This is a genomic window from Diaphorobacter sp. JS3050 (assembly GCF_013154915.1).
GTDB classification, from domain to species: Bacteria; Pseudomonadota; Gammaproteobacteria; order Burkholderiales; family Burkholderiaceae_C; genus Diaphorobacter; species Diaphorobacter nitroreducens.
This window is the reverse complement of record NZ_CP053553.1, coordinates 1-113,095: the sequence shown is the minus strand read 5'-3', so window position 1 is coordinate 113,095 and position 113,095 is coordinate 1. Positions and strand designations below refer to the sequence as shown.

Sequence of the window (113,095 nt, the reverse complement as noted above, 5' to 3'; positions counted from 1 at the left end):
GCGTGATGCGCGCGGACCACCCGCTGGCCGCCGTGCCGATGACGCTGGACCTGTACTGCGCCGCGCGCCACCTGCTGGTGAGCTTCTCGGGCAAGCCCTTCGGCTTCATCGACGGGGCATTGGCCGCGTTGGGACGTGAACGCCGCATCGTGCTTACCGTGAACCAGTTCTTCACCGCGGGACGGGTGGTGGCCACCACGGACCTGCTCACCGTGCTGCCGCGCCACTTCGTCGGCGTGGCCAGCGTGCGCGACGAACTGGTGTGGCGCCCGCTGCCCATGACGCTGCCGCCCGTGCACGTGGACGCACTGTGGCACCGCCGGCGCAACCACGACCCCGCCCACCGCTGGCTGCGCGAGGCGATTGCGCGCGCCGCGCGCAACACGCCCGCCCCCATCCACCGCCAGGATTGACCCCACCCACTCACCCATGAAGCTGCAACTGCTGTCCGACCTGCACCTGGAAGCCCACCCGCATTTCACCCCCAGCCCCGCCGTTGGCGCCGATGTCCTGGTGTTGGCCGGCGACATCGGCTCTTACCAGGCCGGCTCGCTGCTGTCGGACGACGACTTCGGCCTGGCGCGCTTCTCCCCTCTGCCGCAGTACGCCGGATGGCCCACGCCAGTGGTCTTCGTCCCTGGCAACCATGAATACGACACGCAGGACTTCGACGCCGCGCATGCGCGCCTGCGCCGCATCTGCGACCGGCTGGGGCTGATCTGGCTGGAGCGTGAGAGCATGGTGCTGCAGGGGGTCCGCTTCGTTGGAACGACGCTGTGGAGCGACTTCGACGCGCTGGCCGATCACGCGGCGATCACCGACCCGGGCCAGCGACTGCAGCGGCGCGAGAAGGCGTTCCGCGCGGCCAATTTCTATCTCTCCAAGACTGGCAGCACCCGCCAGGGTGTGCCCTTCCTTGCAGCCGAGGTGCGCGAACAGGCCCTGGTTTGCCAGGCCTGGCTACGCAACGCGCTCGCACAGCCCTTTGCGGGCACGACGGTGGCCGTCACGCACTTCGCGCCCAGTCTGCTCAGCGCCGATCCGCGCTACGGCCTGGTGCCGGGCACAGCGGGGTTTTGCAATGCGCTGGACGACTGCCTGCCCCACGCCCAGCTGTGGCTGCACGGCCATCTGCATGCCCCCAGCGACTACCTGGTGCGCGGGGCCCGCGTGGACGGCACGCCCTGGAGCTGCCGCATAGTGGCCAACCCGCTGGGCTATGCCCGCAAGGGGGAGCAGGCAACCTTTCAGCCGCACTGCGTGCTCACCGTATGATGCGTGCGGGCCCTGCGCCCGCCACCGCGCACCGCATCAAAAATATGACTGAAGTCAAGACAACAGGCGCCAGCGCGGATTAGTCTGATTTCTCGTTTCCGGAGCACTTCGAATGAACATCCTGCTTGCTGTCGACGGCAGCATCTACACCAAGAAAATGCTGGCCTACCTGGCCGCTCACGACGAGATGCTGGGCAGCTCACACACCTACACGGCCATCACCGTGCAGCCCCAGTTGCCTCCCCGCGCGCGCGCCGCGCTCGGCAAGGAAGTCGTGGACAAGTACCACGCTGAGGAAGGCGAAAAGGTGCTGTCGCCCGTCGTGAAGTTCATGGCGCGTCATGGCGTGCAGCTCAAGACCATGACCAAGGTGGGCCCGGCGGGCGAGACCATCGCCAAGGTGGCCGAGTCCGGCAAGTACGACCTGATCGTCATGGGCACGCACGGCCACGGCTCGCTGGGCAAGCTGGTGATGGGCTCGGTCAGCACGCAGGTGCTGGCCAACTGCCAGGTGCCGGTACTGCTGGTGCGCTGATCAGGCCACCCGCATGGCGGGGCCGCTCGCCAGGCCGCTCAGGCAGGTGTCCGCGGCCCAGTCGATGATGCGCTCGTCCGCATAGCCGCGGTCGCGCAGCATGCCGAGCATGGGATCGGCATTGCGCGCCAGCAGCGCACACAGGATCACATCGGGCGGCAACTCGCGCCGCAGCTGTCCCTGGGCCTGTGCCTCGACGATCCAGCCGAGGATGCAGGCATGCACCTCCTGCATCGATGCCTGGTAGGCGTCGCAGGCGCGCAGCGCCTGGGCCAGCGCGGAGTTGCGGCTGGGCAGCAGCGGCACCTCGTCGGCCAGTTGCAACTGCAGCGTCCAGCACAGCAGCGCGTGCAGGCGCTGCATGGCGCCCAGTTCGGCCGGCAGCGCCGCCAGAAAGCGCTGCAGGCGCTCCACTACATGCACCATGGCGGCCGAGCACAGGTCGTCCTTGCCGGCAAAGTGTTTGTACAGGCTGGCCTTGGCAATGCCCACGGCCGCGGCGACCTCGTCCACGGTCATGGTCTCGAAGCCTTTTTCGCCCAGCAGGCGGCTCGCGGCCTCCACGATGGCATCCTCGCGCGCCCGGAGCATCTGCTCCTTGAAGGACGGACGGGGCGGCTGCAACGTGTTCATGCGGGCGATGTTAGCGAGCCTTCACCCCGCGCAGGCCGATAACCCTAAAGACCCCCATCCGCGTGTGCCGTCAGGCCGACAGGTACTGCGCCGCCGCGCTGGTGAGCGCATCGGCCAGCGCATCCAGCACTTCCGACTCCAGGTTCCATGAGTGCCAGTACAGCTGGATGGGCAGCGTATGGCCCGGCGCCAGGTCCACCAGCCGGCCCTGCTGCAGCCAGGGGCGCGCGAGCAGCTCGGGCACCACGCTCACGCCCCAGCCCGCGGCCACGGCGCGCACCTGGCCCTCCGAGCTGGGCACGAATACGCGGCTGAGCGACACGCGTTTCAGGCCAAAGGTGCGCGTGACGAACTCGGCCTGCATATCGTCCTTGCGGTTGAACGAGACGAAAGGCACGTCGCGGAAGTTGTGCGCCGTGAGCCCTTGCGGCAGTTGGCGGCGCGCCAGCTCTGGCGCGGCCACGGCGACGTACTGCATCGCGCCCAGGGGCACCATGCGACAGCCGCGCAGCGCGCTCTTCAACGTCGTCACGCAGCCCATGACCTGGCCCGAGCGCAGCCACTCCTGCGTGAAGTCCTGGTCGTCGGCAATGATCTCCAGCGGCAGGCGCTGGCGCACCAGATCGCCGAGCGCGTCCACCGCCCAGGTCGCGATGCTGTCAGCGTTGATGGCGATGGCGATGCGCTCTTCCTCGCGGCCGCCGCCGCGCCCGCTGGGCATGAGGTCCTGCAGATCGCGCTCCAGGTCGGCGCGCAGCAGGCGCAACTGCTTGGTGTGCTTGAGCAGCAACTGCCCAGCCGAAGTGGGCTTGAGCGGCCGGCTGCGCACGATGAGCACCGACCCCACCTGCGCCTCCAGCGCACGCAGGCGCTGCGACACGGCGGACTGGGTGATGTTCAGGCGGCGCGCGGCGCGCTCGAAACCGCCCTCTTCGACGATGGCGGCCAGGCATTCCAGGGCAGCGGGGTCAAATGTGCTCACGGTCGGTATCCATTAGTCATTCTGATGAATTCCGAAGAAGTTTAATCACGCTTTTGTTTTTCATTGGGCCGCAGCACACTGCGCGCCATGAAAACCATCGTCCTGGGCGCCGGCATCATCGGCATTAGCACCGCCTGGCATCTGCGCGAGCGCGGGCATGAAGTCACTGTGGTCGACCGCCAGCCCGACGCGGCGCTGGAGACCAGTTTTGCCAACGCGGCGCAGATCTCGGTGAGCTACTGCGAGCCCTGGGCCAACCGCGAGGCGCCATGGAAGGCCCTCAAGTGGATGTTCGACAAGGAAGCGCCGCTGCTGTTTCGCCCCCAGCTCGACTGGGAGCAATGGCGCTGGTGCCTGAAGTTCCTGGCGCAGTGCAACGACACGGCCTTCGCACGCAACGTGCAGCAGATCGTGGCGCTGGGCGCGTACAGCCATGCCGCACTCAAGGACATAGTGCGCGCCACGGGCATCGAGTACCACCGGCTGGAACGCGGCATCGCGCACTTCTACACCGACCAGAAGTCCTTTGACGACGCGGCCCACGCCGTGGAACTGATGCGCCGCTTCGGCGTGCAGCGGCGCGTGGTCAGCCGCGACGAGCTGCTCGCCATCGAGCCGGCCTTCCGCGCTTACGGCGACCGCATCACCGGCGGCACCTACACCAGCACCGACGAGAGCGGCGACGCGCGCGTATTCACCCAGGCGCTGGCCCGCCGCTGCGCCGAGCGTGGCGTGCAGTTCCTCTACGGTCACGACGTGCTGCGCCTGAACCGCTCCGGCAACGCTATTGAATCAATAGCTATTCGCGCTCGCCAGGAAAGCGCTACAGGCCAAAAAGACCAAATACTGAAAGCCGATGCCGTGGTCGTTGCATGCGGCAGCTACAGCGCACCGCTGCTGCGGGGCGTGGGTGTGCACCTGCCCATCTACCCCGGCAAGGGCTACAGCGCCACGTTCCCGCTGCTCAAACCGGAGGGCGCGCCCATGGTTTCCACCATCGACGACGGCAAGAAGATCGCCATGAGCCGCCTGGGCAACGTGCTGCGCGTGGCCGGCACCATCGAGCTGGGCGGCTACGACCTGTCGCTGGACAGCCCTGTGGCGCGCGCGCGCTGCCACATGCTGTCGCGCCGCATTGAGACCATCCTGCCCGGCGTGTGCGACACGCGCACGCCCGAGGAAGGCGGAGATCCGCAGTACTGGACCGGCCTGCGCCCCGCCACGCCCACCAACATCCCGTTCATCGGCCGTACGCCGCTGCACGGCCTGTGGGTGAACGCCGGCCACGGCACGCTGGGCTGGACGCATGGCGCTGGCTCGGGCAAGGCGATGGCCGAGCTGCTGAGCGGCGAGCGGCCAGCCATGGACTTCGCCTTTCTGGGCGACGACACGCCCGCTGCCGCCTACGGGGCGCCGCGCCTGGCCTGAGCGGCTCGCACCTCAGCGTTTGCGCTGCACCAGCAGGTTGCGCTTGGCATCCTCGGGGTAGGCGAAGGTCACCGCGCCGGCCTGCACCTTGCCCATCACCAGCATGTTGGGGGTGATGGCTTCTTTCTCCTCGGCCGAGAAGGGCCGCTCGTAGGTCGCCACCACGCCGTAATACACGCGCTGCAGGTTCTCCAGCGAATGCTTGAGGGCCGTGCCGTTGACCTGCCCGTCGCGGATGCCCAGCAGTGCATACATCAGCAGGTAGGCCGCGTCGTACCCTTGCGCCGCCGCCATCGGCACGGCCGGGCGGCCTTTGAAGGCGCGCGCGTAGGTGCTCAGGAACGAGGCGCGGCGTTCGTTGCTGGGCTCGGCGATGAAGGTCTGCGCCGTCAGCGCTCCCTCGGCGGCGTCCTTGCCGCCCTGGATGAAGAACGGGAACGACAGCGTCCAGCCGCCGACCTGCGGCACCTTCCAGCCCAGCTCCTTGCGGCCTTGGGCAATGACGGCGTTCTCCGGCCCCACGGTGTAGCTGAAGATGACCTGTGCGCCCGCATCGCGCGCGGCCTGCAACTGGGGCGCCAGGCTCTTCACGCCCAGAGGGAAGTTGGTCGCGTACACGGGCGTGAGCTGGTGCGCGGCGAGCGCCGCTTCCACGTCCTTGCGCCCGGCCTGGCCGTAGCCCGTGTCGTCGGCAAAGAGGGCCACGCGCGTCCAGCCGCGGCGCAGGATGTCCTCCACCACGAAGGGCGCCTGGATGTTGTCGGGGGCCGAGGTGCGGAAGATGAAGCTCTGCGCCGCCGGATAGGTGCGTGTCACAGGGGTGCCCGTGGCGCACGGCACGATCAAGGGCAGCTTCGCCTGCTGGAACACGTCCAGCGATTTCATCGCCACGCCGGTGTTGCAAAAGCCCAGGGCAGCCACCACGCCTTCTCTGGCCAGTTCCTGCGAGCGTTGACGGCCGGTGTCGGGCGAGCCCTGGTCGTCCTTGACCACCAGCTCCACAGGCCGGCCCAGGTAGCCGCCCACGGCGTTGAACTGCTCCACCGCGAGCTGGATGCCCTGCAGCATGGGCGTGCCGAAGTCCGACGACGGCCCCGAAAAGGGGCCGATGACCCCCACCTTCACGGGCTGGGCGCCCGCCATGCCCGCCAACGCCCACAGCGCCAGCGCCCCTGCCCAGTGTCTGGGTCTCATGGCCATCATCGTGTCTCCGCAATGTTGTGAAAAACACTCCAGCCTAACCAAAAGCGCGGGCGCGCGATGTGGTTTATTGCGCAGCGGTGCGCGGTCGCGGTCAGGGGCGGGTAAGCGATTTGCGGTGAGGGATCACCGCGCACGCGTTCAGTGCAGCACCGGCGCCGGGCCGGCCAGGAAGTCCAGCAGCGCCGCCTCGAAACCTTCGGGGTCTTCAAGCTGCGGCCAGTGGCCCACGCCGGGCAGCAGCACGGCACGCGCATCGGGCAGCACATGGGCCAGGGCGAGCAGCGCCTCGGGCGGAGTGCAGCGGTCGTACTCACCCCCGACGAGCAGCGCGGGCACCTGCAGGCGCACAAGTTCCGGCGCACGCCGCGCGAAAGCCGTAAGGGCTTCCAACGCACGGCGGTAGGTGGCGGGCGGCACGCGGCCCATGGCGTGCCGTGCAAGCTGCAGCCCCTCGGGCAGCGCGCCGGGGCCGGCGTCGCGCGCCACGGTAGGGTCGGCCAGCCGGGCCATGTCCCGTCCATCGTCCAGGCCCGCAAGGCGCGGCGCCACCCACACGGCGGTGGCGGCCTCGTCCAGCGCCGGGCCGCCGGCACACAGCACCAGCCGCCGCACGCGCAGCGGTGCCCGAACGGCGATCTCCAGCGCCAGCATCGCCCCCAGGCCGTGGCCGACCAGCACCACCTGCTCGCACCGCAGGGCATCGAGCAACAGCAGCGCACGCTGGGCCAGGCCCTTGAAGTTGTAGGGCTCCACCGGCGCACTGCCGCCATAGCCCGGCATGTCCCATGCCACGGCGCGATAGCCCGCGGCGGCCAGGGTTTCCAGCGTCGGGGCAAAGCCCAGGTGATCGCCATCGGCATCGTGCAGCAGCAACACGGTAGGGCCGGAGCCGAGCAGGGAAAAGCGTGGAAGAAGAGACATCGCAGGGTCCAGGGCCGCAGGGCATGCGCGCTGCAGGCGCGCTGGTGCAGACTGATAATAGCCCTCCCATTGCCCTACGCGGCGCGCCCAGGGCGCCGCCCCCTTCGTGAACAGCCGCCTGCCCCACCCGCCCTCCAGCCAACCTCCCGTCTTCACGCCACGCGAGTTCCGCGACGCGCTGGGCATGTTCGCCACAGGCGTGACCATCGTCACGGCGCGCGGGGAAGGCGGCGCGCTGATCGGCATGACGGCAAACTCGTTCAACTCGGTGTCGCTGGAGCCGCCGCTGGTGCTGTGGAGCCTGGGGCACAAGACGTCGTCGCTGCCCGCTTTTTCCCGTGCCACGCACTACGCCATCAATGTGCTGACGGTGGAACAGCGCGCCCTGGCCGAGCAGTTCGCCACGCGCGGCATAGACCGCTTCGCCGGCGTGGCCTACCGCCTGGGACTGAGCGGCGTGCCGGTGCTGGACGGCGCGGCGGCCGTGTTCGAGTGCTTCAACCGCAGCCAGTACGTGGAGGGCGACCACACGATCTTCGTCGGCCAGGTGGAGCGCTGCAGCCACCGGGAAGGCGCCTCGCCCCTGCTGTACCACGGGGGGGTGTTCTATACGGAGCATCCGCTGGGAAGCCTTTCGGCCACCGTAGCCCGCCCGATGGAGAAATAGCCGCCCCGGCTTGCGCCGGAGCGCGGGCACGCCCGGCCGCTTCGGGGCTGGGCGGAACGGGCCGGATATCTGCCCGTTACTTGGCTGTCGCCTCGGGCAGTTCGATCTTCACCTCCAGCACTTCCAGGTCGTCCTGGCGCTCGAAGTGGACCTTCAGGTCGTCGGCGTTGATCTTCACGTACTTGGAGATCACCGCCACCAGCTCGCGCTGCAGCGCGGGCAGATAGTCGGGCTGGCCGGCGCTGCGGCCGCTGCGCTCGTGCGCCAGGATGATCTGCAGGCGCTCCTTGGCCACCGAGGCCGTCTTTTTCTTCTCGCCGAGCAGGAAGGACAGCAGGGACATCTCGCTTACCTCCCGCCGAAGATGCGCTTGAAGAAGCCGGGCTTGGCCGCCTCGATGAAACGCAGGGGCTTGTCCTCGCCCAGGAAGCGCGCAACCACGTCCTTGTAGGCCTCGGACACATCGGTGCCCGACAGGTGGATGGCGGGCAGGCCCTGGTTGGAGGCCTGCAGCACGCTCTCGGACTCGGGGATCACGCCGATGAGCTTGATGCGCAGAATGTCCTGGATGTCCTCCAGGCTCAGCATCTGGCCGTCTTCCACACGATGGGGGTTGTAGCGCGTGATCAGCAGGTGTTCCTTGACGGGCTCGCCGCCTTCGATGGCGCGCTTGGTCTTGCTGCTGAGCATGCCCAGGATGCGGTCGGAGTCGCGCACGCTGGAGACTTCGGGGTTGGTGACCAGCAGCGCCTCGTCGGCGAAGTGCATGGCCATCAGCGCACCGCTTTCGATGCCGGCGGGCGAGTCGCAGACGATGTAGTCAAAGCCCATGTCGGCGAGGTCCTTGAGCACCTTGCCCACGCCGTCCTGCGTGAGCGCGTCCTTGTCGCGCGTCTGGCTGGCGGCCAGCACGAACAGGTTCTCGCACTGCTTGTCCTTGATGAGGGCCTGGTTCAGGTTGGCCTCGCCCTGGATCACGTTGATCAGGTCATACACCACGCGGCGCTCGCAGCCCATGATGAGGTCCAGGTTGCGCAGGCCGACGTCAAAGTCGATGACGGCGGTCTTGTGGCCGGCGAGCGCCAGGCCCGATGCGAAGGCGGCACTGGTGGTGGTCTTGCCCACGCCCCCCTTGCCGGAGGTCACGACGACGATTTTGGCCATGTTCTGAGAGGTCCTTGCGTTGCGGTCTGTGGAGTAAGAAAGGGGGGGGACGGTCACAGCGGCTCGATGAGCAGCTTCTCACCGTCCAGCCGCACCTGGGCCGGCTTGCCGCGCACGTTGTCGGGCAGCTCGGTCTCGGTGGTGCGGTAGATGCCTGCCACGGAGACCAGTTGCGGCTCCATGCAGGTGCTGAAAATCCGGGCGCTGGTGTCGCCGCGCGCGCCGGCGATGGCGCGCCCGCGCAGCGGTGCGTACACGTGGATGTTGCCGTCGGCGATCACCTCGGCGCCAAAGCTGACCACGGCCATCACCACCAGGTCCGAGCCGCGGGCATACACCTGCTGGCCCGAGCGCAGCGGCTTGTCCACCACCACGGTCCCCGGCGCCGGCGCGGGCACGGGGACCTCGCGCACGACCTCCACCTCGCGGATGACTTCGTGGACCACCTCGCGGGGAGTGTTCTCACGCGGCGCCTGCATGCGGGGGGGCGGCGCGTCGGGGGCGGCAATCAGGCCCGCGTCGTGCGCGTCCTGCCTCTGCGCGCTGCTGCCGCCGCGCACGGCCACGGGCTGCGTGCGGTGGCTGCGCAGCGTCTTGACCAGCGCGGCGAAGTCGATGGGCTGCGGCTCGTCCTGTACGGCCGAGAGGTCGATCAGCACCGGGTCGTTGTCGAAAAATTCGGGGTCGTCGGCCCTGCGGGCAGCCAGCTCGGCGGCGATGCTGGCCACGTCGGTGGTCTTGAGCACCATGGCCACCACGGGCAGCTGGGCACTCTTGAGGTCTAGGTGGGTGCGGGCCTGGCCCGCCGTATCAACGGCCATGAAGCGGTTCGGATGGGAAAAAAGACGCCGCGCACGGGCGCCGCCTCGAAGCCGCAAAGTGTACCTGCGCTGCGCCGCTGCCACCGTATCAGGACGTGCGGCGAACCCGGGCGCACCCCAGGCCTGGCCGCCGCGGATCTGGCTTCGCCAGTCCACCGGCTGCGCCCCCTTCCCGCCGCGCAGCGCGGCGAGAGAAGGGGAAAGGTGCGCCAGCGCCGCGGGGGGATGCTCAGAACTTCGGAATGCGGATGCGGCTGATCATCAGCGAGCCCGACAGTGCGAACAGCAGCACCAGCGGGTGCAGCGTGAAGCCGCCGATCGTCACCGACCCCAGCCACAGCTGGCCGCGCACCGCGCCCACGCTGGCGGCCACGGCCATCAGCCCCACGAGCACGATGGAGGTGGGGATCGGCGTGCCCTCGAAGTACTTGACCTTGCCCGACGGGCCCTCGGCCAGCGTTTCGGCCGTGATGTTGAAGCGCGCCAGGCGCGACACGCCGCAGGCCACGAAAAAGGCCAGCACCACGCGGTCGTACAGCCCCTGCATGCCGCAGGCGTAGGCGATGATGGCGGGCGCCACGCCAAAGGAGATCACGTCGGCCAGCGAATCCAGCTCGCGCCCCATGGCCGAGCTTTTCTGCCGCCAGCGCGCGATGCGCCCGTCCAGCACGTCAAACACCAGCGCCGCCAGCACCAGCGCACAGGCGAAGTACACATGGCGCACGTCCGACGTTTCCAGATAGGTCATCGACGAGAAAAGCGCCCCGACGCCGCACACTGCGTTGCCCAGCGTGAACCAGTCCGCGAGGTGGAACTCGCGGATCATCGAAAAGCGTTTGTGGGGAGAAGCCATGGCGGCATTATCGAACGGCCGCCGGGCCTTTCCTTGTCCGCCGATGGCTGATTCGGTCTACTGGAAACGCGGGGCGCGCTTCTCGATGAAGGCGGTGACCGCCTCGCGGTGGTCGGCCGTCTTGTGGGCGATGGCCTGGTAGCCGGCGGAGATCTCCAGCAGCGAGGCCAGCGAGGCGTGCTCGCCCTCGCGCAGCAGCCGCTTGGTCATGCGCATCACGGCACCGGGGTTGGCGGCGATCTTCTCGGCCAGCGCGCGCGCGGTGGGCAGGAGCTGGTCGGCCGGCACCACGCGGCTCACCAGGCCGCAGGCCAGGGCCTCCTGGGCGCTGATGGCCTCTCCGGTGAAAGCCATCTCGGACGCCTTGGCCATGCCCACGGCCCGCGGCAGCAGCCAGGCACCGCCGTCGCCGGGCACGATGCCCACGCGCACGAAGCTTTCTGCGAAGGTGGCGTTCTCGGCCGCGATGCGGATGTCGCACATGCAGGTCAGGTCCAGCCCCGCGCCGATGGCCGGGCCGTTGACGGCGCAGATCACCGGCACGTCGAGCTGGTGCAGCGCGTTGGGAATCTGCTGGATGCCCTGGCGGTATTCCTCGCGGATCAGGTCGGGCGTGAGCGCATCGTCGAAGAAGCGCTGCATGTCCTTGACGTTGCCGCCCGAGCTGAAGATGGGGCCTGCGCCGGTGAGGATCAGCACCTTCACGCTGGCGTCCTTGCGCACGGTGTCGCACAGCTGCACGAACTCCTGCACGGCCGTGTTGCCGGTGAGCGCATTGCGCGTCTCGGGCTGGTTCATGGTGGCGGTCAGGATGCCGCCGTCGCGTTCAATGGTCAGGAAGGCCATGGTGTCTCTCCGTAGTCAAAAATAGGAGCGTCCAGCGCACATCACTGCTTGATTTCAACATGAAAACACATTGAATTCCTTGATTGATATGCGCAAACAGCTATGGTTTTCAGAGCGTCATTTCCACATCGGTGATGCGGCGCACGAGGTCCAGCGTCAGCCCGCCGTGCGCCAGCAGCGCCTGGCCGGCCACGCCGTGCCAGTAAGACTCGCTGCCGGCCGTCTGGCGCCAGGCGTGCAGGCGGCGGGTGAACAGCTGCAGGTCGTATTCCGCGGTGAAGCCGATGGCGCCGTGGATGGCGTGGGCGAACTCGGCCACGGCCAATGCGGCCTCGCTGCAGCGCGCCTTGGCGGTGGCCACACGCAGCCGGTCGGGCAGCACACCGGCGCCGTTGCAGCCCAGCTGCGCAGCCATGCGCGCAGCGAACACATGCTCGCTCATCACCGCCAGCTGGTGCTGGATGGCCTGGAACTTGCCGATGGGGCGGCCGAACTGCTGGCGCTCGTTGGCGTACTGCAGCGTGCGGCGGAACACGTCGCCCAGCGCGCCGGCCATCTGCGGGGCCACCACGGCGGCCTGCAGGGTGCGGGCGTCCTGCGCGGCATCCACCGGCACCCCGGGCGCGGCCTCCACCTGGGCAGCAGTCCAGGCCAGGGCGGCATCCAGCGCCAGCGCCTGGGGCGCAGCCTGCGCATCGGCCGTGGCCAGCAGGTGCCAGGCGCTGCCGGCCTGCACCAGCACATGATCGGCCACCTGGCCGCCGCGCACGAGGGCAGAGCGCAGGCCGCCATCGGGCAGCCGCTCGCCACGCGCCAGCGTGATGCTGCCGGCGGGGCGCGCTACGCCAGCCTGGGCCAGCAGCGCGCGCGCCACCATGGTCTCGCCCAGCGGCAGCGGCAGCGCATGCGCGCCGCATTGCTCCAGCACGCCGAACACCTGGGTCAGGCCCAAGCCGGCGCCGCCCTCTTCCTCGGGCAGCAGCGCATCGGCGAGGCCCGTGGCCTCCAGCTGCGCCCACAGCAGCTGCGTCGCGGGCGCGGCGCGCCCGCCGGATTCAATGGCGCGCACCACCGGGGGGGTGCACTGGTCGGCCAGCACCTGGCGAGCCGCGTCGGCAAACAGATCGTTGTCTTGGCTCATGTCGTGGCTCCGTTTCAGCGCAGGCCCAGGCCCCGGGCGATCATCCCGCGCAGGATGTCGCGCGTGCCGCCGCGCAAAGAGAACGAGGGCGAGGCCTCGGTCACGTATTTCAGGGTCATCAGCAGCTCCACGGGCACGTCCTCCGCCTCGCGGGCGAACAGGTCGTCGGCGATCGCCGCGGGGATCATCTGCTCCAGCGTGGTGCCCAGCTCCTTGACCAGCGCGGCCTCGACGATGGGGCTTTCACCGCGCACCAGCTTGTCCTGAATGGCCACCGACATGGCGCGCAGGGGGCTGAGCTGCGTGAGCACCTTGCCTGCGAGACGCTGGGCCGACTCCGTGCGCCCTTGCGGCGTGCGCACGTAATCCAGCCACTGGTCGAACAGCACGATGCTGGAGAACAGCCGCTCGGGCCCGCTGCGCTCGAAGGCCAGCTCGGCCGTGACCTGCTCCCAGCCCTGGCCTTCGGCGCCGATGAGCGCATCGGGGCCCAACTGCACGTTGTCGAAGAACACCTCGCAGAAATGGCTGTCACCCGACAGGTCCTCGATCGGGCGCACCGTGACGCCGGGGAGCTTCAGGTCCACGATGACCTGCGACAGGCCCTTGTGGCGGTCCTCGCTGCTGCCGGAGGTGCGCACCAGCGCAATCATGTACTGGCAGTGGTGCGCGTTGGTGGTCCAGATCTTCTGGCCGTTGAGCACAAAGCCCTGGTCATTGGGCGTGGCGCGCGTCCTCACGCTGGCCAGGTCCGAGCCCGAGCCCGGCTCGCTCATGCCGATGCAGAAGAACGCCTCGCCCCTGCACACGCGCGGGATGTAGAACTGCTTTTGCGCCTCGGTGCCGTATTTCAGGATCAGCGGCGCGCTCTGGCGGTCGGCAATCCAGTGCGAGCCCACGGGCGCGCCGCAGGCGAGGAACTCCTCCACCAGCACATAGCGCGTGAAGGCGCTGCGTCCGCCGCCACCATATTCCTTGGGCAGCGTGACGCCGATCCAGCCGCGGGCGGCCAGCTTGCGGCTCAGCTCGCTGCTGTAGCCGCCCCACGAGCGGGCGCGGATATGCGCGGGCAGTTCGGCGATCGCCTCGGCCAGGAAGGCGCGCACCTCGGCGCGCAGGGCCTCGTCCTCGGGGGGGATGCGCGTGAGCGCGAGTGAATCCAGGGTACTCATCCCAAAACTCCGTTGTCTCTGTAGGTTTGCAGTGTCTCGGGCGCAAGGCCGAGGTGGCGGGCCAGCACCGCATCGGTGTGCTGGCCCAGTTGCGGGGGCGTATGGCGGTAGCTCACCGGGGTGTCCGACAGGCGCAGGGGGCTGGCCACCAGCGGCACGCTGCCCGCCTGGGGGTGCTGCATGGCGATCTGCATGCCGCGCGCCTTCACCTGCGGGTCGTCGAACACATCGCGCACGGTGTTGATGGGGCCGCAGGGCACGCCGTGCTGCTCCAGCAAGGCGATCCAGTCGCGCGTGGGCTTGCCCACCGTCACGCCGCGGATCAGCGCCACCAGTTCGTGGCGATGCGCCACGCGCGCGGCGTTGGTGGCGAAGCGCGCGTCCTGCGCCCAGCCGGGCTGGCCCGCGGCGTGGGAAAAGCGCGCGAACTGCCCGTCGTTGCCCACGGCCAGGATCATGTGGCCGTCAGCCGTGGGAAAGTCCTGGTAGGGCACGGTGTTGGGGTGGGCGTTGCCCATGCGCTGCGGCACCTTGCCGCCGTACAGATAGTTCATGCCCTGGTTGGCCAGGCACGCCACGCCCACGTCCAGCAGCGCCAGGTCGATGTGCTGGCCGCGGCCGGTGTGCTCGCGCGCCTGCAGCGCGGCCAGGATGGCGGTGCTGGCGTACAGGCCGGTGAGGATGTCGGTGAGCGCCACGCCCACCTTCATCGGGCCGCCGCCGTCCTCGCCGTCGGGGCGGCCGGTGACGCTCATCAGCCCGCCCATGCCCTGGATCAGGAAGTCGTAGCCGGCGCGGTGGGCGTACGGGCCGTCCTGCCCGAAGCCCGTGATGGAGCAGTACACCAGGCGCGGGTTGAGCGCGCTCAAGGCGGCATAGTCCAGCCCGTATTGCGCCAGGCCCCCGGTCTTGAAGTTCTCCACCAGCACGTCGCATTGCTGCGCCAGGCGCCGCACCAGCTCCTGCCCTTCGGGGCGGGTGAAGTCGATGGTCACCGACTGCTTGTTGCGGTTGGTGCACATGTAGTAGGCCGACTCGCCCGTGGGCTGGCCGGCGGGGTCGGTCACGTAGGGCGGGCCCCAGGCGCGCGTGTCGTCGCCGCTGCCGGGGCGCTCCACCTTGATGACCTCGGCGCCCAGGTCACCCAGCGTCTGGGCGGCCCAGGGGCCGGCCAGCACGCGCGACAGGTCCAGCACTTTCACGTGCTGCAGCGCGCCGGGTTGCAGGGCGGCCGGCGAGGTCATTGCAGCGGCACCTTGGCCTGGGTGACGATGCGCTTCCACAGTGCGATCTCGTTCTTCTGGAACTCGTGCATCTGGGCGGGGCCGCCGGTCATGGGCGTGGCGCCCAGGCGCTCGTAAAAGGCGCGGGTCTCATCCATCTTGGAGATGGTGGTGAACAGCTCGGCCAGCTTGGCGGTCTCGGCCGGGGGTGTCTTGCTGCTGACCATCGCGCCGACCCAGGTGTAGGCCTCGAAGCCGGGCAGGCCGGCCTCGCTGGCGGTGGGCACGTCGGGCGAGGTCGCCACACGCTTGTCCGCCGCCACGGCCAGCACCTTGACGCGCCCGCCCTTGGCCAGCTCCTGCACGGCCGTGACTTCGGCAAAGGCGTAGTCCACGGTGCCCGCCGCGAGGGCGGTCATGGTCTCGCCGGCGCCCTTGAACGGCACATGCACGGTCTGCACGCCGGCGCTGTCGTTGAGCAGCTCGCCCATGAGCTGGTAGCCGGCCGAGCCGGCGCCGAAGTTCACCTTGCCCGGGTGGGCCTTGGCATAGCTGACCAGCCCCTTGAGGTCGGCAAACGGCGCCTGCGGGGCCGTGGCCAGCATGGCGGGCGAACGCATCATCATGGTCAGCGGCGCAAAGTCCTTCACCGGGTCGTAGGGCAGCTCCTTGAACAGCGCCGCGTTCACCGCCAGCGTGGAGTTGCTGCCGATGAAGACGGTGTAGCCGTCGGCCGGGGCCGAGAGCACCTGCTTGACCGCGATGAAGCCGTTGGCGCCGGGCTTGTTCTCCACCACCACGGACTGGCCCGTGAGGTCCTGCAGCTTGCGCGCAAAGTAGCGCGCCGAGGTGTCGGTGCCGCTGCCGGGCCCGAAGGGCACGACGAACTTGAGGGTCTTGGACGGGAAGGCCTGCGCCTGCACGGCGGGCGCAAGGGCAGCGCCCAGGGCCACGAGGCTGGCGCCCGCCAGGGCGCGCAGGGTGGTTCTGCCGTGGAATGCCATGTGCAATGCCTCCTTGGAGTCTCTGCTCCGCTACGGTGCCCCGCAAAGGGGTCGGAGTTGGCACTCTAGGCAGCACCTTGCATGCTGTCTAATATTAAAAGTTTAGATTTCAATACTTTTTTCATATCGCATGAACCTCCGGCAACTCAGCCAGTTCGTCGCATTGGCGGAAACCGGCAACTTCCACCGCGCGGCCGAGCGCCTGCACATGGCGCAACCGCCCCTGTCGGTGTCCATCCGCAAGCTGGAGGAGGAACTCGGCAGCCCCCTGTTCGAGCGCACCACCACGGGCGTGGTGCTCACCCCGGCCGGCGAAGCCATGCTGGGCGACGCCCGCCGCGCGCTGTTCCACGCCCAGCAGTGCCGCCAGGCGGTGCAGGACGCGCGCGAGGGCGAAGGCGGGCTGCTGCGCCTGGGCATCATCGGCTCGGCCACCTATGCGCTGCTGCCGCAACTCATCCCCTCGCTGCGCCAGCGCTATCCGCAGATCGAGTTGGAGCTGAGCGAAGCCACGTCGTCCGAGATCCTGGAGGGGCTGGTGTCGCGGCGCTTCGATGCCGGCCTGCTGCGCTACCCGGTGCTGGACCCGAGCGGCTTCGAGCTGCTGCCGCTGGACCGCGACGACTTCGTGCTGGCCGTGGCCGAGAGCAGCCCGCTGGCGCAGCGCGACGCCATCGCGCTGGCCGAGGCCGCGCACGAGCCCTTCATCATGTACCCGCAGCACAAGGTGCCCAGCCTCTCGGCCCTGGCCATGATGCGCTGCCAGTTCTCTGGCTTTTCGCCGCGCGTGGCGCAGGAGGCGATGCAGGTGCAGACCATCATGAGCCTGGTGGCTTCGGGCCTGGGCGTGGGCCTGGTGGCCAGCGTGGCGCGGCAGGTGGTGCCGCGCGGCGTGAAATGCCTGGCGCTCACCGACAACCCGCCGGGCTTTCACGTGGGCATTGCGCTGGCGCGCCTGGCCAGCGGCACCAGCCGCGTGGTGGAGCGCTTCACCGAGCACGCGCTGCGCTTTGCCAGCGTGCCGCGCGTGGAAGGCGAGAACTGGGACAAACCGGGCTGAACCGCCCGTCCATCAAGCGCGAGCAGCTATCTTTTATGAAGCAACCGCCGTCGCACGGTGCCGCGCAAAGTCCACGTACCACGCCAGGCAGCCGGGGTTGGCCATGGCGTCCGGGTTGACCACCTTGTCCATCGACTGGCCCAGCAGCAGCTTCTTGACGGGCAGCTCCTGCTTCTTGCCGCTCAGCGTGCGCGGCACCTCGGCCACCTGCACGATTTCGTCGGGCAGGAAGCGCGGGCTCAGGCTGGCGCGGATGGCGTCGTTGATCCGCGCGCGCAGGCCGTCGTCCAGCACCAGGCCGCTGCGCAGCACCACGAACAGCGGCATGTAGCTGGCGCGGCCCAGGTATTCCAGGTCCACCACCAGGCTGTCGAGCACCTCGGGCAGGGCCTCGACGGCGCTGTAGATCTCGCTCGTGCCCATGCGCAGGCCGTGGCGGTTGATGGTGGCGTCGCTGCGGCCGTAGATCACGCAGCCGGGGTGGGCGCTGGAGCCGATCTCGATCCAGTCGCCGTGGCGCCAGACGGCCCCGGCCTCGGGCCCCAGATCCCCGCCGCCGGGCCTGCGGCCATGCCCGGGCGGGTACATCTCGAAGTAGCTGGCGCGGTAGCGCGCGCCATCGGCGTCGCCCCACAGGAACAAGGGCATGGACGGGATGGGCTGGGTGCACACCAGTTCGCCCACGGCGTCCAGTACCGGGCGGCCCTGCTCGTCCCAGGCCTCGACGGCTGCGCCCAGCATGCGGCACTGCATGCGCCCGGGCGTTTGCGGCAGCTCGCGATTGCCGCCGATGAAGGCGCCCGCGAAGTCGGTGCCGCCGGAGATGTTGCACCACCAGACCTGCGGCACGCCCGCGCTGGCCAGGAGTTGCGATCCCCACCGCTGCACTTCGGCAGGCAGCGGCGACCCCGTGGAGCCCAGCACGCGGATCGCCGACAGATCGCCGCAGGCCGCAGGGGTGATCCCGGCCTTCATGCAGTGGCCGTAGAACGCGGCGCCAGCGCCGAAGAAGGTCACGCGCTCCTCGGCCGCCATGCGCCACAGCACTGTCCAGTCGGGCCGCTCCTTGCTGCCGCCGGGGTTGCCGTCGTACAGCACGCAGGTGGTGCCGCCCAGCAGGCCGCCGACCTGGGCGTTCCACATGATCCAGCCGGTGGAGCTGTACCAGTGGAAGCGCTCGCCCAGGGAGTTGGGCGCGTAGCTGCAGCCGATGTCGTTGTGCAGCACTGCCAGCTGCAGCATCACCAGCATCATGCCGCCATGGCCGTGCACGATGGGCTTGGGCAGGCCGGTGGTGCCGCTGGAATAGACGATCCACAGCGGGTGGTCGAACGGCAGCCACGCCGGTTCAAAGGCCGCAGTCTCTGCATCATTTCGGGCGATAACGCTTGCGTAGCAAGCGGTATCAGCTACTGTTTTTGAAGCATCCAGATTGCTCACCAGCACCACGTGGCGCAGCGTGGGCAGTTGCGCGCGCAGTTCCGCCAGCACGTCGCAACGGTCATGGTCGCGCCCCCCATAGGTGACGCCGTCCACGGCCAACAGCACCGTCGGTGCGATCTGGCGGAAGCGGTCCAGCACCGCGTGCGTGCCCATGTCGGGCGCGCACAGGCTCCACACCGCACCGATGCTGGCGCAGGCCAGGAAGGCGACGATGGTCTCGGGGATGTTGGGCAGGTAGGCTGCCACGCGATCGCCGGGCTGTACGCCTTGGGCCCTCATGTGCAGCGCCAGCGCCGCCACCTGCCGGCGCAGCGCGGGCCAGGACAGCTCGCGGCGCTCGCCGCGTTCGTTGCGGCCGATGAGGGCCGGCTGGCCCGCGGCCTGTGCGGCGCCCACATGGCGCAGCACCTGGCGCGCGTAGTTCACCTGTGCGCCGGGGAACCACTGCGCGCCGGGCATCACGTTCTTTGCGAGTACCGCGCTGTGCGGCGTGGGCGACTGCAGGTCGAAATAGTCCCAGACGCTCTGCCAGAAGGCGTCCAGATCGGTGGTGGACCAGCGCCATAGCGCGTCGTAATCGTCAAAGCGCAGGCCGTGCTGCGCCTGCAGCCCATCCTGGTAGCGGCGTATCTGGGGCGCGTAAGGCGGGTGTGTTGGGGGGATGTTGTGGTGTGTCTCCATGCGCACAGCCTAGCGCGATCGCGGTCGCCGTGCGCGCCACGCACGTGACAACTTGCCGGCCGCACCTTGCCGGTCGCACCTGGCCGGCGGCACCTCGCCGGCCGCACCTGGCCTCAGCGCCGCGGCTGCTCCGTCACGCTGGTGATGGCATAGCCCTTGTCGCGCAACTGCCGTCCGGGCTCGGGAATACCAAGGTCGCTCCAGTGCGCCTGGGTTTCGTCCCGTTCCACAGCGCGGTGCTCGCAGTTCCAATCCGTATTGATGGCCTCCTGCGGTATGGGCTTGCCCTCGGGCACGGCCAGATGGGAATAACGCCCCTCGGCTTCGGATCGGCGGTAGATGTCCACGCGCATGTCGGGTCCTTTGCTTGCTGGTTGCAGGGTTCTCCACTGTAGTGAGACCATCGCCCGCCCGGCGTAGGAAGCGGCCGCATGGCCGCCGTGCTTGACGCAAGGCAAGATCGCCGCTTTCCGCCCTGCCGACAATTGCCCGCTGTTGCCACTGCCGGCGGCCTGTTTCTGAATCATGACAACACAAGACGTTTCCTCTCAGCGCAGCGACGTGCTCATCGTGGGTGCGGGGCCTGCCGGGCTGTCGCTGGCGGCCTCGCTGGCCCAGGCTGGCATGCAGGTCACGGTGCTGGAGCAGCAACCCGTCTCCACGCTGGCCGCGCCCCCGGCCGACGGGCGCGAGATCGCACTCACCCACCCCAGCGTGGCCACGCTGCAGCGCATCGGCAGCTGGCGGCGCCTGGCCGCGCACGAGGTCGGCCTGCTGCGCGAGGCGCAGGTGCACGACGGCCCCGTGGGCCAGCGCGGGGCCATGCAGCTGCATGCAGGCGGCAGCGGCGTCCAGCATTTGGGCTGGATCGTGCCCAACCACGCGCTGCGCCGCACGGCCTACGAAGTGGCCGCGCACACGCCCGGCGTACGACTGGTCACCGAGGCGCGCGTCACGCGCGTGGCCGTCACGCCCGCGCATGCCGAGCTGGAATACACCGACACCCGCAACCTCGACGCAGCGCCCCTGCGTCTGCAGGCCCCGCTGCTGGTGGCTGCCGACAGCCGCTTTTCCGCCACGCGGCGCCAGTTGGGCATTGGCGCGGCCATGCACGACTTCGGCCGCACGGTCATCGTCTGCCGCCTGCGCCATGAGCTGCCCCACCACGAGGTCGCGCACGAGTGCTTCGGCTACGAGCAGACGCTGGCGATCCTGCCGCTGCCGGGCGACCTGGTCGATGGCGCGCCGATGTGCTCGGCCGTGGTCACCACCGGCGCGGCGCATGCGCAGGAGCTGCTGGCACTGCCCCCTGAGGCATTCGCCGCACGCGTGCAAGCCCAGTTCAAGGACCGCCTGGGCGCCATGCGGCTGGTGGGCGAGCGCCACGCCTACCCGCTGGTCGCCGTGTATGCGCACCGCTTCGCCGCCGCGCGCTGCGCGCTGCTGGGTGACGCGGCCGTCGGCATGCACCCGGTGACGGCGCACGGGTTCAACATGGGGCTGGCGGGTGTGGACAGCCTCACGCGCACTCTCACCCAGGCACGCGAGCGCGGCGCGGACATCGGCGCCGCCAGCGTGCTGGAGGGTTACGCGCGCGGCCATCACCGCCACGCCTGGCCGCTGTACCAGGGCACGAATGCCATCGTGCGCCTGTACACCGACGACCGGCCGCTGCCCCGCCTGCTGCGCCAGGTGGTGCTGGCGGGCGCCAACCGGCTGCCGCCCCTCAAGGGCGCCATCGTGAGCCAGCTCACAGGCCGGCGCCCCGCCTGGCCCAGCGCCGCACCTTAGCGCGCACACCGTGATCCAACTGGAGGGGCAGGCGTTCGCTGCCTGTCCCGGCCTGCGTCCTGCGGCACACCCACCCATAATGGCCGCATGGACAACCTGTTGGACCATCTCAGCGAGACCGTCACCCGCGCACGCACCGTCGAAGAGCTCACCCGGCCGCTGCTGGAGCTGCTGGAAGACATCACCGGGTTCGAATCCACCTACCTCACGGTGGTGGACCTGGAGCGGGGTGTGCAGCGTGTGCTGTACGCGCGCAACACGCGCCAGGTGCAGATCCCGGAGGGACTGCGTGCCCTGGCACGACACGTTGTGCAAACGCGCGCTGGACGAGGGCCGACCCTTCACCGCCGACGTGGGGCAATGCTGGGGCGATTCGCAGGCCGCCGCGGCGCTGGGCATCCAGACCTACGCCAGCACACCGGTGCGCATGGCCGACGGCCAGCTCTACGGCACGCTTTGCGCCGCCAGCGACGAGCGCCAGGAGCTCACTTCACAGGCGCGCAACGCGCTGACGCTGTTCGCGCGGCTCATTGGCCAGCAGGTCGAGCGCGAGCAGCTGCTGCAGCAATTGCTGCAGGCCAATGCCCGGCTGGCGGCCTATGCGGCGACCGATGCCCTTACCGGCCTACCCAACCGCCGCGCGCTGCGCGAAATGCTGCACCAGCAACTGGCGCAAGGCGCGCGCCAGGGCACGGCGGTGCTGATCGCCTTCATGGACCTGGACGGTTTCAAGGCGATCAACGACACCTATGGCCACGAGGTGGGCGACCTCTTCCTGGCCGACATGGCCGATCGGCTGCGCGGCGCCGCGCGCGCGCAGGACTTCGTCGCACGCTACGGGGGCGATGAGTTCGTGGCCGTAGGCCCAGGCCCCGCGCCCGGCCCGGCGCTGGAGGCGGCCCGCCAGGGGTTCGGCCAGCGCCTGGCACAGGCCAGGCGCGGGCGCTTTGGCGGGGCGGACGCCCCATCGACTACGCCGGCGCCAGCGTGGGTGTGATCGCCGTGCGCCCCAACGGCATGACGGCCGACGAGGCGCTGCGCGAGGCCGACCGCGCCATGTACGCCGCCAAGAAGGCGCGCCGCGCCGTGCGCTGAACAAGTCCCCGCAGGGGCATGCGCGGCAGGGGGCCGGGATAATCCGCCGCTCTGCCAGCCCCCTCCACCCCTTTGCCCATGCCCGCAGCCCTGCCCCGCGTGCTGTCCGTCATCCCGCCGATGACGCAGCTCAACACGCCCTACCCCTCCACCGCCTACCTCACGGGCTTCCTGCGCTCGCGCGGCGTGGCCGCCTTCCAGGAAGACCTGGCGATCGCGCTGGTGCTGCGGCTGCTCTCGCGCGACGGTCTGGCGCAGGTCGCCGAAAGAGCGCGGGCCCTGCCCGCAAACGCGCAGAGCCCGGCGGTGCAGTTCTTTCTTGCACAGCAGGAGCGGTACCTGGCCACCGTCGGCCCAGCCATGGCCTTTTTGCAGGGGCGCGACAGCACCCTCGCGCACCGCATCGTGGGCCGCCACTACCTGCCGGAGGGGCCGCGCTTCGCGGCGCTGGACGTGTACGAGGACGACGGCAGCGGCGACCCGCTGGGCTGGGCCTTCGGCGCCCTGGGCCTGACCGACAAGGCCAAGCATCTGGCCACGCTGTACCTCAACGACCTGGCGGACGTGCTGCAGGGCGCCGTGGACGCGCGTTTCGAGTTTGTGCGATACGCCGAACAGCTCGCCGGCAGCCAGCCCACGTTCGACCCGCTGGCCGACCCGCTGGCCGACGCGCTGGCGCAGGCGCCGACCCTCGTGGACGAGGTGCTGCAGCAGCTCACCCATGAGGCCGTCGCGCGCCACCAGCCCGGCGTGGTGCTGCTCTCGGTGCCCTTCCCGGGCTCGGTGTACGGCGCGTTTCGCATTGCCCAGGCCCTCAAGGCACAGCACCCGCACATCGTCACCGTGCTGGGCGGCGGCTTCGTCAACACCGAGCTGCGCGAGCTGGCCGACCCACGGGTGTTCGATTTTTTCGACTACGTGACGCTGGACGCCGGCGAGCGCCCGCTGCTCGCGCTGCTGGAGCACCTGCAAGGCCAGCGCGGGCGCCAGCGGCTGGTGCGCACCTTTGTGCGCAATGACGATGGCGCCGTGCAGTACGTCCACCTGGCGGAGCCCGACGTCGCCTTTGCCGAGATCGGCACGCCCACCTGGGACGGCCTGCCGCTTCAGCGCTATCTGTCGCTGCTGGACATGCTCAACCCCATGCACCGGCTGTGGAGCGACGGGCGCTGGAACAAGCTCACCGTGGCGCACGGCTGCTACTGGAAGAAGTGCAGCTTCTGCGACGTGAATCTGGACTACATCGGCCGCTACGAGGGCGCCAGCGCCCAGGTGCTGGCCGACCGCATCGCGGCCATCGTGGCCGAGACCGGGCAGACCGGTTTTCACTTCGTCGATGAAGCCGCGCCACCCAAGGCCCTCAAGGCGCTCGCGCAGGAGCTGATCGCACGCGGCACCGGCATCTCCTGGTGGGGCAACGTGCGCTTTGAAAAGACCTTCGCGCCCGAGCTGGCCGAGCTGCTGGCCGACGCGGGCTGCATCGCCATCTCGGGCGGGCTGGAGGTGGCCTCCGATCGGCTGCTGGGCCTGATGAAGAAGGGCGTCAGCGTGGACCAGGTGGCGCGCGTGACCCGCGCATTCAGCGACGCCGGCATCCTGGTGCATGCCTACCTGATGTACGGCTTTCCCACGCAGACCGTGCAGGACACGGTGGATGCGCTGGAGTACGTGCGCCAGCTGTTCGAGAACGGCTGCATCCAGAGCGGCTTCTTCCACCGCTTTGCCTGCACCGTGCATTCGCCCGTGGGGCAGAGCCCCGAGGAATACGGCGTGACCCTGGCCCCGCTGCCGCCGGGCGGTTTTGCCAAGAACGATGTGGCGTTCATCGACCCCACGGGCGTGGACCACGACGCGCTGGGCGCCGGGCTCAAGAAAGCCATCTACAACTACATGCACGGCATCGGGCTGGAGCAGGACGTGCGCATGTGGTTCCCCTTCCACGTGCCCAAGACCACGGTGCGGCCAGGCCGCATCGCGCGCGCCCTGGCGGCGCGATAGCTATTTTTTTAATAGCCTCTCGCGCTTTCCCCGCAAAGCGTTGCGCTCACCGCGCGTACACTACATGCCCGGTATTTCTGAGCAACGAGGTGTCCTATGTGGTGGCAGCAGCAACGTTTTTCGGCACAAGGGCGCTGGCAGGCCATTGCAGAGCAGACGGCCGTGGTCGAAGTGGATGTCCAAGGCGCGGTGCGCGAAGTGAACGCGCGGTTTTGTGACCTGCTGGGCTACCAGCGTGCGGAATTGATCGGCCAGCCCCAAACGATTTTCTATCCACCGGAATACGTTGCCAGCCCTGCCTTTCAGGCCAATTGGCGGCGCCTGTGCGGCGGCGAATTCGTGCAAGGCACGGCGCAGCGCCGCTGCAAAAACGGCACCGTGGTCTGGGTGCAGGGCATGTTCTACCCCGTGCGCGATGCCCGCGGCCGGGTGGAGCGCATCGTGGGGCTGGTTTACGACGTGACCGCCACGCAGGAGCAGACGCAGCGCGCCCATGCCATCCTGGAGGCCATCGAACGCTCCATGGCAGTGATCGAGTTCGACCTGCAAGGCCATGTGCTGCGCGCCAACGACCACTTTCTGCACACCATGGGCTACACCCGCCAGAACCTGGTGGGCCAGCACCACCGCATCTTGTGCCCGCCCGCGTTCGCGCAAAGCAGCGACTACCCACGCTTTTGGGACGATTTGCGCGCGGGCGTGTATTCCAAGGGCAAGATCGAGCGCGTCGATGCGCGGGGGCGCACGGTGTGGCTGGAGGCGACGTACAACCCGGTGCTCGACCCTGACGGCGTGGTGAGCCACATCGTCAAGTTCGCCACCGACATCACCGCGCGTGTGCAGCAGGCGCAGGCGCGCGAGCAGGGCGTGAACACGGCGTTTGCCGTGGCGCAGGAGACGCAGCAGCTCTCCGAAGAAGGCACGCAAACCATCGTCGACGCCACGGCGCGCATCCAGTCGATCGCCCAGCTGTTCGAGGACACCGCGGCCCGCGTGCACGAACTCGGGCGCAAGACCGAGAGCATCGCCGCCAGCGTGCAGGGCATACGCCGCGTGGCCGACCAGACCAACCTGCTGGCCCTCAACGCGGCGGTGGAGGCCGCGCGCGCCGGCGTGGCCGGGCGCGGCTTTGCCGTGGTGGCCGAAGAGGTGCGCAAGCTCGCCGGCGACAGCCGCACCGCCACCAACGACATCCACCAGACCATCCAGGCCGTGCTGCAGGAGATGCGGGCGATGATCGACCACATCCAGGGCGGCGTGGCGGCGGTGGAGCAGGGTGCCCAGCTGTCACGCCAGGCGCGCGACGCCATCGAGCGCATCCGCGAGGACGCACACAAGGTGGTTGACGTGGTGCAGGAGCTGCACGCGCTCGAGACCGGCAAGCCGGGGCGCTGAGGGCCTGGCAAACCTGGGCCCCGTGACGGCAGAAAACGGCCCCGCCACGCTCGGCAGGCCGGCGGCGATGGGCCCGTCTGGCACCCCTGGGTGATAGCGCACTCCGGCACACTCCTGATTTGATAGCTGTTTGCGCTTGCCACACAAGCGCCAGAGGCCCATCTAACCTCTAAAATCAGCGCTTTCACACAAGGAGAGCCCCATGGCCCTTTTGCAATGGAATGAGTAACCGGCGCAGGTGCTGCAGGGTGGCGGCGTGATCGGACCGGATGAGCGGCTGCCCTGGGCGCAGACCGGGCTGATGGGCATCCAGCACGTCATCGCCATGTTCGGCGCCACGGTGCTGGCGCCCATCCTGATGGGGTTCGACCCCAACGTGGCGGTGCTGATGAGCGGCATCGGCACGCTGATCTTCTTCCTCATCACCGGTGGCAAGGTCCCGAGCTACCTGGGCTCGTCGTTCGCCTTCATCGGCGTGGTGATCGCGGCCACGGCCTATGCAGGCAAGGGCCCCAACGCCAACATCGGCGTGGCGCTGGGCGGCATCATCGCCTGCGGCCTGGTGTACACGCTGGTGGGCGTGGTGGTGCACCTGGTGGGCACGGGCTGGATCGAGCGCTTCATGCCCCCGGTGGTCACCGGCGCGGTGGTGGCCGTGATCGGGCTGAACCTGGCCGGCATCCCCATCAAGAACATGGCGGCCAACAACTTCGAGGCCTGGATGCAGGCCCTGACCTTCGTGTGCGTGGCGCTGGTGGCGGTATTCACCAGCGGCATGCTGCAGCGCCTGCTGATCCTGGTGGGACTGATCATCGCCAGCCTGCTGTACGCGCTGCTGACCAACGGCATGGGCCTGGGCAAGCCGATCGACGTATCGGGCATCGCCAACGCCGCCTGGTTTGGCCTGCCGCAGTTCCACGCGCCCGTGTTCAGCGCGCCCGCCATGCTGCTGATCGTGCCGGTGGTCATCATCCTGGTGGCCGAGAACCTGGGCCACATCAAGGCCGTGACGGCCATGACCGGCAAGAACCTGGACCAGTACATGGGCCGCGCCTTCATCGGCGACGGCGTGGCGACGATGGTGAGCGGCGCGGTCGGCGGCACGGGCGTGACGACGTACGCCGAGAACATCGGCGTGATGGCCGCCACGCGCATCTACTCCACGGCGGTGTTCCTGGTCGCGGCGCTGCTGGCGGTGCTGCTGGGCTTCTCGCCCAAGTTCGGCGCGCTGATCCAGGCGATCCCGCTGCCGGTCATGGGCGGCGTGTCCATCGTGGTGTTCGGCCTGATTGCGATTGCCGGCGCCAAGATCTGGGTGGACAACCGGGTGGACTTCTCGCAGAACAAGAACCTCATCGTGGCGGCGATCACGCTGATCCTGGGCACGGGCGAATTCACGCTGAAGTTCGGCGACTTCGCGCTGGGCGGCATCGGCACCGCGACCTTCGGCGCCATCGTGCTGTACGCAGCCCTGAACCGCGGCAAGTAAGGCTGGGCGGAAGCGCCCAGGCGCGCTCCCGTATCCATAGCTGCCAGCGCTTACCCTGAAAGGATTCAAGGCGCTTTCCGCCTTGAAAATCAATCTTAACAAGCGCCAGCAGCTCTTTTTTTAGTAGCAAACCGATCAACGCCGCAGCAGCGACCACACCATCTCGATGCCCGCGGTGAGCAGGTCGAACTCGTCGCTGCGCGTGCCCTCCAGCCGTTCGCGCTGGCGTGCACGCTCCTCCCGCGCGCGGTTGCGCTCCAGCGCCACCAGCGCATCGGCCAGGGCGTCGGGCGAGGCGGCGTCCGCCGGCGCGGTCTGACGGGCGGCGCTGCCGTGGCGCGCCAGGGCCTTGTCCACCGCCTGCGGGTCCAGCAGCGACAGGGCCGAGCGGCAGTAGGGGCAGGCGTGGTCGTGGCGGATGTCCACCGTGCCGCCGCAGCTTGTGCAGTTGATGGTGCCCACACGCTCGGCCAGCGCCTCGATCTCCATCGTGGACAGGTGCCGCACGAAGCCCTTCTCGACCATGAACGAGCCAAAGGTCGAAAAGCGCCCGTGGCGCGCCGCGCAGCGGTAGGTGACGTAGCGCCCGCCCTGCGCCACGTCGTAGCCTTTGGCCAGCGCCTGGCTGCAGCGCGGGCAGCGCAGCCGGTCGGCCAGAGGGTGGTGCGCGTCGCCTCGGTGCTGGTGCAGCAGCTCGAACAGCTCCAGCACGGCCGCCGGCGCCAGGCGCGTGTTCTCCTGCGGGTCGAACCACATGCCCTGGCAGGCAAAGCACAGGTCCAGCTCCAACGTGCCTCCGGTGCTGGCGGCAAAGCGCCGGATCTCGGTGGGCTGGCGGCACGAGGGGCAAAGCGGCGTGAACGGCATGGTGGACGCGATCGTACTGCCTGCCCGGCCGGTGCCGCGACGCGGCCGCGCCTGCGCGGGCGGCCTGCGTCAGCGCGGTGTAAGGCCAGGGTTATCCCTAGCCGCGCAAGGAGCCGCTGCTAAGATTTACGCTCTTTTTTGCGCCCCGCGCCAGCTGCCCGCCAGGCCTGCACGGGGCGCTTGTCCGTCTGGAGTTAGCGTGTCCACCTCGTCGTCCCCCCGTATCCAGCACCCCGGTCTGGCCCAGAAAATCATGAGCGCGGCCGAAGCCGCGGCCCTGATCCCGGCCGGCGCCAATATCGGCATGAGCGGCTTCACCGGCGCGGGCTATCCCAAGCAGGTGCCCCTGGCGCTGGCCGCGCGCATCGAGGCCGAGCATGCAGCAGGCCGGCCGTTCCAGGTCAACGTGTGGACGGGCGCCTCCACCGCGCCCGAGCTGGACGGCGCGCTGGCCAAGGTGAACGGCATCCACCAGCGCCTGCCGTTCCAGTCGGACCCGATCTGCCGCGACAAGATCAACGCGGGCGAGGTGCACTACCTGGACATCCACCTCTCGCACGTGGCGCAGCATGCGTGGTTCGGCTTCCTGGGCCCCATGCAGGTGGCTGTGGTGGAGGTGCTGGGTATCCTGCCCGACGGCCGGCTGATCCCCTCGTCCGCCGTGGGCAACAACAAGACCTGGCTGGAGATCGCCGACAAGGTGATCCTCGAGGTGAACTCGCTGCCCCCGATCGAGATGGAGGGCATGCACGACATCTACTACGGCACGGCCATTCCCCCGCGCCGCCAGCCCATCCACCTGACGCAGGCCACCGAGCGCATCGGCGAGCCCTACCTGCGCGTGGACCCGTCCAAGGTGATCGCGGTGGTCCAGACGCACCAGCGCGACCGCGACACGGCCTTCGCCAAGCCCGACGCAGTCTCCAACCAGATCGCCGCGCACATCATCGACTTCCTGGCCCACGAGGTGAAGGTGGGCCGCCTGCCCAAGAACATGCTGCCGCTGCAGTCGGGCGTGGGCAACGTGGCCAACGCGGTGCTGGCCGGGCTGCTGGACGGCCCGTTCGACGAACTGCTGGGCTTCACCGAGGTGCTGCAGGACGGCATGCTGGAGCTGATCAAGCGCGGCAAGATGACCGCGGCGTCGGCCACCGCGATCTCGCTGAGCAGCGAGGCGCTGAAGGACTTCAACGAGCACATCGCCTTCTACCGCGACCGCATCGTGCTGCGCCCGCAGGAGATCAGCAACCACCCCGAGCTGGTGCGGCGCCTGGGCGTGATCGCCATGAACGCCATGATCGAGGCCGACATCTACGGCAACATCAATTCCACGCACGTGATGGGCTCGGCCATGATGAACGGCATCGGCGGCTCGGGCGACTATGCGCGCAACGGCTACCTGTCGTTCTTCGTCACGCCCTCGGTGGCCAAGGGCGGCAAGGTGAGCTGCATCGTGCCCATGGTCTCGCACGTGGACCACACCGAGCACGACACGCAGATCATCGTCACCGAGCAGGGCCTGGCCGACCTGCGCGGCCTGTCGCCCCGCCAGCGCGCGCAGGTCATCATCGACAAGTGCGCGCACCCGGACTTCCGCCCGCTGCTGCAGGACTATTTCGACCGCGCGCGCAGCAAGGGCGCGCAGCACACGCCCCACATCCTGGGCGAGGCCTTGTCCTGGCACGAGCGCTGCCTGGCCACGGGCAGCATGCTGCCCTGAGGGCCCAGCCGTCCCTGGCGCCCCGGGGCCTACAGAAAGAACGGAGAACTGGCGCGCCCCAGGCAAGGGCCTGGACCGGCCGCGCCACCCCATGGCCGAGGATGCGCCCCCTGCCCGGATCGCGCCGCAAATGCGAGAGAGGGACTGCGGGGCGCACTAGTGTGGTGTCTCAAAAATAGATAGAACTATTTTGACCGGTGTTGGTCGAATCAGCTTCCTTATAGGAGACTACGCTGATGGCCCACCCTGGACGCCCCGCCACGAAGCTGCAGATCACCGATGCCGAGCGCGCAGAGCTGCATGCGCGACTGCGCGTACGCAAAGCGCCCGAGGACGAGAAGCTGCGCATGCGAATCGTGCTGGGCTGCGCAGATGGGGAGTCGGGCACCATGATTGCCCAACGCTTGGGCACGACGGTGCAAACTGTCTCCAAGTGGCGGCGGCGCTACCGGGCGTATCGTCTGGCGGGTTTGACCGATGCCCCGCGCGCTGGCCGCCCGCGCAGTGTGGGCGACGAGCAGGTTCAGCTCATTGTGGACAAGGTTCGCCAGAGCAAGCCTGACAACGCCACGCACTGGAGCGTGCGCCAGATGAGTCGGCACGCTGGCGTATCGCCCGCGACGGTGCAGCGCATCTGGCATGCCTTTGGGCTGAAGCCGCACCTGCAAGAAACCTTCAAGCTATCGACGGATCCCCATTTCGTGGACAAGGTACGGGATGTGGTGGGGCTGTATATGGCACCACCCGATCGCGCCTTGGTGCTGTGCGTGGACGAGAAGAGCCAGATCCAGGCTCTGGATCGCACCCAACCAGGGTTACCACTGACGTTTGGCAAACCCAGCACGCGCACGCACGATTACAAGCGCCATGGCACAACGTCGCTGTTTGCAGCGCTGGATGTGGCCACTGGCAAAGTCATAGGACAGCTCAAGCGCCGTCACCGCAGTGTGGAATTCCTGCAGTTCCTCAAAGCCATCGATGCAGCGGTGCCTGGCGAACAAGACATCCACCTGATCATGGACAACTACGGCACGCACAAGACGCAGGCAGTGCGGGCCTGGCTAGCAGCCCATCCTCGCTACCACGTTCACTTCACGCCCACCTCAGCGTCCTGGCTCAATCTGGTCGAGCGTTTCTTTAGCCAGATCAGCGAGCAGTGGATCAAGCGCAGCGCCCACACCAGCGTTGCTCAGCTGGAGCAATCCATACGGGAATACATTGATCGTCACAACGAGGATCCCAAGCCGTTCGTGTGGCATAAAAGTGCGGACACCATCTTGGCATCTGTGGCGCGGGCAGCGAGTACCATTATTTGATGATTACTTTTGAGACACCACACTAGGGCCTGTTCACACTATTTTTGCCAGATGCGTTGCGATCAAAAAGGGCCAGGCGCAAGGCGCCAAACGAAGCTGGGGTGCTACCCCAGCGAGGCTTGGCAACGCCGCGAATGGCCCTTTTTGATCGCAACCCGGAGGGAACGGAGTGAAAACCGCGCCACGCGTCGTTGCCCTCCTAGCCAAGGCCCCGGCCTTGGCGTCGTCACGCGCCTAGATTGGCGCGGTTTTCACGCCATTCGCACTGGCAAAAATAGTGTGAACAGGCCCTAGCTGCCTGCGCAGGCTTGGACGACCCCGAAGGGCTGCTGCCTTGGGCAGCTGCACCGAGGCGCGAAGCGCCTCAGCGGTGCCGTGTTCAGGCGATGAAGCGGCCCGTGCTGCCCAGCACGCCCAGGTCGATGAAGCGCGAGCCCACGTAGGGCGCCTGGCCGCTGTAGTCCACCACGAAGCCGCCCAGGTCCAGGTTGCGGATGCCCGCCAGCGCCGCGCGCAGCTTGGGCTGGGTCACGTCCTTGCCGGCACGGTCCAGGCCTTCGATGAGCACGCGCGCGTTCACGTAGGCCTCCAGGCTGCCTTGCGAGAACTCGCTCTTGCCCTGCGCGCGCATGGCGGACTGGTAGTCGCGCACCAGCTGCAGCTTGGCGCGGTTGGGGTCGGGCACGATCATGGACAGCGCGAGGCCGCTGCCGTCCTCGCCCAGCTGGCCCAGGCTGGCGCTGGGCAGCGTCACGCTCAGGCCGGCCATGAGCACGCCGGGCGATTCCTTCTTGATGCCGCGCACCAGGCCCACGGACACCGTGCCCGCGGTCGCCAGCAGCACGGCCGAGGGGCGCGCCGCGGCCACGGCCTGCAGCACCTGGGGGAGGTTCTTGCCGTCGGTGGCCACGGCCACCTGCACGGCGGGCTTCATGTTCAGCGCCGCCAGGGCGCGCGTGGCGTCCTCCAGCATTTCGCGGCCGTAGCCGTTGTCCAGGTACACCACAGCGATGCCCTTCAGGCCCATGCCCGCCAGTCGCTGGATGAGGCGCTGCACCTCGTCGGTGTAGCTGGCGCGCACATGGAACACGTTGCGCGTGGTCTTGCGCAGCGACGACGCGCCCGTGATCGGCGCCACGTAGGGAATACCGGCCTCTTCCACCAGCGGCACGATGGCCGTGTTGTTGGGCGTGCCCACGCACGACAGCAGCGCCAGTGCGCTGCCCTGGCCGATGATCTGCTTGACGTTGGCCAGCGTGCGCTCGGGGTCATAGGCGTCGTCCACCATCTGCAGCTGCAGCGTGCGCCCATGCACACCGCCGCGCGCGTTGGCCTGCGCGAAAGCAGCGCCCGCGCCCAGCTGGATGTCGGTGCCAAAGCCCAGCAGCGGGCCGCTCATGGCGGCCGAGCAGCCGATCGAGAGGGCCTTGGCGGACACGCCTGGCGCGTCCTGCGCACGGGCCGGGAGCACGAAGGCCGGCGCGGCCGCGAGGGCGGCGGCCCGGCCGGCTTGGAGGACAAACTGGCGGCGTTGCATGGTCAAAGGAATGTGTGGGTTGGATGGGAAGGCAGCCCCGCGGCGCCCCGGCCCGCTGGTGGGCCGCACAAAGCACTGCGCACGGGAAACGGATATGCTCCAAACGAGCAAACCGGTCGATTCTGGGCGTGTGGAGGTTGCAACTTCCGCCACCGAGCCCACCAATCGTGCCAAAGCCCGGAGCCGCTGCCGGGCGCAGCCCTGATGTGAGACCCCTCAGACCATGTCCCTCTGGAAAAAACCCACCACCCTCGCGCTGATCACCGCCTCCAGCGCCAACACCGCCGTGAGCCACCTGGGCATCGAGTTCACCGAAGTCGGCGACGACTTCCTGCGCGCGCGCGTGCCCGTGGACGAGCGCACGCGCCAGCCCTTCGGCCTGCTGCACGGCGGCGTGAGCGTGGTGCTGGCCGAGACGCTGGGCTCGGTGGGCGCCTACCACGCCAGCCCCGAGGGCTGGCTGGCCGTGGGCCTGGACATCAACGCCAACCACCTGCGCGCCGCCAGGAGCGGATGGGTCACGGGCACGGCCCGGCCGGTGCACATCGGCAAGACCACACAGGTCTGGCAGATCGACATGGTGAACGACGCGGGCGAGCTGACCTGCGTGTCGCGCATCACCATGGCGATGCTGGCGCCGAAATAAAGGCATCCCCCTGAGGCGCTGCGCGGCGTCTGCTGGCGTGGCCTGCTCCGCGGACTTCGGAAGGGCAGCATGACGAGGGATCGGGCGCCGGCACCGTTCCGGGCCGCAGTGGGACAATGGGTCCAATCGGGGTGTAGCGCCTGATGGATAAGCGCGAGCAGCTACTTTTTTAATAGCAACACCACCCCACTCGCGCCCAAAGACAGCGCCTGCGGCCTGCGCTGCGGCTTTCGGAAGGTTGGAGCGGGGTGATGGGTTGCGCGCCGGCGCACCTGCCGCGTTGCGGAGACTTATGCGCCCCATCGTGTTATGCGCCCCATCGTGCCGCAGCGCTTGACCAGCCTGCGCTGGCAGCTACTTATTCAGTAGCATGGTTCTGGCGTGCCAGGCGCTCGCTCTTCCAGTAGACCTCGCTGCCGCCGTCCATGCGGTTGAGCGCGCGCGAGAGCACGAACAGCAGGTCGGACAGACGGTTCAGGTACTGGCGCGGCGCGGCGCGCATGGTCTCGTGCTGCTGCAGCGCCACCACGGCGCGCTCGGCGCGGCGGGCCACCGTGCGGCACACATGGGCCTGGCAGGCGGCGCGCGTGCCCGCGGGCAGGATGAATTCCAGCAGCCGCGGCAGCTCGGCGTTGTAGCGCGCGAGCGCGTTGTCCAACTGCAGCAGCGCATCGTCCTTGAGCAGCTCGTAGCCGGGCATGGACAGCTCGCCGCCCAGGTTGAACAGCTGGTGCTGCACGTCGATCAGCAGCTCGCGCATGTCCGCGGGCAGCGGCTCGCACAGGAGCAGGCCGATGTGGGAGTTGAGCTCGTCCACGTCGCCCATGGCCTGCGGGCGGCCGCTGGCCTTGGACACGCGGGTGTTGTCGCCCAGGCCCGTGGACCCGTCGTCGCCGGTGCGCGTGGCGATTTGTGTCAGTCTGTTTCCCATGGCGCGTTTCCTCCTCATTCGGGGCCGGGGCGACGATTGTGCGTTACATCCGCCGGGCCATTGTGGAGACGGGCAACAGCGGGCAAAAGTGCTGGCTGCGGCATCCATGCTGCGGTGCAATGAAGGCCTGTTCAACTTCCACCGGAGCCGAATCGATGCCTCACACACCGCAACGACGCACCCTCCCCTCCTTCGATGCCCGCAGCGTGATGCTGTTTGCGGCGCTGACCGTGGGCGGTGCGGCGGCGCAGGCCCAGACGCCCAGCGCCCCCTCCGCACAACCGCAGTACCAGACGGGGCCGGGCCCAGCCACAACGCAGCCCAAAGCGACCTTTGGCGGCAGCAGCACGGCCACGCCCAGCGGCAGCAGCGCCAGCGCCAGCGCCTTTGAACGCGCCGATGCCAACCGCGACGGCCAGCTGAGCAGCGCCGAGGCGGGCCAGCTACCCGCCATCGCCAACCGCTTCCAGGCGCTGGACAAGGACAAGAACGGCAGCCTGTCCCGCACCGAGTTCGAGGCCGGCAGCCGGTCTTGACGCTTAAAGGGACGGGCATGGTCAAGCATTGATTACGCACCCTTCGAGCGCAACGCCGTACCCGTCCTGGGCGGCCCGTCTGGGCGACCCCGCCCTCTCGGGCCGCCACCACCCCCCGCCTGCACTGTCCTCCAGGGTGCGGGCGGGGTTTTTCCATGGATACACGCTAGGGCCTGTTCACACTATTTTTGCCAGATGCGTTGCGATCAAAAAGGGCCAGGCGCAAGGCGCCAAACGAAGCTGGGGTGCTACCCCAGCGAGGCTTGGCAACGCCGCGAATGGCCCTTTTTGATCGCAACCCGGAGGGAACGGAGTGAAAACCGCGCCATTCGTCGTTGCCCTCCTAGCCAAGGCCCCGGCCTTGGCGTCGTCACGCGCCTAGATTGGCGCGGTTTTCACGCCATTCGCACTGGCAAAAATAGTGTGAACAGGCCCTAGATCGGCCTTTCGCCACAGGCCGACCATGGTGGACTCTCAACACGCGGCCCGCAGGCCGCAGCCCGGACTTCTAGAATGGCCGCCACCCACGCGCCTTGAAGGAAGCCCGCCATGAACGCCCCCGCGACCACCGCCCATCTGCAACCCCTGACCACGCCGCGCCCCGTGCCGCAGGCGATGCTGGACGCGCTGGCCGCACGCTTTGGCGCGCAGTACTCGGCGGCGCAGGCGGTGTGCGAGCAGCACGGGCGCGACGAGGGCTCGCTGCAGGCGCCCCCGCCTGCGGCCGTGGTCTTTGCCGAGAGCACGCAGGACGTGCAGGACGCCGTGCGCCTGGCCGCGCAGTATGGCGTGCCAGTGATCCCCTACGGCGCGGGCTCGTCGCTCGAAGGGCACTTGCTGGCCGTCCAGGGCGGCATCAGCATCGACATGGGCCGCATGAACCGGGTGCTGTCCGTTGACGCCGACGACCTCACCGTGACCGTGCAGCCCGGCATCACGCGCAAGCAGCTCAATGAGGCGATCAAGGACACGGGCCTGTTCTTCCCCATCGACCCCGGCGCCGACGCCAGCATCGGCGGCATGGCCGCCACGCGCGCCAGCGGCACCAACGCCGTGCGCTACGGCACCATGCGCGAGAACGTGCTGGCGCTGGAGGTGGTCACCGCCCGTGGCGAGGTGATCCGCACCGGCACGCGCGCCAAGAAGAGCAGCGCGGGCTACGACCTCACGCGCCTGATGGTGGGCAGCGAGGGCACGCTGGGCCTGTTCACCGAGGTCACCGTGCGCCTGTACCCGCTGCCCGAGGCGGTGAGCGCGGCGATCTGCTCGTTTCCCACCATCGAGGCCGCCGTGCGCACGGTGATCCAGACCATCCAGCTCGGTGTGCCGATCGCGCGCGTGGAGCTCATCGACGCCAACAGCGTGCGCATGGTCAACGCCCACAGCAAGCTCCGTCTGCGCGAGGAGCCGCTGCTGCTGATGGAATTCCATGGCTCGCCCGCTGGCGTGCAGGAGCAGGCCGAGGTGGTACAGGACATTGCACGCGAATGGGACGGCAACGCGTTTGAATGGGCCACCACGCCCGAGGAGCGCACGCGCCTGTGGACCGCGCGGCACAACGCCTACTTTGCCGCCGTACAGAGCCGCCCCGGCTGCAAGGCCATCAGCACCGACACCTGCGTGCCCATCAGCCGCCTGGCCGACTGCCTGCTCGACTCCGTGGCCGAGGCCGACGCGAGCGGCATCCCCTACTTCCTGGTGGGCCACGTGGGCGACGGCAACTTCCACTTCGGCTACCTGCTGGACCCGGCCGTCCCCGCCGAGCGCGAGACAGCCGAGCGGCTGAACCACCAGCTCGTGGCGCGCGCGCTGCGCCTGGGCGGCACCTGCACCGGCGAGCACGGCGTGGGCGTGCACAAGATGGGCTTTCTGGTGGACGAGGCCGGCGAGGGCGCGGTGGAGATGATGCGCGCCATCAAGCGCGCGCTGGACCCGCAGAACATCCTCAATCCGGGCAAGATCTTCGCGCTGTAGTTCCACCGGCGCCCACCACCGCACATCGTTGCGTTTTGACAAACTCCGTTACGCGCCGACAATAAAAAAAGCCTGACAGGTTTCCCCGCCAGGCTTTTGGGTACGGACGGGGTCTTGCGACCCCTCCTTATTGCAGCAACGGCTCTCACCCCGGATAACCACAATCGGAGCAGAGTATAGCAAGGGAGATCTCATGGCGCAGTACGTGTTTGGACTGGACATCGGCATTGCCTCGGTCGGTTGGGCTGTGCTGGATGCGCAACGCATTGTCGATCTCGGTGTGCGCTGCTTCGATAAAGCCGAAACCGCCAAGGAAGGCGACCCGCTTAACCTGACACGGCGCCAAGCGCGCCTATTGCGCCGCCGCCTGTACCGCCGCGCATGGCGCCTGACGCAAGTAGCACGGCTGCTCAAGCGCGAAGGCCTTATTGCCGACGCCAAACTGTTTGCGCAAAGCCCATCATTTACCGACAGCGCCTGGGAACTGCGCCGCCAGGGGCTCGATCGTCTGCTCACGCCGCTGGAATGGGCTCGCGTGATCTACCACCTTTGCAAGCACCGAGGCTTTCACTGGACAAGCAAGGCCGAAGAAGCCAAGGCTGACAGCGATGCCGAGGGTGGACGGGTCAAAAAGGGGCTGAAGGATACGGCGGCACGGATGAGGGAGAAAGGCTATCGCAGCGCCGCCGAAATGGTGCTGGCCGAATTCCCCGGTGCGCAGCGTAACAAGGGCGGACAGTACGACAAAGCCCTTTCGCGCGTGCTGCTGGGTGAAGAACTGGCGCTACTGTTCGCCACTCAGCGACGCCTAGGCAATCCTCACGCCAGCGAGCGTTTCGAGGCGCTCATCCTTGGAAATGGCATTAGCCGCAGCGGTCTGTTCTGGCAGCAAAAACCTGCACTGGCAGGGGCCGATCTGCTCAAGATGTTGGGCAATTGTACGTTTGAAAAGGACGAGTACCGGGCCGCCAAGGCCAGCTTTTCCGCCGAACGCCATGTGTGGTTGACCCGGCTTAACAACCTGCGCATCGTGGTCGATGGCCGCTCGCGACCTTTGAACGAAGCCGAGCGCCAAACCGTTCTGTCGCTGCCCTATCAAATCGAGAGTTTCAAATACAAAACGCTGAAAGGCGTCCTCGTCAAAGCAGGCCTGTGGAGCGATGACCTGCGCTTTGGCGGCCTGGCCTACCCCAGCCGCGCGCAGGCCGAAGGAGAGAAGGCAAAGGATCCTGAAGATCAGATCCTCGTCAAGCTGCCCGCGTGGCACGAACTGCGCAAAGCATTCAAAGAGCAGCAATCCCTGTGGCTTCGCATCAGCACGCCTGCCCTTGAGGGAAACCCCGATTTGCTGGATCGGATTGCCACAGTGCTCAGTATTTACAAGGATGGTGCCGAAGTGGAACAGCAACTGCGCCAGTTGCCCCTGCCCGAGCCGGACACTTGCATCACGGTGTTGGAAAAAATCAGCTTTGACAAATTCTCCAGCCTGTCGCTCAAAGCCCTGCGCCGCATCGTGCCGCTCATGGAAGCCGGTGCCCGCTACGACGAAGCTGTGGCGCAGATTCCGGAGTACGGCCACCATAGCCAGCGCCTCAGCGCCGATGCAGCCAAGCGCCTGTACCTGCCACCGTTCTATGAAGCACAGCGAAAGTACGGCAAGAACGATCGCGTGGGCTCGATGCAGTTTAGGGAGGACGCCAACATCCCGCGCAATCCTGTGGTGCTGCGTGCACTCAACCAGGCCCGCAAGGTGGTCAACGCCCTGGTTCGCGAGTACGGCAGCCCCATGGCCGTGCACATCGAGATGGCACGCGATCTGTCACGCCCACTGGATGAACGCAACAAAGTCAAGAAAGCGCAAGAGGAGTTTCGCGACCGCAACGAAAAGGCCCGCACCGACTTTGAAAGGGATTTTGGCTACCAGCCCAAGGCGTCGGCGTTCGAAAAATGGATGCTATACCGCGAGCAACTGGGTCAGTGCGCCTACAGCCAGCACGCGCTCGACATACAGCGTGTGCTGGACGACCCCAACTACTCCCAGGTGGACCATGCCCTGCCCTATTCGCGCAGCTACGACGACAGCAAGAACAACAAGGTGCTGGTGCTCACGCGCGAGAACCAGAACAAGGGCAACCGCACTGCGTTTGAATACCTCACGAGCTTCCCGGGCGGCGAAGAGGGCGAGCGCTGGCGTGCCTTCGTGGCCTGGGTGCAGGGCAACAAGGCCTATCGCATGGCCAAGCGCAGCCGGCTGCTGCGCAAAAACTATGGCCCCGAGGAATCCAGCGGCTTCATCGACCGCAACCTCAACGACACGCGCTACATCTGCAAGTTCTTCAAGAACTATGTGGAAGAGCACCTGCAACTGACACCCCGCGCGGACGGAGAAACCAACCGCCGCTGCGTGGTCGTCAACGGACAGCTCACATCCTTTTTGCGCGCCCGCTGGGGGCTGACCAAAGTGCGTTCAGACAGCGACCGCCACCACGCCCTCGACGCTGCCGTGGTGGCAGCCTGCACGCACGGCATAGTCAAGGCGCTGGCCGACTATGCGCGCCACAAGGAATTGGAGTTTTTGCAGGAAGGCTTTCCAGACCCCGCAACCGGCGAAATCCTCAACCCTGCCGCTTTTGACCGCGCACGGCGGCACTTCCCCGAACCGTGGGCGCATTTTCGCCACGAGTTGCAGGCGCGGCTGTTCATCGACGACGTGGCCGCGCTGCGCGAAGACATGCAGCGCCTGGGCACCTACACCGAAGAAGATCTCAACCATCTGCGGACCTTGTTCGTCTCACGTGCACCGCAACGGCGCAATGGCGGCGCCGTCCATAAAGAGACCATTTACGCCCAGCCAGAGCGGCTGCTTGCCCACCCAGAGACCAAAGGCAGCGTCATCGAGAAGGTGGCGCTGACCAGCCTCAAGCTCCAGGACCTGGATACGCTCGTCGAACCCCATCGCAACGAACGGTTGTATGCCGCCATACGCCAGCGTCTGGAAGCCCACGGGGGCAAGGCTGAAAAGGCCTTTGGTCCCGGCAACCCGCTGCACAAACCGGACAAGAACGGACTGCCCACCGGCCCCCTGGTGCACAGCGTCAAGCGGGTGGTCAAGCAAACGGGCATTCCCATCCGGGGCGGGCTGGCCAAGAACGACAGCATGTTGCGTGTGGATATCTTCACCAAGGCGGGCAAATTCCATCTGGTGCCGGTGTATGTGCATCACCGGGTGACAGGGTTGCCGAATCGGGCCATCGTGGCGTTCAAGGATGAAGACGGATGGACACTGATTGATGACAGCTTTGCATTCTTGTTTTCGGTATATCCGAATGACTTCGTCAAAGTCACACTCAAGAAGGAAGCTTTTCAGGGCTATTACTCCAGCACCAATCGCTCTACTGCTGCAGTGAACTTGTGGGCACACGATCGAAACATTGCAACAGGCAAGGACGGTCTTTACCAAAGCATCGGTGTCAAAACAGCCCTGTCCTTGGAAAAATTTAACGTCGATGTGCTGGGTCGCATCTACCCCGCCCCGCCGGAGGTGCGCCGTGGTCTGGCGTAGCGTGGTCATCAACCGGCCCGCTCGCCTGAAGCGCGAGCATTTCGCGCTAGTGGTGGAGCAAGAGCAAAGCGCGCGCGTACCCTTCGAGGACATTGCGGTCATCGTGCTCAACCATCGCGAAATCACCCTGACTCACCCCGTGCTCTCGGCCTGCGCCGATTACGGTATTGGCCTGTACAGCACGGGCGACAACCACCAACCGAATGGCGTGTTTCTGCCCTTTCTGCCGCACAGCCGCGCCACACGCATGCAGCGCCTGCAACTCGGTCTGGACAAACCCAGCACCAAACGCGCCTGGGCTCGCATCGTGCAGGCCAAGCTCCAGAACCAGGCCCGCTGCATGGAACTGACCGGCACCACGGGCGCCGAACGGCTGGCCTCGTACGCGCGGCGCGTGCGCTCGGGCGACGGCGGCAACCTGGAAGCGCAAGCCAGCGCATATTACTTTCCGCAGGTGTTTGGCCGAAGCTTTCATCGCAGCCAGACCGGCTGGGTGAATGCCGCGCTCGACTACGGCTACGCCGTCATGCGCGGTGCCTGCGCGCGGGCGCTGGTGCAGCACGGCATGCTGCCCAGCCTGGGACTGTTTCACAGTAGCGAGCAAAACGCCTTCAACCTGGCCGACGATCTGATCGAGCCCTACCGCCCCATTGTCGATTTGCATGTGGCGCAACAACATGTCCGGACGACGGATACCGACCTGCAACCCGCCGACAAGGCCGCGCTGGTGGGGCTGCTGAATGTGGACGTCGCCATGCCGCGCGGGCAAATGAGCGTGCTGGCATCCATCGAGCAGGCAGCCGAATCGCTGGCGCGGCTGTACGACGGCGGTAGCGAGCAAGTGCTGGAGCTCCCCGGCCTGATCGGCCTGCGCCAGCACGTCTTCGAGATGTAGCGGCGCGCACGCACCACCATGGGCCAGGACACGAGGCGATTCATGCGCATGTTGGTGTTCTTCGATCTGCCCGTGGTCACTAAGGCCGAGCGGCACGCCTACACCGTGTTCCGCCGCTTTCTGCTGAACGATGGCTACGACATGATCCAGTTCTCGATCTATGGCCGCATCCTCAACGGCAACGATGCCGTGCAAAAACACATGCAGCGCCTGCTGGCCAACCTACCACCCGAAGGCTCGGTGCGCGTTCTTACGGTGACGGAAAAGCAGTTTGCAAGCATGAAACTGCTGGTCGGCATGCCGCTGTTTCAGGAAAAAAAGGTCTCGGCCAATCAAATGGCACTGTTCTGAAACCGATTTTTGGAGAACGAAAACCCGCGCTCCGCCAAGCGGGGCGCGGGTTTCGAGGGGGCCGAGTGTAGCTATCCGGGGTGAGAGAGGGAGCTACAACCCACATCAGCGGATGCTCGGCGTCGCAGTGAGTGTAGCTATCCGGGGTGAGAGAGGGAGCTACAACAGGAAGCCAGATATGGCGTCCCCGCTCTCGAGTGTAGCTATCCGGGGTGAGAGAGGGAGCTACAACCTGCGATAGCAGGATGTTCCCGTCCTGTCGAGTGTAGCTATCCGGGGTGAGAGAGGGAGCTACAACTTACAGCAGCGCGGCGTCATTCACTACCACAGTGTAGCTATCCGGGGTGAGAGAGGGAGCTACAACTTACAGCAGCGCGGCGTCATTCACTACCACAGTGTAGCTATCCGGGGTGAGAGAGGGAGCTACAACCGTAATGCTCAAGTCCGTAGCATGATGCGCAGTGTAGCTATCCGGGGTGAGAGAGGGAGCTACAACTGGGCACCAGCACGCCGCCATGCTGATCCCAGTGTAGCTATCCGGGGTGAGAGAGGGAGCTACAACGGCCTGCCCAGTAGCCCACTTCCTGCACGCAGTGTAGCTATCCGGGGTGAGAGAGGGAGCTACAACGCACCGCGGATGGCTCTGGCACCGGTGGCGAGTGTAGCTATCCGGGGTGAGAGAGGGAGCTACAACTCTACGACGATCCGAGTCCGGAGTCTCAGCAGTGTAGCTATCCGGGGTGAGAGAGGGAGCTACAACCCAGGCGCAGGAGGCGTCTTCCTCGTCTTGAGTGTAGCTATCCGGGGTGAGAGAGGGAGCTACAACCAGCCATCTCATCACTGTCACGGCACAGCAAGTGTAGCTATCCGGGGTGAGAGAGGGAGCTACAACGTGCTCCAGAGACTTGCTGTCGTAGAGTCTAGTGTAGCTATCCGGGGTGAGAGAGGGAGCTACAACGTGGGAGGCGATCAGGCTCCAGCGGCCCACAGTGTAGCTATCCGGGGTGAGAGAGGGAGCTACAACGATCGCGCTCGCAGAGGTCGAACCTGACGCAGTGTAGCTATCCGGGGTGAGAGAGGGAGCTACAACACCGTCAAGGATGGCCCCGACCTGGCAGAGAGTGTAGCTATCCGGGGTGAGAGAGGGAGCTACAACAGGCGAAGATGCTCAGCCTGTCGACCATCAAGTGTAGCTATCCGGGGTGAGAGAGGGAGCTACAACCTGTGGTCAACTGCTGCGCCATCTCGGGATAGTGTAGCTATCCGGGGTGAGAGAGGGAGCTACAACGGCGACGATGGCGGATGCTTCAAGGCGGCGAGTGTAGCTATCCGGGGTGAGAGAGGGAGCTACAACTCTGAAAACTGCATCCAAATCGACCGTCACAGTGTAGCTATCCGGGGTGAGAGAGGGAGCTACAACCAGCGCGGCGCGCACCTCGTGGTCTGAAAAAGTGTAGCTATCCGGGGTGAGAGAGGGAGCTACAACGCGCGAAGAATGGGCACGACGGATCGCTTCAGTGTAGCTATCCGGGGTGAGAGAGGGAGCTACAACGGCCCCGCGAGAAGTCGCGCAGGGCCATTTAGTGTAGCTATCCGGGGTGAGAGAGGGAGCTACAACAAACAGGAAGCGATCCGTCGTGCCCATTCTAGTGTAGCTATCCGGGGTGAGAGAGGGAGCTACAACGCCCAGCAGGTTGGCTGTTTGCCCGGCGGTAGTGTAGCTATCCGGGGTGAGAGAGGGAGCTACAACGCTTCGGCGTGCTGGGCCTTGATGGCGGCGAGTGTAGCTATCCGGGGTGAGAGAGGGAGCTACAACAACCATCGGGGTGGTGAGGTTGGATGGTTTAGTGTAGCTATCCGGGGTGAGAGAGGGAGCTACAACCAGCTCGACGGTGGCCTGCACCTCGGCTGAAGTGTAGCTATCCGGGGTGAGAGAGGGAGCTACAACGTCGGCGGCGGCGCGTGCGTCCACGCTGTTAGTGTAGCTATCCGGGGTGAGAGAGGGAGCTACAACACCTATGGCAGTCAAAGCCCAATGGGTGCGAGTGTAGCTATCCGGGGTGAGAGAGGGAGCTACAACAAGCGCCTTCACATCGCCCGAACCTGCAAGAGTGTAGCTATCCGGGGTGAGAGAGGGAGCTACAACGTCGCGGGCGCGGATGAAGGTGTTGAAGGCAGTGTAGCTATCCGGGGTGAGAGAGGGAGCTACAACGTACGGAACGACCGTTGCAGACAACCCTCTAGTGTAGTGTTGCATTCTGTTTGGAACTTAATCGGCTATTGGCGCGGATGACCTTTTGCAGGATGTCGCGAGCGTTCTTGGTCCAGATGAACGGCTTGGGGTTGGTGTTGTGATGCGCGATGTACTCATCGATGGCCGAGACGAGTTCGGGCACGCTGGTGAACACCCCGCGGCGTAGCCGGTTCTCGGAGATGTCGCGAAAGAAGCGCTCGACCATGTTCAGCCACGATGCCGAGGTCGGCGTGAAGTGCATGTTGAATCTGGGGTGCTTGGCCAGCCACTCCTGCACAGCTGGATGCTTGTGCGTGGCGTAGTTGTCGGCGATCAGATGCAGCGTCTTGTCCTTGGGCGTCTCCCGATTGATTTGACGCAGGAACTTCAGCCACTCGATGTGGGTGTGGCGCTGCTGGCACTGGCCGATGACCTGACCGTTGAGCACGTTGAGCGCAGCGAACAAGGTGGTTGTGCCGTTGCGCTTGTAGTCGTGCGTCATGGTGGCCGCGCGCCCCTTCTTGAGCGGCAGCCCGGGCTGCGTTCGGTCCAGCGCCTGCACCTGGCTCTTTTCGTCGCAGCACAGCACCAGCGCATGCTCGGGCGGCGACATGTAAAGCCCCACGATGTCTTCGAGCTTTTGCACGAACTGCGGATCGCGCGAGACCTTGAAGCCGCGCACGATGTGAGGCTTGAGACCGTGGGCCTGCCAATGGCGCATCACGGTGCTGGCGCTGACGCCCAACTCAGCGGCCATCGTGCGCGTGCTCCAGTGCGTGGCCGCCTCGGGCTTGGTCTGTGTGGTTAGCTTCACAAGCTTGGCCACATCCACCTTCACCGGCGGTGCGCCGCGCGGCAAGTCGCGCTCGATACCTTGCAGCCCCAATTGCAGGTAGCGTTCACGCCAGCGCGCCACCTGCACGCGCCCAATGCCAAGCTGCTCGGCAATATCCTTGTTTTGCAGCCCCTGCGCGGCCAGCAGCACGATCTGGGCGCGCTGGGCCAATCTGACGCTGGTGCGCTTGGAGCGCGCCAGCCGGCTCAGCTCGCTTTCCTCTTCATCCGTCAACACAATCGTCGGGGCAACTCGCAATTTTTCACTCCAATGCAAACCGTAGTAGAGCATTGGAGCGTGGTTGCTCAATTAAGTTTCATTAAGAATCAAACACTACACTAGTGTAGCTATCCGGGGTGAGAGAGGGAGCTACAACGCGCGGGTCATGCCTGCCCCCGATGCGATTAGTGTAGCTATCCGGGGTGAGAGAGGGAGCTACAACCGCTGATACCACCGCTCGATGGGACTCTGAAGTGTAGCTATCCGGGGTGAGAGAGGGAGCTACAACTACCTTTTGAAATTCCCCCTCTCCAGCAGGAGTGTAGCTATCCGGGGTGAGAGAGGGAGCTACAACCAGGGCTTCGTACTCCGCGCGGGCGATGGGAGTGTAGCTATCCGGGGTGAGAGAGGGAGCTACAACAATGTCCTTGCCCAGCGCAGCGGCCAGGAAAGTGTAGCTATCCGGGGTGAGAGAGGGAGCTACAACCAAGTTGGGTTATGTTGAACTGAAATTGGTAGTGTAGCTATCCGGGGTGAGAGAGGGAGCTACAACGCTCCACAAACTGCGATGCGAGATTGATGGAGTGTAGCTATCCGGGGTGAGAGAGGGAGCTACAACCGTCTTATCAACCTTGACGGGCACGATTCGAGTGTAGCTATCCGGGGTGAGAGAGGGAGCTACAACCGCAACAGTTCCTGTGCGCGCATGGAAGCAAGTGTAGCTATCCGGGGTGAGAGAGGGAGCTACAACACGGGATGCGATATCAAGACAACTACAGTGAGTGTAGCTATCCGGGGTGAGAGAGGGAGCTACAACAAGTAGTCGCGCAGGGTCATTCCAGACGCAAGTGTAGCTATCCGGGGTGAGAGAGGGAGCTACAACGTAGTCCTGAATGCCGACACGCGCCCCCATAGTGTAGCTATCCGGGGTGAGAGAGGGAGCTACAACCAGCCCGGCCGCCTTGGCGTCATCCATGCTAGTGTAGCTATCCGGGGTGAGAGAGGGAGCTACAACTCTGGACTAAAGGGCTTTTGCATTGGAGCGAGTGTAGCTATCCGGGGTGAGAGAGGGAGCTACAACGCGCTTGCAGCGACTTCCGCAGCGCGTCGGAGTGTAGCTATCCGGGGTGAGAGAGGGAGCTACAACCAATCCGTCCAGGGCGAACCAGAAGAACATAGTGTAGCTATCCGGGGTGAGAGAGGGAGCTACAACATGGGCGCGCTCGGCCCCATGGTGGAGCAGAGTGTAGCTATCCGGGGTGAGAGAGGGAGCTACAACTTCGCGCATGGCTGTGTCGAGTGCATCCATAGTGTAGCTATCCGGGGTGAGAGAGGGAGCTACAACCGCAATCATACTGGAGAGCAGCCCAGCGAAAGTGTAGCTATCCGGGGTGAGAGAGGGAGCTACAACCAGCTCGACGGTGGCCTGCACCTCGGCTGAAGTGTAGCTATCCGGGGTGAGAGAGGGAGCTACAACCCAAGCGCCTGTGCACCGGTATCCAAGTTGAGTGTAGCTATCCGGGGTGAGAGAGGGAGCTACAACTTCTATCCCCAGGCGGCGCACCACCTCTTGAGTGTAGCTATCCGGGGTGAGAGAGGGAGCTACAACTTCCAGTGCCTCGGGGCCAATACCAGACCGAGTGTAGCTATCCGGGGTGAGAGAGGGAGCTACAACCGACCGTGACGAGGCTCGCCGTCAGATGAAAGTGTAGCTATCCGGGGTGAGAGAGGGAGCTACAACCAGCCATAGTTCCTCAACCAACACGCCGACAGTGTAGCTATCCGGGGTGAGAGAGGGAGCTACAACACTGGAGGCAAGACATGACTGAACCCCGCGAGTGTAGCTATCCGGGGTGAGAGAGGGAGCTACAACATTCGTGGATGAAGAGCGTCTCCACCATCAAGTGTAGCTATCCGGGGTGAGAGAGGGAGCTACAACCGGCAGCTGTGAACCATGTTTCTTCGGCCAAGTGTAGCTATCCGGGGTGAGAGAGGGAGCTACAACCTCGCTCAGGCCATACAGCGCGTAGTGCACAGTGTAGCTATCCGGGGTGAGAGAGGGAGCTACAACCCTCGATGACGACGGGCTTCTTGCGGAATTAGTGTAGCTATCCGGGGTGAGAGAGGGAGCTACAACTCTACACGCAGCTTCACATCCGTGCCGTTGAGTGTAGCTATCCGGGGTGAGAGAGGGAGCTACAACGATCTACACGACGCAACAACGACTGCGTGGAGTGTAGCTATCCGGGGTGAGAGAGGGAGCTACAACGCGCTCGGTGTTCTTCACCAGATTGAGCCCAGTGTAGCTATCCGGGGTGAGAGAGGGAGCTACAACGCCCTCCAGGTAAAAGTGCTCGGTCAGCTTAGTGTAGCTATCCGGGGTGAGAGAGGGAGCTACAACCTCCGGGCCAGCCGAAGTGCGGCATTGATGAGTGTAGCTATCCGGGGTGAGAGAGGGAGCTACAACCTGAGTGACATTTCGTTGATGGCGCAGTACAGTGTAGCTATCCGGGGTGAGAGAGGGAGCTACAACTGGGTCAGAACGGTATATCCGAGTCCATGTAGTGTAGCTATCCGGGGTGAGAGAGGGAGCTACAACGTTGAGCATGTCGGCGAAGCCCTTGCGGAAAGTGTAGCTATCCGGGGTGAGAGAGGGAGCTACAACACGGCCTGAGAAACAACCAACGCATTTTGAAGTGTAGCTATCCGGGGTGAGAGAGGGAGCTACAACGGGGCGAATGAAGTGGGCGCCAGGTCTGACAGTGTAGCTATCCGGGGTGAGAGAGGGAGCTACAACATCGCCGACAAAGCCAAGGCCATGGGCGCAAGTGTAGCTATCCGGGGTGAGAGAGGGAGCTACAACCAATGGCGCTGTTGAGGCGCTCGACGCTCTAGTGTAGCTATCCGGGGTGAGAGAGGGAGCTACAACCGCCTGGTCAAGATCGATGGCGACGCGCTTAGTGTAGCTATCCGGGGTGAGAGAGGGAGCTACAACCACGGGCTTGTGCTTTGCCTTGCGCAGCCAAGTGTAGCTATCCGGGGTGAGAGAGGGAGCTACAACGTAGTCCTGAATGCCGACGCGCGCCCCCATAGTGTAGCTATCCGGGGTGAGAGAGGGAGCTACAACATCAAGTCCGACACTGCCGACATGCTCGCAAGTGTAGCTATCCGGGGTGAGAGAGGGAGCTACAACCGCCCCGAGGGCTTCATCATCTATCTGACAAGTGTAGCTATCCGGGGTGAGAGAGGGAGCTACAACCGGCTGGAAGCGCTAACCGTACCGGCTCTTAGTGTAGCTATCCGGGGTGAGAGAGGGAGCTACAACGGTCGGTACTCGCGCACCATCCCTTCTGTTAGTGTAGCTATCCGGGGTGAGAGAGGGAGCTACAACCTTTCTCAATGCGCGCTCCTTTGCAGGTTCAGTGTAGCTATCCGGGGTGAGAGAGGGAGCTACAACCGCAATTGCGCTGGTGGAATCTTCCGTGGAAGTGTAGCTATCCGGGGTGAGAGAGGGAGCTACAACCACGCGCCGCGTCCAGCCGCGGCCGAAGGCAGTGTAGCTATCCGGGGTGAGAGAGGGAGCTACACCCCGCACGCAACTGCGCTTGTGCTTTACCGCGAGGCTTGCTCCCGCTGGTGTACGGCCACGCAAGGCAAGGTGCACGCCATGCGGGGCTCTGACGTAAAGACTCAGCCCCCGAACAACTTGTTGGCCGTCTCGGCCACCAGACGGCCCTGGAAGCGTGCGCCGTCCAGCTCGGTCGCGCTGGGCTGGCGCTGGCCCTGGCCGCCGGCGATGGTGGTCGCACCGTAGGGGGCGCCGCCCACCACTTCGTCCAGCGTCATCTGGCCCTGGAAGCTGTAGGGCAGCCCCACGATCACCATGCCGAAGTGCAGCAGGTTGGTGATGATGGAAAACAGCGTCGTCTCCTGCCCGCCGTGCTGCGTGGCGGTGGAGGTGAACGCCGCGCCCACCTTGCCGTTGAGGGCGCCGCGCGCCCACAGGCCGCCCGCCTGGTCGAGGAAGCTGCCCATCTGCGAGGGCATGCGGCCAAAGCGCGTGGGCGCGCCGACGATGATCGCGTCGTAGTTTTCCAGCTCGGCCACGGTGGCGACGGGTGCGGACTGGTCCAGCTTGAAGTGCGCGGACCGGGCGATCTCCTGCGGCACCGTTTCGGGAACGCGCTTCACGTCCACCGTGGCACCGGCAGAGCGCGCGCCTTCGGCGACGGCCTGCGCCATGGTTTCGAGATGGCCGTAAGTCGAGTAGTAGAGAACGAGTACCTTGGACATGACTTTCCCTTTTCAAGAACGCTTGTGCAGCCACAAGCAGCATGGCAGGCAGCGCGCGCAGCACCCCGCCGCCTTCATGGGCCAGCACACGGTGGCACCCCGCTCCAGCAGGCTCCACCGGCGCCGGTTCGATCTCACTTAACCACCCCGGTCCTGCGCCGCGCGGTGCGCGCGCACCCGGGCAGCCAGGCAGCGCACGTAGTCATCGCGGATGCCCAGTAGGTCGAGTTGGCACGCCAGCTGGTCCAGGTAGTCGCGGTTGCTGCCCACGCTGCCCTGCGCGCTGGCGATGATGGCCGCGGTGTCGTCCAGCGACAGCCCGCCGCGGTGCAGCGGGTGCGCGGTGTTGGCGGACAGCACCAGCGCGCGCACACCGCCCTGCGGCGTGTGCAGCGGTTGAAAGCCCGGGCAGTAGCTGCCGTGGATCATTTCGCGCCGCCACAGCATGCGCGACTCCCGCTCCAGCAGCGCCTGCGGAATGCGGAATGCCAACCCCTCGCAGTCACCCACGCCGCGCTGCAGCGTGAGCACCAGCCCCGGGCTGTCGGGTGTGCCGCGGCCGATCGTGGTGGCCAGCGCGAAGCGGCGCGCATGGTCCGCGAGCCGGGCGCGGCGCACCTCGTCAAAGTGGATGGCGGGGTTCCACATCAGCGAGCCGTAGGCAAACACCCAGAGGTCGCACCCCTCGCTCTGCGCCAGCACGGCCTGGCGTGAGCGCTCGACCACGTCATCGGGCAGCCGCCAGTCGGCGGACAGGCCCTGCTGGCGCGCCTGTGCATCCCAGGCGGCGAGCACCTCGTCGGTCAGGCGCAGCCCGCTGGCCTGGGGCGGCGTGAGCCGTCCTTGCAGTTCGGGCAGGTGCCTGAAGGCGTGGGGTTCCATGGGTGGGGTCGATGCAGAACCGGGGAAGGAGCGGGTCCTTACGCTGGAGAACGGCGCGGCGGCGCGCCGCTCTTCACTGCGGTTCACTGTATTTCGTATCCACCGCTTGATCAATGGGCCAGAGCGCATCACACCGTCCTGCATAACGGCCGAATGCAGGCTGCGACGAACGCTTGCCGCCCCGCGCCCGGCGGCAGGGGAACCGCCAAGCCGGTATGCGCGGCGCAGGGCTTGCCCTGGAGGGCGCGCCATCGCTCCTGTTTCAATAGCTGTTAGCGCTTGCTACGTATGCGCTGGAAGCCCCCGGCACCTATCACGCAGCCTGCGCCTGGCGCCGTGCCACGCCACCGCCCACCAGTGCCGCCGAGACCACACTCAGCACCAGCGCCAGGGCCGAACCGTAGAAGATGTCGGCGGTCTGCCCGCGGTCCAGCAGCACGCCAAACAACGGCGCCGCGACGGAAAAGCCCAGGTCCAGCCCCGAATACACCGTGCCGTACACGCGGCCCGTGGCGCCGGGGGGCGCGGCGCGCTTGATGAGCATGTCGCGCGACGGACCGGCAATGCCCACGCCCATGCCCGCCAGCGCGGCCACGGCCAGCGCCACCGTGCCGGGCAGTGCGCCCAGCCCCACCAGCACCAGCAGCGCGGCGGAGGCCATCAGGCAGATGCTGATGGTCTTTTCCAGCCGCACCACGCGGCCCACGAGGAAGCCCCCGATCACCATGCCCACGGCACTGCACAGCATGTAGCCCGTGACCACCATAGAGGTCAGCGACAGCGGCATGTCGTACATCCGCTGCAGCGCCGGGGCGGCAAAGCTCTGGATGGCGCTGAGCGAGCAGGTGCTCCAGAAGAAGAACGAGAAGCACAGCCACACGGCCGGCAGCTTGAGGAAGGCCATGGGGTGTTCCTGCGCGTGCGCGCTGCCCGTGGCGCCCTTGGCCGGCGCATGCGCCCAGGCGCCCTGGCGATCGTCCAGCGCGTCGCGGTTCCACACCATGACGGCCAGCACCACCAGCGCCAGCGCACCGCCGCTCAGGCAGGCCATGCGCCACGATCCCGCGGCCGTGGCGATGCCCGCCATGAACAGCGGCGCGGTGGCCCAGCCCAGGTTGCCCGAGATGCCGTGCACCGAGAAGCCGTGGCCCAGCCGCGCGGGCGACACGCGCTTGTTGAGGATGGTGAAGTCCACCGGGTGGAACGGCGCATTGCCCAGGCCCGCCAGCACCGACGCCACCACCAGGCCCAGGTAGCCGCTGGCGCTGCCCGCGGTGAGGCCCGCCAGCGCAAAGCTGGCCAGCGCGGCGAACAGCACCGGGCGTGCGCCCACGCGGTCCACCAGGAAGCCCGACAGCGCCTGGCCCACGCCGGAGACCACGAAGAACACCGAGACCAGCAGCCCCAGTTCGGAATAGCTGTAGCCGAACTCCGCGATCAGGAAAGGAAACAGCGGCGGCAGCAGCAGGTGAAAGAAGTGCGAGGAGCCGTGCGCAAGGCCGATCAGGCCAATGGTGCGCGCGTCCTGGCGCAGGGTGGGGGCAGCAGTCGTCATGGCCATGATCTTAGGCAAGGCAGCCGCGGCCGATATACGATAGTCGGCCAATTACTGTCGCGATCATGCCAAGCCCGTCCCTTGCCCGCCCTGCCCCACCGCCTGCCGAGCCCGTCGCGGCCAGCACCGCCGGCCGCGCCGCGCGGCCGGTGCGCGTGCTGTCGTACGTGGAGTCGCTCACGCCGCACCTGTTCGTGCCCAGCCGGGAGCGCCCCGTGCGCGCCAAGCACCGCGAACTGCGCGCCGACACACAGGTGCGCCCGCACAGCCATCCCTGGGCGCAGGTGGCCATCTCCACCACGGGCGTGCTGCGCCTGACGGTGCCGCGCGGCACCTACATCGTGCCGCCCTCGCGCGCGCTGTGGATCCCCCCGGGCGTGGAGCACGCCGTGACCATGGTGGAAGACGCCGACCTGCGCACGCTGTACTTCTACCAGCCGCCCGGGCGCTGCGGCCCCGCCGTCGCGCGCGCGCAGGAAGAGCCCTGGCGCCAGTGCCGCGTGCTGGAGGTGTCCGAGCTGCTGCGCGCCGTGGTGCGCGAGATGCCCACCGACCCCGACGACGGCGCCCCACCGCCGCCCGAGCTGCTGCACCGCGAGCGCCACCTGAGCGCGCTGATCCTGGACGAGTTGCGCCGTGCCAGCAGCGTGCGCCTGGGCGTGGACCTGCCGCGCGACAAGCGCCTGCGCCACCTGTGCGAGGCGGTGCTGGCCGATCCCACGCGCCACGACACGCTGGCCGACTGGGCGCGCGACACCGGCGCCAGCCCGCGCACGGTGGCGCGCCTCTTTCGCCAGGAGCTGGGCAGCACCTTCACGCAGTGGCGCCAGCAGGTCATCCTGGCCCAGGCGCTGGCCTTGGCGGCTCGGCGCCGGCCCATCAACCAGATCGCCGCCGAGCTGGGCTACAGCAGTCCCAGCGCCTTTTCAGCCATGGTGCGGCGCGCGGTGGGCATGTCGCCGGGGCGCTTCCTGGGCTCGCCGCAGTCGTGAGGCGGACGTGCTTTTGTATGAAAAACGGCTCTAGCGCCCGTCAATTCTGCGCAAGCAGCTATCAATTGAGAAGCATCAAAGTCCTACACCCATTCCGCCATCCAAGGGTTTTCCCTGACGCTTGGCATGGAATGGATCAAGGCGCCGGCCGCTCCTAGTCCCCATGATTTCCACGGCCGAGTCGCGCTACAACCAGTGGGTGCGCGATCACTACCGCTTCCTGCTGCGCAGCGCCTGGGCGCTGACGGGCTCGCGCGCGCTGGCCGAGGACGTGGTGCAGGACTGCTTTACCAGCGCCTGGCGCCACCGCGACCAGCTGCGCGACGCCAGCCTGGCGCGCGCCTGGCTGTTCCAGATCATGCGGCGCCACGCGCTGCGCCACCTGCTGCCGCAGCAGCCGCTCCAATACAGCGCCGACGACCCGGCGCACGACGTCCCCGCACCGCCCTCGCCCATCGACGACCGGCTGGACGTGGTCAAGGCGCTGGCCCGCATCGCCCCCATCCACCGCGAGGTGCTGGTGCTGTACTACTTCGACGACATGTCCACCGCGCAGATGGCCGAGGCGCTGGACATCGCGCCCGGCACGGTGCTGTCGCGCCTGGCCCGGGCGCGCGATGCACTCAAGGCCGCGCTCGGCCCGGCGCCGGCTGCCAGCGCCGGCGTGATCCCCCTGCGAAAGGCCAGCCGATGACCCGCCCCACCCCTCCGCAGGACCTACTCGCGCAGGCGCTGCAGGAGACCGATTTCGACCTGCGCGCACGCGCCGAGATGGCCTTGGCCTTTCCCCCCTCCGAGCCGCCCGCGCATCTGTTCAGACACACGCCCTGGCATGCACGCCGCGGCGTGCGGCGGCTGCTGGCCGCGCTGCTGGCCGGCAGCACTGCGGCGTCGGCCGTGTTCGCCATGCGCCCGCCCTCGCTGGTGCGCTCGGCCATCGAGCACGAGTACTACGAACGTACGCTGCGCGGCAGCTTCATGCCCGAGGCCGAAGTCGCCCGCCACCTGGACCTGCCGCCCGGCCAGCCCCTGCCCGGCTTCACCCAGCTGCTGCGCCCCTGCGAGATCGAAGGCAGCCGCGCCTACCACCTGACCACCTTCTTCGAGAAGGGCGGCATCGTCACCGTCATGGCCTTCGACCAGCCCACGGCCCTGCCCGACGGCCAGGGCTGGTGGGCCAACAGCTACTGGCAGGTGGCGCGCTCGCGCGAAGGCCGCCCGCTGGTGCTCATCGCGCAAAAAAAACAGGCGCTGGCCGTGGCCAGCCGGGCGCTGGCAGCGCCGGCAGCGGCTCACTGAGCGGCCGGCTGGCCGCGCCTCTTTCTTCACTTTACTTTTCCCACCAACCCCAGCAACGATTCCCAGGAGACAACGCCCCATGCACACCCAAGCTCCCGCCTCCCTGCCCCGCCGCCGCCTGCTGGCGGGCAGCGCCAGCGCGCTGGCCGCCGCCGGCCTGGCCAGCTTCCACCAGGGCGCCGCGGCGCAGTCGGCCGCGCCGGCCGCGGCCAAGCCGCTGCCCGGCTACGCCGGCTGGAAGAACGCCGATGCCGTCATCGTGCACAGCAGCACCACCATCGAGACGCGCCGCGGCGCCTTTGGCACCAGCGTCATCACGCCCTCGGACCAGCTGTACGTGCGCAACAACCTGCCCACGCCGCCCGAGTCCATCGTCGCTGACCGCGACGCCTGGCAGGTGCAGGTGAGCGGGGTAAAGGAGCCGCGCCGCCTGTCGGTGCGCGAGCTCAAGGCCATGGGGCTGGAGACGGTGACCATGGTGCTGCAGTGCTCGGGCAACGGCCGGGGCTTCTTCCCCAGCAAGCCCAGCGGCACGCCCTGGACGGTGGGCGCCGCCGGCTGCGTGGTCTGGAGCGGCGTGCCCGTGCGCGACGTGGCGCGCGCCCTGGGTGGCGTGGCTGACGGCATGAAGTACATGACCGGCACCGGCGGCGAGGTGCTGCCCGCCGGCATCGACCCCAAGACGGTGATCGTCGAGCGTTCGGTGCCGCTGGAGGCCATGCAGGATGCGCTGCTGGCCTGGGAGATGAACGGTGAGCCCATACCGCTGGCGCACGGCGGGCCGCTGCGCCTGATCGTGCCGGGCTACACCGGCGTGAACAACATCAAGTACATCGGCCAGCTCGCCTTCACCGACAAGGAGAGCGAGGCGCGCATCATGAGCCACGGCTACCGCATCTCGCCGCCGGGCGGCAAGGGCGACCCCAGCCAGCCGTCGGTGCAGCAGATGAGCGTCAAGTCCTGGATCAACGGCCCGCTGCCCGAAGATGGCGAGCTGGCCCCGGGCCGCGTGCAGATCCACGGCGTGGCCTTCGGCGGCATGCACGCCGTCAAGGGTGTGGAGGTGTCCGTCGATGGCGGCAAGACCTGGCAGGCCGCGCGCCTGGTGGGCCCGGACATGGGCCGCTACGCCTGGCGCCAGTTCGTGCTGCAGGCCGACCTGCCGCGCGGCAGCCACACCCTGGCCAGCCGAGCCACCGATGCTCAGGGCAACGTGCAGCCCGAGCAGCGCGAGGAGAACCAAGCCGGCTACAACAACAGCAGCTGGGCGGACCACGCGGTGACCGTCAAGGTGGCCTGAAGCGCCCGCCCCACCCTCTCTCCATCCCTTTACCTTGTGCGGCAGCCGCCGCCGCCCGGCCCGGCCACCAGGCCGGGCGGCCCGCGGCGCGCCCCTGCCATTCACCATGATCCAGAAAAAACTGCCGTCCCTCGCCCTGTCCACCCTCTTGCTGGCCGCCGGCCCAGCGCTGGCCGATGAAGCCGCCCAGATGGCCCTGGGCAAGAAGCTGTTCAACACCGCCACGCCAGCCTGCGCCGTGTGCCACACCCTGAAGGACGCCGGCGCCGAGGGCGCCATCGGCCCCGTGCTGGACGAGCTGCAGCCCGACGCCGACCGCGTCACGCGCGCCATGCGCAACGGCATCGGCAGCATGCCGTCCTTCAAGGGCACGCTGAGCGATGCGGAGATTGCCGCCGTCGCCCTGTACGTGAGCCGCGCCAGCCGGGGCAAGTGAGCCCGGCAATCCTGCGCGCCTCGGCGTGTTTATAGGAAAAACCACCTCCAGCCCTTGCTGCACAAGCGCTGGCAGCTAGCAAAAAGATAGTTGAAAGCAAAAACGCCAGCGCGGCCTTGAGCCGCGCTGGCGTTTTTTTCAGGGGCGCTGGTGGATCAGCGCGACAGCGCGCCCGCCGTAGCCGTGTCCAGGCGGCCCGTCACGGGCAGGCCCTGGGACTGCTGGAATTCGCGCAGCGCCTTGGCCGTTTTCGGGCCTGCGGAGCCGTCGGGCGTGCCGACGTTGTAGCCCATGGCGTTCAGGCGCTCCTGCGCCTCGCGCACCGACATGGCTGCGCCCGCCCTGGTTTGCGACGGAGCCGCCCCGCCGTCCACCGACAGCTTGCCGCCGCCGCCCAGGCCCTGGCCCTGCACCGACTGCGCCTTGTAGCTGCGCAGCGCCACAACCATTTGGTTGTAGGCATCCATGAACGCAGCGGTGATCACCTTGCCTTGCGCGGTGTTCTGGTAGCCCCCCAGGCCACCGCCGGCCGAGCCGCCGAACAGGCTTCCGAAGCCGGCAAAGTCGCTCTTGGAGGCGCTGCCTTCGGAGGCCGCCACCTGCACGCCCGAGCGGTTGTCCACCAGGGTCAGCATGGCGCTGGCCTCGCGCGTCTTCAGGCCGCCGCCGACGGCCGCCAGCGCACGGCCGCTGCCGCCGCCGATCAGGCCGCCCAGCACGCCGCCGATGGCGCCTGCGTCGTTGTTCGAGAAGATGATCTCGGGCGACAAGCCGTAGTCGGACGCCACCATCTGGCCCCGGCCAAAGTTGCTGCCACCGCGCATCTCGCCGGAGCCCATGAGCTGGCGCTCGCGGTCCATGGCGCGCATGCCGGCTGCGCCGCGCTCCACCACGATGAAGCAGTTGGACTGCTGGATCAGCAGGCGCAGCAGGTTGGCCGTGGGGGGCAGCTTGTACTCGTTGCGCAGGATGGTGTACCAGCCGGCGTCCTGGTTCTCGACCAGCGACACGGTGCCCAGGGGCGACTGGCAGCGCTCCAGCTGGCCGCTCTCGTTGGCGGCGCTGCCGCCGGCGGCAGCGCCGGTGGCCACGGTCTTGGACTCGGCGCTGCCCATCCGCATGTTGGTGGTTTCGCAGCCGGTCAGGGCCAGGGCGGCGCAGGCGGCCGCCAGCAGCGTCAGTGGTTTACGGGACATAGCTTTCCTTCCTCTCTCTCTTTTCTTGCATTCCGGGGTGTGTGGACACGTCTCAACCGAGCGGTCTGCGCACCCGGTACAGGACCGGCGTGGCCGATGTGAATGCAAAGTCATACCGATTCGGCAGTTTTTGCAACCGATGTTTGCAAGTTGTTTCGTTTTAGTGTGGCGCAGCACCGTCCCCCGGCAAAGGCAATTGGTAGATCCACACCGCATGGCCGGCGAAGGAATCCAGCCGCGCGCTGGGGCACACGCCCGGCACGGCGAACGCCAGACTCACGAGCCAGCTGCCCGGCGCCATCTCCGCGCGGGCCTTCGCGGCCACACGGGCCATGCTCTCGGGCCGCTGGAACACGTACACAAGGTCGTAACCGCCCCAGTCCGTGGCCCAGATATCGCCGCGCCGCACGCGCGCCCAGGGGCAGCGCAGCCGGCACAGCAACGCCAAAGGTCCGCTCCACTCCAGGCCGTGCAGCCGCGCCTGCGGATAGGCCGCGCGCAGGGCCTTGAGGCCATCGCCCAGGCCGCAGCCGGCGTCCAGCACGGCAGCACCCGCGGGCAGCGGCGCGGCGTCCTGCAGGCCGTGCAGCGCACCCGGCGGGGTGGGAAACAGCGGCGCATCACGCCAGGCGTTGAGCGGATACACCAGCAGCAGCAGCGCCAGCGGCAGCAGCCAGCCCCAGGCCGGCAGCGCCACCGCGCCGCCCAGTGCCGCCGACAAGGGAAAGCCCAGCGCGATCAGGCCGCGGCGCCACCAGCCCTGCGCCAGCAGGCTGCCCGCCACACCCACGGCGCAGGCCAGCCCGAGCGCCGCCAGCGGGGCCACGCTGCCACGCAAGCCCGCGAACAGCAGCCACGCCGCCGCCCACACCAGCACCGCCGGCAGCGGCCAGGGCAGGACGATGCGCCGCGGCGGCGGCGCGTGCAGATGATGGAGTCGGCGGGGCCGGCGCGGCATGGGCACGGGCCGCAACGATGCGGCGTCAGCCGCCCCGCAGGCGCTCGATGAGGCCGTTGAGCGCCTCCAGCGAGCCAAACTGGATGGCCAGCTCGCCCATCTCCTCAACCCGGCTGCCGCGCTTGACGCGCTTCTTGACGCGCACCTCGACCTCGGCCATGAGCAGGTCGGACAACTCTTCCTCCACGCGCTTGAGGTCGCGCGACTTGTCCTTCTTGGGCTTTTGCGGCGTGAGGGCGAACTCCGCACCCAGCTTCTTGACGAGGCTCTCGGCCTCGCGCACCGACAGCTTCTTCGCCGCGATCTGGTTGCCCGCGGTGATCTGCGCCGCGCGCTCCAGCGACAGCAGCGCGCGCGCGTGGCCCATGTCGATGTCGCCGGCCATGAGCATGGTCTGCACCGGCTCGGCCAGGTTCAAAAGGCGCAGCAGGTTGCTCGCCGCGCTGCGCGAGCGCCCCACGGCCTGCGCCGCCTGTTCGTGGGTGAGGCCGAATTCGCGGATCAGGCGCTGCAGGCCCTGGGCCTCTTCCAGAGGGTTGAGGTCTTCGCGCTGGATGTTCTCGATGAGCGCCATGGCCGCGGCCGCCTCGTTGGGCACGTCGCGCACCAGCACCGGCACCTCGGCCAGGCCCGCCAGGCGTGAGGCGCGAAAGCGCCGCTCGCCCGCGATGATTTCGTACAACGGCCCACTGGCGCTGAGGGCACCCATCGCTGCCGAAGCCCCCTGCGATGCACGCTCCTGGCGGCGCTGTTGCGCCTGTTCGTCGTCAAGGCGACGCACAAGGATCGGCTGCATGATGCCCTGGGCCTTGATGGATTCGGCCAGTTCGTACAGCGCGCCCTCGTCCATGCGCGTGCGCGGCTGGTAGATGCCGGGCACGAGACGGTCCAGGGCCAGCGTGCTCACCGGCCCGTCTGCCGCACCCGCTGCGTTGGCGCCGGCGGGCGCCTTGTCGGCCACCTTGGGGCCCAGCAGTGCTTCCAGGCCGCGTCCCAGGCCCTTGGGTTTCTTGGTGACCATGTGTCTTCAGTCCTTGTTCATCAATGCGCGCAGCAGTGCGTGCCCTTCGGGCCAGTCGCCCAGGTCGGAATCGGCGTTGATATGGCCGCGGGGCCCAGAGTCCACGAAGCGTGCGCCCCACGCACCGGCCAGCGTCTGCGCACGCTCAAAGCTGCAGTAGGGATCGTCCTGGCTGCCCACCAGCACGGCCGGAAAGGGCAGCACCTGGCGTGCGATGGGCGCCCAGCCGGGGATCTGTGCGGCCAGGTCGGGCCGCTCCACATCGCCCGGCGCCACCAGCAGCGCACCGCGCACCTTGTGCGCGTGGCGGGTGTGCGCCGCCCACCACGCGGTGAGGATGCACCCCAGGCTGTGCGCGGCCAGCACCACCTCGCCCGGCGCATCGGCCACGACCTCTTCCAGCCGCGCGGACCAGTCGCCGCGCAACGGACGCATCCAGTCGTGCTGCTGCACGCGCTGGTAGCCATGCAGCCGCTCCCACTCGGTTTGCCAGTGGCCGGGGCCGGAGTTCTGCCAGCCGGGCAGGAGGAGGATCTGCGAGGGGTTCATGCGGCGTTACTATTATTTATATAGCTTATAGCGCTTATCCAATAAGCCTTGGAGGCTATTTTGACCGGTAAGACCTTGGCCAGGCATCACATGCGCTTCACGCGCTCCACCATCTCGCGCGCGAACTCCAGAAAAGCCTGGCTGCCCTTGGCCGCGGGATCGAACACCACGCCGGGCAAACCGTAGCTGGGCGCCTCGGCCAGGCGCACGTTGCGCGGGATCACGGTGTCGAACACCTTGTCGCCGAAGTGGTCCTTGAGCTGCTCGCTGACCTGGCTTTGCAGCGTGATGCGCGGGTCGAACATCACGCGCAGCAGGCCGATGATCTGCAGGTCGGGGTTCAGGTTGGCATGCACCTGCTTGATGGTGTTCACCAGATCGGTCAGGCCCTCCAGCGCGAAGTACTCGCACTGCATCGGCACGATGACGCCGTGGGCGCTGCACAGGCCGTTCAGGGTGAGCATGGACAGGGAGGGCGGGCAGTCGATGAGCACGAAGTCGTAGTCGGAGTCCACCGCCGCCAGGGCGGCCTTCAGGCGGCGTTCGCGCTGCTCCAGCGGCACCAGTTCCACCTCTGCCCCGGCGAGTTCGCGGTTGGCGCCCAGCACGCGGTAGCCGCACTGCTCCGACAGCACGGCGGCCTCCGGCACCGAGGCCGACTCCAGCAGCACGTCGTACACCGACAGCTCCAGCGCGCGCTTGTCCACGCCCGAGCCCATGGTGGCATTGCCCTGCGGGTCCAGGTCCACGAGCAGCACGCGCTGGCCGATCTTGGCCAGGCCCGCGGCCAGATTGACGGAAGTGGTGGTCTTGCCGACCCCACCCTTTTGGTTGGCAATGCAGAAGATCTTGGCCATGCGGGGCAATTCGCTATTACTTGGAAATGGCCAGCTTGACGCCGAAGCCGATGAGGAACACGCCCGCCGTTTTCTCCAGCATGCGCGCCACCGTGGGGTTGGCGCGCATGCGCTCGGCCAGGAAGTGCGTGAGCAGCACCACGACCAGGCTGTACAGGAAGGTGAGCGTGGCGATGGTGGCGGCCATGGCGGCGAAGGTGACCAACCCGCGGTGCGTGGCCGGGTTCACGAACAGCGGGAAGAAGGCCATGTAGAACACGATGGCCTTGGGGTTGAGCAGCGTGATGACCGCCCCCTGGCGGAAGTAGTGGCGCGGCGCGATGTTCAGCACCGGCGCATCCCCCGGCTTGGCGGTGAGCATCTTGTAGCCCATCCAGCCCAGGTAGACGGCGCCCAGCCATTGCACGGCATGGAACGCCGCCGGATACGCGGCCAGCAGGCCCGCCACGCCCGCCACCGCCATCCACATGAGCACCTGGTCGGCGGCGATCACGCCCATGCAGGCGGCCATGCCGGCGCGCACACCGCCCTTGCCGGTGGAAGTGATGAGCGCCAGATTGCCCGGCCCCGGGATGGCGAGGAACAACACGATGGCGGCGACGAATGCGCCGTAGTCTGCAATGCCGAACATGGGAGCGCCTTGCGAAGCGGGAGGGGGCTTGAGTTTACGCGACGGGGCGCAGCCAGAGGATGCAGCGTTCGGCCTGCAGGCCCGGCACAGCGAGTTGTTCCACGTGAAACACGCCTACGTCCGCCGGTAGCGCGGCAATCTCGTCGTGCGGGTGCTTTCCCTTCATGGCCAGCCACACGCCGTGCGGTGCCAGTGCCTGGCGCGACCAGGCGGTGAAGTCCGCCAGCGCGGCAAAGGCGCGGCAACTGACCACATCGAACGGACCGGCCAGCGTTTCCACGCGCGCATGGATGCCATGCAGGTTGGACAGACCGAGGGTGCCCGCCGCCTGCTGGATGAACGCTGCTTTCTTGGCCACGGTGTCCACGCAACTCACATCCACTTCCGGGCAACAAATGGCGAACACCACGCCAGGCAGTCCCCCGCCTGATCCCACATCCAGCAGCCGCGTGCCCGGGTGGATTGCACCGCCCTGCCCCCTCTGCGCGACATGGCGGCGCAGCGGCGGGACGGCAGCCAGGCTGTCCAGCAGGTGGTGCGTGAGCATTTCCTGCGGATCGCGCACCGCCGTGAGGTTGTAGACCTTGTTCCACTTTTGCAGCAGCGCCAGGAAGTCCAATAGCTGTGTGATTTGCGCTTCCGACAGATCCAACCCCAAGGCGTTGGCGCCCTCACGAAGGGCGTGCTCAAAGCTTGTGTTCGACACCACGCTCATGCGACCGTCTCCACCCCATCCGCCGGCTGCGGGGCAAACCCCTTGAAACCGCCCTTCTTCAAGTGGACCATCAGCAGCGAGATCGCCGCCGGCGTCACCCCGGAAATGCGCGACGCCTGGCCCAACGTCTCCGGCCGGTGCTTCTGCAGTTTTTGCCGCACCTCGATCGACAAGGCCGCCACTTGCATGTAGTCCAGATCTTCGGGCAGGCGCAGCTTCTCGAAGTGCGCAGCGCGCTGCACCTCATCCCGTTGGCGGTCGATATAGCCCGCGTACTTGGCGGCAATCTCGACCTGCTCGATCACGGATGCGCTCAGCTCGCCCAGCGTTTCACGTGAAACAGCCTCGCTCGCATACTTGCCGCCATCCATGGTCGTCAGTGCGTCATACCCCACGTCCGGACGGCGCAACAGGTCGAAGAGGTTGTATTCATGTTCGATGGCTTTACCCAGCACGCGCTCGGCCTCCACCGTGGGCAGGTTGCGCGGGTTCACCCATGTCGATTTCAAACGCTCTGTTTCACGTGAAACCGCATCGCGCTTGCGGCTGAAAGCGTCCCAGCGCGCATCATCCACCAAACCCATGCGACGCCCCGCATCGGTCAGGCGCATGTCGGCGTTGTCCTCGCGCAGCTGCAGGCGGAACTCGGCGCGGCTGGTGAACATGCGGTAGGGCTCGGTCACGCCCTTGGTGATCAGATCGTCCACCAACACGCCCAGATAGGCCTCGTCGCGCGCGGGCACCCAGGCACCCTCCCCTCGGCATTGCAGCGCGGCGTTGATACCGGCGAACAGGCCCTGCGCCGCCGCCTCCTCGTACCCTGTGGTGCCATTGATCTGGCCGGCGAAGAACAGGCCCTGGATCTGCCGCGTCTCGAAACTGCTCTTGAGCGAGCGCGGGTCGAAGTAGTCGTACTCGATGGCGTAGCCCGGCCGCAGGATGTGCGCGTTCTCCAGGCCGCGCATCGAGCGCACCAGGTCGTACTGAACATCGAACGGCAAGCTGGTGCTGATGCCGTTGGGGTAGAACTCGTGCGTGGTCAGCCCTTCCGGCTCCAGAAAGATCTGATGGCTTTCCTTGTCGGCAAAGCGGTTGATCTTGTCCTCCACGCTGGGGCAGTAGCGCGGGCCCACGCCCTCGATCTTGCCGGTGAACATGGGACTGCGGTCAAAGCCGCTGCGGATGATCTCGTGCGTGCGCGCGTTGGTGTGCGTGATCCAGCAGGGCACCTGGCGCGGGTGCATGGCCGCCCCACCGTACGCATGCGCCATGAAGCTGAACACCGGCACAGCACCCTCGTTCACGCCGCCGGGCATGCCATCGCCGGGCTGCTCCTCACACTGGCTGAAGTCGATGCTGCGTCCATCGATGCGCGGCGGCGTGCCGGTCTTCAAGCGCCCCTGGGGCAGCTGCAGCTCCTTCAGGCGTGCCGACAGGCTTACGGCCGGCGGGTCGCCCGCGCGGCCGGCCGCGTAGTTGTTCAGACCCACATGGATCTTGCCGTCCAAGAAGGTGCCCGCCGTCAGCACCACCGCGCGACTGCGAAAGCGGATGCCCACCTGCGTGACGGCGCCCACCACGCGGTCGCCCTCCACCATCAGGTCGTCCACCGCCTGCTGGAACAGCCACAGGTTGGGTTGGTTCTCCAGCATGCGGCGGATGGCCGCCTTGTAGAGGATGCGGTCGGCCTGCGCGCGCGTGGCGCGCACGGCCGGGCCCTTGCTGCTGTTGAGGATGCGGAACTGGATGCCCGCCTCATCGGTCGCCAGCGCCATGGCGCCGCCCAGCGCGTCCACCTCCTTCACCAGGTGGCCCTTGCCAATGCCGCCGATGCTGGGGTTGCAGCTCATCTGCCCCAGCGTCTCGATGTTGTGCGTGAGCAGCAGCGTGCGGCTGCCCATGCGTGCGGCGGCCAGCGCGGCCTCGGTGCCGGCATGGCCTCCGCCAACGACGATGACATCGAAATCCTGGGGGTACAACATGGTGGGGTGCTCCGGGCACGCTGCGGCCCTGTCAAACAGTGAACAAGCCCGGCTTTCACGGCGCCGGTACCGCCCCCACCCTCGCGCCTGCGCTGCCGGCCCGGCGGGGAACCCGTGATTTTCCCATCTTTGCCACCCGGATGCGCGGCGGGGTTTGTTTCACGTGAAACCGCGCAGGAAAAGTGTGCCCAGGCTGTGCTCCAATCCCGCGCATGAAGTTCCTCGTGTTCGCGGGCAGCACCCGCACCCAATCATTCAACCGCCGCCTGGCTGCCGTGGCCGCACACATGGCGCGCGACGCCGGCGCCGAGGTCACGCTGCTGGAGCTGGCCGACTTCGACATCCCCCTCTACAACGCCGACCTGGAGACCGCGGGCACCCCGGCCGATGTGTTCCGGCTGAAGGAAGTGCTGGACGCCCACCCCGCCTGGGTGATCTGCTCGCCCGAATACAACGGCAGCTACACCGGCCTGCTCAAGAACACCATCGACTGGGCCTCCAGCCCCGTGGCCGGACACGCGGAATGGAGTGATGGCACTCGCCCGTTCGCGGGCAAGGTGGTGGGGATGCTCAGCGCGTCCAACGGCGCACTGGGCGGCCTGCGGTCGCAAAGCCACCTGGCGCCGCTGCTGCTCAACCTGGAATGCTGGCTGGCGCCGCGCCATTTCGCGCTGCCGCGCGCGGCCAGTGCCTTCGACGCCCAGGGCCAGCTGGTCGACGCAAGCCAAGCCGCCCACGTGCGCGGCGTGGTGGAGCAGGTCCTGTGGGCTGCCGGGCGGCTGCACGGCACCGCGTGACAGAAGCAAAAACCGGTACCAGCGCATATCCAGCAAGCGCTGACAGCTATGAATTAAATAGCGCCATGGATTGCCGCCCCGGCTGCGGCGCCTGCTGCACGGCGCCGTCGATCTCCTCGCCCATTCCCGGCATGCCGCACGGCAAGCCGGCCGGCATGCGCTGCGTGCAACTGGACGACGACGCACGCTGCCGCATCTTCGGCCGGCCCGAGCGCCCCACGGTGTGCGCCTCGCTGCGGCCCAGCCCCGCCATGTGCGGCGACAGCCGCGCGCACGCGATGCGCTGGCTGGCGTTCATGGAACAGGCCACACAGCCGTCCACGCCCCGCTGAGGCCGCCTTGCCCCCAGGCGCAGCGCCGCGGGGAAACGCCCCCACAAAGGCCTTGGCATGGCAGACCCGCGCAGGTCGGCATAGCATGCGCTGCGGAGATTTTCTTCATCACTCTCTTGAAAGGACAAGACCGCATGAAGCTCTACTACTCCCCTGGCGCCTGCTCGCTCTCCCCGCACATCGTGCTGCACGAAACCGGCTTGGCCAACACCTCGGTGCTGGCCAGCACCAAGAGCCACAAGCTGCAGGACGGCACCGACTACTACACCATCAACCCCCTGGGCTACGTGCCGGTACTGGAGCTGGACGACGGCACGCGCCTGCGCGAAGGCCCCGCCATCGTGCAGTACCTGGCCGACCAGGCGCCGCACAAGAACCTCGCCCCCGCCAACGGCACGCTGGCGCGCTACCGTCTGCAGGAGTGGCTGACCTTCATCGGCACCGAGATCCACAAGGGCTTCACCCCCCTGTTCAAGCCCACCACCCCCGCAGACTACAAGTCCCTGGTGCATGAGCAACTGCTCAGCCGCCTCAAGTGGGTGGACGGCGAACTGGCCCACAAGCCCTACCTCATGGGCGAGCACTTCAGCGTGGCCGACGCCTACTTGTTCACAGTGACCAACTGGGCCCCCGCCGTGAACCTGGACATCTCCGCACTGAAGAACCTGGCGGCCTACCGCGAACGCATCGCCGCCCGCCCCGCCGTGCAGGCCGCCATGAAGGCCGAGGGCCTGCTCAAGTAAGGCCCACATGGCCGCGCCCGGCATCTGCGGGGCGCGGCTTGTGCGTGCCGGCGCCTCACCGCAAAAATCCCCCCGCGCGCCGCACGCCCGGCGCCATCCAGGGCCGCCAGCCGGCCCCACCGCCGTACCCCCTCCCTGTTTGACGTAGCACAGAACCCGTGGTTCTGCAGCGCCTGGGTGTACTGCACGCCTTGAGCGATACAGGTAACCTTTGATGCGTTCCGCACCTCCCGCGGTTCGCTTTGCAAGAAGGTACTGAAGTCGCATGCCCACTCTGTTCGATCCCATCCAGGCCGGTGACCTGCACCTGGCCAACCGTATCGCCATGGCGCCGCTGACGCGCAACCGCTCGCCCCGGGCCGTGCCGCGCGACATCACCGCCACCTACTACGCCCAGCGCGCCAGCGCCGGGCTGCTGATCACCGAGGGCACGGCCATCAGCCACCAGGGCCAGGGCTATGCCGATGTACCAGGGCTGTACGCCACCGAGCAGCTCGATGGCTGGAAGCGCGTCACCGCCGCCGTGCACGCACGCGGCGGCCGCATCGTGACCCAGCTCTGGCACGTGGGGCGCGTGTCGCACACTGCCCTGCAGCCGGAGGGCGGCGCACCCGTGGCGCCGTCGGCCGTGCGCGCGCAATCGCAGACCTACCTGGTGGACGCGGCCAGCGGCCAGGGCCAGTTCGTGCCCACGTCCGAGCCCCGCGCGCTGGCAGCCGAGGAACTGCCGGACATCGTGCATGCCTTCGCCGCCGCCGCGCGCAACGCGGTGCAGACGGCGGGCTTTGACGGCGTGGAGATCCACGGCGCCAATGGCTACCTGCTGGACCAGTTCCTCAAGGACGGCGCCAACCAGCGCAAGGACGACTACGGCGGCGGCATCGCCAACCGCGTGCGCCTGATGGTGGAGGTGACGCGCGCCGTGGTGGACGCCATCGGCGGCGGCCGCGTGGGCATTCGTCTCTCGCCCGTCACGCCCGCCAACGACATCCGCGACAGCGACCCGCAGCCGCTGTTTGAACACCTGGCACGCGAGCTGGCGCCGCTGGGCCTGGCCTTCATCCACGTGATCGAGGGCGCCACCGGCGGCCCGCGCGAGGTGGAAGGCCGCCCCTTCGACTACGCCGCGTTCAAGAACGCCTACCGCAGCGCGGGCGGGCGCGGCGCCTGGATGGTGAACAACGGCTACGACCGCGACATGGCCCAGGAGGCGCTGGCCAGCGGCCGCGCCGACATCGTGGCCTTTGGCCGCGCGTTCATCTCCAACCCCGACCTGGTGGAGCGCCTGCGGCGGGGCGCCCCGCTCAACGCCTGGGACCAAACCACGTTCTACGGCGGCGGCGAGCACGGCTACATCGACTACCCCGCGCTGGAGCAGGCCCCGGCCTGACGCAGGCGGCCCGCCAAGCATCACGCCCGGCGCCGGGCGTGATGCTTCATGGATGGATATAAAAACCGGCCCCAGCGCTGATGGGCAAAGCGCTGGCAGCTATCAAAACAAAAGCGGGTACACCCATGGACCCGCGGGCAGCAGGGAGACATGCATGGAGACACCGGCCATCCTCGTCCTGGGCGCCGTCGTGGCGGGCTTCGTGCAAGGCCTGTCGGGCTTTGCGTTCAGCATGGTGGCCATGTCGTTCTGGGTCTGGGTGCTGGAGCCACACCTGGCGGCGGCGCTGGCGGTGTTCGGCTCGCTCACCGGCCAGGTGCTGGCTGCGGTGACCATGCGCCGCGGCTTCAATGCCGCCCTGCTGTGGCCGTTCATTCTGGGCGGTCTGGTGGGCGTGCCCGTGGGCGCCAGCCTGCTGCCCCACCTGAACGCCCACTGGTTCAAAGCCCTGCTGGGCACGCTGCTGGTGTGCTGGTGCCCCGCCATGCTGATGGCGCGCAGCCTGCCGCGGGTGCGTTGGGGCGGGCGCACGGCCGACGCCGTGGTGGGCCTGTGCGGCGGCGTGATGGGCGGCATTGGCGGCTTCACGGGCGTGCTGCCCACGCTGTGGTGCACGCTGCGCGGCCTGCCCAAGGACACCCAGCGCGCCGTGGTGCAGAACTTCAACCTGGCGATGCTGGCCGTGGCCATGGCCACCTATCTGGCCAAGGGTCTGGTCACGCGCGACATGCTGCCCGCCTTCGGCATCGTGGCTACGGCCGTGCTGGTGCCGGTGCTCCTGGGTACGCGGCTGTATATCGGCATCAGCGAGGTCCGCTTTCGCCAGATCGTGCTGGGCCTGCTCACGCTGTCGGGCGGTGCGCTGCTGGTGGCATCCGTGCCGCGCCTGCTGGCATCGGCATAAAAATCGGCTCCAACGCCCGCCCAGTAAGCGCTAGCAGCTACTTATTAAATAGCAATCTGCTAACTTCCTTGCGCGCCATCACAGGCCGCACAACCAAGGGGCAAAAAAAACGCACCCGAAGGTGCGCAAGGAGGGTTTGTTGAAAACTGGCGGCGGCGCCCGGCCGCCGCGTGCGTCATGCAGCGCTCAAGCGGCGCTCAGGCGCGGCGTGTCGCCGCCCCGCAGCGCGGGGGCCGGCGCGCCGGTGCGCGTGAAGGCCGCGGGCGCGTGGCCGTCGTCGGCCAACTGGAACTGGCTCACCACCTGCGACAGGCGGGCGGCCTGCTCGCGCAGCGACTCGGCCGCCGCGGCGGACTCTTCCACCAGCGCGGCGTTCTGCTGCGTCATGCGGTCGATCTCGCCCACGGAGGCGTTGACCTCGCCGATGCCGTCCGCCTGCTCGGAGGCGGCGGAGTTGATCTCGCCAATGATGTCGGTCACACGCTGCACGCTGGACACGATCTCCTGCATGGCCTTGCCGGCATCTTCCACATGGCGCACACCGCCGTCCACGGCCGTCACGCTGGAGCTGATCAGGCCCTTGATCTCGCTGGCTGCGGCCGCGCTGCGCTGTGCCAGGCTGCGCACCTCGCCCGCCACCACGGCAAAGCCGCGGCCCTGCTCGCCCGCGCGCGCCGCTTCCACGGCCGCGTTCAGCGCGAGGATGTTGGTCTGGAAGGCGATGGAGTCGATCAGGCCGATGATGTCGCCGATCTTGCGGCTGGAGGAGGAGATCTCGTGCATGCTGTTCACCGCCTGCTGCACCACCTGGCCACCGCGCGTGGCGATGCCCGAAGCCGAGGTGACGAGCTGGTTGGCCACCTGCGAGGACGACGCCGTCTGCTGCACCGTGGCGGTGAGCTGCGAGAGCGCGGCCACGGCTTCCTGTGCGTTGCTGGCGGTCTGCTCGGTGCGGGCGGACAGGTCCTGGTTGCCGGTGGCGATCTCCTGGCTGGCCGTGGCGATGTTGCTGCTCGCGTCGCGCACCTGCGCCACCATCGCGCCCAGGCCGTTTTGCATGTCCAGCAGCGCGCGCTGCAGGTCGGCCGCCTCGTCACGGCCTTCCACGCGGATGCGCTGAGACAGGTCGCCCCCGGCGATCGCCTGTGCCATCGCGCGGGCCACTTCCAGCGGGCGGCAGATGGACACCATGTTCAGCAGCGTGAGCGGCACCACCACCACCACAGTGATCAGCACCGCCAGGGCGAACAGCCACTTGGTCTGGTCGGTGACGCGGTCCTGGTGCGCAATGGCGCTGTCCACCTCGGCGGCCAGGCGCTTGTCCAGCGCGGCCACCTTCTCGGTGGCGATGGTGAACTGCTCCACCGCCTTGCCGCTCATGCGGTTGGCGATCGTGGCGGTGTCGTAGCCGCCGGCCTCCAGCTGACGTGCCACGTGCGCAAACTGCTCGCGGTAGGCCACCAGGTGCTTGGCGACGTCCTTCGCCTCGGCCAGGTCCTCGCCCTGCCAGATCTGGCCCAGCGTGGCCGTGACCTTGCCCGCACGGTCCAGCGACGCCAGCCACCGGTCGTGCGCGGCGCGCACCGACTCGGGGCGCTCGTAGTGGATGATCATGTCCTTCTCGTGCTGGCGGATCTCACCCATCTCGCTGCGCAACTGGCCCATCAGCTTCACCGCGGCATGCGGCTGGCTGATGAAGTCCTGGGCCAGCCCGTGGATGCGGAACATGCCCAGCATGCCGGCACCGCCCAGCAGGCCCAACAGGCCCAGTACCACGCCAATGGCGCCGATCATTCGCAGGCGGATCGTGAAGAGCCGCATGAGCGCGTAAATATTCATCACCGTTTCCTTGTCGTGTGCAGCCCCCGGCGGGCCACCCTCCCATGATGTGCGTCACGCAATCCGTCACCCTGTCAGGCGATGGCTTGCGCGTGACTTACGAACGAAGCCGCGCGCCAATATGCAACAAAACGTTGCAGTTTGCCAGAGAAATAAGAATCCTTTTGTCTCGTTTATCCCGCAATCACCCCCGCCAACGCTTGAGCAACAACGCATTCGTCATCACGCTGACCGAACTCAGCGCCATCGCGGCCCCCGCGACCACGGGACTCAGGTAGCCCAGCGCCGCCAGCGGAATACCGGCCACGTTATATGCAAAGGCCCAAAACAGGTTCTGGCGGATCTTGGCCACCGTGCGCCGCGAGATGTCCAGCGCCGCCGCCACCAGCTGCGGGTCGCCGCGCATCAGCGTGATGCCCGCCGCGTGCATGGCCACGTCGGTACCATTGCCCATGGCCATGCCCACATCGGCCGCGGCCAGCGCGGGCGCGTCATTCACGCCGTCGCCCACCATGGCCACGACATGGCCCTGCGCCTTCAGCGCATTCACCGCCGCCGCCTTGTCGCCCGGCAGCACCTCGGCCATCACCTCGCCGGCCTCCGGCTGCAGGCCCAGGCGGCGGGCCATGGCCTCGGCCGCGCCGCGGTTGTCGCCAGAGATCATCACGCAGCGCACGCCCTGATCGCGCAGTTGCGCCAGTGCCTCGCGTGCGCCGGGCTTGGGCTCATCGCCAAAGGCCAGCAGCGCGCGCAAGACATAGTGCGCCCCCGCGCTCGGCACTATCGTGTCCTCGCTGCCCCCCAAGGGAGTGCTCGCGGCTTCGGGCGGCCGTGCGCCGCTCGGGTCCTGCGCGACCCGCTCGGCCACCGCGGACACGGTGGCGCCTTCGGCCTGCAGCGTGGCCGCACGATCGGCCAGCGGGCCCAGGTCCACACCCAGCTCCTGCATCCAGCGCAGGCTGCCGACCAGATAGCTGCGCGCTGCCACCTCGCCCTCGGTGCCGCGGCCGGGCACGGCGCGCACTCCGTCGGGCGCAGGAACAGGCAGGCCACGCTCCTGGGCGGCGCTCACCACGGCGCGTGCGAGCGGGTGCTCACTGCCGCTCTGCACCGCGGCCACAGCCGACAGCAGTGCCGCCTCATCCACCCCTGGTTCCACGTGAAACGCCGTCAGGCGCGGGCGGCCTACGGTCAGCGTGCCGGTCTTGTCAAAGGCCACGGTCTGCACGCGGTGGGCGGTTTCCAACGCCTCGGCATCCTTGATGAGGATGCCATGCCTGGCCGCCACGCCGGTGCCCGCCATGATGGCCGCCGGCGTCGCCAGTCCCAGCGCACAGGGGCAAGCGATGACCAGCACCGCCACGGCATGGATCAGCGCGGCCTCCACGCCCGCGCCCGTCCACAGCCAGCCCAGCAGCGTGACGATGGCAATCGCCAGCACCACCGGCACGAAGACCGCCGACACCTTGTCCACCAGCCGCTGGATGGGCGCCTTGGCCGCCTGTGCATCCTCCACCAGGCGGATGATGCGCGCGAGCACCGTCTCGCTCCCCACCGCCGTCACCTGCATCACGATGCGCCCATCGCCATTGATCGAGCCGCCGGTGAGCGCCCCGCCCTCCGGGCCATCGGCGCTGCGCGCCACGGGCAGCGGCTCGCCGGTCAGCATGGATTCGTCCACCTGCGTGTGCCCTTCCACCACCGTGCCGTCCACGGGGATGCGCTCGCCGGGGCGCACCACCAGTCGGTCACCGGCCATCACCTCGGCAATCGGCACGTCCACCTCGCCGTCCCGGCCCAGCAGGTGGGCCACCTCGGGGCGCAGCGCGTGCAGCGCGCGGATGGCGGCCGTGGTCTGGCGCTTGGCGCGCGCTTCCAGCCACTTGCCCAGCAGCACCAGCGTGATCACCACGGCCGATGCCTCGAAGTACAGGTGCGGCGTGTGCCCCGCGCCATGGGTGGATTCGGCCGTGGCCCACAGCCACAGCGACAGGCCGTAGCCCGCGCTGGTGCCGATGGCCACCAGCAGGTCCATGTTGCCCGTGAGCGCCTTGGCGGCATGCCAGCCCGCCTTGTAAAAGCGCGCGCCCAGAATGAACTGCACCGGTGTGGCCAGGATGAACTGCACCCACGCCGGCAGCATCCAGTGCAAGCCGAACAGATCGCCCAGCATGGGCAGCACCAGCGGCGCCGACAGCAGCAACCCCACCGCCACGGGCGTGAAGCCTGCCCAGGGCGACTGCGCGCCCTCCTCACCCGCTTCCTGCTCCTCCACGCTGCGCGGCTCGTAGCCGGCATTGCGCACGGCGCGGCGTGCCAGCGCCTCCATGCCTGCGCCGCTGGCGGCGTCGAACACGATGTGCGCGCGCTCGGTCGCCAGGTTCACCGTGGCGTCCTGCACGCCCGGCACCTTGCGCAGCGCACGTTCCACTCGGCCCACGCAGCTCGCGCAGGTCATGCCGGCAATGCCCAGGTCCAGCGTGCCCGCGGGGGCGTCGCCCGATGCGGCAGGGGAAAGGGAAGCAGAAGTCATGAAAGCCACCTTGGAATCGATACAGGGCGCACCTTAAACCCTGACATGCTGGCAAGGTCAAGCGGCAGGCCGCGCGGGTCCCCGCTTGACTTTGACACCATGTCAGGCTTCATGATGCAGCTGTCGGCCACCCGCTGGCCCGCAACCCATCCACCGCCCTTTGATCGAGAGGACCATCATGCAATACACATTTCAAGTCCAGGGAATGACCTGCGGCCACTGCGAACGCGCCGTGGTGCACGCCGTGCGCCAGGTCGACACCGACGCCCTCGTGAAGGTAGACCTGCCCACCGGCCAGGTCATCGTGGAGAGCGACAAGTCGCGCGAAGCGCTGGCCAACGCCATCCAGGAAGAAGGCTACAAGGTCGCCGCATGAGCACCGCGCCGCGGCGCCCCGCCCACCGCGTGCCCAGCGACGGCGCCGGGCCCGCGGCCGCGCTGGACTGGCCCGTGGCCATCGGCACCGCCGCCGAGCGCGCAGGCGTCTCGGCGCGCATGCTGCGCCACTACGAATCACTGGGCCTGCTGACCGGCGTGGCGCGCACCGACAGCGGCTACCGCCAGTACACCGAGGCCGATGTGCACACCCTGCGCTTCATCCGCCGCGCGCGCGACCTGGGCTTCTCGATGGAGGAGATCGCCACCCTGCTCGGCCTGTGGCAGGACAAGCAGCGCGCCAGCAGCCAGGTCAAACGCATTGCCCAGGCGCACATCGACAACCTGAGCGAGCGCATCGCCGCCATGCAGGCCATGCAGCGCAGCCTGCAGGCGCTGGTGCACTGCTGCCACGGCGACGACCGGCCGGACTGCCCGATCCTGGACGATCTGGCCATGGCCGGCATCCCGAATAGCGGCGCCGCCGACGTCGCTATTTAATTCATAGCTGCCAGCGCTTGTGGACAGGTCGCTGGAGGCCTAAAACACCCCAAACCAACCCGCCGGCCGGGCCACAATGGCCGCCTTGACACACCCTGCAGGAGGCATGCCATGGCACACCCTTTCAAGGTGGGCGACCACGTCAGCTGGAACTCCGAGGCCGGCCGCGTCAGCGGGCGCATCACCGCCGTCCACACCCGCGCGCTGCAGTGGAAGGGCTACACCCACCACGCCAGCGCCGAAGAGCCGCAGTACGAGATCCAGAGCGACAAGACCGACCATGTCGCCCTGCACAAAGGCAGCGCGCTGCACCGCCTGGCCCGCTGAGCGGCACACGCCATGGCCGCGCCGCCGCTCTACACCATCGGGCACTCCACGCTGGCGGTGCAGGACTTCATCGCGCTGCTGCAGCGCGAAGGCGTGACACGGGTGATCGACGTGCGCGCCATCCCGCGCTCGCTGCGCCAGCCGCAATTCCACGAGGACCGGCTGCCCGGCGCGCTGGCCGCGCAGGGCATCGCCTACACCCACATGCCGGCGCTGGGCGGGCGCCGCCCCCTGCAGCGCGGCGTGCCGCCCACCACCAACGGCTACTGGGACAACCGCAGCTTCCACAACTACGCCGACTACGCGCTGCAGCCCGCCTTTCGCGCCGCGCTGGCCGCGCTGCGCACGGCCGCGGCACGCGAGCCCTGCGCCATCATGTGCGCCGAGGCCGTGTGGTGGCGCTGCCACCGCCGCATCATCACCGACCACGTGCTGGCCGCCGGCGGCGCGGTGCGCCACATCCTGGGCGCGCGCACCGAGAGTGCGACACTCACCCCGGCCGCGCAGGTCCACCCGGACGGTACGGTCACCTATCCACCTCCAACCACCGTATCTGCCCCATGACCCACCGCGAAGTCTTCGTCGTCAGCACCGCACGCACCGCCATCGGCACCTTCGGCGGCAGCCTGAAGGACGTGCCCAACACCCAACTCGCCACCACCGCCGTGAAGGCCGCCATCGCGCGCGCCGGCATCGCGCCCGACGCCGTGGGCCATGTGGTGATGGGCAACGTGATCCCCACCGACACCAAGGACGCGTACCTGAGCCGCGTGGCCGCCATCGACGCGGGCTGCCCCATCGAGACGCCTGCCTTCAACGTCAACCGCCTGTGCGGCTCGGGCCTGCAAGCCATCATCAGCGCAGCCCAGGCCATTGGCTACGGCGACTGCGACGTGGCCGTGGGCGGCGGTTCCGAGAGCATGAGCCGGGGCCCCTACTTCGACCAGGGCGCGCGCTGGGGCCAGCGCATGGGCGACAGCAAGAGCATCGACTACATGCTCGGCATCCTGCACGACCCCTGGCAGAAGATGCACATGGGCATCACCGCCGAGAACGTGGCCGAGCGCTACCAAATTTCGCGCGAGATGCAGGACCAGCTCGCCCTGGCCAGCCAGCAGCGCGCCGCCGCCGCCATCGCCGCGGGTTACTTCAAGGAGCAGATCGTCCCCGTCGAAATCGCCACGCGCAAGGGCACCGTGCTGTTCCAGGAAGACGAACATGTGCGCGCCGCCACCACGCTGGACGTGCTGGCCGGCATGAAGCCGGCGTTCAAGAAGGAAGGCGGCACGGTTACGGCCGGCAACGCCTCGGGCATCAACGACGGTGCCTCCGCCGTGGTGCTGGTGGCGGGCGACCGCCTGCAGGCGCTGAACGTGAAGCCCCTGGCGCGCCTGGTGGGCTATGCGCACGCTGGCGTGGACCCGGCCTACATGGGCATCGGCCCCGTGCCCGCCACACAGAAGGTGCTGCAGCGCACCGGCCTGAAGGTGCAGGACATGGACGTGATCGAGGCCAACGAGGCCTTCGCCGCCCAGGCCTGCGCCGTGGTGCAGGAGCTGGGCCTTCAGCCTTCCAAGGTCAACCCCAACGGCTCGGGCATTTCGCTCGGCCATCCCGTGGGTGCCACGGGCGCCATCATCACCACCAAGGCGATTGCCGAGCTGCACCGCACGGGCGGGCGCTACGCGCTGGTGACCATGTGCATCGGCGGCGGCCAGGGCATCGCGGCGATCTTCGAACGGGTTTGAGTCGTTCTGGCCTTCAGCGCTTGTCCATCAAGCGCTGCTAGCTCCTGATTAAGTAGCAACCAAACGATCCAGCACCTTCCTCACGGCCGATCAGAACGCCGCCTGCAGCTTTTGGGCGGATCCGACCCTAGGGCTGCATACCCGATTCCCGCGCTTTTCTGAACCGACGCGCGCAGGCTGCGCATCCACGGCAGTACGTCGGACATCATGAGGGGAAAAGTTGCGCGGCCACTACCGGGCCGAGGAACCAGCGGGCATCCACCCACCAGCCACCCGATCCCGCCGGGTGGCTTTTTTTATGCCGCGGCTTCCGGCTTGTAGAACACCTCCACGCTGCCCTTGAGGGTGATGAGCAGCGGGCGGCCCTTGCGGTCCAGGGTCTTGCCGGCGGGCACCTTGATCCAGCCCTCGCTCACGCAGTACTCCTCCACGTCGACACGCTCCTTGCCGTTGAAGCGGATGCCGATGTCCGCCGCCTGCTGGAACACGGCCGCCACATGGTGCGGGCTGCGCGGGTCGATGGCCAGGCGGTCGGGCAAGGGGAGCAGGGCGGAGTCGGTCACAGGGAAAGGTCTCGGAAAGCAGTAAAGGGCCTGCATTGTCCCGCAATCCCGGGGCGGCTGTGGCCTGCATCGCGGCGCCACGGCTCCAGAGCTCCTGAAAAAGGAGCAGCTAACGCTGTGTCAGCCTTCGCTTGCGCCGTTTTTGCTCGGCAGTCATTCCGGGAAGGGCGCCTTGTGGATAAGTCTGCGGAGCGTTCTGGCACAACTGGCCAGTTATGCACAGGTGCGGGGCGCATCTGGGGCTTGTCCCCATTTGCGGTACAGCAGGCGCCTGCGGCCGTCCCCATGCTTTGGCGCAGCGCAAGTGCTTGATCTGTCAAACAAAAATCGGCTTGCCCACAGGCCGGTCCGCCCTCTACTACTACGACTATTCTTTATAAGAACTACAAAGAACAACCCGTGGCAAACCGCAGCGCCGCACAAAACCCCTTTCTCGGCCCCGGATTGAGGAGGCTTCGACGTAAAAAAAGCGCCTGACAAGGCGCTTTTTGGGGAAAGAGGGAGGGTTGCGGTCAGCGCAGCAGCGCGTAGCCCACACCGATCGCGGCCAACAGCCCCACGGCATCGGCCACCAGCGCGCAGGCCAGTGCGTGGCGTGTGTGCTTCACGCCCACGCTGCCGAAGTACACGGCCAGCACGTAGAAGGTGGTCTCGGTGGAGCCCTGCACGATGGCGGCCAGGCGCCCCACGAAGGAATCCACACCGTGCGTCTGCAGCACGTCGATCATCAAACCCCGTGCGCCGGCGCCCGAGAGCACTTTCATCAACCCCACGGGCAGGGCCGGCAGGAAGTCGGTGTTCCACCCCAGTGCCGCCACCCCTGCGCCGATGGCCGCCAGCAGCGCATCCATGCAGCCCGCGGCGCGGAACACGCCGATGGCCGCCAGGATGGCCACCAGGTACGGAATGATCTGCACCGCCACGCCAAAGCCCTCCTTGGCGCCGTCGATGAAGGCGTCGTACACGTTCACGCGGCGCCAGGCCCCGGCCAGCAGGAACAGCGCCACCACCCCCAGGATCACGCCCGCGCCGGTGGCTCCCGCAATCTGGGCGGCTTGCTCTGCGGGCAGTTGCGCCAGGCCCGCCACCGCCGCCGCCAGCACGCCGCCCACGGCCAGCAAAGGCAGCAGCAGGCGCGCGCGCCAGATCGGCAGGCGCTGAAAGAGCGCCACCGCCAGCACGCCCGCCAGCAGCGAGGCGAAGGTGACCAGCAGCGTGGGCAGGAAGATGTCGGCGGCGTTGAATCCCGCGCCCAGGCCCTGCTTCAGCGCCACGCTCTGGCGGATGGCGATGACGGACGTGGGGATCAGCGTCAGCCCCGCCGTGTTCATCACCACGAACATGATCTGCGCGTTGCTGGCCGTGCCCGCCGGTTCGCGGTTGAGCGTCTGCAACTCCTGCATGGCCTTGAGGCCCAGCGGCGTGGCCGCGTTGTCCAGCCCCAGCAGGTTGGCGCTGATGTTCATGGTCATCGCGCCCTGGGCGGGGTGGCCGGCGGGCACGCCGGGAAACAGCCGCGTGAGCAGCGGCCCGGCCAGGCGCGCCAGCAGCTCGACCATGCCCGCGCGCTCGCCCACGCGCATCAGGCCCAGCCACAGGGCCATGATGCCGGCCAGGCCCAGCGAGATCTCGAAGCCCGCGCGTGCGCCGTCGAACAGCGCCGTCAGCAGGGCCTGGAAGATGCCCGCTTCGCCCAGCAGCCAGCGCACCACGGCGGTGGCGAACGCCACGATGAAAAACCCCGTCCAGACCCAGTTGAGTGCCATGGAACTCGATGGTAGCGGCTGGCCCCGTCCGTGCGCCGTGGCAGACTGCACCCCATGCCGCCCCCCACCCTGCTCGTTGCCGACGACCACCCGCTGTTCCGCGCGGCGCTGATCCAGGTGCTGCACGAGCGCTTTGCGCCGCTGCAGACGCTGGAGGCCGCCAGCGCCGCCACGCTGGGCCAGGCGCTGCAGGACCACCCCGAGGTGGAGCTGGTGCTGCTGGACCTGGCCATGCCCGGCGCGCGGGGCTTCTCGGCCCTGCTGCACGTGCGCGGGGAGTACCCGCAGGTGCCGGTGGTGGTGATCTCGTCGAACGACCACCCGCGCGTGATCCGCCGTGCGCAGCAGTTCGGCGCGGCGGGGTTCATCCCCAAGTCGGCCCCGGCCGAGGACATGGGCGCGGCCATCCGGGCCGTGCTGGACGGCGGCAGCTGGTTTCCGCCCATGGCGGCCGAGCGCTCCGAGGCCGACGCCGCGCTGGCCGCCAAGCTCGCGCAGCTCACGCCGCAGCAGTTCCGCGTGCTGCTGTGCCTGGCCGATGGCCTGCTCAACAAGCAGATCGCGCATGAGCTGGGCCTGGCCGAGAACACCGTCAAGGTGCATGTGACGGCCATCCTGAAAAAGCTGGAGTGCTACAGCCGCACCCAGGCCGCGGTGCTGGTGAAGAGCCTGGAGACGGAGCCGGAAGCCGCGCCCTGAGCGCAGTACCCTGCCGGCACAAGTTTCAAGCCAAATCGGCCTCTAGCGCTTGTCTGACAAGCGCAAGCAGCTACTGTTTCCGTAGCATCATCTGGCTGATGAGCGCGCGCAGTGCGGACGGGCGCACGGGCTTGAGCAGGTAGCCCCAGCCGCGCTCGGCCGCCTGGCGGCGCAGGGTGCTGCTGCGCTCGGCCGTCACCAGCACCACCGACGGTGCCTGGCCCCACACGGTGCACAGCCGGTCGTACAGGTCGGGGCCGTGGAAGGGCCCCATGCGCACGTCCAGCAGCACCAGCTGTGGCGCGTTGCCGGGCGCGGCCAAGTCCAGGGCCGACTGCGGGCCGCCCGCCAAAGGCACTTCGCAGCCCCAGCGGCGCAGCAGCGCGCCGGTGGCCTCGCAACTGGGCGCGTCGTCATCGATGTACCAGGCCGTGGTGCCCTGCAGGGGCTGGTCGCCCTCGGGCGGGGCGGCTGCGCCCGCGGCGGCGGGGCGGGGTGCGGCGGCGGCATCGGCCAGCGGCACGCACACCCAGAACACGCTGCCGCGCCCCAGTTCGGAGCGCAGGCCAATCTCGTGCCCCAGCAGCTTGCCCAGGCGCTCGACGATGGCCAGCCCCAGGCCCGCACCCCGGTCGCCGTCCTGGCTGTGGCCCTCGCCCAGGCGGCGGAACTCCTCGAAGATCTCGCGCTGCAGGCTCTCGGGAATGCCGGGGCCCTGGTCGTGCACCTCGATGCGCAGGTACCGGCCGCGGCGCCGGCAGCCGATCAGCACGCGCCCGCGGGGCGTGTAGCGGATGGCGTTGGACACCAGGTTCTGCAGGATGCGCCGCAGCAGCGCCTCGTCGCTGCGCACCGCGTAGCGCGTGCCCACGGTGCGCAGGCGCAGGCCCCGGCTGGCGGCGATGATGCCGAAGTTGTGCTGCATCACCTGCAGCAGCGGGCCGAGCGCGAAGTCGCGCACATGCACCTCCAGCTGGCCCGATTCCATGCGCGAGATGTCCAGCAGGCTGTTGAGGATGCCGTCCTGCGCGGCCAGCGCGCCGTCGATGCTGTCGGCCACCTGGCGTCCGGCGGCGTCGTGCAGGTGGCCGCGCAGCAGCGAGGCGAACATGCGCGCCGCATTCAGCGGTTGCAGCAGGTCGTGCACCGCGGCGGCCACAAAGCGGGTCTTGTAGCGGTTGGCGGCCTCGGCCTCGCGCCGGGCGGCGTCCAGGTCGCGCGTGCGTTCGGCAATGCGCAGCTCCAGCGCGTCGGCCAGCGAGCGCAGCTCGCGCGCGGCGTTCTTGTAGCTGGTGATGTCGGCGTAGCTGGTCACGAAGCCGCCGTCGGGCAGCGGGTTGCCGCGGATCTCCAGCACCGTGCCGTCGCTCTTGGCGCTCTCATGCAGGTGGGGCTTGCCGCTGCGCAGGTGCTGCAGGCGCCGCTGGATGGCGTCCTCGGTGGGCGTGGCGCCCAGCAGGCCGCGGCGCGCGTTGTGGCGGATCAGCGCCTCCACCGGCGTGCCCACGCGCATCAGCTCGGGCGGAAAGCGAAACAGTTCCACGTAGCGCGAGTTCCACGCCACCAGGTTCAGGTCGCGGTCGATGACCACCACGCCCTGCGGCAGGTGCTGCAGGCTGCGCGACAGGCCGGTGTCGGCCTCGCGCGCGGCCTGCACGATGCCGTCCTGCGCGGTGCGCAGTTCCTGCGCGTGTTGGCGCAGCACGGTCTCCAGCTCCTGGCGGCTGCGCTGGCGCAGCAGGGCCAGGCGCTGCCGCTGGCGCACGAACAGCACCAGCAGTGCCAGGGCCAGCCACAGGCCCGCGGCCGCACCGGCCGCCCAGCGGCGGGCCTCGATGGCGCTGTCCGCGTGGTGCAGCAGGTGCAGTTGCCAGCCGGTGCCTGCCAGCTCCTGCGTGTGCCACAGCAGCGGGCCGGGCAAGGGGGGCTCCTGCGCGCGTGCCAGCACCGTGCCTTCGTCCACCCGCCGCTCCACCTGCAGGCCCAGCGGCGTGAGGGGCTGACCGGTGTACTGGCGCGTGGCCTCCAGCTCCTGGCGCGCCTGGGGCGTGAGGGGTACCAGCAGCCGGTAGCGCCAGGCGTCGCGGCTGGCGAGGAAGACCACGCCGTGCGCGTCCGAGGCCAGCACCACGTCGGGGCTCTGGCGCCATTCGCGCTCCAGCTCGGTCAGCAGGATCTTGATGGCCACCAGGCCCAATGTCTGCCCGTCATCACCGCGGATCGCCGTGGACAGGAAGTAGCCCGCCTCCCCCGTGGTCAGGCCGATGCCGTAGAACCGCCCGTGGCCCTGCGCCAGCGCCTGCTGCACGTAGGGGCGGAAGTGGTAGTCCTCTCCCACGTTGTTGGGGGTGTCGCGCCAGTTGCTGGCGGCGATGGCGCGGCCTTGCAGGTTGATGAGCGTGAGTGTGGACGAATGGCTGGCGCCGTTGGCCTGCTCCAGCTTGCGGTTGAGCACGTCCACCTCGGCGGGCGTGAGCGGGTGGGTCAGTGCATCCCTCAGCTGCGCGTCCAGCGCCAGCACCTCGGGCAGGGTGCGAAAGCGGTCGATGCGCTGCTCCAGCGCCTGGCCGTACAGCGTGAGCTGGCGCCGCACCCCCTGGCTTTCGTCGTGCAGCGCACGGCGCTGCGCGTACTGGCTGGCCAGCAGCATGCACACGGCCATGCCCGCCAGCACGAACAGTGCGACAAGCGCGGTGAGCAGCGGGCGGCGGCGGCGTAGCGGCATGGGCGGAGTGTCTCTGGGTTTGGTGTCCGTGGGCGGGGCGGGCGCGGCGTCTAATACCAATAGGTTATCGGCGTGGCGGCGATGCAGGGGTACAACCGCGGACTTCCAAAGATGCGCGGCATTGCACGGCCCTGGCGCGTCTTTTTTTCGACCTCCGGAGACACGCCGCATGCATGCCATTTCCTCTGCCGCCCCCGCCCCGTCGGTGCGGCTTCCGTTCTATCGCCAACTGTATTTCCAGGTGGTGTTCGCCATCATCATCGGCGTGCTGCTGGGCCACTTCCAGCCCGAGTACGGCGCGGCGATGAAGCCGTTCGGCGATGCCTTCATCAAGCTCATCAAGATGATCATCGCGCCGGTGATCTTCCTGACCATCGTCACCGGCATCGCCAGCATGAGCCACCTGAGCGCCGTGGGCCGCGTGTTCGGCAAGGCCATGGCGTACTTCCTCACGTTCTCCACGCTGGCACTGGTCGTCGGCCTGGTGGTGGCCAACGTGATGCAGCCCGGCACGGGCATGCACATCAACGTGGCCGAGCTGGACCAGACCGCCGTCAAGGGCTACGTGAGCAAGTCGCACGAGATGACGCTCACCGGCTTCGCGCTGGACATCATCCCCAAGACGCTGATCAGCCCCTTCGTGGGCGACAACATCCTGCAGGTGCTGCTGGTGGCCGTGCTGTTCGGCGTGTCGCTGGCCATGGTGGGCGACGCCGGCAAGCCCATCCTGGACTTCCTGGACGGCCTGACCAAGCCCGTGTTCAAGCTGGTGAACATCGTCATGAAGGCCGCGCCCATCGGCGCCTTCGGGGCCATGGCGTTCACCATCGGCAAGTTCGGCCTGGGCTCGCTGGTGAACCTGGCCGAGCTGGTGCTCACCTTCTACATCACCTCGGCCGTGTTCGTGCTGGTGGTGCTGGGCGCGGTGGCACGGGCCTGCGGCTTCTCGGTGCTCAAGCTGATCCGCTACCTGAAGGCCGAGCTGCTGCTGGTGCTGGGCACCTCCTCGTCCGAGTCCGCCCTGCCCTCGCTGATGGAAAAGATGGAGAAGGCCGGCTGTGCTAAGTCCGTGGTGGGCCTGGTGGTGCCCACGGGCTACTCGTTCAACCTGGACGGCACCAACATCTACATGACGCTGGCTGCGCTGTTCATCGCGCAGGCCACCGACACGCACCTCACGCTGGGCCACCAGATCGCGCTGCTGCTGGTGGCGATGCTGTCGTCCAAGGGCGCGGCCGGCGTGACCGGCGCGGGTTTCATCACCCTGGCCGCCACCCTGGCAGTGGTGCCCGAGGTGCCGGTGGCCGGCATGGCGCTGATCCTGGGCGTGGACCGCTTCATGAGCGAGTGCCGCTCGCTCACCAACTTCATCGGCAACGCCGTGGCCACAGTGGTGGTGTCGCGCTGGGAAAACGCGCTGGATGCCGACCGCCTGCACCGCGTGCTGGACGGGGAGGCCGAGTTCCTGCCCGAGCCCGAACGGGCGGTGGAACCCGTCGTGCTGGCCCGCCACCGGGCCTGATCCGGCAGCGGCCTTCAAGCCAGGCCCCAAGCCCATGCACCGGCAACGGCGCGTGGGCTTTTTTTTCGTCAGAACGGCGCGTCGTCGTCGGGGCCGCTGGCCGCGGCATGCAAGGCCCCGGCGGTTGGTGCGGGGGCGGCAGCAGCGCCACCCAGGCTCGTGCGCCCCTCGCCGCCCAGCGCCGCGATCAGGTCGGGAATCAGCTGCGACAGCTCGCCCGTGGCGATCGCCACGTCGGCATCGAAGCCGCCATCGTCCTGCGTCTGGCCCTCGAACACCGTGTCCAGGAACGCCACCTTCTTGAGCTGCAGCCCCTCGGTCAGCACGAAGCTCACGCGGTCGTCCCAGCTCATGGCGAGCTTGGTGGGCAGCTTGCCCGCCTCGATGTGGCCCTGCACTTCCTCGATGTCCAGCGGGTGGCGGGCGTAGCGAACCACGGCCTTGGTCTCGTCGGGCGCCTTCAGCTCGCACTCGCGGTCGATGGAAAAGCCCGCCGGCGGCTCCTGCTCCTTGAGCCACAGCGCCATCGCCGCCTGGGGGCTGGTCTGCGTGTCCAGCAGCGCCAGCGACAGGCCGGGCAGGTGCTCCACCAGCAGGCTCACCACCTCGTCGGCACGGCCTTGGGCGCCCGTGTCCAGCACCAGCAAGTGCGCCTGTGGGTCGATCCATACCCAGGTGCCGCCCTGCTTGGTGAAGGCCATGGGCAGCAGGTCCAGCTTGGCCTCTTCCTTGAGCTCCTTGGTTTCCTTCTTGCCGGGCTTGCGGCCGGTCTGCTGCTCGATCTGCGCGGCCTTTTCCTTCACCTTGCGCGCCAGCACGGTGGCCGGGAGCATCTTGGCTTCCCATTGGAAGCGCAGCATCCAGTGGCCGCCCACGCTCTCGGCCAGCAGCCCGTGGGCCTCGCCGCGCGGGGGCACCCAGCCGCTGGACTTTTCCTGCGTGGCGCCGCACTCCTGGAAGGGCGCCTTGGCCAGCGCTTCCTCCAGCTGGGTCAGCTCCACCTGCCATTCGGGGGCAATGCGGTACACGATCATGTTCTTGAACACGGGGAGATTCCTTTTGAAATGCCGGCCCCGCGCCAGGGCTGCACGACGGGCGGGGCGGTGAATGGTCCTGATTTGATAGCTGTCAGCGCTTATTGGATAAGCGCTGGAGGCACTTTTTGCATAAAACGACTGTAGCCGGCATGGTGGCGCATGCCGGGTGAATAGCCGAACTTTACACAGGCGCAGAATTCGCTCACGGGCGCGTTACACACGCGGCGCACACTGCTTTGCAAGCGCAGGGTGCAGTGTCCCCCATTCGGGTGGACCACCAGGCGCCCATCACTTCCTGTGTGAAGCAAGAAAGGAAACACCATGGCCCGTTTCAAGATCACCCAGCGCCTGGCCGCCACCGCCGTGGCGGCCGCTGTGCTCGCCGGCATGGCTGTGCCCACCCTGGCGCAACCCGGCCCCGGCCCAGCCGCCACCGAGCAAGGCGCATCCCAGGCGCAGCAGCGTCCGCGCCAGCGCGCCCTGACGCCCGAGCAGCGCGAGCAGTACATGGCCCAGCGCGCCGAGGCGTTCAAGCGCAAGCTGCAGCTCACGCCCGAGCAGGAGCCCGCATGGAACAGCTTTCTGCAGTCCATGAAGCCCGACGCCGACGCACGCAAGGCGCGGCTGGATTGGCAAGGCATGGACCAGCTCACCACGCCCGAGCGCATCGACCGCATGCGCGCGTTGCGCTCCCAGCGCGCGGCCGAGATGGACCGCCGCGGCGACGCCGTCAAGGCCTTCTATGGCACGCTGACGCCGGCGCAGCAAAAGACCTTCGACGCCGAAGGCAAGCGCATGTACCGCCACTGGGGCGGCGACCACCCCATGGGCAAGCGCTGGGGCAAGGACGGTGCGCGGGGCGACTTCCGCGGTGACGGTCGCGGCATGCGCCACCAAGGCCCTGGCCCGGGCGCAGGCGCTGCTCCCGGCGCGCCGCTGACGCCGCAGTAAGCCGGCCCAGGGCCGGGTGCGCATCCGCTGCGCCGGCCGCGGGCTGCGGGCTGCGGCTCCGGCCTACAGGGCGGCTGGGCAGTGGGGGGCTGCAGGGGTTATATAGTTATATATTCAGGTAACAACAACACCTCGCAACCATGCCTACCATCGCCCGCCGCAGCGCCTTTTTCCGGCGCACCGCCCTTCTCTCCCCGGTGCCTTTTCTCGCGGCCGCCGCCGCGTGCCTCACGGCCCCACCGGCCCTGGCGCAGCCGTCAGAGGACCGGGCCTACGCCCCTTCGGTCTACGTGCAGGGCGAATGGGCGCGGCGCCAGACGGATGCCATCACCATCGGCGCCACCCTGCCCTGGGGCACCTGGCGCCGCCCGCTGTGGGGCGGCGAGCTGCGCGGCCATTGGGATGTTTCACTCAGCCGCTGGTCCTTTGACGGCATCGGCGGGCACAACAGCGCGGTGGTGGTGGGCGTGGCGCCCACGCTGCGCCTGCGCCCCGACGAGGGCCGTTCCCCCTGGTTCTGGGAGGCCGGCATCGGTGCCACCGTGGCCAGCCACCGCTACCGCGTGCAGGACCATGAGTTCAGCACCCGCTTCAACTTTGCCTCGCACCTGGGCCTGGGGCGCAATTTCGGCGCACAGCGCCAGCATGAGCTGATGCTGAGCGTGCAGCACTTGTCCAACGCCAGCATCAAGAGCCCGAACCCCGGGGAGAACTTCCTGCAACTGCGCTACGCGTTGCACTTCTGAGCGGACTGTGGACAAGCCTGGGGATGCGGCGCTGGTCATCTGCGCCTTGTCCACAGCACCCGTCCCACCGGCGCAGTTGTACCCATTTCAGGCCGGACTTGACCCGGTGCCGGGACACAGACTTTGCAGTAGCGCAAGTACGCGCCGCCATTCAGAAAAAGCGGCTTGTCCACAAAATGGCGCGGGCTCTACTACTACCACTATGAAGTAATAGACACATTCATGAATAACCGGAGCGATGGCCGCGTGGGTCAGGCCGTCGGCCGGTGTGCTTCATTATTGATAGCTGCCAGCGCTTGCCCATCAAGCGCCAGCAGCCATTTTTCCTGCAAGCCGGGTTATTTGGCCAAGCCAAGCTTTTCGATGATGACCTTCTCGGTCTTCATGGTGTCCAGCGCGTACTGCTTGTAGGTGGCGCTGTCCATGTAGTAGGTGTCCATGTCGAACTTCGCCAGGGACTCCTTGTAGTTGGGCATCTCCATGGCCTTCTTGAAGGCGTCGTGCAGCACCTGGGTGATCTTCGGGTCTGTGCCCTTGGGCACCACCAGGCCGAACGGCGAGGTCTGCACCAGGTTGATGCCCACTTCCTTGAGCGTGGGCACGTTGGGGAAGCGGGCCGAGCGCTTGTCCCCCCAGACCGACAGCACGCGCAGCTTGCCCTGCTCCACGTACGGCGCCCAGCCGGGCGTGTCGGCAATCGACATCACATGCCCGCCCAGCACGGCCTGCAGCGACTCGGAGTTGCCCTTGTAGGGGATGTGGTTCAGCGTCACGCCGGCCTGCAGGGCGATGTTCTCCATCGTCAGGTGCAACGTGGTCAGCGCACCGGGCGTGCCGTAGTTCAGCTTGCCGGGGTTGTTCTTGGCGTAGGCGATGTAGTCCTGCATGGACTTGATGGGCGAGTCCGCGGGCACCACCAGGCCGAAGGCGTAGCCCGCCAGGCCGATCACGTATTGCAGGTCGGTGGCCGGGTTCCAGTTGATCTTCTGCGTGTAGGGCAGGCGGAACACCGGCAGCGGCACCTGTGCGAGCGTGTAGCCGTCGGCCGGGGTGCTCTGCATCATCTGCGCGGGCAGCACGCCGCCGGCGCCGGGCTTGTTCTCGATGATCACGGGCTGGCCCAGGATCTTGGAGGCGTTCTCCGCCAGCACGCGGAACGGCACATCGGTCGAGCCGCCGGCGGTGAAGCCGATCAGCACCTTGATCGGGCGGCTGGGAAAGCGCTCGGGTTGCGCCAGCGCGGGGCCGGCCACGCAGCCGGCGGCCAGCAGCAGGGACAGGGTGCGGCGGTTGAGCAAAGCATGGGTCATGGAGGGAGTCCTTGGGTCTATGGCCTCCGGCGCTGCGATCAACCCGCTGTGCAGGCCGTGTGCTGTGGAGGCCTTCAGGTAGCGTGGTTTCTCTGTGCGAAATTCATGGAGGCACGGGAGAAGTGGCGTGATTTCAGTATCCCCCTGATGAAAAACCCTTCTCGCTAGGGAAATCCATGAGTCGGTGCAGAAAAGTTGCGATGAAATAATTCCGCTAAGAGAAATTTACCTGGAGAGTGGGAATGGCGCGCACACGGAACATCGACTTCGACGAAGGCGCGGACAGCCGGCGATTCGTGACCGCGCTGGCCCGGGGGCTGGACGTGCTGGCGTGCTTCCAGGTGGACGAAAAATGGCTCACCAATGCCGAGATCGCCGCGCGCACCGGCCTGCCCAAGCCAACGGTGGTGCGCCTGGCCTACACGCTGTGCGTGCTGGGCTACCTGCGCCATTCGCGCGACAGCGGCAAGTACGCGCTGGGCGACAGCCTGGCGGCACTGGGCATCACCATGGTGTCCAACCTGCGGCTGCGGCGCATTGCACGGCCCTACATGCAGGACTTCGCGGACCGCTACGACATCTCGGTGTCGCTGGGCATCCGCAACGGGCTGTCGGTGCTGTACGTGGAAAACTGCCGCTCGGGCACGCCGCTGTCGCTGGGACTGGACCTCGGCGCGCGCCTTCCGGTGGCGGAGACGGCCATGGGCCACGCCTTGCTGGCCGTGATGGAGCCGCGCGAGCGCGAGCGGCTGCTGGCCGAGATCCGCCAGGCCGAAGGCGAGCGCTGGCCGCAATTGCGCCAGGCCATCGAGACCGGGTGTGCCCACTGGCGGGCGCGTGGCTTCACGGTGGTGGTGCGCGACTGGCAGACGGACATCGCGGGCGTGGGCGCCGCCATCCGCCAGCCCGACGGCCGCGTGATCAGCTTCAACGCGGGCGGCTCGGCCAGCAAGTTCCCGCGCGCGCTGCTGGAGCAGGAGATCGGCCCGCAGTTCGCGCGCATGGTCAAGGGGCTGGAGCCGTTCGTGCGCAGCGAGGAAGCGTAAGCTATCGATTAGATAGCTGTCAGCGCTTGCTGGACAAGCGTTACAGGCCAATTGGGCTTAAAGAGGCGGCGTGCGGGCTGCGGCGATGTGGTCGTGCAGCAATTGCTCCAGCAGGTCCAGCGGCAGCGGCCGGCTGAAAAAGTAACCCTGGTACACCGCGCAGCCGGCGTGCGCCAGCCAGTCGCGCTGCGCGCTGGTCTCCACGCCCTCGGCGATCACCTCCAGGCCCAGGCTGGCGGCCAGGCCGATGATGGTGCGCACGATGGCCGCGTCGTTGGGGTCCGTGAGCAGGTCGCGCACGAAGCTCTGGTCGATCTTGAGCTGCCCGAGCGGCATGCGCTTGAGGTAGGCCAGCGACGAGTAGCCGGTGCCGAAGTCGTCCAGCGAAAAGCCCACGCCCAGCGCGCGCAGCGCCGCCATGGTGGCAATGGTGGCGGCCAAGTCTTCCACCAGCAGGCTCTCGGTCAGTTCCAGCTTGAGCTGGGAGGCCGGCGCGCCGGTGGCGGCCAGCACGCCCGCCACGTCGTCCACGAAACCCGCATCGCGGAACTGGCGCGAGCTCACGTTCACTGCCATGGTCAGCGGCGCCAGCGCCGGCACCCGCTGCCAATCGGCCAGCACCGAGCACGCCGTGTGCAGCACCCAGTGCCCCAGCGGCAGCACCAGGCCGGTCTCCTCGGCCAGCGGAATGAACTGCCCGGGCGACACCATGCCGCGCCGCGGGTGCGCCCAGCGCAGCAACGCCTCCACGCCCACGATCGCGCCCCGCGCGTTGATCTGCGGCTGGTAGTGCAGCAGAAACTCTTTCTGCGCCAGCGCGTTGCGCAGGTCCGCCTCGAGCGAGGCACGCTCGGCCACGGCATGCTGCATGCTCGGGTTGAAAAAGCGCAGCGTGTTGCGTCCCGCGGTCTTGGCCTGGTACATCGCCAGGTCGGCCTGCTTGAGCAGTTCGCCCACCGTGGTGGGCGCGTGGTTGAACAGCGCGATGCCGATGCTGGGCGTGCTGCGGTACTGGTACCCGGTGAGCGCATAGGGGGCGCTGAGCACGGCGAGGATCTTCTCGCCCACGGCACCCGCCTGCTCCGCCAGCGTGTCGCTGTGCGCGCTGAGCTGCTCCACCAGCACCACGAATTCGTCGCCGCCCAGGCGCGCCACCGTGTCAGCGCTGCGCAAACAGGTGTTCAGCCGCTGCGCCACGATCTGCAGCAGCTCGTCCCCCTGGTCATGGCCCAGCGTGTCGTTGAGGGTCTTGAAGTTGTCCAGGTCGATGAACAGCAGCGCCCCGCCCTGCTCCAGGCGCTGCGCCTTGGCCAGGGCCTGGTCCACGCGGTCCAGCAGCTGCACGCGGTTGGGCAGGTGGGTGAGCGGGTCGAAGAAGGCCAGGCGCTGGATCTCGCGCTCCTGGTGCTTGCGCGTGCCGATGTCGGCGTTGATCGCGAGGACCGACTCGGGCTCGCCACGGTCGTTGCGCACCAGCGTCCAGCGGCCTTCGGCTTCGAGGGTGCGGCCCGCGCGGTCGCACTGCAGGATCTCGCCGCTCCACACGCCGTGCTGCATCACCTGCTGGGTGGCGCGCAGGAAGTCCTCCGGGTTCTGGTACAGCAGCGTGGCGATGGAGCGGCCGAGGACCTCCTCGCGCGACCAGCCGTACATGCGCTCTGCGCCCTCGTTCCAGAACGTGATGCGGTGCTCCAGGTCGCGCACGATGATGGCGTCGCGCGCCTTGTCCAGCAGCGATGCCTGCTGGCGGATGCGCTGGTCGTCCGTCTGGCGCTGCAGTTCCGCGGCCGCGCGCGCGGCGAAGATCTGCAGCGTGTTGCTGACGAAGCGGCTGCGCTCCAGCGCCTGGCGGAACACCACGAAGATCATGCCGATGGGCGTGCCGTCGCTGGCCGTGAGCTGCTGGCCCACGTAGCTGCGCGCGCCGGTGCGCGCGAGCACCGGCGCCCGCGGGAACCGCTCGCGCGCACGGTCGCGGATGACCAGCGAGCGCTGGGTCAGCAGCCGCTCGCTCGGCGTGCCTTCCAGTACGTACTCGGCATTGGGCTGGGCCACGCCATCGACCACGTGCGACAGCGCCACCGCCCGCCGCGCCTGCCCGGGGGCGGCCGGCAGGAAGCGGCCCACGCAGGCCACCTGGGCGCCCAGCGCCTCGGCCATGTGCTGCGCCAGATGGTCGAAGAACGCCGCGCCCACGCCGGCCGAGACGGCGGTGGCCACCTTGACCAACGTGGCCTGCAGGCGCTGCTGCTCCGCGCGGGCACGCAGGTTCTCGATGCCGAACGCCAGGTCGGCAGCCATGGCCTCCAGCAACTGCGTCTCCTGCACCCCCAGGTGCAGCACCTCGGGCGCATACAGGTACAGCAGGCCGAAGGTGCGCTCGGCGTTGCGCAGCGGCAGGCACACCACGGCGTGAAAGCCCAACTGGGCCATGCGGTCCGCCAGGTGGCTGAAAGCCGGGCTGTGGTGCACGTCGTGCACGATCACCGTGCGGCCGGTGCGCACGCACACGCCTGCCGGGCCGTTGCCGCCCGGCTCCTGCGCCGACCAGCTCAGGTGCAGGTGTTCGGTGTAGTCATGGGCTTGGGCGACGCCCGCGTGCGCCACGGGCTCGATGCGCCTGTGCGCATCGTCGCGCGCCATGCCCACCCAGCCCATGCGGTAGCCGCCGATCTCCACGGCCACGCTGCACACGGCGTGCAGCAGATCGGACTCGCTGGTGGCGCGCACCAGTGTCTCGCTGCAGGCGCCGCGCATGCGCTTGGCACGGTTGACGCGCGCCAGCTCGTCCTCGATACGGCAGCGCTCGGTCACGTCGCTGGCCAGCATCTGCCACGCCGGGCGCCCGCCGAAGTCCGTGTCGCCCACGACGACTTCCACGTCCAGGGCGGCGCCGTCCTTGCGTGCGTGGCGCCACAGCCGTGGTGCGGACGCGGGAGACCCGGGTGCATGGGCCTCGCGGCGCAGCATGTCGAGTGCGCAGGTGGCCGCGTCCTGGTTCTCCGCGGACCAGAGCGCGCGCAACTCCATGCCCAGCAGCTCCTGCTCCGCATGGCCGTAGTGGCGGACCATGGCGTGGTTCACCGCCAGCAGACGCAGGCTGTCGCGGTCGCAGACCCACATGGGCTGCGGATGTTCGGCAAAGAGCGTGCGGTACTGCTGCTCGGACGCACGCAGCTGCGCGTCCACGCGCCGCAACTGCAACATGGCGCCCAGCGACTCGGCCAGGATGCGCAGGTGCAGCAGATGCTGCGCCTCCAGCGCTGCGCCCTGGGGCACCCTCACCTGGAGCAGGCCCGCGAGCAGCGCGCCGCTGCCCAGCGGCATGCTGACCCGCCGGTGGGGGAGCTGCGCACTTCCCACATCCTGCGCGGGGGCGTCCGTGGCTGCCTGTAGGCCCGCGCGTGCGGCTTGCTCCATGCCCTGCCAGGATGCGCAGGCGTCCAGCGGCACGCGGGTGCCGATCGCCGGCAGGGGCGGCGCGCCCACGCTGGCGCGCACGGCCAGCGCATCGTTTTCGCGCAACGCGATCATTGCCCCGACCGCGCCCGTGATCGCGCAGGCGGCTTGGGCGGCCTGCGCCAGGACGTGCTCCAGGGGCAGCTGCAGGTCCGAGATCAGTTGCTGGAGCTGCAGCAGGAGCGCATGCGCCGCCGCCTCGTCGTGCGCCTGCACCGCTGCGGCCGGGCCTCCTGCCTCGGCCGGGTGGGCTGGTGGGGTTCCAGTGGGATCGCTGATAGGCATGGCGCGCTGCGTGTCATGCCCACGCGCGGCCGGGGTGGCGCTGCGGGAAGGAGCGAGAGGCGGCCCGGGCCATGGCGCGCATCAGGATCTGCCCAGGCTGGCGCCGGCCAAGGGGCTCGGCGGTGGCGCGGCGGGGTGTCGGAAGAACATGGCGGACGCTTGCGGCCCGAAAGGCGGGCGGATGTGACTGATGGTACATGGGCGCCCTCCTTCTTTTCGGCCGCGACGGCGCCGGAGCGTGTCAGCCGCGCGTGCGGCGTTCGCGCACGGCCGCAGCCAGCTGCTGCAGTACCGGCACGGTCTGTGCGAAGCTGATGCAGGCGTCGGTGACCGACACGCCGGGTGTGAGCGGCTGGCCGTCCACGATGTCCTGGCGGCCCTCCTGCAGGTGGCTCTCGATCATCACGCCGGTGATGCGTGCATCGCCCGCGGCGATCTGCTGGGCCACGTCCTGTGCCACGTCGATCTGGCGGCGGTGCTGCTTGCTGCTGTTGGCATGCGACAGGTCGATCATCACCTGCGGGCGCTGGCCGGCCTTCTCCAGCAGCGCGCAGGCGGCCTGCACGTCGGCCGCGCCGTAGTTCGGGGCCTTGCCGCCGCGCAGGATCACATGGCAGTCGTGGTTGCCGCGCGTCTCGAAGATCGCCGCCTGCCCCATCTTGGTCATACCCATGAAGGCATGCGGTGCCTGCGCGGCCTGGATGGCGTCGGCCGCCACCTTCACACCGCCATCCGTGCCGTTCTTGAAGCCCACGGGGCAGGACAGGCCGCTGGCCAGTTGCCGGTGGCTCTGGCTTTCGGTGGTGCGCGCGCCGATGGCGCCCCAGCTCACCAGGTCGCTGATGAACTGCGGCGACAGCAGGTCCAGGAATTCCGTGCCCACGGGCAGGCCCAGCGCCAGCACGTCCAGCAGCAATGCGCGGGCGCGCTCCAGGCCTTCGTTGATGGCGAAGCTGCCGTCCAGGTGCGGGTCGTTGATGTAGCCCTTCCAGCCCACGGTGGTGCGGGGCTTCTCGAAGTACACGCGCATCACGATGAGCAGGTCCTGCGCCAGCGCATCCGCCTGTTCCTTCAACAGGCGCGCGTACTCCATGGCCTGGTCATGGTCGTGGATGGAGCACGGCCCCACCACGACGATGAGGCGGTCGTCCTGCCCGTGCAGCACGCGCGAGATGGCCACGCGGCTGCTTTCCACCAGCGTCTGCGCCGCATCGGGCGCGGGCTGCCATTCCTGCAGCAGCGCGGGCGTGATGAGCGGGCGCACGGCTTTGATGCGCAGGTCGTCGATGCGCGTGGTGTCGTGGGTGGTGAGCGGGGATGCGAGGCGTTCGGTCAGGGTCATGGTGCCCCGATTGTCGCGCTACCTGCGTGAGAGCCTTCCAGGGAGTTCGGCGCCCTGCCCCGGCGGCAGGTGGCGGTGAAGGAAGGTAACACCGCCTGTGGCCGCCGCAAGCGGCGCCGTGGAAGTTCAGGGGCGCCGGAAGCTCGCGAACTGTTGCGACCAGTAGCGCGACTTCAGGTGGTCCAGGCGCACCGTGCCGCCGCTGGACGGCGCATGTACGAAGCGCCCCTCCCCCACGTAAATGCCGGCATGCGTGGGCCGGCCGCGGCCGAACACCACCAGGTCGCCCGTGCGCAGCTCGTCCGCGTCGATGGACTGGCCGAAGCCGCTCAACTGGGCCACCGTGCGCGGCGGGGCCACGCCCGCGCGGCTGGTGTACACGTAGCCGATGAGGCCGCTGCAGTCAAAGCCGCTGTCGGGCGTATTGCCGCCGTAGCGGTAGGGCGTGCCCACCAGTCCCAGGGCATGGATGGCGATGTCGCTCGACTGCTCGGGCGACAGGCGGGAATAGGCGGCGTTGCGCGAGGCAGAGGTGGGCGGCGTGGTGCCGCAGCCCACCACCAGCAGGCTGGCCGCGAGCGTCAGGACGGGAAGGGCAAAGGCGCGCATGGGGGTCAAGCGTAGCAGCCGCGGCGCGATGGCGCAGCCAACACCCCGCGCCCGAACGCGCTTTCTCCTACTTTTGCAACGTTTTTTGGGGTCATTTTTTGCACTTTTCTCGGGGCGCCTCGCCGTGGGTGCATGCGCGAAGGGTGTGGGGCGCGATTGCAGCGACTGAGCCGTGCAGTACAAAAATTTGTACTAGTACAAACAATACAATGTGTGCATGCCATCGTTGTCTGTAGAAGGAAGCAATGCCAAAGACATTGCGGCAAGCCTTGAATATGCCATGCGCCGCGGCGCTCTGCCAAGCGGCGCCGCCCTGCCCTCGGTGCGCCATCTGGCCGCAGAACTGGGGGTGAATCCCAACACCGTCGCCGCCGCCTATGCGCGGTTGCGCAGCGCGGGCCGCGTGGTCACTGCGGGGCGCCGCGGCACCCGCGTATCGGGCGAGCCGCCCCGCCCTGCCCCTTCGTTCGCTCCGCCCGAGGGCCTGCGCGACCTGGCCAGCGGCCAGCCCGATCCTGCGCTGCTGCCGCGTCCCCGCGGCGCGGCCTGGGCCGCTGCGCTGGGGCAGCCGGCAGCGGTGCCGCATGCGCCGCAAGCGGTTGCGGAGGCGCTGCTGTCGCAGGCGCGCCCCTGGCTGGAGAGCCAGGGCCTGCCTGGCGATGCCGTGGGGGTCTTCTCGGGTGCGCTGGATGCGATCGAGCGCGCCCTGCGCCAGCATGCGCGCCCCGGCGACCGCGTGGCGGTGGAAGACCCGGGCTGGCCACCGCTGCTGGCGCTGCTGCACAGCCTGCGCCTGCAGCCCGTACCTCTGGCCGTGGACGCGCAGGGGCTGTGCGTGCCGGCAGCGGGCGTGTTGGCGCAGTGCTGCGCCGTGGTGGTTACGCCGCGCGCGCACAACCCCACGGGCGTGGCCCTGGGTGCGGCCCGGTGGAAGGCGCTGCGCCGCCAATTGCGGGCCCATCCGCACACGCTGCTGATCCTGGATGACCATTGGGGCCTGCTGAGCCACGCCCCCCTGGCGATGGCCGGGGCCCTGCCGCCGCTGTGGCTGCATGTGCTGAGTGTGAGCAAGGCGTTGGGCGCAGACTGCCGCGTGGCCCTGGCCGCGGGCACGCCGGCGCTGGTGCAGGGCATGTGCGCACACCAGGCGCTGGGGCCGCGCTGGGTCAGCCACTGGTTGCAGGGGCTGGTGGCGCAGCTGTGGCGGCAGGCGGCGCAGGGACGTGCGCGGGGCTCATGGCGCCATGCCGCGGCCCAGTACGCGGCCCGCCGCGCGGCGCTGGCGGACGCGCTGCGCGGCCACGGGGTGGCGGCGCCCTGGCTGGAAGGCGAGGGCCTGCACGCCTGGGTTCCCGTGTCCGACGAAGCCGCGGCGGTGCAGGCCCTGGCGGCCGCGGGCTGGGCGGTGCAGGTGGGCGCGCCGCTGCGGCTGCACAGCGGGCCGGGTGTGCGCATCAGCCTGGGCGCCGTGGGCGTGCGCGATATGGGCCGGCTGGCGCGCGACCTGGCAGGGGCGCTGCGGCCTGCGGTCCGGGCGGTGTTTTAACGAACGCGAGCGCGCCGCGAATACGGCAGCGCTCCCGTGCTGCACGCCGCCCGTGGGGGGGAATATTGTCAACGTCCGCTTCTTGAAATCTCGCTTCTTGCGGAGGGAGGCGGTCCTTGGAACTGCCGCCACGTGGTCTGTGGTTGGCCTCTCTGCGGGCGACGAGCTAACTGTCATGACCCTTGCGGTTCACCCTGGATGATGGAAGACACTGGGGGCGTGCGGGCCAGCGCGGGTAGAGGTCGGTCAATTCTTTGATGGCACTCGACCGCGATCGCTAACTTGACCCGCTGCCGACCACTCGTACCCAGGATTGCCTGCGGGCGTTGCCCAGACCCAGCCGGGTCAGAGCGCGCCTGACAGCCCACATTAAAGAGAGCCGCCGGGCTTGCCCGGCAGGCCGTTGGTCGGCGGCACCTTGGCTGGTCCGCACGCTTGTGATTGTCATTCAAGCTGCAGGAGAGCCGCAATGGATTTGACCCCGATGCACAAGCGCGTCATTGCGCTGGACGTTCACCAGGCCAAGATCACGGCCTGCGCCGTTGTCGAACATGACGATGGCCGGGTAGAGGTCACCAAGCGAGACTTCGGCGCCTTCAAACGCGACCGCCGCGCCTTGGCGCAGTGGGCGCTGGAGATGGCCCCTGAGGTCGTGGTGATGGAGAGCACAGGGGTGTATTGGAAAAGCCCGTTTGCGGCGCTGGAGGCGGTGGGCCTTATTGCTTGGGTGGTCAACGCGCGGCATGTCAAGGCTGTGCCCGGTCGCAAGACCGACATGGCCGATGCACAGTGGCTGGCCACGCTGGCGCGTGCGGGTTTGCTGCGCGCCTCGTTCATTCCACCGGTGCAGATGCGCCAGCTTCGCCTGGTAGCGCGCCAGCGGCAAAAGCTGGTGGGCATGTGCAGCGCCGAGAAGAACCGGCTGCACAAGGTGCTGGTGGACGCGGGCATTCGCATCAACGTGCTGGTGGCCGACATCCACGGACAGAGCGCGCGTGCCATGGTCAAAGCCCTGATCGAGGGACAGCCCATGCACGAGGTGCTGAACCACAAGGGGCGGCTGCGAGCGAGCAGGCAAGAACTGTGCGAGGCCCTGAGCACCGAGCAGTTCAGCGCAGTGCACCGCTTTGTGGCCCAGGAGATCGTGCAGCACATTGAGCAGATCGAGCAGCGCATCGCCCGCATGGACCAGTACCTGCTGCAGGGCCTGCAACCCTGGCAGCCACAGCTCAGGCTGCTGCAGACCCTGCCGGGCATCGACGAGCAGGGGGCGGCCATGCTGCTGGTGGAGATTGGTGCGGACATGAGCGTGTTTGGCAGTGCAGAGCGCCTGGCCAGTTGGGTGGGCATCTGCCCAGGCAACAACGAGAGCGCGGGCAAGCGCAAAACCGGGCGCATCCGCAAGGGCAACGCCTGGGTCAGAAGGCTGCTGTGCGAGTTCGCCCAGGCTGCAGCACGAACGCGCTGCGCACTCAAGGCCAAGTTCGACGCGCTGACCATCCGAAAGGGCCACAAGAAGTCAGTGGTGGCGCTGGCCCACAAGATGCTGCGCACCATCTACGCCATGCTCAGCAACGCAAGCCACTACCAGGACAAGGAGGTCGATTACGAGGCGCTGAACGTTCAGCGCAACGCGCCGCGCTGGATCAAAATGCTGCGCAAGCACGGCTTCATCGCCACGCCCGCTGCCGCCTGAGACGCGCTTGCCCGCTGACCATCGGCCTTGGCCAGCCTCAGGTCAGGTGTCGGCACGTCCGGTGGCGGGTGTCTTCCACATTAAGGGTTAAGGGCTACCTGTGTCGGGGCACGCCGCGGCTTGCGGCGCCCGCTCTCCGCTCCAGCAACGCGCGCTGCAGGGCAGACGCTCCTCGCGCAAACTGCCCCCGCGCGGGTTGGGCGCGCCGTCAATCCAGCGACAGCTCGCGGTGCTCGCCCAGCGGCTTGGGCTGCTCGCCGGTCAACGCGGCGGTGGCCAGTTGGTAGAGCTGGGAGAGCTTGCTGTCCTTCACGTCCCAGTATTCCGCATGCTCGATGCGGACGGCCAGCAGCACCAAGTTGGGGTCTGTGGGACCGTCGGGGAACCAGGCCTTGGCCAGCGGCGTCCACAATGCTTCCTTGCGCGCGGGGTCCTCGATGAAACCGGCCGTGCCCGACAGCGACACGTAGCAGTCTTCGCCCGGGTCGGCGTAGCTCAAATGCACCTGGCTGTCGGCCTGCAGGCGGCTGTGCAACTCGCTGCCGCGCGGGATGAAGAAGAACAGCTGGGACTGCGCATCGATGTCCTTGTTGAGCGTGGTCAGCGGGTGGGCATGCAGCCGGCCGTCGGCTGCGCGGTGGGCGAGCATGGCAAAGCGGATGTCCTTGATGCGGTTCCACAGCGTGGCGTGGGGGGAATCGTCGGGCATGGACATGGGAGAACCTCCGTGGGATGTAGGTAGGACGCAACGGCGCGGTGCGTCACGCACGCGCCGGGACGGGCATGCAACGCACTGTAGGGTGCGCTCGGGGTGCGCGGCGTCGGCCCCGGTCACGCCTGGATGTGCGCGCAATCCGACGCGCGGTATGAGTGGGAGAAGGATGAAAAATGCCCTGTAGCGCCCGCAACAAGGGCGGGGCAGCTACCCCATTTGCAACGCCGTTGGCGGCTGTTCGGCTGGCGCGGCCTGGCGGTGGTGCTGCAGCAGCTTGCCGATGGCAGGGCGTGCGCAGCGCTGCAACTGCATCAGCAGCGCGTGGTCCGGCCAGGCCAGGCCGAAGCGTTGGCACAGGTCGCTCTGCATACAGGCCAGCAGCGCAGCGGCCATTTCCGCATCGGCCAGCGCGCGGTGGGCGCGGCCGGCGCGCGGCAGGCCGAGGTGGTCTGTGAGGCGGCCCAGGCTGTGGCTGGGCGCATCGGGGTACACGCGGCGCGACAGCAGCACGGTGCAGGCGAACGGATGGGGCGCGGCGAGCCCGGCGTACTGCAATTCGGCCTGCCAGAACTTGCGGTCGAATGCCGCGTTGTGGGCCACCATGGGCGCGTCGCCCACGAAGCGCGCGGCCTCGCGCATGACTGCGGCGGCATCGGGGGCGGCCTCCACCATGGCATTCGTGATGCCGGTGAGCTGCGTGATGAAGGGCGGAATCCGCACGCCCGTGCGCATCAGGCTCTGGTAGCGGTCCACCACGCGGTCGCCTTCCATGAGCACGATGGCCACCTCGGTGGCGCGTGCACCCTGGGCAGGCATCATGCCGGTGGTTTCGAAATCGATGACGGCGATGGGGGCGGACGGCATGCGGGACGGCAGGAAACCGGCCCCGCGCACCCCGTGCGATAGGCACGGGCCACCGGCACCGGTGCGTAATCGTAGCCGCCACGCACGAAGCGCCGCCGCCCCCAAAAGTGCGGATGCCGGGCCACGCGGGCCCCGCAGGCCGGGCTCAGCCCGCGCCGCCCTGGTTCTTGCTGCCGCGGCGCGACTGCGCCTGGTTGCCGCTGCCCACCTGGTCCGTGCGGTCGCTGCGGCTGTCGGGCGTGCGACGCGCCTGGTTCAGGGCCGTGGGGGGCTGGTGCCCCTGCTGGTTGTGGTCGTTGGCCACCTTGTCGGTGGCGCCCGAGTTGTCGTTGGTGCGCTTCATGGCGGGCCTTTCAGAGATCGGTCCAGTCCACTCTAGGCAGCACGGCAGAGCGCGGGCGTCGGCGATGGGCCTGCCCGCCTGTGGGACGCGGCCCGACAGGCGATGCGGGAAGGGGTTAATGGTCCAATCGGGCTCCAGCGCTTATCCAGCAAGCGCCGACAGCTATATCCATAGGAGCAATCGGTCACCCTGCGGCCCGGCGCGCCAGCGTGAACGGCGGCAAGCCCTGCAGCAGCCGCTGGCCGTAGCCGGTGCGCACCAGGCGCTTGTCGTAGCAATACACGTGGGCGCGGTCTTCCTCGGTGCGGATGGCGCGGCCCACCCACTGCGCCAGGCGGATGGCGGTGGCCGGCACCACCAATTCGCTGAACGGGTCGCGCCCGGCGCCGCGCAGCCATTCGGCGCGGGCCTCGCCCACGGGGTCGTCGGGCGGGGCGAAGGGCAGCTTGGTGATGAAGAGCGATTCGCACAGCCTGCCGGGCAGGTCCAGCCCCTCGCCGAAGGATTGCATGCCGAAGATGATGGAGGGCTGGCCTTCGGCCACGCGCTCGCGGTGGCGCGCCAGCAGCTGTGGGCGGGGCAGGGTGTTCTGCACCAGCACGGCGCTGCGCATGGCGGTGGGCAGCATGTCCACGGCCTGGCGCATCTGCTCGCGCGAGGTGAACAGCACCAGCGCGCCAGCCTCGACCAGGGCCAGGTCGGACAGCAGCGCGTCCACCATCTCGGCGGTGAAGGCCTGCGCATCGCGCGGCTCGGCGCGGGTCTCGGTGGCCACCAGCGTGCCCTGCAGCGCGTAGTCGAACGGGCTGGGCACGGCCAGCGTGGTCACGGCTTCGTCGCCGAACAGGCCCGACTCGCGCAGGAAGAAGTCGAACTGCCCGCAACTGGTGAGCGTGGCCGAGGTCAGCACCGCGCCGCGCACGGCGGACCACAGGTGGTTGCGCAACGTATTGCCCGGCAGCACGGGGCTGGCATGCGCGCGCACGACGATGAAGTCGCCCTCGACCTCCAGCGTGAACCACTTGGCGGCCGGCACCGCGCCCTCGGGCGCGTCCTGCAGCAGCAGCTGGGCGCCCGCGTGCACGGCCTCCAGCCGCGGCGCCAGCACGCCGATCTGCGCATACAGCTGCGACAGGCGCCGCGCCTCGTCGGGCTTGTCGCGCATTTCGCTGCGCAGGGCCTTGGAAATGGCGCGCAGGGCGTTCAGGAAGCCCTCGGCGTGGTGCGCGGCCTGGCTGAAGGGCTCCACCAACGCTTCGGGCAGCACACCGCCGGCCACGCGGGCGCGCGTGGGCAGGCTGGATGCGAACTGGCGGCGCCCCGGCACGGGCGCACGCAGTTGCTCGCCATACACGTCCATCACCAGGCGCGCGGCATCCTGCAGCGCGGCGCGCAGGCGCGCGGCGTGGTTGGGAATGTCGGCAATTTCCTCGACCTCCACCAACTGGCCGATGCGCAGCGCGCGGCTGGCCAGGCGGTCGATCCAGGTCAGGCGCGAGAGGTCGGCCTCGCAGGCGAACTGGTCGAGCGCGGTGGCGGGCAGGTGGTGGGCCTCGTCGATCACCAGCAGGCAGTTGTCCAGCTCGGGCAGCAGACGCGCGCCCAGGGACGACAGCAGCAGGTCGTGGTTGGCCACGATGACCTGCGCGGCCACGAGCTGCTTGCGCCGCTCGTAGTAGGTGCACTGGTTGAACACCGGGCAGTGCTTGCCGGTGCAGGAACTGGCCTCGGCCGCCACGGGACTCCAGGCCTCGGGCTCGGGCGGCGTAGCGAGCGTGTCGCGGTCGCCGTCCCATTCGCTGGTCGCCAGCGCGTCGGCCATGCTGGCGTAGAACTTCATGCGCGCCTCGGACTCGTGGCGCGGGCGCTTGCCGCGCTGCTCGGCCTCCTCGTCGGCGAACAGGTCGTCGTCGGGCAGGTCGCCGTCACCGCCCGGGCCGGCCGCGCCGCCGCCGGCCAGGCGCTCCAGCTTGAGCTTGCACACATAGCGCCCGCGTCCCTTGGCCAGCGCGAACTGGAAGGGTTGCTCCATGCGCGCGGCCAGGGCCGGCAGATCCTTGTGCACCAGTTGCTCCTGCAGCGCCACGGTGGCGGTGGAGATCAGCACCCGCGTGCCGCGCGCCATCGCGATCGCGATCGCGGGCACGCTGTAGGCCAGCGACTTGCCCACGCCCGTGCCGGCCTGCACCACGGCAATCGCGCGCTGGGGCAGGGCATCGTCGTCCTCCAGCTTGCCCAGCTGCGCCTGGCTGAAGGTCTGGGCCACCTGCTCGGCCATGCGCCGCTGGCCCTCGCGCACGCGAAAGCCGGCCGTGGACTGGACCACCGCCTCGAACGATTGCAGGGCCTGGGCGGCCCACTCTGTGGAAGACATGGAAGGGGAGATCAGGCGCGGGGCCGGCTTTGCGGGGCGTGCCACTGTAAATGCATCCAGGCATGTTAGCCGAAGCGGGTTGGGCACTGCTCAGGGCCGGCTATACACCCCTGGCCGTGCCCCCCAGGTGATGCGTGGTCGCCCGTGCGCCCAACGCTGATGCCGTCGTCCGCTCCCGGCCTACGCGGAACCGGGCGGGGTCTGCCTAGCATGGGGCGATCTGCCTTGCAGGCAAACGAGAGGTTCCCCATGCCATCCCATCGCGATACCCCGTCCCCTTCCAATGCCCCGGGCGCCGCGCCGCCGTCGCCGGGCGAGCACACCGATGTCCACGAACAGGGCGTGGACCTGCAGACCCCGCCCCAGCAGGAACGCGCCGCCGGCACCCCCGCCGCGCCCAAGCTGCCGCACGAGCGGGACCAGTCCGTCACCATGACCGGCGGCGAGCGCCATCCCGAGGTCGAGCAAGCCCACCGCGACATGGAACGCGGCCTGCAAGACACCGACCGTGGGCCGCCCGCCGACCGCACCTATCGCAAGCTCAAGGACTCGAAATAGCTATTAAAAACGTAGCTGTCAGCGCTTGATGGTAAAGCGCTAGAACCTGTTTTTATTGTTCATCCGTGGGAGCGCTGCACAGCTCCACGCGCAGCCGCCGCACCTGCGCACCCGTGTACGCCTGCAAATGCGCCGTGGCCTGTGCGGCCAGCGCATCGGGCGTCGGCGCGGTGAGCAGCAGCAACTCGGGCGCTCCGCCCGGGGTGACGGGTGCCGCCCACGTGCGGCGCCGCACCGTGACGCCATCGCGCGCCAGCGCCCGTAGCACTGCCGCCTCGCACAGGGCCGCACCGGGCAGCAGGCGCAGCAGGTGCGGCGTCTTCACTGGGGCCATCGGCAGTACGGCGGGGGCGTTGCCCGCGCGGCGGTGGGTGCCCAGTGTGGGCACGCCAGGGCCCGTGGGTGCCGGGGAAGAAACGGCCGGCAGGCGCGCCAGGTCGATCAGGTCCGCCAGCACGGCGCTCGCCGTGGGCTCGCTGCCGGCGCCCGCGCCGCTGAAAAAGGCGCTGCCGGCCGCGTCGCCGTGCACCAGCAGCCCGTTGGTCGCGCCGTCCAGCAGCGCCAGCGGGTGCCGCGCGGGCACCAGGGCCGGGTGCACGCGCAGCTGGATGGCCACGCGGCCCTCGCACTCCTGCTGCTCGGCCACGGCCAGCAGCTTGACGGCGTAGCCCAGATGCGCGGCGGCGGCCACGTCGCCCCGCTGCAGGTCGCGGATGCCCTCGACATGCACGGCGTCCAGCCGCACCGGCATGCCGAACGCGTTGGCGGCCAGCAGCGCCAGCTTGTGCGCGGCGTCGGTGCCGTCCACGTCGAAGGCCGGATCGGCCTCGGCATAGCCCAGTGCCTGGGCTTCGGTGAGCGCGGCGGCAAAGCCGAGGCCCGCCGCCTGCATGCGCGTGAGGATGTAGTTGCTGGTGCCGTTGAGCACGCCTGCCAGCGCGGTGATGCGGTTGGCCGCCAGCCCTTCGCGCAGCGCCTTGATCACGGGCACGCTGCCGGCCACGGCCGCTTCATAGGCCAGCACCCGGCCGTGGCGCGCGGCAGTCTGCGCCAGCGCCTCGCCGTGCGTGGCCAGCAGGGCCTTGTTGGCGGTCACCACATGCTTGCCATGCACCAGCGCGGCCTGCACCCAGTCGCGTGCGGCGCCGGTGCCGCCGGCCAGCTCCAGCACCACGTCCACACCGGGGTCGGCGGCCAGTTGCAGCGGGTCGGCCAGCAGGCGCACGCCGGGCGCGCCGTCCAGCGCCGCAGCGGCACGCGCGGTGTTGCGCGCGGCGACCGCGACGATCTCGATGGCGCGCCCGGCGCGTGCGTTGATGAGGTCCTGGTTGCGCCGCAGCACCCGCCACACGCCGCTGCCCACGGTGCCGGTGCCGATCATGCCCACGCGCAGGGCAGGGGGCGGGGCCGGGGCGCGGCGCGCACTGGCGTGCACCTCGGGTGAGGGGCTGAGCTGGGGTTCTACGAACATGTCTTTCTCCAAACACGGGCTGCAAAAGCCCACAAAAAAACCCAGCGGCCGGGGCTGGGTTTCGTTCGGAGGGGGAAGAAGACACCAGGGGGCCGCCGGTGCGGCCACCCTGCGCGTGCGCTAGGTCGCCGCGGTGGTCATGGTAGTAATCATTCGTGCGTTCACGCCCGATGCGCAGGCCCGCGCCGCGCCGGTGGCGGGGGTGCGTGGGTCAGAGCAAAGCAGTGTGAACAGCATGCGTGCAGTGTAGCGCAGGTGACGGTGCGGCGTGCTTTGCTCTTGATTAGATAGCTGCTAACGCTTGATGGATAAGCGCTAGAGGCGGTTTTGGTTTGAATGCCTCGGGATGGGAATCAGCAGCCCACGGCCTGGCCGTCGCGCCGGTGGTCGGAGCCCGCGGCGTAGGCGAAGCCGGTGCCGGGCGTGGCCTCCAGCCGGCGGATGATCTGTGCGCTGCCGAATTCCAGGCTGCCGGGCGCGGCCACCTGCGGGTCGTGGCCCAGTGCGCGCAGGCCCTCGACCACGTCGGCGGGCACGGTGTGCTCCAGCGTCAGCGCGCCCGCGTCGTTGATGCGCCAGCGCGGCGCGTCGGAGCAGGCCTGGGGGTTCAGGCCCTCCACGGCCTCGCGCAGCACCATCTGCACATGGCCCTGGGCCTGCATGTTGCCGCCCATCACGCCAAAGGCCATGTGGGGCTGGCCGCCGCGCGTGACGAAGGCGGGAATGATGCTGTGCATGGGCCGCTTGCCGCCCGCCACCTGGTTGGGGTGGCCCGGCGTGGTGACGAAGCCCATGCCGCGGTTGTGCAGCGCGATGCCCGTGCCCGGCACCACCACGCCCGAGCCGAAGCCCTTGAAGTTGGACTGGATGAACGACACCATGCGCCCCTCGCTGTCGGCCGTGCACAGGTACACCGTGCCGCCGCTGCCGGGCTGGCCGGCGGGGTACTGGCCGGCGCGCTGCGGGTCGATGAGCGCGGCGCGCTGGCGCAGGTAGGCCGGGTCCAGCAGCTGCGCGGAGGTGAGGCGCATGTGGTCCGGGTCGGCCACGTGGGCGTACAGGTCGGCAAAGGCCACGCGCATGGCCTCGATCTCCAGGTGCATGCGCGCGGCCGAGCCCGCTGCGGTGCTGCGGTAGGGCAGATGCTCCAGCAGGCCCAGCGCCATCAGCGCGGCGATGCCCTGGCCGTTGGGCGGGATCTCATGCACCGTGCGGTCGCCAAAGGGCACGCTGATGGGCTGCACCCATTCCACGGCGTGCGCGGCCAGGTCCTCCAGCGCCAGGCCGGCGCCGTGCTGGCGCGCGTAGTCGGCCATGGCCTGCGCCAGCCGGCCGCGGTAGAACGACGCGCCGCGCGTGCGTGCGATGTCCGCCAGCGTGTCCGCCTGGTCGGCAAAGCGCCAGATCTCGCCCGCCTGCGGCGCGCGCCCGCCGGGTGTGAAGGCCTCGAAGCCCGGCTGGCCCTTGAGGTCGATGGCCGCCTGCGCCCACTGGCGCGCGATCACCGGGCTGACGGGAAAGCCGTCGCGCGCGTGGCGGATGGCGTCGTTGAACAGGTCTTCGAAGGGCAGGGCGCCAAAGCGCTCGGACAGTGCCACCCAGCCCGCCACGCCGCCGGGCGTGGTCACCGTGTCCCAGCCGATGCGCGGCATTTGCGGCAGGTGGGCAAAGAGCTCGGCCGACCAGGCGCGCGGCGCGCGGCCCGAGGCGTTCAGCCCGTGCAGCGCGGCGCCGTCCCACACCAGCGCGAAGGCGTCGCCGCCAATCCCGTTCATCACCGGCTCCACCACCGTGAGCGTGATGGCCGCGGCCAGGGCCGCGTCGATCGCATTGCCGCCGCGCGCAAACGCCGCCGCGCCGGCCTGCGCGGCCAGCGGCTGGGAGGTGGAGACCACGTTGCGCGCCAGCACGGGTTGGCGGCCGGAGGGGTAGGGGAGTTGCCAAGTCATGGAAGCCGATCTGGAAGGGGAAGGAATGCCGGGTCGATTGTGCCGCCGTGAAGGCGCCGCCCTACTGCGTGGAATTGCGCACCATGCGGATCGCATCGAACGGGCAGCGCAGCGCACACAGCGCGCAGCCGGTGCAACCCGGCGCGTCATGCAGCACCGAGCGTTTGGGGCCGAAGCGCTCCGGTCCCTGCACCTGCAGCGACAGCACATGCGGCGGGCACACGCCCACGCACCAGCCGCAGCCGGTGCAGCGCTGCGGGTCGATCGCGGGCAGGGCCTTGCGCGGGGCGGTCATCGGCGCAGCATGCCACGGCGGGCGCTACAGTGCGGGGCTTATGGCTGAATCCGCTGTTTCCATCACCCGCCACCTGCGCATCCACGGCCTGGTGCAGGGCGTGTACTACCGCAAATCCATGACCGAAGCCGCGCGCCGCCTGGGCGTGCAGGGCTGGGTGCGCAACCGCCAGGACGGCACCGTGGAGGCGCTGGCCAGCGGCGCTGCGCCGGCCGTGCAGGCGCTGATCGACTGGGCCCGCGAGGGTCCGCCCGCCGCGCGGGTGGAGCGTGTGGAGGTGGGAGAGGCGCCCGCCTGCGACGCCCAAGGGTTTGAGCAGCGCCAGACGGTTTAAGCCAAATCGGCCTCTAGCGCTTATCCAGCAAGCGCTAGCAGCTATGAAAACAGGAGCTTGCCGGCGGCGGCCGTTCCCGACTGGGCGTCAGGCGAGCTGCCGCAGCAATTCCAGCGCGCCGGCCGGTGCCCGCTCCTTGGCGCCGTTGATGAAGTACACGAATACGTCGCGCGGCCGCTCGCCGCCGGTCCAGGCGCGCACACCGGCGGCCCATTGCGCGATGGCCTCGGGCGTGTAGCCGGTGGGAATACCGGCCTGGCTGCGCATCAGCCGAAGGTAGGCAAAGTCGGCCTCGGCGTCGGCCATCGCGGGGAATTTCTCGGAGTCCGTGCACACCGGCACGCAGCCGTAGCGGCGTGCCAGGGCGATGAAGGCCGGCGTGGCAAAGCTCTCGTGCCGCACGTCCAGCGCATGGCGCAGGCGGCGCCCATCCACTTCGCGCGGCAGCAGCGCCAGGAAGGCCTCGAAGTCCGCTTCCTCGAACCGCTTGCTGGGCATGAACTGCCAGACGATGGGGCCGAGCTTGCCCTGCAGCTGCGCAATGCCGCTGCCCACGAAGCGCGCGATCGCATCACCCGCCGTGGCCAGCACCCGCCGGTGCGTCACCAGCCGGTGGGCCTTGAGCGAGAACATGAAGCCGTCGGGCGTTTCGTCGTGCCACTTGGCGAAGGTGGCGGGCCGGAAGGTGCTGTAGAACGTGCCGTTGACCTCGATGGCCGTGAGCTGGCGGCTGGCGTAATGCAGTTCCTTGGCCTGCGCCAGGCCCGGCGGGTAGAAACTGCCGCGCCAGGGCGCGAAGGTCCAGCCGCCGATGCCGACGCGGATGTGCGGGCGGCCGGTGGCGGTGTCCACGGCAGCGCCGCTCACTGCACCAGCGTGGCGCTGAGCGTGATCTCCGGCACCGCGGCCAGCGCCTTGGACAAGGGGCAGTTGGCCTTGGCGTCGGCGGCCAGCTTCTGGAAGGTGGCCTCGTCCATACCCGGCACCTTGGCCTTCAGCGTGAGCGCGATGCGGTCGATGAGAAAACCCTCGCCCTGCTGGGTCAGACGCACGCTGGCCGTGGTGTCGACGCGCTCGGTGGCGAAGCCGGCCTTGTCCGCCGCGAACGAGAAGGCCATCGTGAAGCAGGCGGCATGCGCCGCGCCCAGGATTTCCTCGGGATTGGTGCCCTTGCGGTCGTCGCCAAAGCGGCTGGCAAAGCCATAGGGGTACTTCTGCAGCGCTTCGGTCTCGGTGCTGATCTGGCCCTGGCCGGCCTTGCCGCCGCCTTCCCAGTGAACGCTGGCCTTCTTCTCGGACATGGGAACCTCCACAGTGTGCAAAGACGCCCATCACACCACGCCGCGCGCGCGGCGCAGGTGGGCGGCCGCTGGCTTGCGGCGTGGGCCGCGTCCTACAGCGTGGTGGTCAGCCGCGGCGCTGCCGCTCGCGCGCGCCGTAGGCGCAGTAGCCGGGCTTGGGGCTTTTCTTCTGTGGATGCAGGCGGCAGGTCTCGGGCCGCTGCTCGTACACCGTACACAGGCGCGTGGCGGCGTCCAGGAACTGGCAGTCGCCGTTGGCGCGCCGCGCCAGGGTGAAGAGGGTGTTCTTGTGGTTGAAGTGGTCGATCAGCCGCGCCTTCTGCAGCCGTTTGGCGATGTGGCGGGGCTCTTCATGCTCGGCCTCGAAGGCGTCCACCAGGCCCAGGCGCACCAGGTCGGACAGCTGCACCTCCAGCGGCATGGTGCAGCAGTTGGCCGCGCAGCTCTCGCACAGGCCCGCGCGGTAGCGGGTCCAGGTGTCGACGCGGTCCACGTCGACGATGGCGATGGGGGATCTCATGGCGCGGGCGTGCAGGGCTGCGGGGCCAGCGGCCGGGCCTGCGCCGCCAGCGCGTGCAGCTCGTCGCCCGTGAGGCGGTAGCGGATCCATTCGCTCTGCGGGCGCGCGCCCAGGCTGTCGTACAGCGCGATGGAGGGTGTGTTCCAGTCCAGCACGCTCCACTCGAAGCGCCCGCAGTCGTGGTCCACGGCGATGCGGGCCAGTTGCCGCAGCAGCGCCATGCCTGCGCCCTTGCCGCGGTGCTCTGGCGAGACGTACAGGTCTTCCAGGTACAGGCCGTGGCGGCCCTGCCAGGTGGAGTAGTTGAAGAAGTACACCGCGAAGCCCACGGCGGTGCCGCCGGCCTCGCAGATCAGGCCGTGCACCTTGGGGTTGGCGCAGAACAGCGTGCGGTGCACGTGCGCGGGCGTGGCCAGCGCCTCATGCTCCGCTTTTTCATAGATCGCCAGTTCCCGCACGAAGTGCAGGATCAGATCGGTGTCGTCAATGGTGGCGGGGCGGATGGTCAAGACGGTCATAACTGCCAACGGCTTTGGTGCAGTAGAAGTTCATTAAAAACGCAATGGTGTGAAGGGCTGCAACCGATGCATTGCTGCCGGTTGCTTTTTGATAGCCATGACCTGCCATGCAGCGGTGGTGTTCTTCACGGTAGACAATAACAACTCAAGCGCTGAAATTCCTCAAAAAATGATCGATTGGGTCCCTGTAGTCTTCATCACGTTCAAGGTGCTCGTCTTCGGCACGTGCATGTTCTTTGCCATCAAATGGCATTACGACCAGGGGAACAAGGGAACGGACAGGCGCGCGCTGCTGCGCACGAGCGGCAAGGTCGTTGCCGTTTTCATGCTGGCGCTGCTGGCGGTGTTGCTCTTCACCTTCGGCCTTTCCAGGATGCTCGGTATGGATTTGCGCCTTCCGTGACGGCAACGACTGGCACGGCAGCCGGGATTGCCTTGCGGGGTGATCGATAAAAACGTTTTGTCTCCAGCGATGAAAAAGCCATGGATGTTGGTCCATGGCTTTTTCTCACTGACGGCGCCCCAATCGTCGGGGGATGGGCCCTTTACAGCAACGATCAGACGTCGATGTTGCCCGCGCGCAGCGCGTTGGTCTCGATGAAGTCGCGGCGCGGCTCAACCTCGTCGCCCATGAGCATGGTGAACACGCGATCGGCCTCGATGGCGTCGTCGATCTGCACGCGCAGCAGGCGGCGCACCTCGGGGTCCATGGTGGTTTCCCACAGCTGCTCGGGGTTCATCTCGCCCAGGCCCTTGTAGCGCTGGCGGCTGGTGGTGCGCTCGGCTTCGCTGATCAGCCAGGCCATGGCCTGGCGGAAGTCGCCCACCTTTTCCTCCTTGGCCTTCTCGCCCTCGCCACGCGTGACCTTGGCGCCTTCCTGGATCAGCCCGCGGAAGCTCTCGGCGGCCTGGGCCAGGGCGGCGTAGTCGTCGCCGGCCACGAAGTCCTGCGTGATCAGGCTGCTCTTGATGTTGCCATGGTGGTGGCGGCTGATGCGCAGGATGGGCTTGTCGGTGCGCGGGTCGATCTCGCCCGCCACATCGGCGGGCACGCCGTTGGTGTTGAGTTCGCGCAGCTTGGCCTGCAGCTGCACGGCACTGGCCTCGGCGTCCTGCAGGGTGTCCAGGTTGAAGACCACGCCGTCGGCCACGGCGCGCAGCGCCTCGGCATCCATGAAGGCGGACAGGCGCGCGATCACCTGCTCGGCATGCTGGTGCGTGCGCGCCAGCTGGGCCAGTTCGTCGCCGGCCAGCGTGCGGGGCTGGTCGCCGCCGGTGGTGATGCTGGCGTGGTTCAGCGCCACGCGCAGCAGGAAGGTGTCCAGCGCCGCGGCGTCTTTCAGGTACAGCTCTTCCTTGCCGTTCTTCACCTTGTACAGCGGCGGCTGGGCGATGTAGATGTGGCCGCGCTCCACCAGCTCGGGCATCTGGCGGTAGAAGAAGGTCAACAGCAGCGTGCGGATGTGGGCGCCGTCCACGTCCGCGTCGGTCATGATGATGATGCGGTGGTAACGCAGCTTGGCCACGTCGAAGTCGTCAGCGCCGCTCTTGCCCGATTCCACGGCGGCCTTGCCGATGCCGGTGCCCAGGGCGGTGATGAGGGTGACGATTTCGTTGCTGGACAGCAGCTTCTCGTAGCGCGCCTTCTCCACGTTCAGGATCTTGCCGCGCAGCGGCAGGATGGCCTGGAACTTGCGGTCGCGCCCTTGCTTGGCGGAGCCGCCGGCGGAGTCGCCCTCGACGATGTAGATCTCGCACAGCGCCGGGTCTTTTTCCTGGCAGTCGGCCAGCTTGCCGGGCAGGCCCATGCCGTCCAGCACGCCTTTGCGGCGTGTCATCTCGCGTGCCTTGCGCGCGGCCTCGCGGGCGCGGGCGGCCTCGACGATCTTGCCGCAGAGGATCTTCGCGTCGTTCGGTTTTTCTTCCAGATAGTCGGTGAGCGCCTTGGCGACGATGTCCTCGACCGGCGCGCGCACTTCGGAGCTGACCAGCTTGTCCTTGGTCTGGCTGCTGAACTTGGGTTCGGGCACCTTCACGCTCAGTACGCAGCACAGGCCTTCGCGCATGTCGTCGCCGCTGACCTCGACCTTGGCCTTCTTGGCCAGCTCGTTCTGCTCGATGTACTTGCCGATCACGCGCGTCATCGCCGCGCGCAGGCCGGTCAGGTGCGTGCCGCCATCACGCTGCGGGATGTTGTTGGTGAAACAGAGGACTTGCTCGTTGTAGCCGTCGTTCCACTGCATGGCTACTTCGACGCCAATCTCGGTGCCGGGGATGCCGCCGTAGGTCTCGGCCGGGCGCGCGCCCGTGGCGTGGAAGGCCGTGGGATGCAGCACCTTCTTGGTGCCGTTGATGAATTCCACAAAGCCCTTGACGCCACCGGCGCCCGAGAAGTCGTCTTCCTTCCCGGTGCGCTCGTCGATCAGGCGGATGCGCACGCCGTTGTTCAGGAAGGACAGTTCGCGCAGGCGCTTGGCCAGGATCTCGTAATGGAAGTCGCTGTTCTCCTTGAAGATTTCGGTGTCGGGCAGAAAGCGCACCTCAGTGCCGCGCTTTTCCGAGGGGCCGATGACCTTCATGGGCGAGACCTCGAAGCCATCCACGATCTCGATGAGACGGTTCTGCACCACGCCCTTGGAGAACTCCAGCTGGTGCGTCTGCCCATCGCGGCGCACGGTGAGGCGCAGCTTCTTGGACAGCGCGTTCACGCAGGACACGCCCACGCCGTGCAGGCCGCCCGAGACCTTGTAGCTGTTCTGGTTGAACTTGCCGCCGGCGTGCAGCTCGGTCAGGGCGATCTCGGCGGCCGAGCGCTTGGGCTCGTGCTTGTCGTCCATCTTCACGCCGGTGGGAATGCCGCGGCCGTTGTCCACCACGCTGATGGAGTTGTCGGTGTGGATGGTGACGACGATGTCGTCGCAGTGGCCGGCCAGGGCCTCGTCGATGGAGTTGTCCACCACCTCGAAGACCAGGTGGTGCAGGCCGGTGCCGTCGGACGTATCGCCGATGTACATGCCCGGGCGCTTGCGCACGGCCTCCAGGCCCTCCAGGATCTGGATGGCGCCCTCGCCGTAGCCGTCGCTGCCGGCGACCGATGCGACGGGCTGCTCGGCCGGGGCGGAAATGGGCTGTTCGGGGGCGGGCTGCGATTGCTCTGCGGTCATGAAAGGGCTGCCTTCGGTCCAGGCGCACCGGCACGGCGTGCCGGCGGCCTTATAGGAATCAAATGTGCCGCTAGCGCCCATCCATCAAGCGCTAACAGCTATCAAAATAATAGTATGTCAGATGCGCATGGGCATCACGACGTACTTGAAATGCTCGTTGTCGGGGATGGTCATCAACGCGGAGCTGTTGCCGTCGGCCAGGTCGACCTTCACCATGTCCTGGCCCATGTTGGCCAGGGCGTCGATGAGGTAGCTGACGTTGAAGCCGATCTCGATGGCGTCGCCGCCGTAGTCGATGTCCAACTCGTCCACCGCCTCTTCCTGCTCGGCGTTGTTCGACGCCACACGCAGCAGGCCGGGTTCAATGTTCAGGCGCACGCCCTTGAACTTGTCGCTGGTCATGATGGCCGTGCGCTGCAGGCTGGCCAGCAGCGGGGCGCGGCCCAGGGTCACGCTGTTGTGGTGGTTCTTGGGAATCACGCGGTTGTAGTCGGGGAACTTGCCCTCCACCAGCTTGGTGACGAACTCCATGCCGCCGAAGCTGAACTTGGCCTGGTTGTTGGCGAACTGCATCTCGATGGCGCCGTCGGCATCCGACAGCAGACGCTGCAGCTCCAGCACGGTCTTGCGCGGCAGGATGACCTCCTGCTTGGGCACCTCCACGTCCAGCTGCGCGCTGGCGAACGCCAGGCGGTGGCCGTCGGTGGCGACCAGCGAGAGCGTCGTACCCTCGGCCACGAACAGGATGCCGTTCAGGTAGTAGCGGATGTCCTGCACCGCCATGGCGAACGACACCTGCCCCAGCAGGCTCTTCAGGACCTTCTGCGGCACGCTGAAGGCGGGGCCGAAGCTGGCGGCTTCCTGCACCAGCGGGAAGTCCTCGGCCGGCAGCGTCTGCAGCGTGAATCGGCTCTTGCCGCCCTTCAGGATCAGCTTGGACTGGCTGGACTCCAGGCTCACCGTCTGGTCGGAGGGCATGGTCTTCAGGATGTCGATGAGCTTGCGTGCACCCACCGTGGTGGTGAAGTCGCCCGTGTCGCCGCCCAGCTCGGCCGTGGTGCGGATCTGGATCTCCAGGTCGCTGGTGGTGAGCTGGATGGCATTGCCCGTCTTGCGCAGCAGCACGTTGGCCAGGATGGGCAGCGTGTGGCGGCGCTCGACGATGCCGGCAACCGATTGCAGAACGGCGAGAACCTTGTCTTGTGTGGCCTTCAGGACAATCATGTCGTCAACCTTTGGTGGTTTTTGGGGATAGGTGCGCAGACGGCGGCATGGGCAGTGCCCCCTCCCGGGCCGTCCAACGCGCCATTTTGCCCGCGAACGGGCGTGCTTTTGCGGGGGGCGGTCCTTTTCGCTCCATGGGGTGCGTCAACCCTTCAGCGTCTGCTCCAGCACGTGCAGCTGCTGGTTGAGTTCGGTGAGCTGCTGGCGTTCGGCGCCAATCTTGCGCACCGCGTGCAGCACCGTGGTGTGGTCGCGCCCGCCGAACAGCTCGCCGATCTCGGGCAGGCTCTTTTGCGTGAGCTCCTTGGCCAGGTACATGGCGATCTGCCGCGGGCGGGCGATGCTGGCCGGGCGCTTCTTGCTGTACATGTCCGCGACCTTGATCTTGTAATAGTCGGCCACGGTCTTCTGGATGTTTTCCACCGAGATCTGCCGGTTTTGGATCGACAGCAGGTCGCGCAGCGCCTCGCGCGCGAGTTGGATGGAAACTTCCTTCTGGTTGAAGCGGCTGTAGGCCAGGATCTTGCGCAGCGCGCCTTCGAGTTCGCGCACGTTGGAGCGCACATTCTTGGCCACGAAGAAGGCCACCTCTTCGGGCATCTCCGACCCTTCGGCGCGCGCCTTGTTGATCAGGATGGCCACGCGCATTTCCAGCTCGGGCGGCTCGATCGCCACCGTCAGCCCAGAGTCGAAGCGCGAGACCAGCCGCTCGTGGATGTTGGCCAGACCCTTGGGATAGGTGTCCGAGGTCATCACGATGTGGCTCTTCTTGGCCAGCAGCGCCTCGAAGGCGTTGAAAAATTCTTCCTGCGTGCGGTCCTTGTTGGCAAAGAATTGCACGTCGTCGATCAACAGCAGATCGAGCGAGTGGTAGCGCTCCTTGAAGTCGTCGAAGGTACGGCGCTGGTATGACTTGACCACATCCGAGACGAACTGCTCCGCATGGATGTAGAGAACCTTGGCGTCGGGACGGTCCTGCAGCAGCTTGTTGCCCACGGCATGCACCAGGTGGGTCTTGCCCAAGCCCACGCCGCCATAGATGAACAGCGGGTTGTACAGGTGACCGGGCGAGCCGGCCACGTGCATCGCCGCCGAGCGCGCCATGCGGTTGGCCGTGCCCTCCACCAACGTCTCGAAGGTCAACGCCGGGTTCAGGCGCGTGCGGAAGGCGCCGGCAGGCGCCTCGTCGGCCGTGGGGTGGGCGGACGGTGCATCGCCGGTGGCGGGGGTGTCTGGCGCCGTGGGACGGACGTAAGTCCTGACAACGGATTCCCGCTGAGCAAGCGCTAACTCCAGGGTGACCGGTTGGCCGTACAGACCTTCGAGCAAGGCCGAGATGCGGCCGGCATACTGCGCGCGGATCCAGTCGAGCTTGAAGCGGTTGGCCACCAGCAGGGTGACCTTGGAAAAATCGGGGGCGACCTGGGCCACCAGGGGCTTGATCCAGGTGTTGAACTGCTGTTCCGGGAGGTCCTGTGCCAGTTGCTCGGCACAGGCCTGCCACAGACCCTGGCCGGCGCTGGCGCCGTCGCTGTCGTGGCTGGAGGAGTGAAGTCCCTCGTTCAT

At 68.0% G+C, this 113,095-nt stretch carries 97 protein-coding genes, 1 pseudogene and 2 CRISPR repeat arrays (1 of these 100 cut by a window edge); of the genes and pseudogenes, 44 read left to right on the top strand and 54 right to left on the bottom strand.

Translation table 11 applies throughout. The features are described from left to right. The 3 genes from HND92_RS00490 to HND92_RS00480 form a co-directional block, all read left to right on the top strand. Nucleotides 1-413 carry the 3' portion of a LysR family transcriptional regulator gene (locus tag HND92_RS00490; protein ID WP_172205077.1) on the top strand. Its footprint begins 559 nt before the window's first position, so the window shows 413 of its 972 coding nt (coding positions 560-972); the start codon falls outside the window, past its left edge; it ends in the stop codon at nt 411-413. A gap of 16 nt (nt 414-429) precedes the next feature. After that, entirely contained in the window at nt 430-1,275 is an 846-nt protein-coding gene (locus HND92_RS00485) for a metallophosphoesterase (protein WP_172205075.1), read from the top strand. A gap of 112 nt (nt 1,276-1,387) precedes the next feature. Further along, the gene (locus tag HND92_RS00480; RefSeq protein ID WP_047350123.1) at nt 1,388-1,810 is read left to right on the top strand and encodes a universal stress protein; all 423 of its coding nucleotides are present in this window, start codon (nt 1,388-1,390) and stop codon (nt 1,808-1,810) included. Here the strand turns inward: HND92_RS00480 and HND92_RS00475 are convergent, their stop codons facing one another. Both HND92_RS00475 and HND92_RS00470 read right to left on the bottom strand, forming a co-directional pair. Continuing rightward, nucleotides 1,811-2,443, bottom strand: coding sequence for a TetR/AcrR family transcriptional regulator (locus HND92_RS00475; RefSeq protein ID WP_172205072.1), 633 nt, complete (start codon nt 2,441-2,443; stop codon nt 1,811-1,813). It abuts the gene before it with no gap. Between the two features lie 70 nt (nt 2,444-2,513). Further along, nucleotides 2,514-3,425, bottom strand: a complete 912-nt coding sequence (locus HND92_RS00470; protein WP_011803542.1) for a LysR family transcriptional regulator ArgP — start codon at nt 3,423-3,425, stop codon at nt 2,514-2,516. 87 nt (nt 3,426-3,512) lie between these two features. On the opposite strand from HND92_RS00470, the gene HND92_RS00465 reads away from it, so the two are divergent. Beyond that, nucleotides 3,513-4,853, top strand: coding sequence for a D-amino acid dehydrogenase (locus HND92_RS00465; RefSeq protein WP_172205069.1), 1,341 nt, complete (start codon nt 3,513-3,515; stop codon nt 4,851-4,853). Between the two features lie 12 nt (nt 4,854-4,865). On the opposite strand, the gene HND92_RS00460 is transcribed toward HND92_RS00465, so the two are convergent. Further along, a complete protein-coding gene (locus HND92_RS00460; RefSeq protein ID WP_011803540.1) occupies nt 4,866-6,056 on the bottom strand; it encodes an ABC transporter substrate-binding protein in 1,191 nt (396 codons plus the stop codon). Between the two features lie 138 nt (nt 6,057-6,194). Continuing rightward, a complete protein-coding gene (locus tag HND92_RS00455) occupies nt 6,195-6,977 on the bottom strand; it encodes an alpha/beta fold hydrolase (RefSeq protein WP_012655198.1) in 783 nt (260 codons plus the stop codon). A gap of 106 nt (nt 6,978-7,083) precedes the next feature. On the opposite strand from HND92_RS00455, the gene HND92_RS00450 reads away from it, so the two are divergent. Further along, entirely contained in the window at nt 7,084-7,644 is a 561-nt protein-coding gene (locus tag HND92_RS00450) for a flavin reductase family protein (protein WP_172205065.1), read from the top strand. Nucleotides 7,645-7,720: 76 nt separating this feature from the next. Here HND92_RS00450 and minE read toward each other — a convergent pair whose 3' ends face one another. From minE to HND92_RS00405, 9 genes are all read right to left on the bottom strand, one after another. Beyond that, complete coding sequence (gene minE / locus HND92_RS00445; protein ID WP_011803537.1) at nt 7,721-7,987, bottom strand: cell division topological specificity factor MinE; 267 nt, start codon at nt 7,985-7,987, stop codon at nt 7,721-7,723. A gap of 5 nt (nt 7,988-7,992) precedes the next feature. Then, nucleotides 7,993-8,808 carry a septum site-determining protein MinD gene (minD, locus tag HND92_RS00440; RefSeq protein WP_011803536.1) on the bottom strand — a complete coding sequence of 272 codons (816 nt, stop codon included), beginning with the start codon at nt 8,806-8,808 and terminating at the stop codon, nt 7,993-7,995. Nucleotides 8,809-8,861: 53 nt separating this feature from the next. After that, entirely contained in the window at nt 8,862-9,629 is a 768-nt protein-coding gene (gene minC, locus HND92_RS00435) for a septum site-determining protein MinC (protein ID WP_011803535.1), read from the bottom strand. Nucleotides 9,630-9,858: 229 nt separating this feature from the next. Next, complete coding sequence (pssA, locus tag HND92_RS00430; RefSeq protein ID WP_011803534.1) at nt 9,859-10,482, bottom strand: CDP-diacylglycerol--serine O-phosphatidyltransferase; 624 nt, start codon at nt 10,480-10,482, stop codon at nt 9,859-9,861. Nucleotides 10,483-10,539: 57 nt separating this feature from the next. Next, complete coding sequence (locus tag HND92_RS00425) at nt 10,540-11,328, bottom strand: crotonase/enoyl-CoA hydratase family protein (RefSeq protein ID WP_172205062.1); 789 nt, start codon at nt 11,326-11,328, stop codon at nt 10,540-10,542. A gap of 109 nt (nt 11,329-11,437) precedes the next feature. Further along, the gene (locus tag HND92_RS00420; protein WP_172205059.1) at nt 11,438-12,469 is read right to left on the bottom strand and encodes an acyl-CoA dehydrogenase family protein; all 1,032 of its coding nucleotides are present in this window, start codon (nt 12,467-12,469) and stop codon (nt 11,438-11,440) included. A gap of 14 nt (nt 12,470-12,483) precedes the next feature. Then, nucleotides 12,484-13,641: an acyl-CoA dehydrogenase family protein gene (locus HND92_RS00415; protein ID WP_172205056.1), complete on the bottom strand. Its 1,158-nt coding sequence runs from the start codon at nt 13,639-13,641 to the stop codon at nt 12,484-12,486. Beyond that, a complete protein-coding gene (locus HND92_RS00410; protein ID WP_172205053.1) occupies nt 13,638-14,885 on the bottom strand; it encodes a CaiB/BaiF CoA-transferase family protein in 1,248 nt (415 codons plus the stop codon). The genes HND92_RS00415 and HND92_RS00410 overlap by 4 nt, the downstream gene beginning before the upstream one ends. Beyond that, nucleotides 14,882-15,868 carry a tripartite tricarboxylate transporter substrate binding protein gene (locus HND92_RS00405; protein ID WP_172205050.1) on the bottom strand — a complete coding sequence of 329 codons (987 nt, stop codon included), beginning with the start codon at nt 15,866-15,868 and terminating at the stop codon, nt 14,882-14,884. The genes HND92_RS00410 and HND92_RS00405 overlap by 4 nt, the downstream gene beginning before the upstream one ends. 130 nt (nt 15,869-15,998) lie before the next feature. Between HND92_RS00405 and HND92_RS00400 the strand changes: the two genes are divergently transcribed. Beyond that, nucleotides 15,999-16,928, top strand: coding sequence for a LysR family transcriptional regulator (locus tag HND92_RS00400; protein ID WP_011803525.1), 930 nt, complete (start codon nt 15,999-16,001; stop codon nt 16,926-16,928). Between the two features lie 33 nt (nt 16,929-16,961). Here the strand turns inward: HND92_RS00400 and HND92_RS00395 are convergent, their stop codons facing one another. Beyond that, a complete protein-coding gene (locus tag HND92_RS00395) occupies nt 16,962-19,052 on the bottom strand; it encodes an acetoacetate--CoA ligase (protein WP_172205047.1) in 2,091 nt (696 codons plus the stop codon). Nucleotides 19,053-19,165: 113 nt separating this feature from the next. Further along, complete coding sequence (locus HND92_RS00390) at nt 19,166-19,405, bottom strand: DUF6139 family protein (protein WP_172205044.1); 240 nt, start codon at nt 19,403-19,405, stop codon at nt 19,166-19,168. A 172-nt stretch (nt 19,406-19,577) separates the two neighbouring features. Here HND92_RS00390 and ubiM point away from each other — a divergent pair, with 172 nt between their 5' ends. The 5 genes and pseudogenes from ubiM to HND92_RS00365 all read left to right on the top strand — a co-directional run bounded on the left by ubiM (nt 19,578) and on the right by HND92_RS00365 (nt 26,820). Continuing rightward, nucleotides 19,578-20,843 carry a 5-demethoxyubiquinol-8 5-hydroxylase UbiM gene (ubiM, locus tag HND92_RS00385; protein WP_172205041.1) on the top strand — a complete coding sequence of 422 codons (1,266 nt, stop codon included), beginning with the start codon at nt 19,578-19,580 and terminating at the stop codon, nt 20,841-20,843. Between the two features lie 87 nt (nt 20,844-20,930). Further along, a pseudogene (locus HND92_RS00380) lies at nt 20,931-21,938 on the top strand (sensor domain-containing diguanylate cyclase). A 78-nt stretch (nt 21,939-22,016) separates the two neighbouring features. Continuing rightward, nucleotides 22,017-23,936, top strand: a complete 1,920-nt coding sequence (locus HND92_RS00375; RefSeq protein ID WP_172205038.1) for a radical SAM protein — start codon at nt 22,017-22,019, stop codon at nt 23,934-23,936. Between the two features lie 96 nt (nt 23,937-24,032). Continuing rightward, nucleotides 24,033-25,331 carry a PAS domain S-box protein gene (locus HND92_RS00370; protein WP_172205022.1) on the top strand — a complete coding sequence of 433 codons (1,299 nt, stop codon included), beginning with the start codon at nt 24,033-24,035 and terminating at the stop codon, nt 25,329-25,331. A gap of 238 nt (nt 25,332-25,569) precedes the next feature. Next, nucleotides 25,570-26,820 carry a solute carrier family 23 protein gene (locus tag HND92_RS00365; RefSeq protein WP_103736941.1) on the top strand — a complete coding sequence of 417 codons (1,251 nt, stop codon included), beginning with the start codon at nt 25,570-25,572 and terminating at the stop codon, nt 26,818-26,820. A 135-nt stretch (nt 26,821-26,955) separates the two neighbouring features. Here HND92_RS00365 and HND92_RS00360 read toward each other — a convergent pair whose 3' ends face one another. Next, nucleotides 26,956-27,687, bottom strand: coding sequence for a zf-TFIIB domain-containing protein (locus HND92_RS00360; protein WP_012655183.1), 732 nt, complete (start codon nt 27,685-27,687; stop codon nt 26,956-26,958). Between the two features lie 199 nt (nt 27,688-27,886). On the opposite strand from HND92_RS00360, the gene HND92_RS00355 reads away from it, so the two are divergent. Further along, the gene (locus HND92_RS00355) at nt 27,887-29,407 is read left to right on the top strand and encodes an acetyl-CoA hydrolase/transferase family protein (protein WP_256376578.1); all 1,521 of its coding nucleotides are present in this window, start codon (nt 27,887-27,889) and stop codon (nt 29,405-29,407) included. Nucleotides 29,408-29,643: 236 nt separating this feature from the next. Beyond that, nucleotides 29,644-30,723 (top strand): IS630 family transposase, encoded by a 1,080-nt coding sequence (locus HND92_RS00350; protein WP_005801445.1) that lies wholly within the window; start codon nt 29,644-29,646, stop codon nt 30,721-30,723. A gap of 379 nt (nt 30,724-31,102) precedes the next feature. Here the strand turns inward: HND92_RS00350 and HND92_RS00345 are convergent, their stop codons facing one another. Further along, nucleotides 31,103-32,260, bottom strand: a complete 1,158-nt coding sequence (locus tag HND92_RS00345; protein WP_172205019.1) for an ABC transporter substrate-binding protein — start codon at nt 32,258-32,260, stop codon at nt 31,103-31,105. Nucleotides 32,261-32,483: 223 nt separating this feature from the next. On the opposite strand from HND92_RS00345, the gene HND92_RS00340 reads away from it, so the two are divergent. Then, nucleotides 32,484-32,906, top strand: coding sequence for a hotdog fold thioesterase (locus HND92_RS00340; RefSeq protein WP_011803515.1), 423 nt, complete (start codon nt 32,484-32,486; stop codon nt 32,904-32,906). 358 nt (nt 32,907-33,264) lie between these two features. Here HND92_RS00340 and HND92_RS00335 read toward each other — a convergent pair whose 3' ends face one another. Further along, nucleotides 33,265-33,837, bottom strand: a complete 573-nt coding sequence (locus HND92_RS00335) for a cob(I)yrinic acid a,c-diamide adenosyltransferase (protein WP_135148641.1) — start codon at nt 33,835-33,837, stop codon at nt 33,265-33,267. Between the two features lie 155 nt (nt 33,838-33,992). Between HND92_RS00335 and HND92_RS00330 the strand changes: the two genes are divergently transcribed. The 5 genes from HND92_RS00330 to cas2 all read left to right on the top strand — a co-directional run bounded on the left by HND92_RS00330 (nt 33,993) and on the right by cas2 (nt 41,155). Continuing rightward, nucleotides 33,993-34,373: a calcium-binding protein gene (locus HND92_RS00330; RefSeq protein WP_012655178.1), complete on the top strand. Its 381-nt coding sequence runs from the start codon at nt 33,993-33,995 to the stop codon at nt 34,371-34,373. Between the two features lie 549 nt (nt 34,374-34,922). Further along, nucleotides 34,923-36,347, top strand: a complete 1,425-nt coding sequence (locus HND92_RS00325) for an FAD-binding oxidoreductase (protein WP_123675402.1) — start codon at nt 34,923-34,925, stop codon at nt 36,345-36,347. 193 nt (nt 36,348-36,540) lie between these two features. Continuing rightward, nucleotides 36,541-39,909, top strand: coding sequence for a type II CRISPR RNA-guided endonuclease Cas9 (gene cas9, locus HND92_RS00320; RefSeq protein ID WP_172205016.1), 3,369 nt, complete (start codon nt 36,541-36,543; stop codon nt 39,907-39,909). Next, nucleotides 39,896-40,804 (top strand): type II CRISPR-associated endonuclease Cas1, encoded by a 909-nt coding sequence (gene cas1 / locus HND92_RS00315; protein ID WP_172205013.1) that lies wholly within the window; start codon nt 39,896-39,898, stop codon nt 40,802-40,804. The genes cas9 and cas1 overlap by 14 nt, the downstream gene beginning before the upstream one ends. 42 nt (nt 40,805-40,846) lie before the next feature. Next, a complete protein-coding gene (cas2, locus tag HND92_RS00310; protein ID WP_172205010.1) occupies nt 40,847-41,155 on the top strand; it encodes a CRISPR-associated endonuclease Cas2 in 309 nt (102 codons plus the stop codon). 64 nt (nt 41,156-41,219) lie between these two features. Continuing rightward, a CRISPR array of direct repeats spans nt 41,220-43,367; the repeat unit is 36 nt; unit sequence AGTGTAGCTATCCGGGGTGAGAGAGGGAGCTACAAC. Between the two features lie 28 nt (nt 43,368-43,395). Here cas2 and HND92_RS00305 read toward each other — a convergent pair. The 4 genes from HND92_RS00305 to HND92_RS00290 form a co-directional block, all read right to left on the bottom strand. Further along, nucleotides 43,396-44,514: an IS630 family transposase gene (locus tag HND92_RS00305; RefSeq protein ID WP_231403305.1), complete on the bottom strand. Its 1,119-nt coding sequence runs from the start codon at nt 44,512-44,514 to the stop codon at nt 43,396-43,398. Between the two features lie 49 nt (nt 44,515-44,563). After that, nucleotides 44,564-48,032: direct repeats of the CRISPR family, unit length 36 nt; unit sequence AGTGTAGCTATCCGGGGTGAGAGAGGGAGCTACAAC. 100 nt (nt 48,033-48,132) lie between these two features. After that, nucleotides 48,133-48,735 (bottom strand): NAD(P)H:quinone oxidoreductase, encoded by a 603-nt coding sequence (gene wrbA / locus HND92_RS00300; RefSeq protein WP_172204993.1) that lies wholly within the window; start codon nt 48,733-48,735, stop codon nt 48,133-48,135. A gap of 138 nt (nt 48,736-48,873) precedes the next feature. Beyond that, entirely contained in the window at nt 48,874-49,617 is a 744-nt protein-coding gene (locus HND92_RS00295) for a gamma-glutamylcyclotransferase (protein WP_047350918.1), read from the bottom strand. A 313-nt stretch (nt 49,618-49,930) separates the two neighbouring features. After that, complete coding sequence (locus HND92_RS00290) at nt 49,931-51,178, bottom strand: MFS transporter (protein WP_172204990.1); 1,248 nt, start codon at nt 51,176-51,178, stop codon at nt 49,931-49,933. 59 nt (nt 51,179-51,237) lie between these two features. On the opposite strand from HND92_RS00290, the gene HND92_RS00285 reads away from it, so the two are divergent. The 5 genes from HND92_RS00285 (at nt 51,238) to HND92_RS00265 (ending at nt 55,199) form a co-directional block, all read left to right on the top strand. Next, nucleotides 51,238-52,164 (top strand): helix-turn-helix domain-containing protein, encoded by a 927-nt coding sequence (locus HND92_RS00285; protein ID WP_172204987.1) that lies wholly within the window; start codon nt 51,238-51,240, stop codon nt 52,162-52,164. Between the two features lie 163 nt (nt 52,165-52,327). Continuing rightward, nucleotides 52,328-52,858, top strand: coding sequence for an RNA polymerase sigma factor (locus tag HND92_RS00280; protein WP_041835835.1), 531 nt, complete (start codon nt 52,328-52,330; stop codon nt 52,856-52,858). Continuing rightward, nucleotides 52,855-53,463 carry a hypothetical protein gene (locus HND92_RS00275; protein WP_019373992.1) on the top strand — a complete coding sequence of 203 codons (609 nt, stop codon included), beginning with the start codon at nt 52,855-52,857 and terminating at the stop codon, nt 53,461-53,463. Before HND92_RS00280 ends, HND92_RS00275 begins: the two co-directional genes overlap by 4 nt. Before the next feature lie 79 nt (nt 53,464-53,542). Continuing rightward, a complete protein-coding gene (locus HND92_RS00270; protein WP_011803507.1) occupies nt 53,543-54,763 on the top strand; it encodes a sulfite oxidase in 1,221 nt (406 codons plus the stop codon). Between the two features lie 106 nt (nt 54,764-54,869). Continuing rightward, nucleotides 54,870-55,199, top strand: coding sequence for a cytochrome c (locus HND92_RS00265; RefSeq protein WP_011803506.1), 330 nt, complete (start codon nt 54,870-54,872; stop codon nt 55,197-55,199). Nucleotides 55,200-55,354: 155 nt separating this feature from the next. Here the strand turns inward: HND92_RS00265 and HND92_RS00260 are convergent, their stop codons facing one another. The 8 genes from HND92_RS00260 to mnmG all read right to left on the bottom strand — a co-directional run bounded on the left by HND92_RS00260 (nt 55,355) and on the right by mnmG (nt 63,108). Further along, on the bottom strand, nt 55,355-56,395 hold the full coding sequence (locus HND92_RS00260; RefSeq protein WP_172204985.1) for a peptidoglycan-binding domain-containing protein: 1,041 nt from the start codon (nt 56,393-56,395) through the stop codon (nt 55,355-55,357). A 160-nt stretch (nt 56,396-56,555) separates the two neighbouring features. Further along, nucleotides 56,556-57,353 carry a trans-aconitate 2-methyltransferase gene (locus HND92_RS00255; RefSeq protein WP_011803504.1) on the bottom strand — a complete coding sequence of 266 codons (798 nt, stop codon included), beginning with the start codon at nt 57,351-57,353 and terminating at the stop codon, nt 56,556-56,558. Between the two features lie 25 nt (nt 57,354-57,378). Next, a complete protein-coding gene (locus tag HND92_RS00250) occupies nt 57,379-58,374 on the bottom strand; it encodes a ParB/RepB/Spo0J family partition protein (RefSeq protein ID WP_011803503.1) in 996 nt (331 codons plus the stop codon). Nucleotides 58,375-58,380: 6 nt separating this feature from the next. Next, nucleotides 58,381-58,923 (bottom strand): alpha/beta hydrolase, encoded by a 543-nt coding sequence (locus tag HND92_RS00245; protein ID WP_088887981.1) that lies wholly within the window; start codon nt 58,921-58,923, stop codon nt 58,381-58,383. 86 nt (nt 58,924-59,009) lie between these two features. Then, nucleotides 59,010-59,780 (bottom strand): ParA family protein, encoded by a 771-nt coding sequence (locus HND92_RS00240; RefSeq protein WP_011803501.1) that lies wholly within the window; start codon nt 59,778-59,780, stop codon nt 59,010-59,012. Nucleotides 59,781-59,796: 16 nt separating this feature from the next. Beyond that, complete coding sequence (locus tag HND92_RS00235; protein WP_172204982.1) at nt 59,797-60,411, bottom strand: LysE family transporter; 615 nt, start codon at nt 60,409-60,411, stop codon at nt 59,797-59,799. Nucleotides 60,412-60,445: 34 nt separating this feature from the next. Beyond that, nucleotides 60,446-61,126: a 16S rRNA (guanine(527)-N(7))-methyltransferase RsmG gene (gene rsmG, locus HND92_RS00230; protein WP_172204979.1), complete on the bottom strand. Its 681-nt coding sequence runs from the start codon at nt 61,124-61,126 to the stop codon at nt 60,446-60,448. After that, a complete protein-coding gene (mnmG, locus tag HND92_RS00225; RefSeq protein ID WP_172204976.1) occupies nt 61,123-63,108 on the bottom strand; it encodes a tRNA uridine-5-carboxymethylaminomethyl(34) synthesis enzyme MnmG in 1,986 nt (661 codons plus the stop codon). The genes rsmG and mnmG overlap by 4 nt, the downstream gene beginning before the upstream one ends. A 212-nt stretch (nt 63,109-63,320) precedes the next feature. Here mnmG and HND92_RS00220 point away from each other — a divergent pair, with 212 nt between their 5' ends. From HND92_RS00220 to HND92_RS00200, 5 genes are all read left to right on the top strand, one after another. After that, nucleotides 63,321-63,905 (top strand): NADPH-dependent FMN reductase, encoded by a 585-nt coding sequence (locus HND92_RS00220; protein ID WP_172204973.1) that lies wholly within the window; start codon nt 63,321-63,323, stop codon nt 63,903-63,905. A gap of 65 nt (nt 63,906-63,970) precedes the next feature. Next, on the top strand, nt 63,971-64,237 hold the full coding sequence (locus tag HND92_RS00215; protein WP_041835834.1) for a YkgJ family cysteine cluster protein: 267 nt from the start codon (nt 63,971-63,973) through the stop codon (nt 64,235-64,237). Nucleotides 64,238-64,371: 134 nt separating this feature from the next. Beyond that, nucleotides 64,372-64,980: a glutathione transferase GstA gene (gene gstA / locus HND92_RS00210; RefSeq protein ID WP_172204970.1), complete on the top strand. Its 609-nt coding sequence runs from the start codon at nt 64,372-64,374 to the stop codon at nt 64,978-64,980. A 265-nt stretch (nt 64,981-65,245) separates the two neighbouring features. Beyond that, nucleotides 65,246-66,370: an alkene reductase gene (locus tag HND92_RS00205; protein ID WP_172204966.1), complete on the top strand. Its 1,125-nt coding sequence runs from the start codon at nt 65,246-65,248 to the stop codon at nt 66,368-66,370. A gap of 154 nt (nt 66,371-66,524) precedes the next feature. Continuing rightward, the gene (locus HND92_RS00200) at nt 66,525-67,274 is read left to right on the top strand and encodes a sulfite exporter TauE/SafE family protein (RefSeq protein WP_172204963.1); all 750 of its coding nucleotides are present in this window, start codon (nt 66,525-66,527) and stop codon (nt 67,272-67,274) included. A 186-nt stretch (nt 67,275-67,460) separates the two neighbouring features. On the opposite strand, the gene HND92_RS00195 is transcribed toward HND92_RS00200, so the two are convergent. Together HND92_RS00195 and HND92_RS00190 are read right to left on the bottom strand one after the other, a co-directional pair. Then, the gene (locus HND92_RS00195) at nt 67,461-69,113 is read right to left on the bottom strand and encodes a methyl-accepting chemotaxis protein (protein ID WP_172204960.1); all 1,653 of its coding nucleotides are present in this window, start codon (nt 69,111-69,113) and stop codon (nt 67,461-67,463) included. A gap of 184 nt (nt 69,114-69,297) precedes the next feature. Beyond that, nucleotides 69,298-71,646 carry a cation-translocating P-type ATPase gene (locus HND92_RS00190; protein WP_172204957.1) on the bottom strand — a complete coding sequence of 783 codons (2,349 nt, stop codon included), beginning with the start codon at nt 71,644-71,646 and terminating at the stop codon, nt 69,298-69,300. A 178-nt stretch (nt 71,647-71,824) separates the two neighbouring features. Here HND92_RS00190 and HND92_RS00185 point away from each other — a divergent pair, with 178 nt between their 5' ends. From HND92_RS00185 to HND92_RS00165, 5 genes are all read left to right on the top strand, one after another. After that, a complete protein-coding gene (locus HND92_RS00185; protein WP_011803490.1) occupies nt 71,825-72,022 on the top strand; it encodes a heavy-metal-associated domain-containing protein in 198 nt (65 codons plus the stop codon). Then, complete coding sequence (cueR, locus tag HND92_RS00180) at nt 72,019-72,522, top strand: Cu(I)-responsive transcriptional regulator (RefSeq protein ID WP_011803489.1); 504 nt, start codon at nt 72,019-72,021, stop codon at nt 72,520-72,522. The genes HND92_RS00185 and cueR overlap by 4 nt, the downstream gene beginning before the upstream one ends. Nucleotides 72,523-72,633: 111 nt before the next feature. Next, nucleotides 72,634-72,849 (top strand): DUF2945 domain-containing protein, encoded by a 216-nt coding sequence (locus HND92_RS00175; protein ID WP_011803488.1) that lies wholly within the window; start codon nt 72,634-72,636, stop codon nt 72,847-72,849. Between the two features lie 12 nt (nt 72,850-72,861). Next, nucleotides 72,862-73,413, top strand: coding sequence for a DUF488 family protein (locus HND92_RS00170; RefSeq protein WP_047350749.1), 552 nt, complete (start codon nt 72,862-72,864; stop codon nt 73,411-73,413). Beyond that, nucleotides 73,410-74,597 (top strand): acetyl-CoA C-acyltransferase family protein, encoded by a 1,188-nt coding sequence (locus tag HND92_RS00165; protein ID WP_135149648.1) that lies wholly within the window; start codon nt 73,410-73,412, stop codon nt 74,595-74,597. The genes HND92_RS00170 and HND92_RS00165 overlap by 4 nt, the downstream gene beginning before the upstream one ends. Nucleotides 74,598-74,893: 296 nt before the next feature. On the opposite strand, the gene HND92_RS00160 is transcribed toward HND92_RS00165, so the two are convergent. Next, on the bottom strand, nt 74,894-75,196 hold the full coding sequence (locus HND92_RS00160) for a DUF3297 family protein (RefSeq protein WP_012655148.1): 303 nt from the start codon (nt 75,194-75,196) through the stop codon (nt 74,894-74,896). A gap of 476 nt (nt 75,197-75,672) precedes the next feature. Then, nucleotides 75,673-76,926, bottom strand: a complete 1,254-nt coding sequence (locus HND92_RS00155) for a nucleoside recognition domain-containing protein (RefSeq protein ID WP_172204954.1) — start codon at nt 76,924-76,926, stop codon at nt 75,673-75,675. Nucleotides 76,927-76,980: 54 nt separating this feature from the next. On the opposite strand from HND92_RS00155, the gene HND92_RS00150 reads away from it, so the two are divergent. Beyond that, nucleotides 76,981-77,625, top strand: a complete 645-nt coding sequence (locus tag HND92_RS00150; protein WP_011803483.1) for a response regulator transcription factor — start codon at nt 76,981-76,983, stop codon at nt 77,623-77,625. Nucleotides 77,626-77,695: 70 nt separating this feature from the next. Here HND92_RS00150 and HND92_RS00145 read toward each other — a convergent pair whose 3' ends face one another. Beyond that, entirely contained in the window at nt 77,696-80,350 is a 2,655-nt protein-coding gene (locus HND92_RS00145) for a PAS-domain containing protein (RefSeq protein ID WP_011803482.1), read from the bottom strand. 169 nt (nt 80,351-80,519) lie between these two features. On the opposite strand from HND92_RS00145, the gene HND92_RS00140 reads away from it, so the two are divergent. Then, nucleotides 80,520-81,872, top strand: a complete 1,353-nt coding sequence (locus tag HND92_RS00140; protein ID WP_011803481.1) for a dicarboxylate/amino acid:cation symporter — start codon at nt 80,520-80,522, stop codon at nt 81,870-81,872. A gap of 68 nt (nt 81,873-81,940) precedes the next feature. Here the strand turns inward: HND92_RS00140 and HND92_RS00135 are convergent, their stop codons facing one another. After that, nucleotides 81,941-82,918: a recombination-associated protein RdgC gene (locus HND92_RS00135; RefSeq protein ID WP_011803480.1), complete on the bottom strand. Its 978-nt coding sequence runs from the start codon at nt 82,916-82,918 to the stop codon at nt 81,941-81,943. Nucleotides 82,919-83,230: 312 nt separating this feature from the next. On the opposite strand from HND92_RS00135, the gene HND92_RS00130 reads away from it, so the two are divergent. Beyond that, complete coding sequence (locus HND92_RS00130; RefSeq protein WP_011803479.1) at nt 83,231-83,860, top strand: Spy/CpxP family protein refolding chaperone; 630 nt, start codon at nt 83,231-83,233, stop codon at nt 83,858-83,860. 140 nt (nt 83,861-84,000) lie between these two features. Next, nucleotides 84,001-84,606, top strand: coding sequence for an acyloxyacyl hydrolase (locus HND92_RS00125; protein ID WP_172204951.1), 606 nt, complete (start codon nt 84,001-84,003; stop codon nt 84,604-84,606). Nucleotides 84,607-84,944: 338 nt separating this feature from the next. Here HND92_RS00125 and HND92_RS00120 read toward each other — a convergent pair whose 3' ends face one another. Beyond that, nucleotides 84,945-85,916 (bottom strand): tripartite tricarboxylate transporter substrate-binding protein, encoded by a 972-nt coding sequence (locus HND92_RS00120; RefSeq protein WP_011803477.1) that lies wholly within the window; start codon nt 85,914-85,916, stop codon nt 84,945-84,947. Nucleotides 85,917-86,158: 242 nt separating this feature from the next. Between HND92_RS00120 and HND92_RS00115 the strand changes: the two genes are divergently transcribed. Next, nucleotides 86,159-86,962 (top strand): IclR family transcriptional regulator, encoded by an 804-nt coding sequence (locus HND92_RS00115; RefSeq protein WP_012655140.1) that lies wholly within the window; start codon nt 86,159-86,161, stop codon nt 86,960-86,962. 57 nt (nt 86,963-87,019) lie between these two features. Here the strand turns inward: HND92_RS00115 and HND92_RS00110 are convergent, their stop codons facing one another. The 3 genes from HND92_RS00110 to HND92_RS00100 all read right to left on the bottom strand — a co-directional run bounded on the left by HND92_RS00110 (nt 87,020) and on the right by HND92_RS00100 (nt 92,657). After that, complete coding sequence (locus tag HND92_RS00110) at nt 87,020-90,706, bottom strand: EAL domain-containing protein (RefSeq protein ID WP_172204948.1); 3,687 nt, start codon at nt 90,704-90,706, stop codon at nt 87,020-87,022. 241 nt (nt 90,707-90,947) lie between these two features. Beyond that, complete coding sequence (locus HND92_RS00105) at nt 90,948-92,048, bottom strand: 3-deoxy-7-phosphoheptulonate synthase (protein WP_172204945.1); 1,101 nt, start codon at nt 92,046-92,048, stop codon at nt 90,948-90,950. Between the two features lie 126 nt (nt 92,049-92,174). Then, nucleotides 92,175-92,657: a C40 family peptidase gene (locus HND92_RS00100; RefSeq protein ID WP_012655137.1), complete on the bottom strand. Its 483-nt coding sequence runs from the start codon at nt 92,655-92,657 to the stop codon at nt 92,175-92,177. 217 nt (nt 92,658-92,874) lie between these two features. On the opposite strand from HND92_RS00100, the gene HND92_RS00095 reads away from it, so the two are divergent. Beyond that, nucleotides 92,875-94,203 carry an aminotransferase class I/II-fold pyridoxal phosphate-dependent enzyme gene (locus HND92_RS00095; RefSeq protein ID WP_172204942.1) on the top strand — a complete coding sequence of 443 codons (1,329 nt, stop codon included), beginning with the start codon at nt 92,875-92,877 and terminating at the stop codon, nt 94,201-94,203. Between the two features lie 469 nt (nt 94,204-94,672). Further along, nucleotides 94,673-95,899: an IS110-like element ISAisp4 family transposase gene (locus tag HND92_RS00090; protein WP_011803789.1), complete on the top strand. Its 1,227-nt coding sequence runs from the start codon at nt 94,673-94,675 to the stop codon at nt 95,897-95,899. 208 nt (nt 95,900-96,107) lie between these two features. On the opposite strand, the gene HND92_RS00085 is transcribed toward HND92_RS00090, so the two are convergent. The 4 genes from HND92_RS00085 to dinG form a co-directional block, all read right to left on the bottom strand. Beyond that, nucleotides 96,108-96,614, bottom strand: a complete 507-nt coding sequence (locus HND92_RS00085) for a pyridoxamine 5'-phosphate oxidase family protein (RefSeq protein WP_011807235.1) — start codon at nt 96,612-96,614, stop codon at nt 96,108-96,110. Between the two features lie 207 nt (nt 96,615-96,821). Beyond that, complete coding sequence (locus tag HND92_RS00080; RefSeq protein WP_172204939.1) at nt 96,822-97,478, bottom strand: PolC-type DNA polymerase III; 657 nt, start codon at nt 97,476-97,478, stop codon at nt 96,822-96,824. Between the two features lie 145 nt (nt 97,479-97,623). Further along, complete coding sequence (locus tag HND92_RS00075) at nt 97,624-97,821, bottom strand: hypothetical protein (protein ID WP_011807233.1); 198 nt, start codon at nt 97,819-97,821, stop codon at nt 97,624-97,626. Between the two features lie 184 nt (nt 97,822-98,005). Then, nucleotides 98,006-100,195 carry an ATP-dependent DNA helicase DinG gene (gene dinG / locus HND92_RS00070; protein ID WP_172204936.1) on the bottom strand — a complete coding sequence of 730 codons (2,190 nt, stop codon included), beginning with the start codon at nt 100,193-100,195 and terminating at the stop codon, nt 98,006-98,008. Nucleotides 100,196-100,444: 249 nt separating this feature from the next. Between dinG and HND92_RS00065 the strand changes: the two genes are divergently transcribed. Continuing rightward, a complete protein-coding gene (locus HND92_RS00065; protein ID WP_172204933.1) occupies nt 100,445-100,753 on the top strand; it encodes a hypothetical protein in 309 nt (102 codons plus the stop codon). A gap of 52 nt (nt 100,754-100,805) precedes the next feature. On the opposite strand, the gene HND92_RS00060 is transcribed toward HND92_RS00065, so the two are convergent. From HND92_RS00060 to HND92_RS00050, 3 genes are all read right to left on the bottom strand, one after another. Continuing rightward, nucleotides 100,806-102,224, bottom strand: coding sequence for a homoserine dehydrogenase (locus tag HND92_RS00060; RefSeq protein WP_172204930.1), 1,419 nt, complete (start codon nt 102,222-102,224; stop codon nt 100,806-100,808). A 353-nt stretch (nt 102,225-102,577) separates the two neighbouring features. After that, a complete protein-coding gene (locus HND92_RS00055) occupies nt 102,578-104,173 on the bottom strand; it encodes a gamma-glutamyltransferase family protein (protein WP_172204927.1) in 1,596 nt (531 codons plus the stop codon). A 61-nt stretch (nt 104,174-104,234) separates the two neighbouring features. After that, nucleotides 104,235-104,468: an ATP-binding protein gene (locus tag HND92_RS00050; RefSeq protein ID WP_011807228.1), complete on the bottom strand. Its 234-nt coding sequence runs from the start codon at nt 104,466-104,468 to the stop codon at nt 104,235-104,237. 40 nt (nt 104,469-104,508) lie between these two features. On the opposite strand from HND92_RS00050, the gene HND92_RS00045 reads away from it, so the two are divergent. After that, on the top strand, nt 104,509-104,802 hold the full coding sequence (locus tag HND92_RS00045) for an acylphosphatase (protein WP_172204924.1): 294 nt from the start codon (nt 104,509-104,511) through the stop codon (nt 104,800-104,802). A gap of 87 nt (nt 104,803-104,889) precedes the next feature. Here the strand turns inward: HND92_RS00045 and HND92_RS00040 are convergent, their stop codons facing one another. From HND92_RS00040 to HND92_RS00025, 4 genes are all read right to left on the bottom strand, one after another. Continuing rightward, the gene (locus HND92_RS00040) at nt 104,890-105,654 is read right to left on the bottom strand and encodes a DUF72 domain-containing protein (RefSeq protein WP_172209106.1); all 765 of its coding nucleotides are present in this window, start codon (nt 105,652-105,654) and stop codon (nt 104,890-104,892) included. A gap of 11 nt (nt 105,655-105,665) precedes the next feature. Continuing rightward, complete coding sequence (locus HND92_RS00035; RefSeq protein WP_011807225.1) at nt 105,666-106,103, bottom strand: OsmC family protein; 438 nt, start codon at nt 106,101-106,103, stop codon at nt 105,666-105,668. Nucleotides 106,104-106,209: 106 nt separating this feature from the next. Continuing rightward, on the bottom strand, nt 106,210-106,623 hold the full coding sequence (locus tag HND92_RS00030) for a YkgJ family cysteine cluster protein (RefSeq protein ID WP_012655127.1): 414 nt from the start codon (nt 106,621-106,623) through the stop codon (nt 106,210-106,212). Then, complete coding sequence (locus HND92_RS00025) at nt 106,620-107,141, bottom strand: GNAT family N-acetyltransferase (protein ID WP_011807223.1); 522 nt, start codon at nt 107,139-107,141, stop codon at nt 106,620-106,622. The genes HND92_RS00030 and HND92_RS00025 overlap by 4 nt, the downstream gene beginning before the upstream one ends. Before the next feature lie 169 nt (nt 107,142-107,310). Between HND92_RS00025 and HND92_RS00020 the strand changes: the two genes are divergently transcribed. Continuing rightward, a complete protein-coding gene (locus HND92_RS00020; RefSeq protein WP_047349214.1) occupies nt 107,311-107,544 on the top strand; it encodes a hypothetical protein in 234 nt (77 codons plus the stop codon). Between the two features lie 154 nt (nt 107,545-107,698). Here the strand turns inward: HND92_RS00020 and gyrB are convergent, their stop codons facing one another. From gyrB to dnaA, 3 genes are all read right to left on the bottom strand, one after another. Then, nucleotides 107,699-110,305: a DNA topoisomerase (ATP-hydrolyzing) subunit B gene (gene gyrB / locus HND92_RS00015; protein ID WP_172204922.1), complete on the bottom strand. Its 2,607-nt coding sequence runs from the start codon at nt 110,303-110,305 to the stop codon at nt 107,699-107,701. Between the two features lie 117 nt (nt 110,306-110,422). Continuing rightward, entirely contained in the window at nt 110,423-111,529 is a 1,107-nt protein-coding gene (dnaN, locus tag HND92_RS00010; RefSeq protein ID WP_123675434.1) for a DNA polymerase III subunit beta, read from the bottom strand. Nucleotides 111,530-111,673: 144 nt separating this feature from the next. After that, the gene (gene dnaA / locus HND92_RS00005) at nt 111,674-113,095 is read right to left on the bottom strand and encodes a chromosomal replication initiator protein DnaA (RefSeq protein WP_011807219.1); all 1,422 of its coding nucleotides are present in this window, start codon (nt 113,093-113,095) and stop codon (nt 111,674-111,676) included.

Coding starts and splice junctions, on each gene's coding strand:
- HND92_RS00270 (WP_011803507.1), top strand. CDS start 53,543: ATGCACACCCAAGCTCCCGCCTCCCTGCCCCGCCGCCGCCTGCTGGCG.
- gstA (WP_172204970.1), top strand. CDS start 64,372: ATGAAGCTCTACTACTCCCCTGGCGCCTGCTCGCTCTCCCCGCACATC.
- HND92_RS00375 (WP_172205038.1), top strand. CDS start 22,017: ATGCCCGCAGCCCTGCCCCGCGTGCTGTCCGTCATCCCGCCGATGACG.
- HND92_RS00055 (WP_172204927.1), bottom strand. CDS start 104,173: ATGACTTGGCAACTCCCCTACCCCTCCGGCCGCCAACCCGTGCTGGCG.
- ubiM (WP_172205041.1), top strand. CDS start 19,578: ATGACAACACAAGACGTTTCCTCTCAGCGCAGCGACGTGCTCATCGTG.
- HND92_RS00080 (WP_172204939.1), bottom strand. CDS start 97,478: ATGCCGTCCGCCCCCATCGCCGTCATCGATTTCGAAACCACCGGCATG.
- HND92_RS00050 (WP_011807228.1), bottom strand. CDS start 104,468: ATGACCGCCCCGCGCAAGGCCCTGCCCGCGATCGACCCGCAGCGCTGC.
- gyrB (WP_172204922.1), bottom strand. CDS start 110,305: ATGACCGCAGAGCAATCGCAGCCCGCCCCCGAACAGCCCATTTCCGCC.
- HND92_RS00020 (WP_047349214.1), top strand. CDS start 107,311: ATGATCGATTGGGTCCCTGTAGTCTTCATCACGTTCAAGGTGCTCGTC.
- cueR (WP_011803489.1), top strand. CDS start 72,019: ATGAGCACCGCGCCGCGGCGCCCCGCCCACCGCGTGCCCAGCGACGGC.
- HND92_RS00065 (WP_172204933.1), top strand. CDS start 100,445: ATGCCATCCCATCGCGATACCCCGTCCCCTTCCAATGCCCCGGGCGCC.
- HND92_RS00285 (WP_172204987.1), top strand. CDS start 51,238: ATGCCAAGCCCGTCCCTTGCCCGCCCTGCCCCACCGCCTGCCGAGCCC.
- HND92_RS00360 (WP_012655183.1), bottom strand. CDS start 27,687: ATGCCGTTCACGCCGCTTTGCCCCTCGTGCCGCCAGCCCACCGAGATC.
- HND92_RS00245 (WP_088887981.1), bottom strand. CDS start 58,923: ATGAACCCCTCGCAGATCCTCCTCCTGCCCGGCTGGCAGAACTCCGGC.
- dnaA (WP_011807219.1), bottom strand. CDS start 113,095: ATGAACGAGGGACTTCACTCCTCCAGCCACGACAGCGACGGCGCCAGC.
- HND92_RS00420 (WP_172205059.1), bottom strand. CDS start 12,469: ATGAGCCAAGACAACGATCTGTTTGCCGACGCGGCTCGCCAGGTGCTG.
- HND92_RS00265 (WP_011803506.1), top strand. CDS start 54,870: ATGATCCAGAAAAAACTGCCGTCCCTCGCCCTGTCCACCCTCTTGCTG.
- HND92_RS00370 (WP_172205022.1), top strand. CDS start 24,033: ATGTGGTGGCAGCAGCAACGTTTTTCGGCACAAGGGCGCTGGCAGGCC.
- HND92_RS00035 (WP_011807225.1), bottom strand. CDS start 106,103: ATGTCCGAGAAGAAGGCCAGCGTTCACTGGGAAGGCGGCGGCAAGGCC.
- HND92_RS00340 (WP_011803515.1), top strand. CDS start 32,484: ATGTCCCTCTGGAAAAAACCCACCACCCTCGCGCTGATCACCGCCTCC.
- minC (WP_011803535.1), bottom strand. CDS start 9,629: ATGGCCGTTGATACGGCGGGCCAGGCCCGCACCCACCTAGACCTCAAG.
- HND92_RS00255 (WP_011803504.1), bottom strand. CDS start 57,353: ATGCCGCGCCGGCCCCGCCGACTCCATCATCTGCACGCGCCGCCGCCG.
- HND92_RS00215 (WP_041835834.1), top strand. CDS start 63,971: ATGGATTGCCGCCCCGGCTGCGGCGCCTGCTGCACGGCGCCGTCGATC.
- HND92_RS00335 (WP_135148641.1), bottom strand. CDS start 33,837: ATGGGAAACAGACTGACACAAATCGCCACGCGCACCGGCGACGACGGG.
- HND92_RS00400 (WP_011803525.1), top strand. CDS start 15,999: ATGAACCTCCGGCAACTCAGCCAGTTCGTCGCATTGGCGGAAACCGGC.
- HND92_RS00090 (WP_011803789.1), top strand. CDS start 94,673: ATGGATTTGACCCCGATGCACAAGCGCGTCATTGCGCTGGACGTTCAC.
- HND92_RS00350 (WP_005801445.1), top strand. CDS start 29,644: ATGGCCCACCCTGGACGCCCCGCCACGAAGCTGCAGATCACCGATGCC.
- cas9 (WP_172205016.1), top strand. CDS start 36,541: ATGGCGCAGTACGTGTTTGGACTGGACATCGGCATTGCCTCGGTCGGT.
- HND92_RS00190 (WP_172204957.1), bottom strand. CDS start 71,646: ATGACTTCTGCTTCCCTTTCCCCTGCCGCATCGGGCGACGCCCCCGCG.
- HND92_RS00160 (WP_012655148.1), bottom strand. CDS start 75,196: ATGCAGGCCCTTTACTGCTTTCCGAGACCTTTCCCTGTGACCGACTCC.
- rsmG (WP_172204979.1), bottom strand. CDS start 61,126: ATGAGCGTGGTGTCGAACACAAGCTTTGAGCACGCCCTTCGTGAGGGC.
- HND92_RS00240 (WP_011803501.1), bottom strand. CDS start 59,780: ATGGCCAAGATCTTCTGCATTGCCAACCAAAAGGGTGGGGTCGGCAAG.
- HND92_RS00075 (WP_011807233.1), bottom strand. CDS start 97,821: ATGAAGCGCACCAACGACAACTCGGGCGCCACCGACAAGGTGGCCAAC.
- HND92_RS00485 (WP_172205075.1), top strand. CDS start 430: ATGAAGCTGCAACTGCTGTCCGACCTGCACCTGGAAGCCCACCCGCAT.
- HND92_RS00235 (WP_172204982.1), bottom strand. CDS start 60,411: ATGTTCGGCATTGCAGACTACGGCGCATTCGTCGCCGCCATCGTGTTG.
- HND92_RS00200 (WP_172204963.1), top strand. CDS start 66,525: ATGGAGACACCGGCCATCCTCGTCCTGGGCGCCGTCGTGGCGGGCTTC.
- HND92_RS00250 (WP_011803503.1), bottom strand. CDS start 58,374: ATGGTCACCAAGAAACCCAAGGGCCTGGGACGCGGCCTGGAAGCACTG.
- HND92_RS00155 (WP_172204954.1), bottom strand. CDS start 76,926: ATGGCACTCAACTGGGTCTGGACGGGGTTTTTCATCGTGGCGTTCGCC.
- HND92_RS00120 (WP_011803477.1), bottom strand. CDS start 85,916: ATGACCCATGCTTTGCTCAACCGCCGCACCCTGTCCCTGCTGCTGGCC.
- HND92_RS00455 (WP_012655198.1), bottom strand. CDS start 6,977: ATGTCTCTTCTTCCACGCTTTTCCCTGCTCGGCTCCGGCCCTACCGTG.
- HND92_RS00480 (WP_047350123.1), top strand. CDS start 1,388: ATGAACATCCTGCTTGCTGTCGACGGCAGCATCTACACCAAGAAAATG.
- HND92_RS00395 (WP_172205047.1), bottom strand. CDS start 19,052: ATGGAGACACACCACAACATCCCCCCAACACACCCGCCTTACGCGCCC.
- HND92_RS00280 (WP_041835835.1), top strand. CDS start 52,328: ATGATTTCCACGGCCGAGTCGCGCTACAACCAGTGGGTGCGCGATCAC.
- cas2 (WP_172205010.1), top strand. CDS start 40,847: ATGCGCATGTTGGTGTTCTTCGATCTGCCCGTGGTCACTAAGGCCGAG.
- HND92_RS00330 (WP_012655178.1), top strand. CDS start 33,993: ATGCCTCACACACCGCAACGACGCACCCTCCCCTCCTTCGATGCCCGC.
- HND92_RS00130 (WP_011803479.1), top strand. CDS start 83,231: ATGGCCCGTTTCAAGATCACCCAGCGCCTGGCCGCCACCGCCGTGGCG.
- HND92_RS00125 (WP_172204951.1), top strand. CDS start 84,001: ATGCCTACCATCGCCCGCCGCAGCGCCTTTTTCCGGCGCACCGCCCTT.
- HND92_RS00260 (WP_172204985.1), bottom strand. CDS start 56,395: ATGTCCCGTAAACCACTGACGCTGCTGGCGGCCGCCTGCGCCGCCCTG.
- HND92_RS00140 (WP_011803481.1), top strand. CDS start 80,520: ATGCATGCCATTTCCTCTGCCGCCCCCGCCCCGTCGGTGCGGCTTCCG.
- minD (WP_011803536.1), bottom strand. CDS start 8,808: ATGGCCAAAATCGTCGTCGTGACCTCCGGCAAGGGGGGCGTGGGCAAG.
- HND92_RS00105 (WP_172204945.1), bottom strand. CDS start 92,048: ATGACCCTGACCGAACGCCTCGCATCCCCGCTCACCACCCACGACACC.
- HND92_RS00220 (WP_172204973.1), top strand. CDS start 63,321: ATGAAGTTCCTCGTGTTCGCGGGCAGCACCCGCACCCAATCATTCAAC.
- HND92_RS00465 (WP_172205069.1), top strand. CDS start 3,513: ATGAAAACCATCGTCCTGGGCGCCGGCATCATCGGCATTAGCACCGCC.
- wrbA (WP_172204993.1), bottom strand. CDS start 48,735: ATGTCCAAGGTACTCGTTCTCTACTACTCGACTTACGGCCATCTCGAA.
- HND92_RS00175 (WP_011803488.1), top strand. CDS start 72,634: ATGGCACACCCTTTCAAGGTGGGCGACCACGTCAGCTGGAACTCCGAG.
- HND92_RS00060 (WP_172204930.1), bottom strand. CDS start 102,224: ATGTTCGTAGAACCCCAGCTCAGCCCCTCACCCGAGGTGCACGCCAGT.
- HND92_RS00025 (WP_011807223.1), bottom strand. CDS start 107,141: ATGACCGTCTTGACCATCCGCCCCGCCACCATTGACGACACCGATCTG.
- HND92_RS00170 (WP_047350749.1), top strand. CDS start 72,862: ATGGCCGCGCCGCCGCTCTACACCATCGGGCACTCCACGCTGGCGGTG.
- HND92_RS00405 (WP_172205050.1), bottom strand. CDS start 15,868: ATGGCATTCCACGGCAGAACCACCCTGCGCGCCCTGGCGGGCGCCAGC.
- HND92_RS00165 (WP_135149648.1), top strand. CDS start 73,410: ATGACCCACCGCGAAGTCTTCGTCGTCAGCACCGCACGCACCGCCATC.
- HND92_RS00325 (WP_123675402.1), top strand. CDS start 34,923: ATGAACGCCCCCGCGACCACCGCCCATCTGCAACCCCTGACCACGCCG.
- HND92_RS00045 (WP_172204924.1), top strand. CDS start 104,509: ATGGCTGAATCCGCTGTTTCCATCACCCGCCACCTGCGCATCCACGGC.
- HND92_RS00205 (WP_172204966.1), top strand. CDS start 65,246: ATGCCCACTCTGTTCGATCCCATCCAGGCCGGTGACCTGCACCTGGCC.
- HND92_RS00150 (WP_011803483.1), top strand. CDS start 76,981: ATGCCGCCCCCCACCCTGCTCGTTGCCGACGACCACCCGCTGTTCCGC.
- minE (WP_011803537.1), bottom strand. CDS start 7,987: ATGTCCCTGCTGTCCTTCCTGCTCGGCGAGAAGAAAAAGACGGCCTCG.
- HND92_RS00295 (WP_047350918.1), bottom strand. CDS start 49,617: ATGGAACCCCACGCCTTCAGGCACCTGCCCGAACTGCAAGGACGGCTC.
- HND92_RS00085 (WP_011807235.1), bottom strand. CDS start 96,614: ATGTCCATGCCCGACGATTCCCCCCACGCCACGCTGTGGAACCGCATC.
- dnaN (WP_123675434.1), bottom strand. CDS start 111,529: ATGATTGTCCTGAAGGCCACACAAGACAAGGTTCTCGCCGTTCTGCAA.
- HND92_RS00145 (WP_011803482.1), bottom strand. CDS start 80,350: ATGCCGCTACGCCGCCGCCGCCCGCTGCTCACCGCGCTTGTCGCACTG.
- dinG (WP_172204936.1), bottom strand. CDS start 100,195: ATGTCTTCCACAGAGTGGGCCGCCCAGGCCCTGCAATCGTTCGAGGCG.
- HND92_RS00100 (WP_012655137.1), bottom strand. CDS start 92,657: ATGCGCGCCTTTGCCCTTCCCGTCCTGACGCTCGCGGCCAGCCTGCTG.
- pssA (WP_011803534.1), bottom strand. CDS start 10,482: ATGGCTTCTCCCCACAAACGCTTTTCGATGATCCGCGAGTTCCACCTC.
- HND92_RS00195 (WP_172204960.1), bottom strand. CDS start 69,113: ATGAATATTTACGCGCTCATGCGGCTCTTCACGATCCGCCTGCGAATG.
- HND92_RS00110 (WP_172204948.1), bottom strand. CDS start 90,706: ATGCCTATCAGCGATCCCACTGGAACCCCACCAGCCCACCCGGCCGAG.
- HND92_RS00410 (WP_172205053.1), bottom strand. CDS start 14,885: ATGACCTCGCCGGCCGCCCTGCAACCCGGCGCGCTGCAGCACGTGAAA.
- HND92_RS00115 (WP_012655140.1), top strand. CDS start 86,159: ATGGCGCGCACACGGAACATCGACTTCGACGAAGGCGCGGACAGCCGG.
- HND92_RS00390 (WP_172205044.1), bottom strand. CDS start 19,405: ATGCGCGTGGACATCTACCGCCGATCCGAAGCCGAGGGGCGTTATTCC.
- HND92_RS00415 (WP_172205056.1), bottom strand. CDS start 13,641: ATGAGTACCCTGGATTCACTCGCGCTCACGCGCATCCCCCCCGAGGAC.
- HND92_RS00185 (WP_011803490.1), top strand. CDS start 71,825: ATGCAATACACATTTCAAGTCCAGGGAATGACCTGCGGCCACTGCGAA.
- HND92_RS00425 (WP_172205062.1), bottom strand. CDS start 11,328: ATGGCCTTCCTGACCATTGAACGCGACGGCGGCATCCTGACCGCCACC.
- HND92_RS00290 (WP_172204990.1), bottom strand. CDS start 51,178: ATGGCCATGACGACTGCTGCCCCCACCCTGCGCCAGGACGCGCGCACC.
- HND92_RS00275 (WP_019373992.1), top strand. CDS start 52,855: ATGACCCGCCCCACCCCTCCGCAGGACCTACTCGCGCAGGCGCTGCAG.
- HND92_RS00095 (WP_172204942.1), top strand. CDS start 92,875: ATGCCATCGTTGTCTGTAGAAGGAAGCAATGCCAAAGACATTGCGGCA.
- HND92_RS00475 (WP_172205072.1), bottom strand. CDS start 2,443: ATGAACACGTTGCAGCCGCCCCGTCCGTCCTTCAAGGAGCAGATGCTC.
- mnmG (WP_172204976.1), bottom strand. CDS start 63,108: ATGTTGTACCCCCAGGATTTCGATGTCATCGTCGTTGGCGGAGGCCAT.
- HND92_RS00305 (WP_231403305.1), bottom strand. CDS start 44,514: ATGCTCTACTACGGTTTGCATTGGAGTGAAAAATTGCGAGTTGCCCCG.
- HND92_RS00345 (WP_172205019.1), bottom strand. CDS start 32,260: ATGCAACGCCGCCAGTTTGTCCTCCAAGCCGGCCGGGCCGCCGCCCTC.
- HND92_RS00030 (WP_012655127.1), bottom strand. CDS start 106,623: ATGAGATCCCCCATCGCCATCGTCGACGTGGACCGCGTCGACACCTGG.
- HND92_RS00460 (WP_011803540.1), bottom strand. CDS start 6,056: ATGATGGCCATGAGACCCAGACACTGGGCAGGGGCGCTGGCGCTGTGG.